The sequence below is a fragment of the bacterium genome (genome assembly GCA_031082185.1).
In the GTDB taxonomy this organism is placed as follows: domain Bacteria; phylum Sysuimicrobiota; class Sysuimicrobiia; order Sysuimicrobiales; family Humicultoraceae; genus VGFA01.
The window spans coordinates 57672-173014 of record JAVHLI010000003.1; the positions used below are offsets into that span (position 1 = coordinate 57672).

103 protein-coding genes and 3 tRNA genes (2 of these 106 cut by a window edge) are annotated in these 115343 nt (G+C 67.1%); 24 read left to right on the forward strand and 82 right to left on the reverse strand.

The genetic code is table 11. From position 1 onward, the window contains the following. The 27 genes from lpxA to lipB form a co-directional block, all read right to left on the reverse strand. A protein-coding gene (lpxA, locus tag RDU83_04135; GenBank protein MDQ7840202.1) for an acyl-ACP--UDP-N-acetylglucosamine O-acyltransferase crosses the window boundary here: on the reverse strand, window positions 1–241 show its start. 587 nt of this gene lie to the left of the window's left edge; only the first 241 of its 828 coding nucleotides appear in the window; it begins with the start codon at window positions 239–241; the stop codon falls past the left edge of the window. Next, a complete protein-coding gene (fabZ, locus tag RDU83_04140) occupies window positions 228–725 on the reverse strand; it encodes a 3-hydroxyacyl-ACP dehydratase FabZ (protein MDQ7840203.1) in 498 nt (165 codons plus the stop codon). The genes lpxA and fabZ overlap by 14 nt, the downstream gene beginning before the upstream one ends. Beyond that, a complete protein-coding gene (gene lpxC, locus RDU83_04145; protein ID MDQ7840204.1) occupies window positions 718–1566 on the reverse strand; it encodes a UDP-3-O-acyl-N-acetylglucosamine deacetylase in 849 nt (282 codons plus the stop codon). The genes fabZ and lpxC overlap by 8 nt, the downstream gene beginning before the upstream one ends. Then, window positions 1563–3089: a hypothetical protein gene (locus RDU83_04150; GenBank protein MDQ7840205.1), complete on the reverse strand. Its 1527-nt coding sequence runs from the start codon at window positions 3087–3089 to the stop codon at window positions 1563–1565. Before RDU83_04150 ends, lpxC begins: the two co-directional genes overlap by 4 nt. Further along, the gene (gene lpxD / locus RDU83_04155) at window positions 3086–4126 is read right to left on the reverse strand and encodes a UDP-3-O-(3-hydroxymyristoyl)glucosamine N-acyltransferase (GenBank protein MDQ7840206.1); all 1041 of its coding nucleotides are present in this window, start codon (window positions 4124–4126) and stop codon (window positions 3086–3088) included. The genes RDU83_04150 and lpxD overlap by 4 nt, the downstream gene beginning before the upstream one ends. Window positions 4127–4154: 28 nt before the next feature. Beyond that, a complete protein-coding gene (locus RDU83_04160) occupies window positions 4155–4580 on the reverse strand; it encodes an OmpH family outer membrane protein (protein MDQ7840207.1) in 426 nt (141 codons plus the stop codon). Between the two features lie 40 nt (window positions 4581–4620). Continuing rightward, window positions 4621–5754, reverse strand: coding sequence for a hypothetical protein (locus RDU83_04165; GenBank protein MDQ7840208.1), 1134 nt, complete (start codon window positions 5752–5754; stop codon window positions 4621–4623). Continuing rightward, on the reverse strand, window positions 5751–6200 hold the full coding sequence (locus tag RDU83_04170; protein MDQ7840209.1) for an OmpH family outer membrane protein: 450 nt from the start codon (window positions 6198–6200) through the stop codon (window positions 5751–5753). Before RDU83_04170 ends, RDU83_04165 begins: the two co-directional genes overlap by 4 nt. A 78-nt stretch (window positions 6201–6278) precedes the next feature. After that, complete coding sequence (locus RDU83_04175) at window positions 6279–7565, reverse strand: hypothetical protein (protein ID MDQ7840210.1); 1287 nt, start codon at window positions 7563–7565, stop codon at window positions 6279–6281. Between the two features lie 20 nt (window positions 7566–7585). Next, a complete protein-coding gene (locus tag RDU83_04180; GenBank protein MDQ7840211.1) occupies window positions 7586–9232 on the reverse strand; it encodes a BamA/TamA family outer membrane protein in 1647 nt (548 codons plus the stop codon). Between the two features lie 351 nt (window positions 9233–9583). Beyond that, window positions 9584–10213 carry a hypothetical protein gene (locus tag RDU83_04185; GenBank protein MDQ7840212.1) on the reverse strand — a complete coding sequence of 210 codons (630 nt, stop codon included), beginning with the start codon at window positions 10211–10213 and terminating at the stop codon, window positions 9584–9586. A gap of 28 nt (window positions 10214–10241) precedes the next feature. Then, entirely contained in the window at window positions 10242–10892 is a 651-nt protein-coding gene (locus RDU83_04190) for a sigma-70 family RNA polymerase sigma factor (protein MDQ7840213.1), read from the reverse strand. A gap of 78 nt (window positions 10893–10970) precedes the next feature. Beyond that, window positions 10971–15314: a translocation/assembly module TamB domain-containing protein gene (locus RDU83_04195; protein MDQ7840214.1), complete on the reverse strand. Its 4344-nt coding sequence runs from the start codon at window positions 15312–15314 to the stop codon at window positions 10971–10973. 52 nt (window positions 15315–15366) lie between these two features. Continuing rightward, window positions 15367–17166 carry a SpoIVB peptidase S55 domain-containing protein gene (locus RDU83_04200; GenBank protein ID MDQ7840215.1) on the reverse strand — a complete coding sequence of 600 codons (1800 nt, stop codon included), beginning with the start codon at window positions 17164–17166 and terminating at the stop codon, window positions 15367–15369. 99 nt (window positions 17167–17265) lie between these two features. Then, complete coding sequence (locus tag RDU83_04205; protein ID MDQ7840216.1) at window positions 17266–17577, reverse strand: biotin attachment protein; 312 nt, start codon at window positions 17575–17577, stop codon at window positions 17266–17268. 41 nt (window positions 17578–17618) lie between these two features. After that, the gene (wecB, locus tag RDU83_04210; protein MDQ7840217.1) at window positions 17619–18770 is read right to left on the reverse strand and encodes a UDP-N-acetylglucosamine 2-epimerase (non-hydrolyzing); all 1152 of its coding nucleotides are present in this window, start codon (window positions 18768–18770) and stop codon (window positions 17619–17621) included. Beyond that, window positions 18767–19867, reverse strand: coding sequence for an MraY family glycosyltransferase (locus RDU83_04215; GenBank protein ID MDQ7840218.1), 1101 nt, complete (start codon window positions 19865–19867; stop codon window positions 18767–18769). The genes wecB and RDU83_04215 overlap by 4 nt, the downstream gene beginning before the upstream one ends. Window positions 19868–19876: 9 nt before the next feature. Further along, window positions 19877–20833 carry a ribose-phosphate pyrophosphokinase gene (locus tag RDU83_04220; GenBank protein ID MDQ7840219.1) on the reverse strand — a complete coding sequence of 319 codons (957 nt, stop codon included), beginning with the start codon at window positions 20831–20833 and terminating at the stop codon, window positions 19877–19879. Continuing rightward, window positions 20817–22229, reverse strand: coding sequence for a bifunctional UDP-N-acetylglucosamine diphosphorylase/glucosamine-1-phosphate N-acetyltransferase GlmU (gene glmU, locus RDU83_04225; protein MDQ7840220.1), 1413 nt, complete (start codon window positions 22227–22229; stop codon window positions 20817–20819). Before glmU ends, RDU83_04220 begins: the two co-directional genes overlap by 17 nt. A 79-nt stretch (window positions 22230–22308) precedes the next feature. After that, a tRNA-Gln gene (locus RDU83_04230) sits at window positions 22309–22382 on the reverse strand. A 50-nt stretch (window positions 22383–22432) separates the two neighbouring features. Next, the gene (locus tag RDU83_04235) at window positions 22433–22813 is read right to left on the reverse strand and encodes a RidA family protein (protein ID MDQ7840221.1); all 381 of its coding nucleotides are present in this window, start codon (window positions 22811–22813) and stop codon (window positions 22433–22435) included. 73 nt (window positions 22814–22886) lie between these two features. Next, window positions 22887–23123 carry a mycothiol system anti-sigma-R factor gene (gene rsrA / locus RDU83_04240; GenBank protein ID MDQ7840222.1) on the reverse strand — a complete coding sequence of 79 codons (237 nt, stop codon included), beginning with the start codon at window positions 23121–23123 and terminating at the stop codon, window positions 22887–22889. Then, window positions 23120–23761: a sigma-70 family RNA polymerase sigma factor gene (locus RDU83_04245; protein ID MDQ7840223.1), complete on the reverse strand. Its 642-nt coding sequence runs from the start codon at window positions 23759–23761 to the stop codon at window positions 23120–23122. Before RDU83_04245 ends, rsrA begins: the two co-directional genes overlap by 4 nt. A 57-nt stretch (window positions 23762–23818) precedes the next feature. Next, a complete protein-coding gene (locus RDU83_04250) occupies window positions 23819–24250 on the reverse strand; it encodes an Rrf2 family transcriptional regulator (GenBank protein MDQ7840224.1) in 432 nt (143 codons plus the stop codon). After that, window positions 24247–24663, reverse strand: coding sequence for a M67 family metallopeptidase (locus RDU83_04255; protein ID MDQ7840225.1), 417 nt, complete (start codon window positions 24661–24663; stop codon window positions 24247–24249). The genes RDU83_04250 and RDU83_04255 overlap by 4 nt, the downstream gene beginning before the upstream one ends. Window positions 24664–24695: 32 nt before the next feature. After that, entirely contained in the window at window positions 24696–25544 is an 849-nt protein-coding gene (locus RDU83_04260; protein ID MDQ7840226.1) for a hypothetical protein, read from the reverse strand. Between the two features lie 9 nt (window positions 25545–25553). Continuing rightward, a complete protein-coding gene (gene lipB / locus RDU83_04265) occupies window positions 25554–26249 on the reverse strand; it encodes a lipoyl(octanoyl) transferase LipB (protein MDQ7840227.1) in 696 nt (231 codons plus the stop codon). A 129-nt stretch (window positions 26250–26378) separates the two neighbouring features. Between lipB and RDU83_04270 the strand changes: the two genes are divergently transcribed. The 8 genes from RDU83_04270 (at window position 26379) to RDU83_04305 (ending at window position 36960) form a co-directional block, all read left to right on the forward strand. After that, window positions 26379–27074: a metal-dependent transcriptional regulator gene (locus RDU83_04270; GenBank protein MDQ7840228.1), complete on the forward strand. Its 696-nt coding sequence runs from the start codon at window positions 26379–26381 to the stop codon at window positions 27072–27074. A gap of 216 nt (window positions 27075–27290) precedes the next feature. Next, window positions 27291–28475, forward strand: coding sequence for an NEW3 domain-containing protein (locus tag RDU83_04275; GenBank protein MDQ7840229.1), 1185 nt, complete (start codon window positions 27291–27293; stop codon window positions 28473–28475). Then, window positions 28472–29407 (forward strand): ABC transporter ATP-binding protein, encoded by a 936-nt coding sequence (locus RDU83_04280; GenBank protein ID MDQ7840230.1) that lies wholly within the window; start codon window positions 28472–28474, stop codon window positions 29405–29407. Before RDU83_04275 ends, RDU83_04280 begins: the two co-directional genes overlap by 4 nt. Then, entirely contained in the window at window positions 29397–30350 is a 954-nt protein-coding gene (locus RDU83_04285; GenBank protein ID MDQ7840231.1) for an ABC transporter permease subunit, read from the forward strand. The genes RDU83_04280 and RDU83_04285 overlap by 11 nt, the downstream gene beginning before the upstream one ends. A 161-nt stretch (window positions 30351–30511) precedes the next feature. Beyond that, entirely contained in the window at window positions 30512–32902 is a 2391-nt protein-coding gene (locus RDU83_04290; protein ID MDQ7840232.1) for a DEAD/DEAH box helicase family protein, read from the forward strand. Continuing rightward, a complete protein-coding gene (locus RDU83_04295) occupies window positions 32899–34167 on the forward strand; it encodes a restriction endonuclease subunit S (GenBank protein MDQ7840233.1) in 1269 nt (422 codons plus the stop codon). The genes RDU83_04290 and RDU83_04295 overlap by 4 nt, the downstream gene beginning before the upstream one ends. Window positions 34168–34261: 94 nt before the next feature. Next, the gene (locus tag RDU83_04300; protein ID MDQ7840234.1) at window positions 34262–35422 is read left to right on the forward strand and encodes a Fic family protein; all 1161 of its coding nucleotides are present in this window, start codon (window positions 34262–34264) and stop codon (window positions 35420–35422) included. Continuing rightward, window positions 35422–36960: an N-6 DNA methylase gene (locus tag RDU83_04305; protein ID MDQ7840235.1), complete on the forward strand. Its 1539-nt coding sequence runs from the start codon at window positions 35422–35424 to the stop codon at window positions 36958–36960. Before RDU83_04300 ends, RDU83_04305 begins: the two co-directional genes overlap by 1 nt. Window positions 36961–36963: 3 nt before the next feature. Here the strand turns inward: RDU83_04305 and RDU83_04310 are convergent, their stop codons facing one another. The 5 genes from RDU83_04310 to RDU83_04330 all read right to left on the reverse strand — a co-directional run bounded on the left by RDU83_04310 (window position 36964) and on the right by RDU83_04330 (window position 43857). Beyond that, the gene (locus RDU83_04310; GenBank protein MDQ7840236.1) at window positions 36964–38322 is read right to left on the reverse strand and encodes a TrpB-like pyridoxal phosphate-dependent enzyme; all 1359 of its coding nucleotides are present in this window, start codon (window positions 38320–38322) and stop codon (window positions 36964–36966) included. Window positions 38323–38641: 319 nt separating this feature from the next. Beyond that, window positions 38642–40462, reverse strand: a complete 1821-nt coding sequence (locus tag RDU83_04315) for an ABC-ATPase domain-containing protein (protein ID MDQ7840237.1) — start codon at window positions 40460–40462, stop codon at window positions 38642–38644. A gap of 11 nt (window positions 40463–40473) precedes the next feature. Next, window positions 40474–41853, reverse strand: coding sequence for a S41 family peptidase (locus tag RDU83_04320; GenBank protein ID MDQ7840238.1), 1380 nt, complete (start codon window positions 41851–41853; stop codon window positions 40474–40476). Window positions 41854–41879: 26 nt separating this feature from the next. After that, on the reverse strand, window positions 41880–42608 hold the full coding sequence (locus RDU83_04325) for a cytochrome c biogenesis protein CcdA (GenBank protein ID MDQ7840239.1): 729 nt from the start codon (window positions 42606–42608) through the stop codon (window positions 41880–41882). A gap of 7 nt (window positions 42609–42615) precedes the next feature. Then, entirely contained in the window at window positions 42616–43857 is a 1242-nt protein-coding gene (locus tag RDU83_04330) for a DHHA1 domain-containing protein (protein ID MDQ7840240.1), read from the reverse strand. Between the two features lie 176 nt (window positions 43858–44033). Here RDU83_04330 and RDU83_04335 point away from each other — a divergent pair, with 176 nt between their 5' ends. Continuing rightward, window positions 44034–44297, forward strand: a complete 264-nt coding sequence (locus RDU83_04335; GenBank protein MDQ7840241.1) for a YggT family protein — start codon at window positions 44034–44036, stop codon at window positions 44295–44297. Window positions 44298–44321: 24 nt separating this feature from the next. Beyond that, window positions 44322–44564 (forward strand): Lrp/AsnC ligand binding domain-containing protein, encoded by a 243-nt coding sequence (locus RDU83_04340; protein MDQ7840242.1) that lies wholly within the window; start codon window positions 44322–44324, stop codon window positions 44562–44564. Between the two features lie 6 nt (window positions 44565–44570). Here the strand turns inward: RDU83_04340 and RDU83_04345 are convergent, their stop codons facing one another. The 10 genes from RDU83_04345 to RDU83_04390 all read right to left on the reverse strand — a co-directional run bounded on the left by RDU83_04345 (window position 44571) and on the right by RDU83_04390 (window position 55074). Next, on the reverse strand, window positions 44571–45752 hold the full coding sequence (locus RDU83_04345; protein ID MDQ7840243.1) for an MFS transporter: 1182 nt from the start codon (window positions 45750–45752) through the stop codon (window positions 44571–44573). Then, a complete protein-coding gene (locus RDU83_04350; GenBank protein ID MDQ7840244.1) occupies window positions 45749–46642 on the reverse strand; it encodes an AEC family transporter in 894 nt (297 codons plus the stop codon). Before RDU83_04350 ends, RDU83_04345 begins: the two co-directional genes overlap by 4 nt. 39 nt (window positions 46643–46681) lie before the next feature. Next, a complete protein-coding gene (gene speD / locus RDU83_04355; protein MDQ7840245.1) occupies window positions 46682–47158 on the reverse strand; it encodes an adenosylmethionine decarboxylase in 477 nt (158 codons plus the stop codon). A 29-nt stretch (window positions 47159–47187) separates the two neighbouring features. Then, window positions 47188–48072, reverse strand: a complete 885-nt coding sequence (locus tag RDU83_04360) for an ABC transporter permease (GenBank protein MDQ7840246.1) — start codon at window positions 48070–48072, stop codon at window positions 47188–47190. Beyond that, a complete protein-coding gene (locus RDU83_04365; GenBank protein ID MDQ7840247.1) occupies window positions 48065–48985 on the reverse strand; it encodes an ABC transporter permease in 921 nt (306 codons plus the stop codon). The genes RDU83_04360 and RDU83_04365 overlap by 8 nt, the downstream gene beginning before the upstream one ends. A gap of 80 nt (window positions 48986–49065) precedes the next feature. Further along, entirely contained in the window at window positions 49066–50625 is a 1560-nt protein-coding gene (locus tag RDU83_04370) for a glutathione ABC transporter substrate-binding protein (protein ID MDQ7840248.1), read from the reverse strand. A gap of 96 nt (window positions 50626–50721) precedes the next feature. Further along, the gene (locus RDU83_04375) at window positions 50722–51207 is read right to left on the reverse strand and encodes a small multi-drug export protein (protein MDQ7840249.1); all 486 of its coding nucleotides are present in this window, start codon (window positions 51205–51207) and stop codon (window positions 50722–50724) included. 23 nt (window positions 51208–51230) lie between these two features. Beyond that, window positions 51231–52451, reverse strand: a complete 1221-nt coding sequence (locus tag RDU83_04380; GenBank protein ID MDQ7840250.1) for a diguanylate cyclase — start codon at window positions 52449–52451, stop codon at window positions 51231–51233. A gap of 25 nt (window positions 52452–52476) precedes the next feature. Beyond that, entirely contained in the window at window positions 52477–53838 is a 1362-nt protein-coding gene (locus tag RDU83_04385) for a dipeptidase (GenBank protein MDQ7840251.1), read from the reverse strand. Between the two features lie 60 nt (window positions 53839–53898). Continuing rightward, window positions 53899–55074, reverse strand: coding sequence for an amidohydrolase (locus RDU83_04390; protein MDQ7840252.1), 1176 nt, complete (start codon window positions 55072–55074; stop codon window positions 53899–53901). A gap of 168 nt (window positions 55075–55242) precedes the next feature. Here RDU83_04390 and RDU83_04395 point away from each other — a divergent pair, with 168 nt between their 5' ends. Together RDU83_04395 and RDU83_04400 are read left to right on the forward strand one after the other, a co-directional pair. Then, window positions 55243–56223, forward strand: coding sequence for an ornithine cyclodeaminase family protein (locus RDU83_04395; protein MDQ7840253.1), 981 nt, complete (start codon window positions 55243–55245; stop codon window positions 56221–56223). Between the two features lie 38 nt (window positions 56224–56261). Further along, window positions 56262–57749 carry a leucyl aminopeptidase gene (locus RDU83_04400; protein ID MDQ7840254.1) on the forward strand — a complete coding sequence of 496 codons (1488 nt, stop codon included), beginning with the start codon at window positions 56262–56264 and terminating at the stop codon, window positions 57747–57749. Window positions 57750–57762: 13 nt separating this feature from the next. Here RDU83_04400 and gltA read toward each other — a convergent pair whose 3' ends face one another. From gltA to RDU83_04415, 3 genes are all read right to left on the reverse strand, one after another. Continuing rightward, a complete protein-coding gene (gene gltA, locus RDU83_04405) occupies window positions 57763–59208 on the reverse strand; it encodes an NADPH-dependent glutamate synthase (protein MDQ7840255.1) in 1446 nt (481 codons plus the stop codon). Further along, the gene (locus RDU83_04410; GenBank protein ID MDQ7840256.1) at window positions 59205–60080 is read right to left on the reverse strand and encodes a sulfide/dihydroorotate dehydrogenase-like FAD/NAD-binding protein; all 876 of its coding nucleotides are present in this window, start codon (window positions 60078–60080) and stop codon (window positions 59205–59207) included. Before RDU83_04410 ends, gltA begins: the two co-directional genes overlap by 4 nt. A 126-nt stretch (window positions 60081–60206) precedes the next feature. Continuing rightward, window positions 60207–60863 carry an MBL fold metallo-hydrolase gene (locus RDU83_04415; GenBank protein ID MDQ7840257.1) on the reverse strand — a complete coding sequence of 219 codons (657 nt, stop codon included), beginning with the start codon at window positions 60861–60863 and terminating at the stop codon, window positions 60207–60209. A 108-nt stretch (window positions 60864–60971) separates the two neighbouring features. On the opposite strand from RDU83_04415, the gene RDU83_04420 reads away from it, so the two are divergent. Further along, complete coding sequence (locus RDU83_04420) at window positions 60972–62705, forward strand: adenine deaminase C-terminal domain-containing protein (GenBank protein ID MDQ7840258.1); 1734 nt, start codon at window positions 60972–60974, stop codon at window positions 62703–62705. A 52-nt stretch (window positions 62706–62757) separates the two neighbouring features. Here RDU83_04420 and RDU83_04425 read toward each other — a convergent pair. Further along, a tRNA-Phe gene (locus RDU83_04425) sits at window positions 62758–62833 on the reverse strand. Window positions 62834–62902: 69 nt separating this feature from the next. Here RDU83_04425 and RDU83_04430 point away from each other — a divergent pair. Genes RDU83_04430 through RDU83_04440 form a run of 3 tightly spaced genes read left to right on the forward strand, consistent with a single transcriptional unit; the run spans window position 62903 to window position 66511 of the window. Next, window positions 62903–63961 (forward strand): 2-dehydropantoate 2-reductase, encoded by a 1059-nt coding sequence (locus RDU83_04430; GenBank protein ID MDQ7840259.1) that lies wholly within the window; start codon window positions 62903–62905, stop codon window positions 63959–63961. Further along, window positions 63954–64748 carry an SDR family NAD(P)-dependent oxidoreductase gene (locus RDU83_04435; protein ID MDQ7840260.1) on the forward strand — a complete coding sequence of 265 codons (795 nt, stop codon included), beginning with the start codon at window positions 63954–63956 and terminating at the stop codon, window positions 64746–64748. The genes RDU83_04430 and RDU83_04435 overlap by 8 nt, the downstream gene beginning before the upstream one ends. Before the next feature lie 11 nt (window positions 64749–64759). Continuing rightward, window positions 64760–66511 (forward strand): M28 family peptidase, encoded by a 1752-nt coding sequence (locus tag RDU83_04440; protein ID MDQ7840261.1) that lies wholly within the window; start codon window positions 64760–64762, stop codon window positions 66509–66511. Window positions 66512–66513: 2 nt separating this feature from the next. Here RDU83_04440 and RDU83_04445 read toward each other — a convergent pair whose 3' ends face one another. From RDU83_04445 to RDU83_04505, 13 genes are all read right to left on the reverse strand, one after another. Then, window positions 66514–67410 carry a TIGR01777 family oxidoreductase gene (locus RDU83_04445; protein MDQ7840262.1) on the reverse strand — a complete coding sequence of 299 codons (897 nt, stop codon included), beginning with the start codon at window positions 67408–67410 and terminating at the stop codon, window positions 66514–66516. A gap of 21 nt (window positions 67411–67431) precedes the next feature. Next, window positions 67432–67510: transfer RNA gene (locus RDU83_04450), tRNA-Asp, on the reverse strand. Window positions 67511–67603: 93 nt separating this feature from the next. After that, window positions 67604–68473: a hypothetical protein gene (locus tag RDU83_04455; protein ID MDQ7840263.1), complete on the reverse strand. Its 870-nt coding sequence runs from the start codon at window positions 68471–68473 to the stop codon at window positions 67604–67606. 84 nt (window positions 68474–68557) lie between these two features. Further along, window positions 68558–69628: a 3-isopropylmalate dehydrogenase gene (leuB, locus tag RDU83_04460; protein MDQ7840264.1), complete on the reverse strand. Its 1071-nt coding sequence runs from the start codon at window positions 69626–69628 to the stop codon at window positions 68558–68560. Between the two features lie 16 nt (window positions 69629–69644). Beyond that, a complete protein-coding gene (gene cimA, locus RDU83_04465) occupies window positions 69645–71222 on the reverse strand; it encodes a citramalate synthase (protein MDQ7840265.1) in 1578 nt (525 codons plus the stop codon). Beyond that, window positions 71219–71728, reverse strand: a complete 510-nt coding sequence (locus RDU83_04470) for a 3-isopropylmalate dehydratase small subunit (GenBank protein MDQ7840266.1) — start codon at window positions 71726–71728, stop codon at window positions 71219–71221. The genes cimA and RDU83_04470 overlap by 4 nt, the downstream gene beginning before the upstream one ends. Beyond that, a complete protein-coding gene (locus tag RDU83_04475) occupies window positions 71725–72990 on the reverse strand; it encodes a 3-isopropylmalate dehydratase large subunit (GenBank protein ID MDQ7840267.1) in 1266 nt (421 codons plus the stop codon). Before RDU83_04475 ends, RDU83_04470 begins: the two co-directional genes overlap by 4 nt. After that, window positions 72981–74522 (reverse strand): 2-isopropylmalate synthase, encoded by a 1542-nt coding sequence (locus RDU83_04480; protein MDQ7840268.1) that lies wholly within the window; start codon window positions 74520–74522, stop codon window positions 72981–72983. The genes RDU83_04475 and RDU83_04480 overlap by 10 nt, the downstream gene beginning before the upstream one ends. Further along, on the reverse strand, window positions 74522–75523 hold the full coding sequence (ilvC, locus tag RDU83_04485; protein MDQ7840269.1) for a ketol-acid reductoisomerase: 1002 nt from the start codon (window positions 75521–75523) through the stop codon (window positions 74522–74524). The genes RDU83_04480 and ilvC overlap by 1 nt, the downstream gene beginning before the upstream one ends. Window positions 75524–75578: 55 nt before the next feature. Then, window positions 75579–76076 (reverse strand): acetolactate synthase small subunit, encoded by a 498-nt coding sequence (ilvN, locus tag RDU83_04490; protein ID MDQ7840270.1) that lies wholly within the window; start codon window positions 76074–76076, stop codon window positions 75579–75581. Beyond that, on the reverse strand, window positions 76069–77814 hold the full coding sequence (ilvB, locus tag RDU83_04495) for a biosynthetic-type acetolactate synthase large subunit (GenBank protein MDQ7840271.1): 1746 nt from the start codon (window positions 77812–77814) through the stop codon (window positions 76069–76071). Before ilvB ends, ilvN begins: the two co-directional genes overlap by 8 nt. A 742-nt stretch (window positions 77815–78556) precedes the next feature. Continuing rightward, window positions 78557–79102 carry a hypothetical protein gene (locus RDU83_04500; GenBank protein MDQ7840272.1) on the reverse strand — a complete coding sequence of 182 codons (546 nt, stop codon included), beginning with the start codon at window positions 79100–79102 and terminating at the stop codon, window positions 78557–78559. 2 nt (window positions 79103–79104) lie between these two features. Further along, window positions 79105–79833 (reverse strand): DUF3800 domain-containing protein, encoded by a 729-nt coding sequence (locus tag RDU83_04505; GenBank protein ID MDQ7840273.1) that lies wholly within the window; start codon window positions 79831–79833, stop codon window positions 79105–79107. A gap of 419 nt (window positions 79834–80252) precedes the next feature. Here RDU83_04505 and RDU83_04510 point away from each other — a divergent pair, with 419 nt between their 5' ends. The 3 genes from RDU83_04510 to RDU83_04520 all read left to right on the forward strand — a co-directional run bounded on the left by RDU83_04510 (window position 80253) and on the right by RDU83_04520 (window position 83969). After that, the gene (locus RDU83_04510) at window positions 80253–80417 is read left to right on the forward strand and encodes a hypothetical protein (GenBank protein MDQ7840274.1); all 165 of its coding nucleotides are present in this window, start codon (window positions 80253–80255) and stop codon (window positions 80415–80417) included. Window positions 80418–80503: 86 nt separating this feature from the next. Further along, on the forward strand, window positions 80504–82813 hold the full coding sequence (locus tag RDU83_04515) for a DEAD/DEAH box helicase (protein MDQ7840275.1): 2310 nt from the start codon (window positions 80504–80506) through the stop codon (window positions 82811–82813). Then, complete coding sequence (locus tag RDU83_04520) at window positions 82782–83969, forward strand: ribonuclease H-like domain-containing protein (protein MDQ7840276.1); 1188 nt, start codon at window positions 82782–82784, stop codon at window positions 83967–83969. Before RDU83_04515 ends, RDU83_04520 begins: the two co-directional genes overlap by 32 nt. On the opposite strand, the gene RDU83_04525 is transcribed toward RDU83_04520, so the two are convergent. Then, window positions 83966–84853, reverse strand: coding sequence for a 2-hydroxy-3-oxopropionate reductase (locus tag RDU83_04525; protein ID MDQ7840277.1), 888 nt, complete (start codon window positions 84851–84853; stop codon window positions 83966–83968). The two genes, RDU83_04520 and RDU83_04525, sit on opposite strands and share 4 nt — an antisense overlap. Before the next feature lie 27 nt (window positions 84854–84880). Continuing rightward, a complete protein-coding gene (locus RDU83_04530; GenBank protein ID MDQ7840278.1) occupies window positions 84881–85669 on the reverse strand; it encodes a hydroxypyruvate isomerase family protein in 789 nt (262 codons plus the stop codon). Window positions 85670–85816: 147 nt separating this feature from the next. On the opposite strand from RDU83_04530, the gene RDU83_04535 reads away from it, so the two are divergent. After that, window positions 85817–86872 carry a hypothetical protein gene (locus RDU83_04535; protein ID MDQ7840279.1) on the forward strand — a complete coding sequence of 352 codons (1056 nt, stop codon included), beginning with the start codon at window positions 85817–85819 and terminating at the stop codon, window positions 86870–86872. Window positions 86873–86877: 5 nt separating this feature from the next. Further along, window positions 86878–88098: a 6-phosphofructokinase gene (locus RDU83_04540; GenBank protein ID MDQ7840280.1), complete on the forward strand. Its 1221-nt coding sequence runs from the start codon at window positions 86878–86880 to the stop codon at window positions 88096–88098. On the opposite strand, the gene RDU83_04545 is transcribed toward RDU83_04540, so the two are convergent. The 14 genes from RDU83_04545 to RDU83_04610 all read right to left on the reverse strand — a co-directional run bounded on the left by RDU83_04545 (window position 88095) and on the right by RDU83_04610 (window position 103810). Next, window positions 88095–89177 (reverse strand): ABC transporter ATP-binding protein, encoded by a 1083-nt coding sequence (locus RDU83_04545; protein MDQ7840281.1) that lies wholly within the window; start codon window positions 89175–89177, stop codon window positions 88095–88097. The genes RDU83_04540 and RDU83_04545 overlap by 4 nt on opposite strands. A 21-nt stretch (window positions 89178–89198) precedes the next feature. After that, window positions 89199–91430 carry an iron ABC transporter permease gene (locus tag RDU83_04550; GenBank protein ID MDQ7840282.1) on the reverse strand — a complete coding sequence of 744 codons (2232 nt, stop codon included), beginning with the start codon at window positions 91428–91430 and terminating at the stop codon, window positions 89199–89201. Between the two features lie 96 nt (window positions 91431–91526). Beyond that, entirely contained in the window at window positions 91527–92549 is a 1023-nt protein-coding gene (locus RDU83_04555) for an ABC transporter substrate-binding protein (protein ID MDQ7840283.1), read from the reverse strand. 87 nt (window positions 92550–92636) lie between these two features. After that, window positions 92637–93533: a 5-keto-L-gluconate epimerase gene (gene iolO, locus RDU83_04560; GenBank protein MDQ7840284.1), complete on the reverse strand. Its 897-nt coding sequence runs from the start codon at window positions 93531–93533 to the stop codon at window positions 92637–92639. Continuing rightward, window positions 93517–94482 carry a 3-dehydro-scyllo-inosose hydrolase gene (iolN, locus tag RDU83_04565; GenBank protein ID MDQ7840285.1) on the reverse strand — a complete coding sequence of 322 codons (966 nt, stop codon included), beginning with the start codon at window positions 94480–94482 and terminating at the stop codon, window positions 93517–93519. The genes iolO and iolN overlap by 17 nt, the downstream gene beginning before the upstream one ends. Beyond that, window positions 94479–95561: an ABC transporter ATP-binding protein gene (locus tag RDU83_04570; protein ID MDQ7840286.1), complete on the reverse strand. Its 1083-nt coding sequence runs from the start codon at window positions 95559–95561 to the stop codon at window positions 94479–94481. Before RDU83_04570 ends, iolN begins: the two co-directional genes overlap by 4 nt. 5 nt (window positions 95562–95566) lie before the next feature. After that, on the reverse strand, window positions 95567–97216 hold the full coding sequence (locus RDU83_04575; GenBank protein MDQ7840287.1) for an iron ABC transporter permease: 1650 nt from the start codon (window positions 97214–97216) through the stop codon (window positions 95567–95569). A 76-nt stretch (window positions 97217–97292) separates the two neighbouring features. Next, on the reverse strand, window positions 97293–98312 hold the full coding sequence (locus tag RDU83_04580; protein ID MDQ7840288.1) for an ABC transporter substrate-binding protein: 1020 nt from the start codon (window positions 98310–98312) through the stop codon (window positions 97293–97295). Window positions 98313–98370: 58 nt separating this feature from the next. Continuing rightward, complete coding sequence (locus RDU83_04585) at window positions 98371–99207, reverse strand: Cof-type HAD-IIB family hydrolase (protein ID MDQ7840289.1); 837 nt, start codon at window positions 99205–99207, stop codon at window positions 98371–98373. Further along, window positions 99200–100186: a Gfo/Idh/MocA family oxidoreductase gene (locus RDU83_04590; protein MDQ7840290.1), complete on the reverse strand. Its 987-nt coding sequence runs from the start codon at window positions 100184–100186 to the stop codon at window positions 99200–99202. Before RDU83_04590 ends, RDU83_04585 begins: the two co-directional genes overlap by 8 nt. A gap of 19 nt (window positions 100187–100205) precedes the next feature. Then, on the reverse strand, window positions 100206–101039 hold the full coding sequence (locus RDU83_04595; GenBank protein ID MDQ7840291.1) for a sugar phosphate isomerase/epimerase: 834 nt from the start codon (window positions 101037–101039) through the stop codon (window positions 100206–100208). Further along, complete coding sequence (gene iolM, locus RDU83_04600) at window positions 101036–102205, reverse strand: scyllo-inosose 3-dehydrogenase (GenBank protein MDQ7840292.1); 1170 nt, start codon at window positions 102203–102205, stop codon at window positions 101036–101038. Before iolM ends, RDU83_04595 begins: the two co-directional genes overlap by 4 nt. A 24-nt stretch (window positions 102206–102229) precedes the next feature. Next, window positions 102230–103255 carry a LacI family DNA-binding transcriptional regulator gene (locus tag RDU83_04605; GenBank protein MDQ7840293.1) on the reverse strand — a complete coding sequence of 342 codons (1026 nt, stop codon included), beginning with the start codon at window positions 103253–103255 and terminating at the stop codon, window positions 102230–102232. Between the two features lie 147 nt (window positions 103256–103402). Beyond that, complete coding sequence (locus RDU83_04610; GenBank protein MDQ7840294.1) at window positions 103403–103810, reverse strand: cyclophilin-like fold protein; 408 nt, start codon at window positions 103808–103810, stop codon at window positions 103403–103405. 130 nt (window positions 103811–103940) lie between these two features. Here RDU83_04610 and RDU83_04615 point away from each other — a divergent pair, with 130 nt between their 5' ends. The 3 genes from RDU83_04615 (at window position 103941) to RDU83_04625 (ending at window position 108934) form a co-directional block, all read left to right on the forward strand. Continuing rightward, entirely contained in the window at window positions 103941–105083 is a 1143-nt protein-coding gene (locus RDU83_04615; protein ID MDQ7840295.1) for an acyl-CoA dehydrogenase family protein, read from the forward strand. A 301-nt stretch (window positions 105084–105384) separates the two neighbouring features. Continuing rightward, window positions 105385–107316 (forward strand): phosphodiester glycosidase family protein, encoded by a 1932-nt coding sequence (locus tag RDU83_04620; protein ID MDQ7840296.1) that lies wholly within the window; start codon window positions 105385–105387, stop codon window positions 107314–107316. 13 nt (window positions 107317–107329) lie between these two features. Continuing rightward, window positions 107330–108934, forward strand: coding sequence for a D-aminoacylase (locus tag RDU83_04625; GenBank protein ID MDQ7840297.1), 1605 nt, complete (start codon window positions 107330–107332; stop codon window positions 108932–108934). A gap of 2 nt (window positions 108935–108936) precedes the next feature. Here the strand turns inward: RDU83_04625 and RDU83_04630 are convergent, their stop codons facing one another. The 7 genes from RDU83_04630 to RDU83_04660 all read right to left on the reverse strand — a co-directional run. Next, complete coding sequence (locus tag RDU83_04630; GenBank protein MDQ7840298.1) at window positions 108937–110640, reverse strand: NTP transferase domain-containing protein; 1704 nt, start codon at window positions 110638–110640, stop codon at window positions 108937–108939. Continuing rightward, on the reverse strand, window positions 110637–111824 hold the full coding sequence (locus RDU83_04635) for a VWA domain-containing protein (protein MDQ7840299.1): 1188 nt from the start codon (window positions 111822–111824) through the stop codon (window positions 110637–110639). The genes RDU83_04630 and RDU83_04635 overlap by 4 nt, the downstream gene beginning before the upstream one ends. Beyond that, a complete protein-coding gene (locus RDU83_04640) occupies window positions 111770–112720 on the reverse strand; it encodes a MoxR family ATPase (protein ID MDQ7840300.1) in 951 nt (316 codons plus the stop codon). Before RDU83_04640 ends, RDU83_04635 begins: the two co-directional genes overlap by 55 nt. A 15-nt stretch (window positions 112721–112735) precedes the next feature. Continuing rightward, entirely contained in the window at window positions 112736–113638 is a 903-nt protein-coding gene (locus tag RDU83_04645; GenBank protein ID MDQ7840301.1) for a xanthine dehydrogenase family protein subunit M, read from the reverse strand. After that, a complete protein-coding gene (locus RDU83_04650) occupies window positions 113635–114096 on the reverse strand; it encodes a carbon monoxide dehydrogenase subunit G (protein ID MDQ7840302.1) in 462 nt (153 codons plus the stop codon). Before RDU83_04650 ends, RDU83_04645 begins: the two co-directional genes overlap by 4 nt. Before the next feature lie 114 nt (window positions 114097–114210). Then, the gene (locus tag RDU83_04655) at window positions 114211–115185 is read right to left on the reverse strand and encodes an asparaginase (protein ID MDQ7840303.1); all 975 of its coding nucleotides are present in this window, start codon (window positions 115183–115185) and stop codon (window positions 114211–114213) included. A gap of 58 nt (window positions 115186–115243) precedes the next feature. Continuing rightward, on the reverse strand, window positions 115244–115343 hold the 3' end of the coding sequence (locus RDU83_04660) for an anion permease (protein ID MDQ7840304.1). The gene runs 836 nt beyond the window's last position; only the last 100 of its 936 coding nucleotides appear in the window; the start codon falls outside the window, past its right edge; its stop codon occupies window positions 115244–115246.

Sequence of the window (115343 nt, forward strand, 5' to 3'; positions counted from 1 at the left end):
CCCGGTCTTGCGGCTGACCGCCGGCCACCACGTGGGCGGCGAGCTGGTTGTCGCGACCCATCTCCACGTTGTCGTGAATCACGGAGTGCGGGCCAATCACGGTCCCGGACCCGACAACGGTGTTTGCTCCAACCACGGCGTAGGCGCCTATCTCAACGCCATCTTCCAGGCGCGCGCTCGCATGCACGATCGCGGTCGGATGCACGACGACACCCACGGAACCGGTGCTAGGATCGCGCATCGTCGTCCACCCGCGGATCCGCCTGCCCCACCGTCTCGGCCTCTACCGAGAAGAAGAACGTCAGCGTCCCTTCGGCAACGAGATTACCGTCCACGCGTGCCTCGGCCTGAACCTTCAGGAACCTGCCCCGGTGCTTGACGAGATCCACGCGGACAACCATCTGGTCGCCGGGCACCACGCGGCGGCGGAACCGAACGCCGTCTATGGCCCCGAAGTAGGCGAGACGTCCGCGCAGTTCGGGGTCGTCCAGCACCAGGCAGGCGGCGACCTGCGCCATCGTCTCGACCACGAGCACGCCCGGCATCACCGGATGGCCGGGAATGTGGCCGACGAAAAACGGCTCGTTGATTGTCACGTTCTTTATCCCGGTGATGCTCCGCCCGGGGTCGAGGGCGATGATACGATCCACCAGCAGGAAGGGATACCGGTGGGGCATCACCTTCTGTATCTTCTCAATGTCCCACATGCCGGCCTCCTTACGCATCACGGCCGCCTCCAAACCGCCGTGCGATCTCCCGGGCTAGGGCCACGTGCAGCCCGTGTCCGGCGCGTACCGCCACGATGTGCGCGCGAACGGGACGGCCGAGCAGCCCCAGATCGCCTATGGCATCGAGGATCTTGTGCCGCGCCATCTCGTTGGGGAACCGTGGCTCGTTGAGGAACCCGTCCGGACCTATGGCCAGGACCGTCTCCAGCGATACCCCGCGTGCCATCCCCTGGGCCCGCAGCGCTTCGATCTCCGCCGCCATGCCCCATGTGCGGGCCGGGGCGATAGAGGCGGCGTAGTCGTCCAGGTCCTCCCGGAACTCGGCCATCTGCGGCGCCATCGAGGCCGCGTTCGCGGTGACCACATAGGTCACCCGGAACCGTTCGCAGGGCATGGCCGCGATCATGCTGCCGCCCTCGCTCACCCAGACCGGCTCGTCCGGCACCATTGGCGCCCTCGGCGCGTCCTGATTCACAGTCCCCGCTGCCTGCAGGGCCTCAACGAAGATCAGCGCGCTGCCGTCTCCGCACGGTAGCTCCTCTCCCTCCACTTCGACCAGCAGGTTATCGATCCCCAACCCGCACGCGGCAGATATGAGGTGCTCCACCGTTGCCACGCGTACGGAGCCGCCGAGCACGATGCTCCGCGCCGTTGCCACTACTTCCTCAAGGCGTGCGGGAATAGGCGTTGCGCCGGCCACATCGGTCCGGAGGAACGCGATGCCAGCACCGGCAGGCGCCGGCAGCAGGCGCGCAACGGCCGGCGCGCCACTATGGAGGCCGGCCCCCCGGATCGTGACCGGACGGGCAATCGTGCGCTGGCAGCCGCCGGTAATCACCGCGGTCTAAGCGCCAGCCGGACCGGATAGAACGACCCCGCGACCGGCATGGTCACCAGCACGATATCCCTGGTACCGCCCGGTGCCACCGTGAACACCGTGACGGCGCGTTGCTCTCCCGCGCGCATCAGGCCGACGTCCGCGGGCGTGCCGTCTATCAGGAACAGGCCGCGGGCCAGGCCGCCGGCTGCGGTGGCGGTCAGCGTCGTGGCCACCTCGCTACCCGTGGGATTGGTCAATCGCAGACGTAGGCGGTAGAGGACGCCGTAGTCGCCCACCAGCGGTTCGCCTGTCCGCACATCCACCAGATTCGACATCACGCCCAGATCGGCGAGGTGCGCGGGTTCGTGGGCCGGTTGCTCCCGAACGATCTCAACCACGGAACCGGGAAAGGTGCCCCGAGGGTGCGGGAACGCCCAGGGCCCGAGATCGGTGGTCACGGTCCGGTCGAGCAGCCAGGGCAACCGGACGTGGACCGTCAGGTCCACCGGACCGCCTTCGGTCACCTGGAACTGCATGATGCCTGACACGAGGGCCATCGGGGCAAGCGTGTACGCGGTAAAAGCCGCCTTTCCCCTCGGGGGCACCTCCACGAAGTAACCCCGGCCTGCAAGCACCGCGCTCAGGAATCGCGCGGTGGAGGCAAACCCGACGTGGATCGGATCGGGCGAGGGTCCGGCAATGCCGCTGAGGTAGTGGACGCGGGCCGCGGCCGCGCCTGGGTTTGTCAGCGTGACCTTGAGAACCCGCACCTGTGACGGCGTGCCGTTCATGTGGTGATAGAGCAGCCGCGCGGGCCTGTCGCGGACCAAGGATTCATGGAAAAGCAGGCCGTTACCGGTGATCACTTCCGGCCGGTTGCTGACCAGCAGCGCCGCTGGGTCCGCCAGCACAAGGGGCTGATTGGTGACCGTCACCGCAACAGTCCCGCGTACGGGTCCCGCGTAGGGACTCCGGATCTCTACCGCCACCTCCGTGGTCGTCGAGGTCTCCGGCGCCAGAGCACCCTCGATCGCGATCGGCCCCAGTTCCATGATTGCCCCGGGTTCACGCCGGACCGTCTCCTCGAGACGGCGCTGGACCGCCTCCCGGATGAGGTCCTGGGGAGCCGGGGCTCCGGTGACGGCCACCTCCACGACACGAGGAATCACGCCGGCAGGCGGGCGTACCGAGATGCCCAACTGGGCGCGGTAGGCTCCCACCCTCAAGGGCACGACCGTACTGCCTGGGAGCCGGGCCGTGACGCGCAGAGTGCCGGACGCCACTACCACGTCTGCGACCCGGCGGTCGAAACTGCCCAATCTGATCTCCCCAGGGACGGCAGCGGAGACCGAAACGATGGCCGTTCCCCCGGGAGAGAGGATCACGATCGGGGGCACGATCGCGATCGCCGGGCGTCCGCGAACCCTCAACTCAGTACCGGCGGGCCGGGGCGTTGCAGGACGGGGCGTTGCGGGCTGGGGAAACCCGAGCAGTAGCAGCCCCATTAGAAGGGCTGCGCAGGCCGGTCGCAGATGCATCATCCCGGGCGCTTGCGGACGCCCTGCCGGCGCGACCGCCCGGCAAGCTGCGCCTCGATGGCGGCGACCCGTTCTGCCAGATCGGGAAGCCGCCGGACCGAGGCCATTGCCCTCATCTCCTCGCGGTGATCGCGCGCGGGAAAGCCGGAGACCGTCGCGCCGTCTGGGACATCCCTGGTAACCGCGGCGCGAGCCAGCACCTGCGCGCCGGCACCTATCCGCCTGTGATCAGCCACGCCTGCCTGGCCTGCCAGGACGACGCCGCTCCCGATGGTCACGCTCCCGGAGATGCCCACCTGAGAGACAACCAGCACTCCCTCGCCTATCAACACGTTGTGGGCCACCTGTACCAGGTTGTCTATCTTAGTTCCCCGACCGATGCGCGTCTCCCCGAGCGTGGCCCGATCCACCGCGGCGTTAGCGCCGATCTCGACATCGTCCTCGATCACCACGCGGCCGAGGTGCGGCACCTTGAGGTGCACTCCCTCTTCCGTGGCATACCCGAACCCATCGCTGCCGATCACCGTGCCGCTGTGGATTGTGACGCGATCACCGAGCACGCAGTCGGCGTAGATCGTCACGTGGGGGTGCAGCAGGCAATCGGCACCGATCCGAACCCGGGAGCCGATGTTGGTGCCCGCATGAACCGTGGTCCGCGGGCCGATCGCGGCCCCGGAGGCCACCACCACGAACGGACCCAGCAGGACGTCCGGACCGATGCCGGCGTCGGGAGCGACAACAGCGGTGGGATGGATCTCCCCCGGTCCCCTCCCCTCCGGCGCGAACGCGGAGAGGACGCGGGCGAATGCCGCGCGCAGGTTGCCTGAGCGCAGGAAAGGCTTGGCAGAGGGGGCCGCGGTGCCCGCCACCAACAGGGCGGCGGCAGGTGAGGCCTCGGCGGCTGCGAGATCCCGCGGATCCGAAACCATCACCAGCGCCCCCGCATGAGCATGCGCCGGGTCGGTGACCGCGCTTATCTCCACCTCACCGGACCCGACCAGCTCTGCCCGCGCTAGATGCGCCAGTTGCGCGAGCTTCATGGAAGACTCCCGGCGTCGCCTGGGGACGCTACTTCAACCTGTCGATCACTTCCTGCGTAATGTCCACCGTGGTCCCGGGCCTGCTGTAGACCACCGGACCCTTGAGAATCACGCCGCGCAACCGCTTCTCCCGAACCACCTGGAGGATGGCCTCGCGGACCTCGCGATTCAGGGAAGCCTCCAGTTCGGCCCGCAACCCTTGGAGCTCACGGAAGTACTGCTGCCTTCGCGCCTCCAGGTCCTCCTTGGGGAGCCGGTTCACGAGCATCTGCAAATCCGAGGTCATGGCGGACTCGCGGTCGTCAATCTCCTTCTGGTAGCGGAGCGCTTTGGCGCTCTCGGCCAGGATCCGCGGGCTGTCCACCAGCCCGATCCTCCCGGCTGTGCATCCCGTCGCGGCCGCCGCAACAACTGCCAGAGCCAGGGCAAGCACCGCCGTACGCCGATACCTCATGCTATCTCTCCACCACGTCATTGCCCGCGTCTCCTCATGGTTAGGGACGCCGGATCCTGGCGATGACCGCCTGCGTCAGGTCCACCGCGGTCGTGCTCGCCAGCACCCGGGTCAACACGGCGTCAATCTTCTGCTCCTGCGCCAGTGCGGCGACCTCGATCTTGATCTCCGCCAGGAGGCTGTCCTCCAGTCTGAAGCGCTGGCCGGCAAGCGTCTCCAGCTCCTGCCTCAGGCGGCCGGCCTGGGCCTCCACCCTGCGCGCGTACGCTTCCTGGGTCACCTTCATCTGCTGACCGGCCGAGCCGACAAGGATCTTTCGACGCTCCTCCATCGCCCGGTTCAGCGACTCTTCTCGAACGCGCATCGCGGCCTGCATCTCGGCGCCTGCCTCCTCCTGTTTCGCCTGGATGCGGGCGTTGGCATCATTCTCCAGTGAGACGATCAGGGCCTTGATCTGGGCCTCGGCCTCGGCGGTCTTGGCCTTCTGAAACTCCTCCAGCGCCTTTTCCAGCGCCTGTGCCCTTGCCCGGACCTTCGCGTCGCGCTCCTGGGTGATTCGCTCGGCCTCCTGGTTCAGGCGGCGGGCCTCTTCTTCGCTGGTCACCCCGACCACGTCGCCCTTCAGACGAAGGTTCAGCAACGGAACCCGATATTCGGCCATCGTCGCCAGTTCGAACCGGTCCAGCTCCCGCTGCATCTCGTCACGCTTCGCCTCGATGACCCGTTGGAGCTCGGCGTTGAGCTGCTTGTGCCGATCGGCCAGCCTGCCTTCCTGCTCGGCCTTGAGATCGGCGGCAAACGCCTCTATTCGCTGTTTGATCTGCCCATCGATCGTGGAAAGTTCCACGCGGTACGCCGCCTGCAACCGCTCCACCTCGGCCTGCAGTTCGGGACCGAGGTCCACAACCGGGCCTTCCGGGGGGGGCGGCGGGTTCGACAGCCGCACCTGGATGGCGTCCATCTGCTTCACCAGCGCCTCCATCTCAGGCCACCGGCGATGGGCCCGTAGGGCTCTTCCCAGATCCACGAACCCAACGCGGTAGATCGCTGGAGTAGCGACCACGGCCGGAGTCGGAGTCGGCGACGGTGCCGCTCCGCTCTGTGGGCGGCATCCCGTCAGGATCAAGACCGCCATCAGGTAGAGAGCGGCGGCCGGGCGCAGGCGCGTGATCACTTGCCCTTTATCACCTTGATGACCGCATCGGTCAGGTCGGTCCCGCCGTAGAGCACAACAGAGCGGTCGAGCACCACGGTCACCCCTGCCTGCTTCGCAACGGTCTCGACGGCGGCGCGCAGCTCTTTGTCCAACCCGCCGAGCAGATCGTTGCGTCTCTCGAGAATCTGCTGCTGGAGCTGGCGGTCGAGCTCCTGGCGCTGGAACGCGGTCATGTTCTTGCTGCGCTCCTGAAACTCGCGCTGCTTGGCCTGGTAGAACTCCTGCAGCGCGCGCTCCGAACTAGCCCTGCGTGGATGGCCGTCGAGAGCCCGCTGCATCTCGACATAGCCTATCGCAAACGACTGCCCGAACGCCGGCACCTGCCGCATAGCCACGGCGGCGCCAACGGCCACCACGACGGCGAGCCCGACGATCACGATGAGCTTACGCGCATCTACCCGCATGTAAGACCTCCTCCAAGTCCTGGCACGTGCTCATTGTACCGTACCGTGTCAACGCGATCGGCACGTGGTACCGCAGTGCTACAGGTTGCTGGCGAGTCGGAGCCAGACCGCACCGCGGGAGGTCGCCACGGCCTCCCACGACAGGAACTCGTTGATCCGGTACGTCAGCGTCATCTCGATCAACTCGGACCGAGGCTTGAAAGCACCGTGGATGTGCATATCGGGGGAAAGCCGGTACTGCACGAACGGCTCCAACCCCTCGGACTCAAACCGCGTCAACACACCCATCGTAAGATCCGTGCCGGTCTGAACCCGCAATCCCGCGGCCCACCTCCAGGCGAAGCTCGACGGAACTAGGGTCATCTCCACAAAGGGCTCTACCGACCCGAACAAACGCCCGAGCTGGACGCGGATGTCAGGCGCCGGCGCATCTGCTCCGAAGTTCAACCGCGCCTCAACGCGGCCTCGGTACAGCGTCGAGTCGGCCAGTACGCTGAGGTAGGTGACCTCGGCAATCCGCAGTGTCGGGCTTGCAACGACACCGTACTGTCGCACAGGAGGGTAGGCGCGGAGCTGCTCGCCGACCAGTGACTCCAGCCGTGCGCGCTGCGCCAGTGCAAACGCCACGGGTAGACCCCTCAACGGCTCTGCCATCGAGGCCACTTGGGGTCCGTGGCCCTCCAACAGCACGAAGGGAATCGACGAGGACCGAAATCGAACGCCTATATCGCGGATGACGCGGGTGTCCCTCGCGGTAACCGACATCGCCACGCGCCAGGGAGGATCACTCTCAATCCGGGCCGTCCCAGTGAACCCAGGGGCGGCTCCCTCAACCAGCTCTGTGATCCTGCGCTCTACGATCGGCGCAGCCCACTCCAGGGCTTCCGCGGGCAACCGGGCAACCAGGCGCCGGAGCTCGAGTACCACCGGCTCCAAGGAGGCGCGCACCAGCGGCTGCGCGTCGGGATGCACACCGGGCATTGAGGTGACGACCGGAACTTCAACCAACATCGGCGGCCGCGGCTGCAGTTGAATGCGCACCACCGTGGTGGCGCCGGTCTGGAATCCCAGCCCTACCGTGCGGTAACCGCGCACCACGCGGTCTATGACTTCCCTAAGCACCCCGGCCAGCGCCGCCTCCTGCCGGGCGACCACCTCGCTGTCCCGCCCCAGGAGCAACCGCTCGCCGGCGGTTGCGATCGCCTCAACGATCCGCCGGGCAACCAGCGGGTGGGGATCCCCTCCCTCAACAACCAGGCCGACCTCTACCCGCTGGATGGGATCGGCGGCGCGCGCAGGCACGGCCGAGGCGGCGAGGATCACCACCAGGGCCAGCGGAAGCCCCAACCGAACGGCGGCGAGCACCCGCCGAACCAGGGAGGAACTCAGAAAGGCTGGCCGATGCTGAGCCAGGTCTGCCGACCCTCCGGTCCGATGGCGTAGTCTATCCGAATCGGGCCAACGGGCGTGTTAATGCTCACGCCGATGCCGTACCCGAAGTGAATACCCGCTGCTATGGGGGCGCCGCCGGCATCCACGAACACGATGCCGGTGAAATCCTTGAGCTGATTGGCAAGGCCGCCTAGGGGCGTTCGGTACTCTAGGTTCAGGAGCGCAACATCGGGCCCCCGGTACCGCGAGATCAGAGCGCCTCTGAAAGTGGACGACCCACCGAGTGTGAACTGCTCCTGGAGCGGGAGGTTGCCGTGGCTTGCGCCCAGCAGCGTACGCCCGACCAGCACGCCTGAGCCGGCCGGGAAGTAGCGAGAGTACTCAAAGGTGTACTTGCCGAACCCGAAGTCGCCTCCCAGCATCTGGAGCCCGAAGTCCATGGCCAGGCTCATCCGGTCGCCCTTCGTGGGGATGCGCATGTGATCGCGGCGGTCGCGGGCGGCCGCGAGCGTGATGGCTACGGTCCTGCCGGGAGTGAAGTGCGACGGCGGCGGCTTGGGGCAGAGCGGATCGTCGGGGTTGGTGTCACAGGGTGGTGTGGTTGGATCCAGGGGCAACGGCGTGATCGCGGTGCGCTCAGAGCGCAGCCGGACGGAAGCGGTGGTGACCGGATCCAGCGGCCGCGCGAACCCGATCACGCTGCCCAGTCGGTTCAGCAGATAACGGGATACGACCGTGCCCCCGGTGTACTCAAAGTCCGCGGTGTTGTTCTCGTAGAGGGAGACGTCGAGCGCGGTCTGCTTTGCGTCGAACCACGGATCCCTATAGCTTATCGAGAAGTTGCTCGCGGCCGGCCCGGTCAGGGTCGGGACGTTCCGGTCCCCGAGCCCGCGCTCGAACCGCACGGCAATAGACTGATTCCTCCCCTTCCAGTTCCGCTCGGAGTACTCGAGCAGCCCCACAATCCCAGTACGGTCGCCGTACCCAAGTCCGAAACGGGCCTGCTGCGTCGGCTGCTCCTTCACCTCGATCTCTACGATGACCGTATCAGGCGTGCTCCCGGGCTGGGGCCGAGCCTGCACGTTCTCGAACAGCTCCAGAGCGAATATCCGCTGGAGGTCCCGGTTCATCTCGTTGATGTTGAAGACCCGATCCTTACGCACGATCGCGCCCCGATCCAACACGTAGCGCTGGGTCTTGACCAGCCCCTTGTAGTTGATGGCCTCGACCCGGCCCTCCGTGATGCGCAAACGAAGCCGGACCTCGCCGTTGGCTGCTATGGATATGTCGGCAACACGGGCCAGGACGAACCCGCGCTCCTCGTAGAGCTTCTCTATCGCCCGCGCGCCGTCCCGAAGGCGGATGACGTTGAGCACCTGACCCAGCGGGAGGTTCAGTGCCCGGACCAGTTCTGGGGTCGGGATCACGGTGTTGCCCTCGACGATGACCTGGGCAATCGCTGGGTTCTCAACCAACAGGAAGGCAACGCGCACGCCATCCCGGAATGACTCGATCCGCACGGTGGCATCGGCAAACCACCCGGTTGCCACAATTGAGGCCACGTCGGCCCGCAGCCGTTCTTCCGAGAGCAGTTCTCCCACGCGCACCCCTATTGAGTCCAGAACAACCGAAGCCGGCACGCGTTCGAGCCCCCGCAACGCCACGTCCGTTATCTTTGGGGGCGGAGGCGGCGTGGGTACGGGCGTCGGCGACGGAACTGGGGCCGGCGCGGGCGAGGGAGCGGGTGAAGGCGCGGGTTGGGGGGCGAGTGAGGGGGCGGGCGAAGGAGCAGGTGCAGGCGCGCCCTCAGCCGCTGGACCGATGACCGGTCCTAGAAAACCCACAACTCCCAAGAGCACCGCTGAGATAGTCAGGATGGTGCGCAGTCGCAACCGCCGGGACAATATACTCCTCCTCTGAGCAGGCGAAACTGCCCGCAGAGTATCATCCGGGTCTACCGGCGCGCAAGTCCGCGGGCGGACGTGTACCGGCTAGTGGCCGCCCGTCCGGCGCAGCGAGCGTTCCGCGGCCAGGACCAACTCGATCACGTCGGCCTCGCTCAACAGCGCGGGCGGCTGGGCCGTTGAACCGGCCGACGCTGCCGTCGCAGGAGGAGGCAGCGGCGGGCCCGCCGGCACGTGCCGGGCGGCAGGCCGACTAGGGGCGGTCGCGGGCGCCGCCTGCCGCGCCACGCCCTCCTTCACCATCACCGGCACGCGGACAAAGATCGTCCTGGTAACCGTCCTTTCTACGGCGGGCGGCGGAGCCGTCACCAGATCCAGCTTGGCGCCCGTGCCCCCCGAAAGCACAACAACCGGCGGCGCCTGGCCGCTGTGCACATCCGTCGGGCCGGCTGCGCGCGGAACGACCAGGAAGATGAGCGTGGCTGCACAGAGCGTGGCCATCCCTGCCGCGATCCAACCCGACAGCGCGCGCCCCTCCGGCTGGGGCCGCACGGTTGGCCCGCCGGCCTCGCGCGCGATCCGGACCTCGGCCGCGGCCAACACAAGGGTGAGCATGCCTCGCTCATGGTGGCCGGCCTCGACCTGCTGCCGCGCCCGCGCCAGCCAGCCCTCCGCAAAGGATATGCGCTCGGTCAGACCCTTGGTATCCTGCTCCATACCTGCTCCCCCCAGCCGCGTGACAATCCTAATATCCCGATGCGCCTTGCGGCCGGTGCATGACCTCCAGCCCCAGCACCGTGCGCAGGTGCTCCAGGGCCTGCTTCTGCAGTCGGTAGAAGTGGGAGAGGCTGATCTGCAGCTCGCGAGCAATGTGCCGCGGCTCCCTGGCGTTCACCACGGCCTCCAGCACCCTGCGCTCCCGCTGCGGGAGCGCTTCGATCGCTGCCAGGATGCGGTCAACCACGGTGCGGTCTTCGACAACGTCCAGCGCCAGGGCGGCGTAGGGATCGGCCAGGCGCGCCAGAGGAGAGGGTTCATCGCCGGCCGCCAGCACCTGGTCCAGGGAAACCTCGACCCTGACACGATCCAGCGCGTTGAGCGCCCGGCCCCTTATGCGGTAGGAGGCGAATGTCGAGAACCGAACCCCACGATCGGGATCGAACCGCTCCACGGCCTCTATCAGCCCTACGGCTCCTTCCTGTATGAGATCCATCAGCAATGGTTCGGGGGGGCGGAGCTGCATGACCACCTTGAAGACCAGGGGCTGATAGGCCTCGATCAGGCGCAGCCGGCTCGCGGAGTTGCTGCGGACCCTGAAGGCCTCCCAGTGGCGGGCCTCCTCGGAGGGAGTCAGCAGCGCAACCTTCTGCAGTTCCCGCAGGTAGTCATGGAACACGGCCGGATTGCCCTCCGCCGAAACTAAGCCCTGGCGATGGGAGCGTTCGACCCTTAGTACCGATCTCCTGTAGAAGGCCTAGAAGCGGGTAGCGTACCAGAAGACCGCGTCCCAATGGCCGGCCGAGTCCGAGCGCAGGGCGAACTGCCAGGCGCGGCTGAATCTGTACTCCAGCGCCCACAGCCACCGCGTGCGCTCGTCAAAGGTAGTCTGTGCGGTGAGGTACAGGTTGGGCAGCAGGCGCTTCCCTGCGCGCAGCGTCAGCGGTCGATCAAAGTCGTACTCGATGACCAGTTCGGTCAGACCGATCGCCCGGCCCAGCGCAAGACTTACCCGTCCAAACAGCAGCCGGCCGATCTCTGCCCGGAGTGCGCCCTCCACGTCTCCCTCAATGAGGCGCGCGAAACCTGCCTGCTGGGCAAGCAGGGCCACGATCTCCCCGCGGGGCCGTTCCGGATCAGAGTGCAGGTCGAGGATCAAGCCGTCCGGCGCGGTTCCGCGAATGCCCAGCGAGATGCGCGTCGCCCCCGCATGCGTCTCCGCGCGGGCGGCGATGACCGGGCGGAGTCCCATGTGCGGCTGAAACGTGGCCGTTCCTTCCCGCAGATCAAACACAGCGCCCAGCGCGGTCACGGTCCCCTCCTGGGCATCAACGGTGCCCTCAAGCATCGGATTGCGCAGCGTCCCGGTGAGCAGCAGCGAGCCCCCGGGTCTGATGTCGAACTTGAGCCCACCGACGTTTACGGCAAGGCCGCGACCGGCGTCGAACTGCAGGCCGCGAAATGCCAGCGACAGGCGTGGGACGGTCGTGGGGCCGGCGGCCGAGGTGATGCTTACCGTTCCTTCTGAGACAGTCAACCGGCCTTCTGCCGTGGGCGGACGGCTCGTATCACCAAGCGTCCCCCACAGGCGCACCGATCCAGACGCGCGGGCGTCCACATAAGGGGGGACCGCGATCCGTGCGCCGGACGCGTGCAGCACCAGCGGCGCGTCCTCGGACACCGCCAGCACCGGCCTGGCGGAGGAAACGCCCAGGATCCGTGCCGCTCCCTCCAGGCGCACGGTGCCGTCGCCGAGGCGGGCCGTTCCCTCGGCCACGCGGACGGTGGTCTCGTCGAATTGCAGCGTAAGGCGCAGCGATTCGACCGGCACCTGCATGCCGCGCAGGCGCAGCCGGCCGTCTTGAACACGCACGCCGCCTGTCAGCCGCGGAGCGCCCACAGTGCCGCCGATACGGATCTCACCCTCAACCGCGCCCGTCCCTTCTTCCACTACATCGGTGGCCAATCGAAGCAGTCCGAGGTTCACGTCGGCCAGTCCCAGGCGGAGATCCACGGGCCTGCGTTCGTCGAAGCGCCCCAGAGCGGGGTTGAATGGTAGGCTGCCTGAAAGCCGCAGCTTGTGCCCGCTCTGGACGAGAAGTGCCTGCTGCACCTGAAGAAGTCCATCGCGGTAGTAGGCGTTCGCCACGAGCGAGTCGAACGTGGCGCCCTCCACGCCGCCGCGGGCGATCTCCAGCGCAAACCCTATCTCGGGCGTGGCCAAGGTGCCACCCAACTGCATCGTGAAGTCGAGACGGCCGGTCATCGGTCTGCGCAGACGCAAGACCGGCCGGAGGAAGTCCAACTCGAGATCGGCACCGCTTACCTCGATTTGGTTCTCGCCGCGCAGGTTCAGCCGCCCGACGGCGGCGATCCTGCCGCGCCCGGGCCGCAACTCGAACTCTCGCACGGTCAGGACACCGTCGCTCAGGACCAGATCAGCGTGCCCGCCCTCGATAGGATGGGGACCGAGCCGGCCGCCTACCATCCGGAGGTCGAGGCGGGCGGCGGGATTCGCCAGCGGGCCGTCCATGTCGGCGGATCCCGAGACGGTACCGTCGAGCGGAAAAGCAAGTCGCACTCCAGTCAGACCCAGCAGCGTTGAGAGCCGGCCGTCGGTCACCGTCGCGGACAGCGTGGCGCCGGGGACCGAACCGAGCCTCATCTCACCCGCGACCTCATACCGTTCGTTCCCGGCGCGCAGAACCAGCGGCTGCAGGCGCAGAGTACCGGCCTCCCACCTCATCTCCCCGGTGGTCTGATCGAATCGAATACCGTTCAGCACAAAATCTGGTGAGGCAAAGGACAGAACCACCGCGGGCGATGCCGGAGGCCCGGTAAGGCGGCCGACGGCATCGAACCGGCCTTCCATCGGCACGGATCCGGAAGCGGGCAGGGTGAGGTCGCCGAGGTCCAGCCGGCGGGCCGCCAGGTCAAACGCCAGCCCGGTGCGGCGGTGGTAGAGGCCCGAGAAGCCGATCTCGGAATCCCGCCGCCGGAGTGATCCGCCGGAGACGACCAGGTGGGTGCCATCCCACTGGAAGGAGGCGGATGCCTGATCCACCGTTTGCCCTGCCACCTCGGCCTCGCGCAGCGCTACCGCGCCCGCGGCAGAGGGCCGCGCCAGGGGGCCCTCGATCCGGGCGCGGCCGTCAACCAGGCCACTGACCGGCAGGGACAGCGCCATCGCCTTGCCCAGTGCGGCCGCCGGTGCCCGTTCCACCTCAACATCTAGAGCCAGAGCCGGGACCGGGCGCCAAGTCAGGGAACCGGCGGCGCGGAAGTGCGCGCGGCCCGAGCGCACGGCCAGACCATCCAGGAGGATACCTCTCCGCCCGAGCGTCACACCTCCCCGGGCGACATCGAAATTCAGCCCCGCGAAGGCGCCCTCTCGCACCAGGACCGTCCCGGCCAGTTTGGGATCCCCGAGCGATCCAAGCACTCCTCCGGTGAAGTCGGCGCGACCGGAAAGGCCGTCGCGGGTGAGCGAGGGCGGTAGTTGAGAGAGCTCGACAGCCCCGGCCCGCGTCTCAAGCGCGATCTCACCCCCAGAACGCAGGTGGCCTCCGGCAATCGCCCATGCCTCTCCGCGGCTGAGGCGCAGTTGCTCCAGCGTGATGCCGCCTGGATCCGAACGGAAGGAGACTTCAAGTGAGTCAAGGGTGATGTCGCCGGCGGCGGCGCCCGTAAGAAAGGCGTGCCCAACGAGCGTGAGGCCCTTGCCCCCACCCAGCGCGGCGACGCTGCCACCGAAGCGCCCGCGAAGCCCGGAAGGAACCGCAGAAACCCAGCGCGGCAAGATCGCCGCGTCCGCCCCAGCCAGGCGCACCGCGAGCGAGTACTCGGGCGTGCCGACCGCCCACCAGGCGCTGCCGTGCGCCGTGCCTCCGGCGAAATCGCCGCGGGCGTTGACAAGACTCAACCACTGATTCTGCAGCGTGAACTCAGTTGAGGCGTTCCGAAGCGAGAGGTCATCGAGCTGCGCCCTTGCCGCTTCGATGCGGCCTTCCGCACGCAGGGAGTGGAACAACCCGCTCACGCGGATCTCGCCGGCGGCGATGCCGGCCAGGCGGTAAGGAGCGCGGGGGTAGAGCAGCCTTCCCAGCGTGGTCAGGTTCGCGCCAGCAGACCGCACGGCCAGATCAAGATACGGCTCTCCGTTGAAGCTGGCCTCGCCACGCACCTCCAGCGGGACCCCGTCAATGGCTCCCCAGAGGAGCGGGCTGCGGATACGCCCGGTGCTCACCTCGATCTCGCCCCGCACGCCGCTGACCACTGCGCGCCGCGATGGCACGGTGGCGCGTCCGTCACGCAGCGCGATGCGGCCGTAGTAATCGGTGAACGATCGGCCGCCCGTCCGCGTCCAAAGCAGGTGCAGCGACCCGTCGAACCGGCCGCCGGTTATGCGGACGCTCCGCCCAGGAATCAGGTAGGGCCCCCAGGCGCCAGCATCCCCTCCTCGGGCTTCCAGATCGAGATCGAGGGTGCGCGAGGAGGTGGTGTAGGTACCCTGCAACCTTCCCGGGGACCGATGGCCTTCTCGCTCTTCCTCGAACGATGCCCGCAGCGCTATGCGGGGCGCCCTGGCGAAATCCGCGGACCCGTTAACGCCAGCTATCCGCGTCTTGAAGATCTGCGGCGACATCCGGCGGCGGTCCACGAACTCCGCCGTCCCATCGCGCACGATGACCCGCCCCACGAACGTGGGGGCGCCGGGCGGGCCGGCTATGCGTCCAAGAGCAGGCGGGATGTTCCAGGCTCCAGAAGCGTCACGCTCAAGAGCCAGGACGGGCTCCTCCAGGATCACCCGCACGATGCTGCGCCCGATCCCGCTCCTACGGGCGAGGGCACGGACCAGGGTCTGCGTGTCGAAGGTAAGCGTCACCCTGCGTGCGGTGAGCAGCGGGCGTCCGGAATCCGCCAACCCGGTCAGGATGACCGCCTCCAGCACCACGCCGCGCCAGGGGTCGCCACGAATGCTGCCGATGGCGATGTCGCTCGCCAGGCCTGCGCCAAGCGCCGCGACCGCCACCTCCCGCGCCCGGTGCCGCAAGGCTTCTAGTGCCCATGCCGCGGCACCGCATGCGACAAGAACCGCCACCAGCGCCGCAAACCAGGAGGCAGAACGGTTCGTGCCCCTGCGGGTCCGCATGTCAGCGGATGAGGATCGGTATCCGCTCGGACCCCTGGATCACCCAGTCGGCCCTGATGAACCTGGCCGCCGGCACGTCGAAACGGGTGAACTCGGCCTGGGTGGCCGGCAGCCCGTACGGCAGCACTCGGACCAGGACGTCGGTGTTTCTCCCGAAGCTCTCGAAGAACCTGAGCGCGTTCTCCAAGGTGTCCACGCCCCAGGGCTCGGGCTCGGCGCCCAGCGCTTGTCCCAACTGAACTTCCACCGGGACCCTCGCGGAATCCATGCCGGCCGACTGCACTACGACCACCGCCGGCCCCCGCGGGAAGTCGCGCGGGATCGGGACCTCAATAAGCCGCGTCACGCGGCTCTCGGCCAGGTAGGGCTGGAGGACCACGCGGACCAGCAGCGTGCCTCCGGGGCTGACCTCACGGGAGGCGGCCTCGGCCTCCACGATCGAGGCGGTCACGCGCCTGCGGGTGAGCGATGTCTCCACGGTGAGATCGTACGGATCCAGCCTGCGCAGATCGTTGTAGAATGCCAGTTCCATCGCGTCCACTATGTCGAGCACCGACGCCACGGCCACGTCGCGGGTACTGTAGAACATGTTCTCCCGAACGATAGCCGCGGGCAGGCCCTTGGCCCGCAGTGTCAGCTTGACGGTCGCGGTTCCTTCCCCGCCGCCCTGGTTCCGCGCCCGCTCGGTGGCGGAGAGCGCCACCAGCGGGGCCAGCAGCCGCGCCATGTCGCGCCGCCGAATCATCTGCGCGCCAAGCTGGACGCGCGAGCCGGTGTCCATGTCCGTCACGATCACGCGCAGGTTGAACAGCCGCGGCAGCGGCCCAAGCGAGCCGGCGATTGCGCCGCCCCGATCCTGGTCGATGAGCCCGATCATCTCGCCCAGGTTTCCGACCTTGAACGGGCGCGGCAGGGCGCGCAGGACCGTCAGGATCTCCGACGCCGTGAGGATGTACTCAACGTCGCCCAGGTTGTCCCAGGGATGGCCGCAGACCAGCACGCGGTTGCCGATGCGCGCGGTAACGGTGCAGATGCCCCCGAAGTCAACGTCCCCGCGGATCTGCTGGATCCCAACGGAGCTGCCCGGCACGATCGGCGCGGCCACAAAATCGCCGCGGCCGCCGTGTCCCTGTAGGATCTCGTGACCCATCGGCTGGATCAGCTCCGCCAGGATGCGGGCGGCCCGCGGGCTCAGCCCCCGCGCGAAGGTGGCCACCGCTGGCACGGCTACCGCGATGCCGGCGCCGCCTGCCGTCTCCAAGCGGCGCGCCAGCGCCGGCGTGGGCGCAACCAGCACGCGGTCCACGGCGCGGCCGCCGATTGTCAGCGTGCGCGAGGTGTGGTAGATGCGTGGCCACTGGCCGCTGGGACGGCGGCGTTCCAGGACCTTGAGCATCTCCTCGATCGGGGTGGCCAGCGCGATGTCCCGCTTGGGCGCCTGCCATGAGAAGGCGGCGCTGAGCGCGCCGATCAACCTGCCGTTGATGTACATCGGGCTGCCGCTCATGCCGGCAGCAGTACCGCCGGACTTCTCAACCAGCGGTCCGTACATACGGAACAGGATCAACTTGTCCGTGCCCACCGGTCCGCCGCCGGACTGCATAATGTCAATGACCTCGAACTGAAACTCCTCAACCCGCTGGCCGTAGATCACCGTCTTGCCGACACCACGCATCCCGGGCCTGATCTCGTTCAGCGGCATGATCGTCGGCGTCTGCGCCGCCACCCCGACAACGGGCAGCGTCAATACGGGCACCGCAAGGGCGAGCATTACGACCAGCGCCTTGAACCGATTCCTCACTGCACACCCCCCATTGCGGGCTCGGCCAAGAACAGAAACGACGGGGCCCTCCCCCCGTCTCCGGCACGCGGTGTTCTCTCTGCGGGCACGACTCCCCGCTTACTTGGGTTCGATGCGGGCAACAACAGTACCGAAATCTCGAATAACCGTGCCTGGCCCGACGAGCATCTCCGCAACGCGGCCGTCCACGGTAGCCCTGGCCGCCACTGCACGACCGGTCTGCGTCCTGACGAGCACAAGAGGGTCGCCCTCGCTGACGTTGTCGCCCACCTTGGCCAGCCCCTCGGCCAGTACTTCGCCCCTCAAGGTAGCCTTGACCTCTACCAACGCCTTGGGGGCCGCGGGAGCCGACATGGGAGCCCACAGCAGCGCGATTCCAACGGCCAGTACGATCGCTGCAAGCGTACGCATCTTGTCCTCATTATAACATACGGACTGCGCGCGCCCCGGGTTCACCCCGCGAACTCCTCCGGCGGCTGCGTGGCCCGACCGAACCAGTACCGCATCGTATCCACGATCCGCGACGCAGCCCGCCCATCCCCGTACGGGTTGCGTGCCTGGGCCATCGCCTCCCGCGCGGATGGGTCGGCCAGCAACCTGCCGGCACGGGACGCTATCCGCTCGCGGGAGGTACCGACCAGCTCCACGGTTCCGGCCTGGACGCCCTCGGGCCGCTCGGTGACCTCGCGCAGCACCAGCACCGGCGTGCCCAGCGAGGGTGCTTCCTCCTGCACGCCGCCCGAATCAGAGAGGATCAGGTAGGCCCGCGCCATCAGCCGAACGAATGGGGCGTAGTCGGGAGGCTCGATCAGGTGCGCCCTCGGGTGCCCGCCCAGAAGCTCCTCGGCTGCGCGGCGCACCGCGGGATTGCGGTGTACGGAGAAGACAACCACGATGTCGGGAAAGCGATCCAGAAGGTCGAGCAACGCCAGGTAGATCTGCCGGAGCGGCTCGCCCCAGTTCTCGCGGCGGTGCGTGGTAACCAGAAGCATGCGCCGGCCATCCAGCAGGGGCAGGCCCGGCGGCAGATCGGTCTCGGGGCGCCGGACAATCTCCGCCAGCGCGTCAATGACCGTGTTGCCGGTGATCCAGACGCGGTCCGCGGGGATCCCTTCCCGCAGTAGGTGGGCCCGGGCCTGGGCGGTGGGCGCGAAGTGCAGGTCGGCTATCACGGATGTCAGGCGGCGGTTCATCTCCTCTGGAAACGGTTGGTACTTGTCCCCGGTGCGCAGGCCGGCCTCAACGTGTCCCACCGGGATGCGATGATAGAACGCAGCCATCGCCCCCAGCATCGTCGAGGAGGCGTCGCCCTGGACGAGCACCATCGCCGGTTGGAACTCACCGAGGACCGGATCAAGCCCTGCCAGCGCCCGGGTGCTGATGTCAAAGAGGGACTGCTCCGGCAGCATGATGTCCAGGTCGCGATCAGGCCTGATATCAAACAGCCGCAGCACCTGGTCGAGCATCTCCCGGTGCTGCGCGGTAACCACCACGATCGGATCGAACTCGTCGCTCTCGCGCAGGCGGGCAACCACGGGTGCCATCTTCACGGCCTCGGGCCGGGTCCCGAAGATCGTCATGACCCGCAGCCGACCGGAACTCATCGGGTCAGCAGGCCCATGCGGCGGGCACCGATCAGCAGGATCACCGCGATGACACCCAGCGTGGCGATCGAGCCGGTTCTGTTCACGCCGGCCAGCGCGAGGGCCCCCAGGCCGAGCAGCGCGCTGATCATGTAGAGCAGGAAGACCGTCTGTCGCTGCGTCAGCCCCCGATCCAGCAGCCGGTGGTGAAGGTGCCCGCGATCGGGAAGGTAGATGGGCCGGCCGGTTCGGAGGCGCCGGAAGATGGCGAAGGCGGTGTCCACGATCGGCACGCCCAGCGCCAGGATCGGCACCACCAGCGAGATCGCGGTGTAGGACTTGTACAGGCCCATCACCGAGAGCCCTCCCAGGACATAGCCGAGGAACATCGAGCCCGAGTCGCCCATGAAGATGCGGGCGGGGTTGAAGTTGTGCCGCAGGAACCCGACCGAGCTCCCCACCAACGCCGCGGCCAGCGAGATCGCCACGACGTCGCGCTTGTGCGCCGCGGTGAGCAGCAGCGTGGTCCCGGCGATCGCCACGATGCCGGCGGCCAAGCCGTCCACGCCGTCTATGAAGTTGATGATGTTAACCACGGCGACTACCCACACCACCGTCAGCACGGCGCCCCACGGGCCCAGCACAACCATCTTGCCGGTAAGCGGGTTCGTCAGGAACTGGGTGGTGAGCCCGAAGGGTATCAGCACCGACGCCGCGGCCAGCATGGCCAGGAACTTCAGCGCGGGGTGCATGCCGCGCAGGTCGTCGTAAACCCCAACGGCCATGAGAAATGTGCCGCCCAACATGATGCCGAGAATCGCGCGGTCCGTGTGCACGGCGATAGGAATGCGGATGAACAGCTCGGCCCCGGTCCCCACGAGTTCGATGGGCCGGGTCACGACCATGGCCACAACAGCTGCGGCGGTGAACCCCAGGAAGATCGCCACGCCGCCCAGCCGCGGGGTCGGCCGGGTGTTGATCCGGCGACCGCCCGGGTAGTCAATGGCGCCGAGGCGTCGCGCCGCCCGGCGCACGACGGGCGCGAGAGCGTTGGTAGCCGCCAGCGCCACCAGCCCAACGGCAAGAAACCCCGGGATGGACCACCCTATCTCCGGCACGCGGTTCTCCTATGGAGCGGCGGGCTCGTCAAAGAGCGTGCTGACCGAACGGTCTTCGTGAATTCGCGTGATCGCCTCGGCGAGCATGGGGGCAATGGACACGATGCGCACCTTGTCTATCCGCTTGGAGACCGAGACCGGCACGGTGTTCGTGACGACCAGCTCCCGGATCGGGCTGGCAGCCAGCCGATCAATGGCCGGACCCGAGAGTATCGCGTGGGAACAACAGGCGTAGACCTCTTCAACCCCGCGGCCGATCAGCGCCGAGGCGGCCGCCACCAGCGTGCCGGCGGTGTCCACGATGTCGTCCACCAGGATCGCGGTACGGCGGTAGACCTTGCCGATGACGTGGGTGATCTCCTTGACCTGGTTGGGCCGATCCCGCCGCTTGTCAATTATCGCGATGGGTACTCCCAGTTCAGCGGCGAACTCGCGGGCGCGGCCGGTGCCTCCGATGTCGGGCGAGACGACGACCACGTTCTTGAGCTTCTTCTCCCTGAAGTAGGCGGCGAGCAGCATCCGGGACGGCAGGTGATCAAGCGGGATGTCGAAGAACCCCCAGACCTGACCTGTGTGGAGGTCCACCGCCAGAATGCGGTCCGCGCCGGATGCGGTCAGCAGGTTGGCGACCAGCTTTGCGGTAATCGGCTCTCGCGGTTTGGTCTTGCGGTCCTGTCGCGCGTAGCCGAGGTAGGGGATGACCGCGGTGACCCTACCGGCCGACGCGCGCCGCAGGGCATCGAGGATCACCAGCAGTTCGATCAGGTGCTCATTGACCGGCGGGCTCATCGGCTGGATCACGAAGACGTCCGCGCCCCGCACGCTCTCGATGATGCGCACGCTGACCTCACCGTCGGCAAATCGGTAGGTCTCCATCTCGCCCAGCGGGATGCCGAGGTGCTCGGAGATCTCCTCGGCAAGCCCTGGGTTGGCGGAACCGGTGAAGACCTTAAGACGCATCATCATTCTGGTTGGGCTGCTCCGGGATCGGCTCGGCGGCAGGCATCTCGGGCAGGGGTCTCCGCCGGACGAGCCGGGCGGGCATCCCTACCGCCACTCCGCCCTGCGGCACCTCGCGCCGGACCACGGAGCCCGCGCCCGTCACCGCGCCGCGCCCCACCCGAACGGGCGCGATCAGCATCGTGTCGCTTCCGATGAACGCGTCGTCCTCTATGACGGTGTGGTGCTTGGCGCGCCCGTCGTAGTTGCACGTCACCGTCCCTGCGCCGATGTTGACCCCTGCGCCGACGCTCGCGTCGCCTATATAGCTCATGTGGTGCACCTTTGTGCGGTCGCCGATCGTGGCGTTCTTGATCTCTGCGAAGTTGCCCACCTCGACGAACCGGCCCAGGCGCGCCCCGGGCCGCAGGTGACTGTAGGGGCCGATGCGGCTGCCCTCGCCGACAACCCCGGCGGTGACGGTGGAGTAGACGATGGTCACGCCGTTACCGACCTCCGCGTCTGTCAGGCGGGCCCCCGGACCGATGGTGCAGGCCTCACCGACTATCGTGCGTCCCTCCAGAACTGTCCCGGGGTGGAGCACGGTGTCGCGACCCACCCGCACTCCGGCGTGCACGTAGGTCGCCTGGGGATCCAGGATCGTCACCCCAGCGGCCATCAGCGCGTCAAGCAGCACCGCGCGCATCGCGGCCTCGGCCCGAGCCAGATCGGCGCGGCTGTTGATCCCGGTGGCCTCCTGGCTGGAGGCCACGACGACCGCGGCGACGGTGTGGCCGCCATCCAACAGAACCGTAATCGCATCGGTAAGATAGTACTCGCCCTGCGCGTTGGCCGGCTGCAGGGCGCGCAGGGAATCCCGCAGGGCGCCGCTCTCGATGGCGTACATCCCGGCGTTGATCTCCCGCACCTCGCGCTCCTGTGGCGAGGCGTCGGTCTCCTCGACGATGCGCCGCACGTTGCCGCTCGCGTCGCGCAGCACCCTGCCGTAGCCGGAGGGATCGTCGCGCAGATCGGTGAGAATCGTCGCGGAGGCGCCCACAGACCGGTGGTGCGCCAGCAGGGTTTCGATCGTCTCGGGACGGAGAAAAGGCACGTCGCCGTAGATGACCAGCACGGTGCCGGCGTACCCCTCCAGGTCGGGCAGCGCCTGCATTACGGCGTGTCCCGTGCCCAGTTGCTCATCCTGCACGGCATAGCGCAGACCATCGCCCATCGCCGCGCGCACCCCTTCCCCCTCGTGCCCGATGACAATGATGGGGGCGGAGACGCCCACGGCGGCCAGGGTGTCCAGCACGTACGCCAGCATTGGCCGTCCACAGATTGGATGAAGCACTTTGGGAAGGGCGGAAACCATCCGCTTGCCCTTCCCTGCGGCCAGCACGACCGCTTCGATCTCACGCATATCGGCACTCCACCGCAGCGGGCTGTCTGCCTGGGGATTCTTGGCCGTGGGGAGGATTCCTCTGCTCTGGGGATGCCTCTGGCTGGGGGGCCAGGAATCGAACCTGAATTTGCGGTTCCAAAGACCGCCGGCTTGCCGTTAGCCGACCCCCCAGCGCGGAAGCCTCACAAGGCAATCTTACCTGAAAACCCTGCCCGCCGCTCCTACGCCAGCGCGATCGCCTCGATCTCCACCAGCGCGTCCCGCGGCAGCTTGGCCACCGCAACGGTCGAGCGGGCCGGAGGCAACTCCCGGAAGAATCCGGCATACTCTTCGTTCATGGGCCCAAAGTCGTTCATGTCCTTGAGAAAGACCGTGGTCTTGACAACGCGGTCGGGTGACGACCCGGCCGCCTCTAGGACCGCCGAGAGGTTCTGGAGCACCCTGCGGGTCTGGGTCTTGATGTCGCCTCCCAGAAACTGCCCGGTTTCGGGGTCGAGCGCGATCTGGCCCGACAGGTAGAGCATTCCTGAAACACGGATGGCCTGTGAGTACGGACCGATGGGCATCGGTGCGCCGTCGCTGCGGATGACTTCCTTGGGCATGGGACCCTCCTGAATGTGGGGATCGTCCGGATGGGTGTTCGAGAAACCTGGGGCGATTCCCTGGCAGGTACGCCTACTGGGAACCGCTCAAGAGACGGTCGAGCGCGGCGCGTAGCGCAGGCGGGGCCTGCTCGCCCTTGCACTTCACCTGAATCACCGCGCGCAGCCGCCGCTCGAAATCGACGTGGTTGCGGCAGTGCAGGCAGGCCTCGATGTGCGCCTCCAGCTCGCGGCACAACGTCTCGTCGGCCTCACCGTCCAGGAAGGCCCAGAGGCGCTTCAAGACCGCGTTGCAGTCCACTTCGCTCATGGCGGTACCTGAGATCGCGAGCCGGTCTCGTCGCGCGCATACCCGGCCCTGCGTGCGTAGTCCCACAGCAACCGCTGCAGGTGCCGGCGTCCCCTGTACAACCGCGACATCACCGTACCTACCGGTATGCCCAGGATCTCCGCGATCTCCTTGTAGGAGAACTCCTCTAGATCGGCCAGGATCACCGCGGCCCGAAACGGCTCGGGAACCTGCTCCAGGGCATCCTTCACGTCGGCGTCCATTACGTGCGAGAGCAGGATCTCCTCGGGATCGCCCGCCTTGCGGTACTCCTCACTCTCCTGTGCCTTAGCGTACAGGTAGAAGTCGCTGATGTCCTCCTGGTCCACCTCCTCGGGGAGGCGCGAGGATCGGCGGTAACCGTCTATGTACGCGTTCATCAGGATCTTGTAGAGCCAGGCGCGGGCGTTGGTGCCGGCCTGGAAAGTGCGGAACGAGCGCCAGGCCTTCAAGAAGGTGTCCTGCACCAGGTCTTCGGCGGCGGTACGGTTGCGCGTCAGCCGCAGCGCGGAACTGTACAGGCCGTCGAGATGCCCGCCCACGAGCGCCTCGAACCGCGCGCGGTCCTCATCCGACACCGTCACATGAGGAGGATCAAGAGTCACAAGTATGGCACCCATCGGCTCCCTCCGGGTAACGGAGGGGCGTTGTCGAACATTCCCTGCCCGATAACCCGGCTACGGCCGCGCCGCCGGCTGGCGCACACCGTCCGCACGCAGATCCGCCAGGCTCAACCGATCCAGCACGCCCTCTGCGGCGCCCCGAACCGCGCGCCAGACAGGCTGCAGGCCGCAATCAGAAGCATACTCGCAATCAGGGGCATCTTCCTCCACGCACCACCACGGTGCCGTGGTTCCCTCCAGAACCGCGAACACCTCCCGCAGCCCGATCTGCTCCGGCGGGCGCGAGAGCGCGTGACCGCCGGAGGGCCCCCGCTTGCTGACAACCAGCCCTGCCGCGCGCAGGGCCGTCATCAGTTGGTGGAGATAGGGCTCCGGCAGTTTCTGCCGCCGGGCGATGTCCTGGCTGTGCACCGGACCCCGGCCGTAGTGGGCGGCCAGCTCGATCAGGGCCCGGATGCCGTACTCAGCCCGCGCGGAAACCCTCACACCGCCACCGCCAGTTCCTCTTCGGTGATGACGCCACCCTGCATCCTGAACGCGCGCACCTCTACTTCGGCCGCCGGCGCGTCCGCTGAGTGGAGCGACACTATGAGATACGCCGCCTCGGGGTAGAATGCCTGCGTAACGTCGGTCTGGGAGGGGTAGGCCGGTGACCGCGGATGCGAATGGTAGATACCGAGCAGTTCCATCCCCAGCGCGTCCATCTCCTTGAAGAACCGGAATTGCTCTTGGGGATCAAAGCGGTAGGTAAACGGACTGCGCTCCACGTTCGTACCCCAAAACACGCGCTCGATGCGGCTGCCCCGGCCTGCGACCAAACCGCAGCACTCGTTTGGGAACTGCTGGCGCGCGTGGTACACGATGGCCACCGCCTGCGCCAAACCGATCTCGAGGGCCATCTTACCGTCCGTGGCCACCCCTGCCGGCGCGGTCACTCGTCGTAGAGGACCGTGGGCTCGGGGTAGTGGCGCACGCGGTGCTCCAGGAACCGGGCGCGAACAAGCGCGTCGAGCAGTGCCTGCTTCTCGGCTGCGGGCTGCTGTGCGCGCAGCAGCGCGAGGTCGAGGTTCACCCGCAGCGCGCGCTGGGGCACCACGTGGCGGGTGATGCCGGTGGGAAGCTTCACCGGTAGGCGGGCGATCGCGCTGATGTCCTGCTTGGTGAAGCGCGGGAAAAGCACCAGCGCCGCCGCCCGGCCGTACTCGCGGGCGAGGTCGCCCAGGTCCGAACCCTGGACGCGGAAGATCGGCACGCGCCCCTTGTAGCGAGCCACCACCTCGCAGAGCGCCCTGATCCGGTCGGCCAACCCTGCGCCCGAGGGAAGACCGAAGGCGCCGTCCGCACCCAGTACGCCGCAGGCCAGCTCTCCGTTCTCGAGCCCGGCGCGCATCGCCTCCTCCGGCATCGGCCGCCATGCAAGGGAGGGCGACCCCTCACCCCTAATCAATACGCCGTCGTCCTGAAGCAGGTGCGCCCAGACCTCGAGCACTACGTTGGGATCGGCGTAGTCCACGACCTGGACGAGCTGGTCGGGGAACTCGGCCTGCTGGAGCGCGGTTACCCGGTTGGCCCCGTCAAGAACGACATACGCCCCCCCGTCCAGTTGCGCAACAACCGGGGGGTTGCGCAGCATGCCATCGGCGATCAGCACGCGCGCCAGCCGCTCCACGCGGCCGGGGTCGCACTCCTCGTGCAGCAGCAGCGACGCCGAGGGAACGATGCGCAGGTCGGGCAATGAGGGACTGTGTGAGGCCGGAGACGGCCGGGAGGCATTTGACATGATACGATCCTACACCAGCGCGTGGGCCTGTTCCAGATCCGCCGCCGTGATCGGGACAAGATCGATGCCGAACGCCCGGCTGAATTGCTCGGGATAGGCCCGGCGCACCTCGGCGATATCCACCGGACGCCCCAGGACGGCGCTCATCGAGGTCACCGGGCGATCCAGCCCGCAGGGGTTGATCAGCGAGAACCCGTCGAGCGCAGTGGTGACGTTGAGGGCGAAGCCGTGCATCGTCACCCGGCGCTGCACGGCTACCCCCAGCGCGCAGATCTTGGCGCCGGCCACCCAAACCCCAGGGAGGCCCGGCTCGCGCCCTGCCGTGATCCCGAAGGCCTGCAGCGTGGCGATGATCGTCGCCTCCAGCGTCCTGACATAGCGCCCGACATCCTCGTTCACCACCCGCAGGTCCACGATAGGGTAGCCGACGAGCTGCCCGGGGCCGTGGTAGGTCGCGCTGCCGCCGCGCTCTACCCTGAACAGCTCGATGCCAACTGACAGCAGCTCCTCGCGCGTCAGGCGGAGATGCTCCGCCCTTCCGCTGCGGCCGACCGTCACCACCGGCGGATGTTCCAGCAGCACCAGCACGTCGGGGATCCCTCCGCGCTGGCGCGCGGCCACCAGGCCCTTCTGCAGCGCCCATGCCTCGGCGAAGGGAACGGGGTCCCCCCCCAGATCCAGCAGCCACCCGCGCGCCGCCTTCATGACACGCGAAGCGTACCAAAGCCGTGGGGGTGCAACAAGGGATGACCCGCAGGGTGTGGACGGCATGCAGGGATTTGGCCGGCCGGACGCGCAACATACCATCCGGGGCCGCAGCAGGGAGCTCTGCCGATGACCGTCCACGACATATCCAAAACCGAACGGACCGAGATGTACCTCAAGGCGGTCTACACCCTGGCGCAGACCGCGCCGCCGGTCACGATCTCGAAGGTGGCCGAGTACATGGCCGTCTCGCCGCCGGCTTCCTACGAGATGTTGAAGCGACTCGAGACCCAGGGTCTCCTGCACTCCGGAACAGGGGAAGGGCACATCCTGACCCCGCAGGGGATGCAGACCGCCACCCGCGTGGTCCGGCGACTGCGCCTTGCCGAGCGGTTGCTCTCGGATATCTTGAAGATAGAGTTGCCCCGGGTCTACGCCGAGGCGTGCAAGCTCGAGCACGTCATCAGCCCCGAGGTCGAAGCGCGCATGGCCACGGTGCTGGGGCATCCGGCGATCTGCCCGCACGGCCTGCCGATCCCGGGCGACAGTGCGCCGCCCGTCCAGTCCCTGGTCACCGTTGCCCAGCTTGAGGTATGGGACCACGCCGTGCTGGTCTGCATCCCGGAAGAGGATGAGCCGTTCGTGACTCACCTGGTGGACATGGGCCTGGTTCCGGGAACCGCCCTTGTGGTCAGGGAGGCGACCGCGCTCGGCGGGCCGATCACCCTGCAGATCGGGCATCAGATCCGGGCCCTGGGATTGGAGATGGCACGGCGGCTCTTCGTCCGCCGGGAGAAGAACGAACCCCAACTGCCGGGGACGTGAGAGAGTCGGGAGAGAACCGCCCGCCACGATAGCCTGGCGGTCCGGGCGGAGGGGACGGCGGGGACGCTGCCGCGGCGTCTGCGAGATGGCCGTCCCCTCGGGGTTTCACAACAGCCCCCCCTTGCATTGGGAGCCGATAAACCGGAGAATACAGAACCGGATACTGCACCAGTGGGCCGCAGGCCCGCAATGTTCGAGATTCTCGGAGGTGTGTAGATGCCGCGCATGTTGACTCTGATTCTGATCGCGGGGCTCGCGCTGTCTCTTGGCGCCCCAGGCGCCGCGGTCGCAGGTCCCAGCCCTGAATCAACCCCTGGATACCGGGGCCTTGGGCTTTCAACGCCCTATCCCAGTCAGACCGTGCGGGCCGGCGAGCCGGTCACGCTGGCGCTGGCCGTCAAGAACTACGGGCTGGCGCCGCAGGTCGTGACGCTGGCGATTGCCAAGAGGGCGCCGGGATGGAAGGTCAGTTTTCTCGGCGCCGGCCGCACCGTGACCGCGGTGGCGGTTGGAACCGATCAGGAAGCACCGCTGAGCGTCCGGCTTGACCCGCCCCCCGGCGCCAGGGCCGGAACGTACCGGTTCGTGCTTACCGCGGCGGGACAGGGCGTCGCGGCGGAGTTGCCGCTGGCGCTCACGCTGGGCCAGGTCCAGCCGGGCCGCCTCGAACTGCAGGCCGAACTTCCGGTGCTCCGGGGTCCGGGGACGTCCAGCTTCCGCTACCGCCTGACGATAAAGAACGAGAGCGAGAAGGACATGCTGGTCAGCCTGGAGGCGCAGATGCCGAAGGGCTTCCAGGTGGCATTCACACCCGCCTTCGCCAGCCAGCAGGTGACGAGCCTGCCGGTGAAGGCCGGAGAGTCGCGCGACCTGGACGCGGAGGTTAGTCTTCCCCAAGATGTATCTGCCGGGACGCACGCGCTGAGCGTCCGGGCCGTCAGCGGCGAGGCCAGGGCCGAGGCCAAGCTCACCATCGAGGTTACCGGCCGCCCCGACCTCTCGATTACTACCCCTGAGGGCAGACTGTCCGGACGGGCATACGCTGGACGGGACACGCCGATCAAGGTGGTCGTCAAGAACCGGGGCAGCGCGCCTGCGCGCGGGGTCGAGGTCTCCTCGTACGAGCCTACCGGGTGGCAGGTGAAGTTCGATCCGTCGCGGATCGAGGAGATCGCGCCCAAGGGCGAGGCGCAGGTGACCGCGACCGTGCGGCCTTCGTCCAAGGCAATCGCGGGCGATTACATGCTGACGCTGCGGGCCACTGCCGGCGACTCCTCCTCGTCGGCCGACTTCCGTGTCACGGTGTTCACCTCCACGCTCTGGGGCATCGTGGGCGTCATCGTCATTGCGATCGCCCTGGGCATCGTCAGTCTGGTGGTTTCGCGCTACGGACGGAGATGAGCACGGTTGTCGAGACGCAGGGACTGACCAAACACTACGGCCCGATCGTGGCCGTCGAGTCGCTGAACCTTTGCCTGCAGGCCGGTGAGGTCTTCGGCCTGCTGGGCCCCAACGGCTCGGGGAAGACAACGACCATCCTGATGCTGCTGGGCCTTACCGAGCCGACCGCCGGGTGGGCCCGCGTGCTGGGAGAGGATCCCCTGCGCAACCCTCTGGAAGTGAAGCGACGGGTGGGCTACATGCCTGACTCGGTCGGGTTCTACGACGAGTTGACCGCGCGCGAGAACCTTAGGTACACCGCACGTCTCAACGGGCTCCCTCGGCCCGAGGCCGAGGCGCGGATTGACGAGGCCCTCGCCGGCGTTGGGCTCTCGGAAGTGGCAGATCGGCCGGTGGCGACATACTCGCGCGGCATGCGCCAGCGGCTGGGGCTGACCGAGGTGCTCCTGAAACGACCTCAGGTGGCGATCCTGGACGAGCCCACGATGGGCCTGGATCCCGAGGCCGCCCAGGAGTTCCTGGTCATGATTCGGGGGCTAAAGGCGCGGGGCATCACGGTACTCTTGTCCTCGCACCTGCTCCAACAGGTACAGGCGGTCTGCGACCGGGTTGGTCTTTTCTACAAGGGACGGCTGGTCCTCGAGGGCAGCGTGGACGCGCTGAGCGAGCAGGTGCTGGGCGGCGCGTACCGCATCGTCGTGGAGGCCACGGGCAACGGCCTGGAGCGGCTGCTGAGTGGGATCCCAGGCGTCGTGCGCGTTGCCCAGGAACGCCCGGGCACCTGCCGTGTGGAAGCCCAACAGGACTGCCGCGCCGAGGTGGCCCGTCGGGTTGTGGCCGGGGGCGGCCAACTCCTCGGGTTGAGCCTGGAACGCGCCACGCTGGACGACGTCTATGCCCGTTACTTCCAGGAGGCCCGCCATGAAGCGTAGAGGCTCCCCCTGGACCGGCCTGGGGGCCATTTTGCTCAAGGAGATGGCCGATCACCTCTCCAGCGTCCGGATGCGGCTGCTGGAAGGCCTGATCCTCCTGACCGCGATCGGCACGGTGTTCGCGGCCACGCAGACCCTGCGGCAGACCATCGGGGAGGACCCCTTCCTTTTCCTGAAGATCCTCACCTCCGCTCAGGATCCCCTGCCCTCGTTCGTGGCGTTCATGGGATTCCTGATCCCTCTCACGGCCATCGCCCTGGCGTTCGACGCCATCAACGGCGAGTACATGCGCCGGACGCTCAGCCGGGTGCTGGCGCAGCCCATCTACCGCGACGCCGTGCTGCTGGGCAAGTTCCTGGCGGGCATCTTCACCCTGGGCATCACCCTGCTCGCGCTGTGGCTGCTGGTGACCGGGTTGGGCATCCTGCGGCTGGGCGTGGTGCCGGAAGGCCGTGAGGTGGCGCGCGGACTCGCGTTCATCCTCGCCACCCTGGCCTACGGCGGAGTGTGGCTGGCGCTGGCGCTGCTGTTCTCCGTGGTGTTTCGCCAGCCGGCTACCTCGGCCATGGCGGCGATCGCGGTCTGGCTGTTCTTCGCGGTGTTCTGGGAGATCCTGGCAGGCCTGTTTTTCAACATCATCAGCGCGACCGCCACGGGCGGACCGGAGACCGAGCTGGCCTTGGCCAACTTCCGCCTGTTCCTGTCGCGGCTCTCGCCCAACACGCTATACTCGGAGACCGTGCTGGCGCTGCTCAACCCCGACGTGCGCGCGCTGGGTCCGGTGCTGATCACGCAGCTCGAAGGCGCGGTGCGGGGAACGCTCCTGCCGCTCTCCCAGAGCCTGCTTCTGGTCTGGCCCCAGTTCACGGGCCTGATCGCCACCGTGATCATGCTGTTCGCGGGCGCCTATGTGGCGTTCCAGCGGCAGGAGGTAAGGGCGTAGGGCAGAGGCGCAAGAGCCGACTCTCAAGCTACGGCATACGCACCGCCCCGGGGTGGCCTGACGGTCGCCCTGGGGCTGCTTTATTTGGGGATGGGCTGGAGCCTACAGGAGGGAGGGCCTGGGTAGGAGAAAGATCGGAGACATGAGAGGTCCAGTGCACCGTGGCACTGAGTGAATCCGACACCCGTGCCAAGCTGATCGACCCTGTCCTGCATGTCCGCGGCTGGACAGAAGACCTCATCCGCCGCGAGGAGACCGCGGGAGCCATCGAGATCGTTGATGGACGGCCGCGCAGGCGAGCCCGGGGCCGCGTAGACTACGTGCTGCGCGTCAGGGTCACTCCTGACACCCAACCGGTGGCGGCTGCGCTCTGCGAAGCCAAAGCCGAACACCTGCCGCCAGCACACGGCCTTGAGCAGGGGAAGGCTTACGCCAACTGCAAACGGCTCAACGTGCCATTTGTCTTCTCGTCGAACGGCCGCCTGTTCGTGGAGTTCGACCGGTTCACCGGCCTGACTGTTGCGCCGCGCCCGATGGCTGAGTTCCCCACCCCTGCCGACCTGCGCGTCCGATACGAGCGCGGCATGGGTTTCACACTGGACTCTCCGGCGGCAAGACCGCTCCTGACTCGCTACACAGGCGGAGAGGCAACGCGCCGCTACTACCAGGACGCCGCCATCCGCGCGGTGCTGGAGAAGCTGGCCCGCAGTGGGAAGCGGGCGCTCCTGTCCCTGGCCACCGGGTCCGGAAAGACGTTCATCGCGGTCCACCTGTTGAAGCGGATTGCCGACGCCGGGTTGCTGCGGAGGGCGCTGTTCGTCTGCGACCGCGACGAGCTCCGCTCCCAGGGGCTTGGGGCCTTTCAGAGTGCATTCGGGGCCGAGGCGGCAGAGGTCTACAAGGAGGCCGACGGGTCGAACCACGCCCGCAACGCCCGCATCCACATCGCCACCTACCAGACGCTCGACGTCGCCACAGACGACGCGGACGCCAACTTCCTGACGACCTACTACCCGGAGAACTACTTCAGCCACATCGTCATAGACGAGTGCCATCGCTCGGCCTGGGGGAAATGGTCGCAGGTGCTCCGCCGCAACCCGGACGCGGTGCAGATCGGCCTGACGGCCACCCCGCGCCAGATCGAGTTCACCGAGAAGAGCAGGGAGGCCGAGGCAGACGCCCAGATTTCTGCCGATAACCTCAGGCACTTCGGTGAGCCGGTCTACGAGTATGACATGAGCCAGGGGATCGAGGACGGCTACCTGGCCGGCTGCGAGATCGTCCGCCGGGACATCTTCCTGGACGACAAGACCCAAAGCGAGCGCGATACCGGGATCGAGCAGCAGGACCTCGAAGGGAAGCGACTGACCGACGCAACCACTGGCCTCCCTCTGGTGCCCCGCGAAGCCCGGGCCCGCTACGACGCACCGAGCTTCGAGGACCTCATATTGCTGCCTGAGCGGGTCGACCGGATGGCCCGGGACCTGTTTAGCCACCTGCTCGCCACCGGAGGACCGGAGCAGAAGGCGATCGTGTTCTGCGCTCGCGACCGCCACGCCGACGATGTCGCCATCGCCCTGAACAACCTCTATGCGGAGTGGTGTGCCCGGAACAGCAGGCCGCGTCTGGAGCCCTATGCCTTCAAGTGCACCGCCAGCGTCGGCGGCAGCCAGCACCTCGCCGATCTGCGTGGAGCTTCGCGGTCTCACTTCATTGCGGCGACCGTCGAGCTTCTGACGACCGGCGTGGACGTGCCCGTCGTGCGCAACATCGTCTTCTTCAAGTATGTCCGGTCGCCCATCGCCTTCTACCAGATGGTCGGCCGCGGCACGCGCCTGCACCCACCGACTGGGAAACTGATGTTCCGTGTCTACGACTATACCGATGCCACCCGGCTCTTTGGCGAGGAGTTCAAGACACGATACACGCCGCCCCGGAGAGAGCGCAGCGCGGAGCCCCCTGAGGGGGGTCATTTGCCGCCGGAGCGCATCATCATGGTCGAGGGGTTCGACATCAGGGTCACCGACGCGGGCCGATACATCCTGACCATGGTGGATGGGAAGGCCCAGCCCGTGACCGTGGAGGAATACAAGGAGCGCCTGGCGGCCCGCCTGGTCGAGGAGGCGCCCACGCTGGACCTCTTCCGCGCCCGGTGGGTGGTGCCGCCCGAACGGCGCGACCTGCTGGCCCGGCTGCCGGACGCCGGCCGGTCGGCGGTGCTGGTGCAGGCGCTAGAAGACATGGCTGACTACGACCTGTACGATGTGCTTGGGGAGCTGGGCTATGGGATAGCGCCCCGCACGCGGGCAGGGCGGGCAGAAGCGTTCGAGTACAAGCACGCGGGATGGCTCGCACGTCTCCCCGCGGAGACCGCGAGAACCCTCAAGGCCCTTGCGGCGCAGTTTGCGCATTCGGGAACGGACGGGCTGGAGAACCCGCAGGTGTTTCAGACACCCGAGGTCGCGAGAGCAGGCGGGCTGCGAGCACTCAAAGCATTGGGCAAGCCCGCTGACGTACTTCAAGAGACCAAGAAGAGGATGTTCGCGGCATGAGTGAGGGTCCAGGGGGCATTCAGCTTCCTAATGGCTGGCGCCGGGTGCGGCTGGGCGAAATATGCGCCCTGAATCCGCGAGCAGCTCCGAGCCTGGCTCGCCCTGACGAAGCCCTGACAGCGTTCGTCCCGATGTCAGCGGTGGACGAGCGGCTTGGTCGGATTACACGCTTCGAGTTGAGGCCATACGCTGAAGTCCGAAAGGGGCACACCTTTTTCGCTGAAGGAGATGTCATGTTCGCGAAGATCACACCGTGCATGCAGAACGGAAAGCACGCGGTCGTGAGGGGACTAACTGATGGCATAGGCTTCGGCTCCACCGAGTTCCACGTCCTCCGCCCGGGACTCGAAGTGACTTCGGAGTGGATTCACCACTTCATGCGTCAACCACACATACTGACTGCTGCGATGGCGCACTTCTATGGAACCGTCGGCCAGCAGCGGGTCCCTGAGGGGTTTCTTGCTTCTCTTGAGATTCCGCTGCCCTCGCTTGCAGAGCAGCGCCGGATCGTCGCGTTGTTGGAGGAATGTATGGCGCAAGTGGAGCGGGCGCGGGCCGCCGCCGAGGATCGGCTGAGAGCACTCGAAGCTCTCCCCGATGCCTGCTTGCGAGGAGTCTTCAACGGTTTCACACCTCTTTCTGTGAGTTCGAATGTCGACGCTACCCCGTTCGGTTGGAGTTGGAGAAGACTGACGGACATCGCGCGCCTGGAGAGCGGGCACACCCCAAGCCGGTACCATCCTGAATGGTGGGGAGGTCCAATCCACTGGATCGCACTCCCCGACATCCGGCAGCTCGATGGCAAGATCGCGTTCGAAACGAGTGAGCACACAAACGAAGCCGGCATTGCGAACTCCTCGGCCAGGGTGCTACCTGCGCGGACCGTTGTCCTCTCACGAACGGCATCAGTTGGATTCGTAACGGTAATGGGCCGAGAAATGGCTACCAGCCAGGATTTCGTCAACTGGGTGTGCGGGCCGGAGATCGATCCGGTTTTCCTGGCCTACCTGCTCCGAGCCTCTCGGGACTACATCCGCTCACTGGCGAGCGGTGCGGTTCACAACACCGTCTATATGCCAACCGTCAAAGCCTTCCATGTATGCATCCCTTCGCTTTCCGCCCAGAAGCAAATCGTGGCGATGCTTGATGATCAAATGGCCTCGATAGAGAAAGCGAGACTTGCCACCGACGCGGAACTCGAGGGGATCACCGTCCTCCCCGCCGCGATTCTCCGCCGGGCCTTCGCCGGGGAACTCCAGCCTTGACTCATACGGCGCGAAGGGCTATTTTCATTACTGAAGCAATTCGAAAATAGACGGTGGGCCACTTTTCGAGGCCGCAAACTGAGGCGGGCGCCGCGTGACATCCCAGCCCAAACCTTCTGGCAAGAAGATCCGGACGCGTGAGGGGTACCATGCCTTCGTCCCGGCCCCCCTGCCCCCCGACCTCATGTGGTCTCCCGGGTTAATCTCTGCCCTCTCTACGGCCGACCGCGCAGTCGGACGGCTCGCGGGCGAGGGCGGCCGCCTCCCTAGTCCTCACCTCCTCATCCGCCCCTTCATCAGGCGCGAAGCTGTCCTCTCCAGCAAGATCGAAGGCACGCAGGCTACCCTGGGAGAGCTGCTGGCGGCGGAGGCCGGCGCGGCCGTCAATCGCAGCCCGGAGGATCTCCGCGAGGTCGGCAACTACGTGGCCGCCCTGGAATACGGCCTGGAGCGCCTCAGAACCCTTCCCCTCTCCCTCCGGCTCGTCCGCGAACTCCATGCGAGGCTGATGGGCGAGACACGCGGAGGCCAGGTGACCCCTGGCGAGTTCCGGCGCACACAGAACTGGATCGGGCCTCCCGGCGCTACGCTGGCCACGGCGACCTACGTGCCGCCGCCTCCGACCGAGATGACCGATTGCCTGAGGGCCTGGGAGCGCTTCCTCCATGACACCGCGCTGCCGCCCCTGGTGCAGATCGCCCTGGCGCACTACCAGTTCGAAGCCATTCACCCGTTCCTCGACGGGAACGGCCGGGTAGGCAGGTTGTTGATCACCCTGTTCCTCGTAGAGCGAGACGTGCTGCCGAAACCGCTCCTCTACCTCAGCGCTTTCTTCGAGGCGACGCGGCGGGAGTACTACGACCGCCTGCTGGGCGTCAGCGAGCGCGGGGAATGGAAGGCCTGGCTCGAATACTTCCTGACAGGCGTGGCCCTGCAGGCCGAGGATGCCACGGGTAGGGCCACCAGGATTAGTGAGATCCTTACGCGGTGGCGCGTCGTCGTGGGACGCTTCCCGTCCAGAACACCATCCGCGGTGATTGATCTGCTGGCCGAAAACCCGTATTGCACGATCCAGCGGGTGGCGAAACGTCTGGACGTGGCCTACACCACGGCGCAGCGGGCCATCGAGCGACTGGAGTCGCTCTCTGTCCTCACCCAGGTGGGGGCGGCGAAGCGCGGTCGGGTATTCTGCGCCAGGGCCCTGCTGAATATACTCGAGGAACCTGCGATGCTGCAGCCCTCTGAGGGACGCTGATGCCACACCGATCGAAACCTAACGGCAACGCCAGACGCCTCAACTCCCAGCAGTCGCTCAACGGCGCGATTAAGTCGATCTGCGACATCATGCGCCGCTCGAACTGTGCTGGGGCGCTGCAGTACGTTCCGGAACTGACCTGGATCCTCTTTCTGCGAATCCTGGACGAGCGGGAGATCCGGGAGGCCGAAGAAGCCGAGGCGGTCGGCGCGGAGTTCACCCCGTCCCTGGAGCCTCCCTACCGCTGGCAGGACTGGGCGGCACCTGATGGACCGAAGCGGCGCGAGATGCAGAACGGGGCGCTGGGTGCGTTCTTCGGCTTTGTTCACACGGAGTTGTTGCCGTACCTCAGGAACCTGAAGGACCGCCCGGGTGCGACGCCGCGCCAGAAGATCATCAGCGAGATCATGGCAGGGGTGGAGCGGACCAGAATCGACACCGAGCGCAACTTCCTCGACGTGCTCGACAAGGTGAACGAGATCAGCGATCAGGTGGTGGACCAGACTCACGTCTTCACCCTCTCGCAGGTCTACGAGGGCCTGCTCCTCAAGATGGGCGAGAAGGGCAACGACGGGGGTCAGTTCTTCACCCCGCGCGAGGTCATCCGCGCCATTGTGAAGGTAATTGATCCGAAGATCGGCGAGACAGTCTACGACCCGGGGTGCGGCACCGGCGGGTTCCTGGCGCAGTCCTACGAGCACATGGCTGGGCCCAACAACGAGAAGATCACCTCGCCGGACCAACTGGAGACCCTCAAGCGGCGGACCTTCTACGGGCGCGAGAAGGACAACGCCATCTATCCCATCGCCCTGGCCAACTTGGTGCTGCACAACATTGACGAGCCGCACGTCTGGCATGGGAACACGCTGACCGGGGCCGAGGCCTACGGAGGCCTGTTCACCGAGGCGCCGGCGCTGCACGACGTAATCTTGATGAATCCGCCGTTCGGCGGCAAGGAGGGCAAGGAGGCGCAGACGCGCTTCGCCTACAAGACCAGCGCCACCCAGGTGCTGTTCCTTCAACATGTGATTGACAGCCTGAAGCCGGGCGGCCGCTGCGGCATCGTGCTAGACGAAGGCGTGCTGTTCAGGACCAACGAGACCGCGTTCGTGCAGACCAAGCGCAAACTACTCGATGACTGCGACCTGTGGTGCATCCTGAGCCTTCCGCCGGGAACGTTTGTGAACGCGGGCGCAGGCGTCAAGGCCAACTTGCTCTTCTTCATAAGGGGCGGTCCGACGGAACGGATTTGGTACTACGATCTCTCGGACATCAAGGTCGGGAAGAAATCTCCGTTGACAGCGGCGCACTTCGAGGAGTTCCTCCGCCTCCTGCCTGAGCGCGCGGACAGTCCCCGGAGCTGGACGGTGCCACGCGATGCAATCGAGGCCCGTAACTACGATCTCAAGGCGGTGAACCCCCACGCCAGGCCGCAGGAAGATACCCTCACCCCGGAGGAGCTGCTGGACCTCATCGAAGCGAAAGGGCGGGAGGTGTCCGAAGCCCTCGCCGCCCTTCGCAAGATAACCCGCGCGTAGCCGCTACGGCTGCAACTGCGCCAGATCCCGCATCGCCGCCTTGATCGCATCCTCCGGGTAGGCGAAGTCCTCCAGCCGGCCTGCCAGGTGGGCCTCGTAGGCCGCCATGTCGAAGTGGCCGTGGCCGGAGAGCCCGAAGAGGATCGTCCGCGGCCGGCCTTCCTTCTTCGCTTCCAACGCCTCGTCAATCGCCTTGCGGACGGCGTGCGCCGCCTCGGGGGCCGGGATTATCCCCTCGGTGCGCGCGAACTGGAGCGCGGCGTCGAAGACCGTCCGCTGCTGGTAGGCCACGGCCTCAATGTACTTGTGGTGGTAGAGCAGGCACAGCAGCGGCGCGTCGCCGTGGTAGCGCAGCCCGCCCGCGTGAATGCCCGGCGGCACGAACGTGTGTCCCAGGGTGTACATCTTCATCAGCGGCGTGGTCGCCGCCGTATCGCCGAAGTCGTAGAGGTAATCGCCACGGGTCAGCGTCGGGCACGCTTGGGGTTCGACCGCGACGAAGCGAGTACCGCCGCCCTTGAACTTCTCGGGCATGAACGGAAACATAAGACCGGAAAAGTTGCTGCCGCCGCCGACGCAGCCGATGACGACGTCGGGAGCGTCGCCGGCCATCTCCATCTGGCGGCGCGCCTCCAACCCGATGACGGTCTGGTGCAGCATCACGTGGTTGAGCACGCTGCCCAGCGAGTACTTGGTGTCGTCGTGGGTCGCGGCGTCCTCTACCGCCTCGCTGATGGCGATGCCCAGGCTGCCGGGTGAATCCGGCGCCTTTTCGAGGATCGCCCTGCCGGCGTGGGTGCGGTCGGTGGGGCTGGAGAGCACGTCCGCGCCCCAGGTCTGCATCATCAGTTTGCGGTAGGGCTTCTGATCGTAGGAGACACGCACCATGTACACCGTGCAGTCGAGCCCGAACAGCCGGCACGCCAGCGCCAGCGCGCTGCCCCACTGGCCGGCACCGGTCTCGGTGGCCAGCCGCCGCACGCCCTCCTGCTTGTTGTAAAAGGCCTGCGCCACCGCGGTGTTGGGCTTGTGGCTGCCGGCCGGGCTGGTGCCCTCGTACTTGTAGTAGATGCGGGCAGGGGTGTCGAGCGCCGCCTCCAGCCGCCGCGCCCGATACATAGGCGTTGGCCGCCACATGCGGTAGACATCGCGCACCGGCTTGGGGATCTCGATCTCCCGCTCGGTGCTAACCTCCTGCATGATGAGCTCCATCGGGAACAGCGGCGCGAGGTCGGCCGGGCCGATGGGCTGCCTGGTCCCCGGGTGGAGCACCGCCGCTGCCGGCACCGGTAGGTCCGCGGCGATGTTGTACCAGGCCTTCGGCACGTCGCCCTCGCCGAGCAGGATCTTGGTGGAATCCATCTCTACACCCCCTCGTTGTTTCCCGTCGCCGGCTCCAGACCCCGACGGGAAGAATAATGCCGGCCTCCGTCGAGGGACGGAGGCCGGCTCCGTGGTGCCACCCATGTTCCGGGGGATCGCTGTACGCGAACCCGCAGCGCTCTGATCCGCTAACGGCGAATCAACCGGTGCGACTACTGGCGCGGTTGCGCTTGCGGCGCCTCCCGCGCGTTCACCGCACACCTCACGGGTCCATTCCGCGCCGCGCGGCGGCTGCCTTCCACCTTAGCAGCTCTCTGCGCGCCCGCCTGGCGCGTACTCGTCCCGGTCATCGGGCTGGTTAAACTGTTTCATTCGCCGGCGGCGGAGGATCTCCTGCCGGCGTCTCAACCTGATCTGCCCCCGAGACTGGGGGGGTTGGGGGATCCGCGGCCGCGGGAGTCGCCCGACGCGTCCGCACCTGCAGGGCCCGCATCCGGTTCAGCACCGCCGCCACCTCGTGCCGCCTGGGCAGCGCGTAGCCACCGGCATGACTCCCTTCGGTTGCCAGCACGCCCAACCCGTGCGCCGCGATGTCCGCGAAGACGCGGTCAAGAATCTCGGCTATAGAGGCGTTCCCGTCCACGTAGCCCTTCGCAAGCGCGTAGAGGATCGCATCTCCGGCCGCACATGCCTGACCCGCGCCCACAAGCTGTCCGAGCGCTGCGGTGCTGATAGTTTCGCGACCGATGCCGATCTCCGCACGGCCTCGCAGCTCGGTTCGGTGGCCGCGCCCCCGCAGCCCGCCAAACCCCCGCGGCAGCGGGCAGCGAGGCATCGGCATGTCAAACTCCCCGCCGGCGCGCGTGCGACGCCCGGTGAATCCCGCGACGATGCCGCGTGCTCGGTCGGTCGCCGCTTGGGGCTGAAACCCTTCCATGACGATTACCGTATCCGCCACTCCGAGGTACTCCCCAAGACTTCCGGTGGCGATCACCGACGAGACGCCGTGGAGTTCCCAAAGCGCCCGGAGGCGGTCCAGTAGCGGGGTCGCGGGGTCGCGCTCCGATGGGACCAGTTGCTGCATCGCCGCATCCCGTACCAGAAACGCAACCGTGCTCTCATCCTCATCGAACAGCAGCAGGCGGGACCCGACCTCGACGGCCTCCGCGACTCCCACGGCCATGGAGACCGTCCCTGTCGCGTGTTCAGACGACAGTGTGGTCGCGTCCGGACGGTGCGGCAGCTCCCGGAGAAAGGCGCTGATGTCCACGCGCTCGACGCGCCGGAGGGGCTCGGTGAGAATCCGCACCGCGTCCGGAGCCGTGGCCACAAGCTCGCGGCCGTCCCCGGGGACGTGGGGATAAACGCCGGCAGAGAGCGCGGCCAGCAGCGTGGACTTGCCACTAAAGGCTCCTCCGGCGATCACCGTGACGCCGCGGCGAATGCCCAGCCCGCGCACCTCACCACGATGCGGCAGGGCGACCATAACGGCCAGTTCGTCCGGAGCGCGCAGGACAACGGCGCGGCCGCCGCGCAGCGGACGTTCGCCCTGCCCATCCTCTCTCGGCAGCACCGAGCCGTCGGCGACAAACGCCGCCAGCCCAAGCTCGTCCAGGGCCTCCCGCAGGGCCAGGTAGTCCTCCAGCGTGTCGCGGTGGCGCCATCCGGCAGCCGCGTCGAGGTTCGCCCAAACCAGACCGGACTGAACCACCGCGGGCAGCTCATCGAAGAGCAGCGTCACTGCCGGCTTGGCCAGCACCTTGCGTCCTTCGGCAGGGAACCCGATCGTCAGGCGGATCTCCACGAACTCCTCGCCGACCGTGCAGCACGAGCGCCGCAGGATCTCCCCCCCGCCTGCATGGATCGCCACAGGCGCGGCCTTCCCCTGCCACCGGGAATGGACATGGCGTCCTATGGCCTCGTGCACCGCGCGCGACAGGAACTCCTCCGCCGCCAACCGACCGGATGGGCTTCCCCACAGCGCCGGCGGGACCTGGGCCTCGGCCTGGTCCACGCGCACGCGGGCCCAAGCGGACGGTGAGGAAGGATCGGGGTGTATTGCATCCAGGTGGAGCTCGAACCGATCGAATCGGTAGGCGCCGGCCAGGGTCCGGTAGACCTGGGTGCCCTTGCCGTTCATCACGATCAGCTTGTCGCGCAGTCGATCGGAAGGCAGCATCTCGAATCCCCCTATCGGCCGGCGGCAGCCGGGGCTGCCTTGCGGGCCAGGCCCAGCCGCTGCCGGGCCACCAGCACCCCACGCTGGAACTGGGTGTCGCGGCCCTGATCCAGGTCGGCAACCGACAGCGCCACCGGGATGTCGGGAGAGACCCCGATCCCTTCCAGGCGCCGCCCCATCCCAGTGGAAAGCCGAAGCACGGTCACGCTGAGCGCCGAGCCGTCCGAGAGGTCGTGAAGCACGCTGGCCTCGACCGCGCCGCTGGTCTTCGCGCCCATCAGCGTCGCGCGACCGTGCTCCTGCAGCGCGGCGGCGAGCAGCTCGGCGGCTGAGGCGCTTCCCTCGTCTACGAGCACGACCACCGGCACGTGCGAGGGCAGGATCGGCGCCGCGGAAGTCCGAACCGTCCGCGTGCGTCCCCCACGTGAGGTCTCCCGGTAGATGGGCTGTCCTGGAAGCAGCATGGCGTTCGCAACCGCGGTCAGCTCGTGCAGGTAGCCGCCGCTGTTGGACCGGAGGTCGAGCACCAGCGCGCGCATCCCGCCGGAGAGCATCCGCTCCAGCGCCTGGCGGAACTCCGCCCCGGTACGGGTGATGAACTGGTAGAGTTGAAGGTAGCCGATTCCGCCCTCGAGGATCCGGGCCTGGAAGATCGCGGGGACCTGAATTGGAGCCCGGGTCACGGTGAGCGCGATCGCATCCGCCCGGCCGGGGCGATCCAGCGTAAGCGTCACCGAGGTGCCTGCCGGGCCGCGAATCGTTCCGGCCACCTGCTCCACCTGGAGCCCGGCGGTGGGGGTCGCGTCAATCCTCACGATGCGGTCCAGCGGTTGCACGCCGGTGGCCTCCGCCGGGCTGCCGGGGATGACGTCGCGCACGTAGAAGCGCCCCTCGCGCGGCATCAGCACCACCCCGATGCCCGAGAACGCTGCCTGCTGACGCTGCCGCGCCTGCCGCTCGCGGTTCTGCTCTGGGGTGAGAAAGCCGGTGTGAGAGTCGCGAAGCAGGGCGGTCATGGCGCGGATCGCGGCATAGGCCAGCGAGGCGCCTGAGACACGGCCGCCGGATGCAGCGACCGCGGCGCCAAACCGGGCGCGGAACGCGGCATCGGCCTGCCCGTTCGGGGTGCCGGGCGGGATGTCGGGGAGATCGGCCTGGATGCCCGATGCCGAAAGCGCCGAGCGCAGCCCCCCGATCGCCCCGTTCAGCAGGACAATGGAGTCCACGGGATCCACGTACCGCTCGCGGAGCAGCCCCAGCGCCTCCAGCGCCAGGCCAGCGTCGGCGGCGTGTACGGGAGGCGCCGCCGCCAGGGGCACCACGACCAGGGACAGAAGCAGGATGGCTACGGGAAGGTGCAGTCGCGCTCCCCGGGTTGCGAATGGCCTCATAGAAAGTTCTCCCAGTCTGCTGGATCTCAGATGACGGGCCGGAACGGCACCAGCCGGATGATCCAGGTATTGAATGCGAACAGCAGGTCGGTCACCATGGCGCCGCCCATCACGACGAGAAAGATCCCGCTGACAGTCGAAACCGAGCGGGCGTGCCGGCGCAGCCATCCCACGGCATCGAACGCGATGGTCATCAGCGCGGCCGCCACGAGAAACGGCAGGCCTAGCCCGAGCGAGTAGGCAAACAGCAGCAGCGCGCCGCTGGATGCCGTCTGCGCCGTTGCTGCCATCGTCAGCACCGCGGTGAGCACAGGACCCACGCATGGTGTCCAGGCGAAGCCGAACGCCATGCCGACGGGAAACGCGCCTATCAGCCCAAGGGGACGGCGTTGCACCTGGAAACGGCGCTCACGCGAGAACCCGGGCACCTTAATTATCCCCAGCACGCCTAGCCCCATGAAGATCACCAAAGCGCCTCCCAGGCGCGTCAGCAGCAGGCGGTTCTCGAGCACCAGGGCCCCCAGAGCTGAGGCCGAGGCACCCATCGCGGTAAAGATCGAGGCGAAACCCAGGACGAACAGGCCTGTGGCCGCCAGTATCCGGCCCAGGTTCCGGCGCCGTTCCTCCACGCTCATCTCGGCCAGGGAGAGCCCGGAGACGAACGAGAGGTAGCCCGGGATCAACGGCACGATGCATGGACTCAGGAAACCCAGCACGCCGGCCGTGAAGGCCAGAATCAGGCCTACCTCGGTCATACGGGTATTATGCCACAGCACCACCTTCGTGTGGGGCCGCGGGCAGGCGCAGCAGTGCCGCCCGCGCGGCGTCCACGAGGGCGGCGGTCGAGGGCGCCTCTGGCGCCGTGCCTTCTGCTGCCTCGGACTTGCCACCGCCCCGGCCCCCGAACGCCGCAACGGTCTCGCGCAGCACCGCGGCCGCATCCACGGCCACCAATGGGCTCCGCGCCACCAGCACGCGGCGCCCCGGATCGGTGGCCAGGATCGCAACGCAGTCCGCCTGCGCCGTGAGGGTGCGGGCCAGCGCGCGCAGGTCCTCGATGGCGCGCCCATCATAGGCCGCGGCGACGACCAGAGGTCCCTGGCCGCCAGCGGGTGCGCCCGCGGAGGTCGCTCGTACAAGGAGCTCCCGGGCCTCGTACCCCAGCAGCTCCAGGCGGGCGGTCTCCAGCTCCCGCTCCATCTCCCGCGCGCGGCTCGAGAGACGCCCGATCGCACCCGCCAGGTCGGGCTCGCCCACGGTGAACTCGCCTGCTAGGGAGGTGATCAACCCCCGCGCCCACCTGTAGTGACGCAGCGCGCGCCACCCGCACTGGAAGCCCACTCGTACGCCGCCCTTGTGCCGCTCGTGGCGCAGTAGAGCGATGGCGCCGACCTCGCCGGTGGCGCGGACGTGCGTGCCGCCGCAGGCAGAGCGGTCGAAACCCGTCACCTCCACCACCCGTATCCGCCCGGCCTGTCTGGGCGGACGGCGCAGCCCCATCGCGACCGCCTCTTCGATCTCAACCTCGCGCGTGGCCACCACCCGGTTCTCGGTGACGATCGTGTTGGCTAGGTCCTCCACGCGGGCACTGGCTTCATCGTCGAGGAGGGGAAGATCCAGGTCCAGCGTGCAGGTGGCACCGATGTGAACGGACAGCGTCTCCGCCCCCAGGGCCTGCAGAAAGGCCGCTGAGAGGATGTGCTGGCCGGTGTGCTGCTGCATGTGGTCGAAGCGCCGTTCCCAGTTGAGAGTTCCGGTAACGGAGAGGCCTTCCCGCAGCGTGGAGCAGGCCCCGACGGCGTGCCAGATCTCGCCGTCCTCTTCCAGTACGTCCGTTACCTCCGTGGCATCGAGGTAACCCTGGTCCGCGGGTTGGCCGCCGGATTCCGGGTAGAACACGGTCTCCGCCAGCGCAACCGCGGTGACCCTGCCTTCGCGATGGCGCACGCCGGTTACCACAGAGGTGAACTCGCGCATGTACGCGTCAAGGTGGAAAAGCTTCACCCGGCCATCTTCGACGGCTGAGTGGACCCTCCCCCCCGTCAGATCGTCCGGGATACCGGGTTCCGCAACCCGCGGTCACCAGGAGTTCGTTGCCTGCCTGGGACCGGCTTGTTACAATTGTGACCGGGCTCCGCGCGCCGAGTGAGGACTGCCGAGGACTGCCATGGGAGAAACGGATGCTGGAGCTGATCTACTTCCTCGACCTAGCCTACAAGATCATTACCACGCTCATCTTCGCACGCGTGGTCCTCTCGTGGTTCCCGGCCCTACGCCATCCCGCGGTCAAGATGGTCCACGATCTCACCTCGCCCATCTTGGATCCGATCCGGAGGGCAATACCGGCAGCCGGAGGCCTCGATCTGTCACCGATTGTCGCCATCCTGTTGCTCTATCTGGCGCGCAACCTGCTCGTGGATTTGTTGGTGACGCTAAGGCCCTGAGAACGAACGGAGGAGGAGGGGGCGATGGTTCAAGCGTACGTGCTTATACGCATCCTGCCCGGCAAGCTTTCTGACGCGCTGGCGCACATCCTGCGGACCCCAGGGGTCAAGATGGCGCACGCCGTCACCGGGCCGACCGACATCATCGCGTTCGTGGAAACCGAGAGCATGGACACGCTGGGCAGGTTGATAGTCTCCCGGTTCCAGGAAACAAGCGGCGTCACGCGGACGACTACCTGCGTGGTCACACCGGTCAGCGAAAGGTGAGAGGGATCAGTCCAGCGTAGCCCTTGCGCGCGGAGGCTGCGCCGGGAGCGCCCAGATTGCCATGAGAGCGATCGGGAAGAGACCGACGCTTGCCGACAGGGTTTGGGCCAGCCCGATCTTGTCCGCAATCGCGCCGATCAGCGTCATGGAAAGACCTGCGGTTCCCCACGCCATCCCGGTTACCAGGCTGCTGGCCAGGCTTGCCCGCGAGGGGAACATCTCCTGCGCCATCACTATGCTGACCGGGGCCGCCAGGAAGAGCGTGAAGCCACCCAGAGCCAGTGGCACCAAGCCCCAGTTACTCTCGATGCTGCCGAAGAGCACGAGCAGGGGTGCGGTTGCAATCAGCGAGATCGCCATCACGGCGCGCCGCCCGATCCGATCGGAGAGCGCCCCGCCGATCAGGCCGCCGATCGAACCGACCCCCCCAAAGAGAAGGACCGCGGTCCCTCCCATCATCAGCGTCTCCCCGCGATCGCGCATCAGGAGCGGGATGAACAAGATGTGCGCCAGCGTGACCACGCTCCTGAGCACTACCACGAGCCAGATCAGTGCCAGGGCTCTCCCGTGCCGCCTAACTTCGGTGCGCAGGCCCACCCGGGTGGGCGTCTCGAGACCAGACCACCAGGAGCCGGCAAACCTCCAGAGCAGCAGGCAGGCCACCACGCCTGGAAGCGCTGCCACCGCGGTTCCGGAGAGCCCGATCGCACCCACGATCGCGGCCACGTAGACCGGGCCCAGCGAGTATCCCAGCTCACCACCCGCAATGAAGAGCGAGAGCCCGGCTCCCCGGCGGTCCCCGCTCACGGCCCCGGCGGCCGCGAACGACTGGGGGTGGAACGCCGCGGTGCCCAGGCCCCCTATGAAGAGCACCGCGAGCATCGCGTGGTATGAGGGCGCGAGCCCGAGCAGCCCCATCATGACAACCGTGACGAGCGCGCCCAGAATGGTGAACACGGGCCGCGGAAAGCGGTCGGCCGCCATCCCGAATAACGGCTGGGAGAACGCGGACGAGAGGTTGAAGGCGCTGCCGAGAAGCCCGGCAAGCGCCAGCGTAAGGCCGAACTTGGCAACCACCAGCGGCAGCAGGGGCGCCAGAAAAGCGGCATAGAGATCGTTGGTGAAGTGGGCAAAGGACAGGGCGCCCAGGCGTGACCACGAGGGTGCACGCGGCCTCCCCGGGTTCACGGAAGCAGCGCCAGGATGATCGGGATCGAAACGAAACTGGCAACCGTGGTCAGGAAGACCGCGCTGGCCACAAAATCGGGGGCAGCGTCAAACTGCGCGGCGATCAGAAACGCGTTGATCGCGGTCGGCATCGCCGTGGACATCACCGCGACGTCGCGGGTCAGTCCGGCGATGCCGAACCAGGGCGCGAGGACGATTGTCAGCAGCGGGGAGAGGACGAGTCGCAGGGCGACCGACACGCCCAAAGGCGCGTTCACAACCGAGGGCCGTGCCTGCGAGAGCTGCACGCCAAGGGTGATGAGCAGCACGGGAATCGCGCCCTGGGCCATGAGCTCAATCGGGCGCCACAGCGCAACCGGCACGACCCACCCCTGGTGCGCAAAAACCACGCCCGCAATCGAGGCGTAGATGAGCGGCAGGCGGAATATGTCGAGAACGGCATGGACGGGCTTGTTCCTACCGGCCGAGGCCAGGAAGACCCCTACGGAGTGCATGAGGACCGCCGAGACCACGAAGATGAGCGTGGCCAGGCGAACTCCTTCCTCGCCGAATGCAAACAGGCTCACAGGAATCCCGTAGTTCCCCGCGTTGTAGAGAACCGTTGCCACCGCCAGCCCGCTGCGCTGGAGCGGTGCCAGTCGCATCAATCGACCGGCAAGCAGCGCGACGACGAGCAACACGGCGAACTGCGCAACGATAAGCCCTACCAGCCTCGCGGCGGCCGCGGCCGACACATCGGTGCGCACGAGCGCGGCGAACACGAGGCTGGGCGTGAGCAGGTACATGGTCACGCGGGAGAGCGACTGGACTTCGATTGGTATGAGGCGGGCGAGCAGGTACCCGGCCGCGATAAGCAACGCTATGGGCAGGATGACCGAAAGCAGTGCCACTGCAGTCCCCCATCGGAGCGCCGCCCCGGGCGCGTCGTATTAGCGGGCTCGGAACGCCGGGCGCGTCGGCCGCTTTGGGCGCTTTGCAACCTTCGACCGTCTCTTGTCGTCCTTTGTGGGTAGCGTCTCCTCCCAGGTGACGATGCTGTGGAAGTACTGGCGGTCGCCCTCCTCCAGCCCCCGGGTTACCTCGGTGATGTGCATCGTCCGTGCCTTGAACTCCTTGAACGCGTGCTCTACGGCTGCCTCGGGCTTCGCGTCGTTGCCGCAGGTGAAGATGTCAAGGGCTACGTATCCGTACTCCGGCCACGTGTGGACGGAGAGGTGTGACTCCGAGATGACGACCACGCCGGAAACGCCGTTGGGGTTGAACCGGTGGAAGGAGATTGACCAGACGGTGACCTTGGCCACCTCGGCGGCACGCACCATAATCTGCTCAACCGTCTCAACCTTGCCGATGATCTCGGGATTGCATCCCGAAGCCTCAACGATGTAGTGGTGCCCGATCGGATCCATCTCCCACCCCCTCCCGCTCAGATCTCAGGCTAGATCCGCATCCGCGGGTCAAGCGCGTCCCGGATGGCATCGCCGAGCAGGTTGAACCCGAGCACGGTCAGCATGATGGCCAACCCGGGAAACATCACGCTGTGCGGCGCCAGGCGGATGTACTGCCGGGAGTTGCTCAGCATCGAGCCCCACTCCGCGGCAGGCGGCTGGGCGCCGAGGCCCAGGAAGCCCAGGGCGGCCGCCGCGAGAATCGCCGTGGCGATCTGCAAGGTGGACTGAACGATGACCACGGCCAGCGTGTTGGGCAGCACGTGGCGCCATATGATCCTCCCGCTGGTAGCCCCCACCGCCCGCGCCGCGTCCACGAACTCTTGCGATCGCAGCGAAAGGACCTGCCCGCGCACCAATCGCGCATAAACAGGGATTGACACGATCCCCACCGCCACCATGACCTGGACGAGTCCCACCCCCAGGATCGCAACGAGCACGATCGCCAGCAGGATGCCCGGAAATGCCATCATGATGTCAATCAGGCGCTGCACCAGAAGATCCGGCAACCCGCCGAAGTAGCCGGAGATGGCGCCGACCGGAACGCCGATCCCCACGCCGATGGTAACGGCGATGACGCCGATCACCAGCGAGAGGCGGGCGCCGTAGATGATGCGGCTGAGCATGTCGCGCCCCAGTTCGTCCTGTCCCAGCAAGTGCCCTGGGCCCGGCCTCTTCAGGCCGGATTCGAGCTCGATCTCGTAAGGGTCGTACGGCGCCAGCACCGGCGCGAAGAGACCCGCGCTCAGGAACACGGACAGGAGCACCAAACCCACCAGGCCGGCCCGGTTGCGACGGAACTGCGTCCACACCATCCGAGCGCGTGACCGCGTTGGCCGCAGGGAGATCCTGGCAGGCGCAATCACATCAGTCATAGTGGATCCGCGGGTCCACGACCGCGTAGAGCACGTCAACCATGAGATTCACCATCACGAACGCCATCGCGACCACCAGCACCGAGGCCTGCACTATGGGATAGTCGCGGGCCAAGATGCCTTCAACCAGCAGCCGGCCGATACCCGGCCACGCGAACACCGTCTCCGTCAGGACTGCCCCGGAGAGCAGCGTGCCCATCTGTAGACCAACCACGGTGATGACCGGGATCAAGGCGTTGCGGAACGCGTGGCGGTTGACGACGGCGGCCTCCGCCAGGCCTTTGGCGCGCGCCGTGCGAATGTAGTCGGACCGCAGCACCTCCAGCATGCTGGAGCGCGACATGCGGGCGATGATGGCGGCGGTTGACATGCCCAGAGTGATCGCCGGCAGCACAAGGTGCGCCATGCCGCCGGTCCCCACGGCGGGTAGCCATCCGAGCCAGACCGCGAAGATCAGGATCAGCATCAGGCCGGACCAGAACACCGGCATCGAGAGCCCGGCCAGCGCCACGAGCATGACCACCGTATCCATCCACGAGTAGGGACGGATGGCCGAGATGATGCCCGCGGAAACCCCAACGACAATCGCTACGCACAGACCGGCCGTTGCCAGTCTGATGGTGTTGGGCAAACGCGCGGCGACCTCACCGGCCACCGGCGCCTTGGACCGCACCGAGCGCCCGAAGTCGCCGCGCAGCACGTTCCCGATGAATGTGGCGAACTGCCTCAGCAGCGGCCGGTCCAGGCCCATGTCCTTGCGGATCCCATCGACGATCTCCTGAGTCGCCGCTTCCCCGGCTATGATCCGCGCGGGATCCCCGGGAACAATCCGCACCATGGCGAACACCATGAACGCCACGCCGAAGATGACGGGAATGGACAGCAGGAGTCGTTTGACGATGTACGCCCACATGTTCAGCAGCCATGAGAAGGGGAGGGCACAAACCTCCCTCCCCCCTCGTCCTTCCTAATTACGCTTGTCGAGTCTCTTCGCTACCGCCGTATCCAGGCCTTGAACAACTCTATGCGCTCCGCGGGATGGACGACCACCCCCTGCGCGACGTGCCGTATGCCGGTCACCTGCGACTCGCTGTGCAGGAAGAGCCAGGGCGCGTCGTCCATGATGACCCGCATCGCCTCGGCGTAGATCTTGTTGCGATCCGCCTGGACGGTCGTCGTCCGGCCCCGATCGAGCAGCGAGTCAACGCGCTCGTTCTTGTAGAAGCTCCGGTTGGAGCCCGTCGGCACCCACTGCGACGAGTGGAACAGGGCATAGAGGCCGTAGTCTGCGTCGCCGGTCACGGTGCCCCACCCGAGCATGTACATCTGGACGTCGTTCTCGGGTTGCGGCCGGTTGGTGAGGGCAAGGTAGGCCCCCCACTCCATTGTCCTAAGCTCGAGTTCGATGCCCGCGCGGCGCACGAGTCCCTGGATGCTGGCGGCTATCTCGGCGTCGCGTATGTACCGCCCGCTTGGGTGGTGGAACACGGCGCGCAGCGGACGGGCCCTGCTGTAGCCGGCCTCACGCAGCAGCGCCTCGGCCCGCTCCAGGTCCCATTCATAGGTCATGATCTTGGAGTAGCCCTCAACGGCCGGGACGATAGGCGCATCGGAAACGCGGGCCGTTCCATACAGGGCACTGTTCACGATCGCCCGCTTGTTCACCGCGTGGTTCAGCGCCCGGCGGAGGCGTCCGTCGTTGAACGGCGGCCGCGTCACGTTGAAGCCTACGTAGATCGTGCGCAGGCTGTCGTCGACCGAGACGGTGAAGTCCCGGGCGCCCTTCAACCGCTCAATCTCGCGCGGAGGTATGCGCACGGCCACGTGAATCGTGCCCGCTTCCAGGGCCGCCACGCGCGCGCCGTCATCGGGGATCACGCGGAACTGCACCTCGTCCAGAAACGCCTTCTCCCCCCAGAAGTCGTCGTTGCGGGTCATCACCACCCGATCGCCGCGCACCCATTCCTTGAACTTGAAGGCGCCGGTTCCCACGGGCTGCCGGGCATAGTCGGCGCCCAGCCGCCGGACGGCGGTCGGGCTCTGCATGCCGACGGAGCTGTGGGTGAAGTGCGCCAGCAGCGGCGCGAACGGGGCATCGGTGACCAGACGGATCGTCGAGGAGTCAACCACTGTGACGCTCGTCACGCGGCTGATCAGAAACCGGAACGGCGCGCGGGTTGCAGGGTCGAGCATGCGATCGAGGTTGAACTTGGCCGCCTCGGCGTCAAACGGGGTCCCGTCGTGGAACCGAACGCCGGTGCGCAGCCGAACCGTCCATGTCCGACCGTCCGGGGATACGGTGTGCCCCAGGGCCAGCATCGGCACGATCTTGCCCTCGGGGGTCAACCTATAAAGGGACTCGACCATGTGCTCCGATACGGTCGCGCTCGGGGAATCGGTAATCATGGGCGCGTCGAGTGTCACCGCGTCCACCCCGGATCCAACGATGAGCGTTCCACCGCGCGTCGGGGTCACCGCCGGCGCCGCGGCCGCGGAGATTACGAGCGCGCCGGCAAGGGCAATGGCAGCTATCAAGGCCAGGACTCTTCGCACGCGATCTGATCCCTCCTTCAATTCGGGAGTATCCTATCTCTTCAGTGTGGAGCAGATGCTTCCTGCGTTGGCTCGTCGGCACCTTGAATTCTTATTCTAAGGCAATCGCCGGATCGCGGCAAGTACTCCGGATGCCGCCAGTGTGACAACCGCCCCGGCCAGCGTCACACCCACCGCGATCGCAACCCACGCGCGGATCCTGTTCACGCCCAGCAGCCATGCCAGCAAAGTGCCTGAATAGGCTCCGGTGCCCGGGAGCGGCACGGCGACAAACAGCGCCAGGCCCAGGAGTTCATACCGCTCGACGAACCCGGCACCCCTTGCCCGCACCCGCACTACCGCCCGTCGAACCGGAGCAAAGCGCGAAAACCATCGGTCATAGAACAACTCGAGCGCGTAGTACCCGGGAACGATGATGGCGCAGTTGGCCGCCACAGCAATCGCCATGACCGCCAGGGGATGCAGTCCCAGCGCGATCCCAAGCGGGATGGACCCACGCAACTCGATCCACGGAACAAACGTGAGGGCCACCACCCCCAACGCCTGCTCAAACGCGCTCAGGCCGTCCAGCCAGTGCCTCACCTGAAAGAGCACGCCAGCGTGATTCACCCGCGCCGGCGCCCGCGGGCGCCGTACATGGCGGTATCCGCGCAGTGGACAAGCGTGTCGGCATCCGTGCCGTCTTCTGGAGCCACGGCAATGCCCGCGTCCAGGTCAACAAACAGGCGCTTGGTTCCAACCAGGAAGGGGGTCTGGGCCATGAGTGTCTCGAGACGAGCCGCGGCGGCCTCGGCACTCGGGCGCGCGGTCCGAGGCATGATGATGGCGAACTCGTCCCCACCGTACCGGAAAACCAGATCGCCGGGGCGCACCGCGCCGTCCAGCAGCCGGGCAAACTGCTGGAGGACCACGTCGCCAGCCAGGTGGCCGTAGGCGTCGTTGATGGCCTTGAACCCGCCCAAGTCGAGCAGCAACAGACTGAATGGCGTGGCATCGCGGGATTCTCGTTTGAACTCTTCTTCCAGGCGAACCCGGAAGTGCCGCCGGTTGTACAGCCCGGTGAGCGGATCGGTAATGGACAGGCGCTCGACGGCCACAAGGGCCTCCTCGAGCCGGCGGTTGGTGTCCACGTGGCGCTCGCCTGCTGCACGGGCTTCATAGTTACCCTTGAGCGCGACGCTCGCCAGCAGCCACGACGCAAATCCCAGCAACGCGCCGGCTTCGCCGAACGAATCGAACAGGAGCACAATGACTATTCCTGCCAGCACCATGCTGGCCGACAGTACCATGATGCGGAGGACGAATCTAGTGGCTATCGGCAGCGCGCCGATGTGTTGCACCACCCGTCCGGATATGACTAACACCGTGTTGCCCAGGACGTATATACCACCGGCGAGTATCAATCTGGCCAACATTCCCGTGGTCAACCCCCCGGCTACCAGCGGGGCAACCGAGGCCGCCAGGAGCAGGCTACAGTCGACGTTCCCCAGATCGTAGGCGGCGCGCCAGACCGGCCGCCCTGCGCGAATCCAGAAGACCAGCAGCCCCAGCAGGCTCATAAACACAGCGGCTTCCCAACCGAACAGGAACAGGGCGGCAAGCGAGATGCCACCCAGCGGGTGATACGTGATGCCCATCGGCAGCGGGAAGACGATCATCCCTGAGAACAGTGCCACGGTGCCGAAGAGCAGCCACACATGCCACGGAAGATCGGGAAGGCGCAGCAGCGCTGCTGCCACGATTGCCAGACCGACAGCTCCGACCACGCCGGACAGCCAGCGGTATCGTAGCGGTAGGCTTTGGGTACTCGCGTTGTTCGCACTCATGGGCTGCTCCATGGACGCTCCTCTGCTACCCTCCGAACTCGTGGAAGAAGCGGATCGTCGTTTCAATTCCCTGCCTGAAGTTAACCAGGGCGAACTTCTCGTTCGGCGCGTGCAGGTTGTCGTCGGGCAGTCCGAAGCCCATCAGGACCGTGGAAACTTTCAGGACCCGGTCGAAGGCGGAAACCACCGGAATGCTGCCCCCGCTCCGCACATAGACCGGGGGCACGCCAAAGACCGCCTCCAGTGATCGTGCCGCCGCACGCACCGGCGGTGCGTCGGGAGACACCACAACGGGCGGCGTCGAGGCGAGATGACGCACTTCCACGCGCACCCCGGGCGGCGCCTGGCGGCGCACGAACCTTTCCAGTTGCTTGAAGATCCGCTCCGGACTCTGGTCCGGCACCAGCCGCATGCTCACCTTGGCCGTCGCACAGGACGGGATCACGGTCTTCATGCCGGCGCCGGTGAACCCGCCGGCGATGCCGTGCACGTCAAGCGTCGGCCGGGCCCACAAGCGCTCCAGAATAGGGTAGCCCTCTTCGCCCGGAGCCACGGCCGTTCCGATCTCGTTGCAGAACGCGGCCTCGTCGAAGTGAAGCCGGGCCCAGGCAGACCGTTCGGCTTCGTCCGGCAGCCGGACCCGTCCATAGTATCCGGGAATCCGCACGCGGCCCCGCCGGTCCTTGAGCGCGGCCAGGATCTGCGTCAGAGCTCCGACGGCGTTGGGCGCCGCGCCGCCGTACTGGCCTGAGTGGAGGTCACAGCGGGCACCGCTGACCTCGATCTCGGTGTAGAGCATTCCGCGCAGCCCGGTGGTAAGCGTGGGCAACCCGGGCGCGAACAGCGTGCCGTCGCTGACCAGGGCGGCGTCGGCGGCCAGGGCTCTACGGTGCCGTGGGACATAGGTGGCCAGGGATGGGCTGCCGATCTCCTCCTCGCCCTCCAGCAAGAACTTCACGTTGACCGGCAGCGAGCCCGCGGTGCGCAGGATCGCCTCCACCGCCTTGACGTGCGTGAACAACTGCCCCTTGTCGTCGGACGCACCGCGCGCGTAGAGCGAACCCTGCTCAACCGTGGGCTCAAACGGCGGGGAGTTCCAGAGGCTCAACGGATCAGGCGGCTGCACGTCGAAGTGGCCGTAGCACAGAACCGTCGGCCGGCCCGGCGCGCCCAGCCAGTCGGCCCGCACGATGGGGTGGCGGTCGGTGGACTCGACCCGGCTGCGAAATCCGAGTCGCTCCAGGTGCCCGGCGATCCATGCTGCGGCGTGGGCGACGTCCGCGCCCCGCTCGGGTGTGGTGCTCACGCTGGGAATCCGGAGGAACTCGATCAGCTCAGAGAGGAACCGACCGTCCTGCTCTCGGGCGTAGGCGACTGCCTGGTCCATGGCCCAACTCCTTCGACGGAGTCCGGCGCGGTCCTCTGGGCGGCGGCCCGGCGGCCCGGCCTACTCGAGCAGCCTTAAAGCCGCTCCACCCAGGACCTTCGCGCCGATGACCAGCGCCTCCTCGTCGAAATCGAACCGGGGATTGTGGTGCGCCGCATCCAGACCGCGATCGCGGTTGTGGGACCCGACCGCGAAATAGCACCCAGGGGCGCGCTGGAGGAAGTAGGCCACGTCGTCGCTGCCGGTCGTAGGTTTCAGGTCCACCACCCGCTCGCCGGCGACGACCGCTACGGCCACGTCCCGCACGACGGCCGTTACCGCCGCGTCGTTGACCACCGGTGGGCACCCGAACCGGTTGGTCACCTTTGCCCCGCAGCGAACCGCCCCTGCCACGCCGACCACGATCTCCTCGACGCGACGCAACGTGCGCTCGCGAATCTCCCCGGTGAACGCCCTGACGGTCCCGCGCATCTCCACGCGATCGGGTATGATGTTGAACGCCGTGCCAGCGTGGACCGTACCGATTGTCACGACGGCCGCATCGAGTGGGGCCGTCTCGCGGCTGACGATGGTCTGGAGGGCGGTGACGACGTGGGCGGCGGCCACGATCGGGTCAACCGCTCGGTGGGGAATGGCGCCGTGCCCGCCCCGCCCCTCGATGGAGATCATGATCTCATCCACCGAGCCGAAGACCGGGCCGGGACTCAATGCCACGGTTCCAACGGGCAGGTCGTTCCATATATGGAGCCCCACGACGGCGTCCACGGGCGGGGCGTCCATCACACCCGCCTCGATCATCGGCAGCGCGCCCGAGGTGATCTCCTCTGCGGGCTGGAAGGCGAAGACCAGTGTGCCTGCCATCTCAGCCCGGCGTTCGGAAAGAAGCTCCGCCAGGACCACCGCGATCGCGGTATGGCCGTCGTGCCCGCAGGCGTGCATGCAGCCCGGGATCTGGCTCCGGTACGGCACCTCGCCCGCCTCCTGAATGGGCAGGGCATCCATGTCCGCGCGAACGAGTACGGTGCGCCCGGGCCTGCCCCCACGCAGGACTCCGACAACGCCGGTTTGGGCCACCCCGGTTCGAACCTCCAGTCCGGCGGCCCGCAGCCGGGCCTCCACGATCCCTGCGGTCCTTTCTTCATGGAAGGCAAGCTCAGGGTGGACGTGCAGGTCGCGCCGTAGTGCAATGAGTCCCTCGCGGCGGGCTTCAATGATATCGAACAGGCGTTCGGTCATGGTATACCTCCTGCGTTCATAGTTCGCCTGGGCTTGAGTAAGCCCTTCGCCACAAACGACGGCCGCGCCGTGGATTGTGCCCGTCCGCTGGAGGAAGGCCCACCAAGACTGGGGAACCTCATTGGAACGACGGTGCTTTCCGGCCGAACCAGGCCGCCGGGAGAGACGATGGCGCTGCTGCTCCGCGAAAGCGATGTGGGCCTGCTTCTCACCATGGACGATGTGATCGCTGCCGTCGAGGGCGGGTTTCGTTTCCTGGGTTCGGGCACGGGCTTCAACCAACCCCGGAGCAGGTCGGTGACGCCGTCAGGCACGCTGCACGTGATGCACGCTTCCGCACCCACTCTCGGCTTCATGGGCATCAAGTCCTACGCCTCCACTCCCCGCGGATCGCGGTTCATCGCGGTGCTCTACAGGTTCGAGGACGGCGCGCCAGTGCTGATCGCTGAGGCCGATCGCCTTGGACAGATGCGGACCGGCGCTGCCAGCGGGGTAGCCACCAAGTATCTGGCGCGTGAGGGCGCGGGCACGCTCGGTATCATCGGCAGCGGGTGGCAGGCCCGTAGCCAGGTGGCGGCCGTGGCGCGCATCCGGCCGGTAGCGCTGGTGAAGGTGTACGGCCGATCGGAAGAGCGGCGGGAGGCATTTGCGGCTGAGATGGCGGCGGAGCTGGGGGCCGAGGTGGTGGCCGTCGCGAGCGCCCAGGAGGCGGTGGAGGGTTCGGAGATCGTTGTCACCGCCACCTCCGCGAAGGAACCGGTGCTCCAGGGGGTTTGGCTGCGGCCCGGCGTGCACGTCAATGCCGTCGGTGCCAACGCGGCGGCGCGGCGGGAACTAGACGCAGAGGCCGTCCGCCGCAGCGACCTGATTGTCGTGGACTCCCTGGAACAGGCGCGCATCGAGTGCGGCGATCTCATCGCCCCTGCTGCGGATGGGGAGGCGGTCTGGGAGCGGGTGACGGAACTGGGAAGCATCGTGACCGGGGCCAGCCCCGGGAGGAGCCGGCCGGAACAGATCACCCTTTTTGAGTCCCAGGGCATTGCCATGGAAGATGTGGTAACGATGGAGCTGCTGTACCGCCGTGCCGCTGAGTCCGGGGTGGGAGAGGAGATACCCCTCTCGGGCCTTCGTGCCAGGCCAGGACGCTAGGTTGGCAGTTGACTGGTAGTTAACAAAGGAGGAGAGCCGTGACCGTCCGTGTGACCGTTGCCGATCCTACCGCACACCGTTGTGATGTGCTCGCCCTGGGGGTATTTGGCGGCCCTGCGCGGCTCGAGGGCATCGCCGCCAAGGTGGACCACGCGCTCGGCGGGCTGCTGGCCCGCGCGCTCCACGAAGAGCAGTTCACCGCCGAGGCGGGCAAGGTGGTGTTTCTCCACACCCACGGCCGCCTGCCGGCCGGGCGCCTGGCAGTGGTAGGGTTGGGTGATCGTGACGCCTTCACCGTGGACCGGCTACGGCTGGCCGCCGCATCGGTGGCACGGGCCGCGGCCGGGCGCCGCCTGACCCGCCTGGCCTTTCCTCCCTTCCAGCACCGGAACTGGGAGCCGGCGGCGATCGCGGCAGCACGGACCGAGGGCGCGCTGCTGGGAACCTATACGTTCACCAAGTACCGCAAGGAAAAGGGCCACACCGTCCACCTGGAGCTACTGGCCGCCAACCGAGCAGAGGCCGCCGCAGTGGAAGCCGGACGCCGCCGCGGGCAGGTGGTGGCCGAAGCCGTCAACTACGCCCGCGACTTGGTCAACGAGCCCGCCAACGTCCTTACCCCGGACGCGCTTGCCGCTGAGGCCCGCCGCGCCGCGAGGGGCACGAAGCTCAAGGTCCAGGTGTGGGGGCCTGTAGATCTCAAGAAGCGGGGAATGGAGTTGATCATGGCGGTGGGCGGGGCCAGCGCGCACACGCCTCGACTGATCCTGCTGGAGTATGCTCCGCCCAAGCCCAAGCGCACGGTGGCTCTGGCCGGCAAGGGCGTCACATTTGACTCCGGCGGCCTCGACCTCAAGCCCGCCGAGGGCATGGCAACGATGAAGGGCGACATGGCCGGCGCCGCGGCCGTACTGGCGACCATGCGGGCGCTACCCCTGCTTGCGCCGCAGGTGCGCGTAACCGCCGCGATCGCCGCCGTGGAGAACGCCGTGGGCAGCCGGGCGATGCGGCCCGGCGACGTCTTCCGGGGGCTCAACGGCACGACCGTCGAGATCACGAACACCGACGCCGAGGGCAGGCTGATCCTGGCCGACGCGGTGGCGCACCTGGCCGCGGGCGCGCCGAGCGAGATCGTTGACTTGGCAACGCTCACCGGCGCGGCCAGCGTTGCGCTGGGCCCGTACGCCGCTGCCTTGATGGGAACGGACCAGGCCCTGGCGGATCGCCTGGTGGCGGCGGCAGGCCGGGCAGGGGAGCGCCTGGTCCCGCTGCCTCTCTACGAGGAATATCGCCAGGCCATGCGCAGCGATGTGGCGGACATCAAGAACTCCGGCACTCGTCCGGGGGGTGCTCAGAAGGGCGCCATCTTCATCCGGGAGTTCGCGGGCGGCATACCTTGGGCCCACATGGACATCGCGCCCGTGGCATACCTGGACAAGGAAGAGGGCACGAACGCCATCCAGCCCAAGGGTGCCTCGGGCTACGGCGTCCGGACGCTGTTGGAGTATCTAACCGCGCGGGACTAATACTATCGCGGGATTAGACTATCTGCGCCGGGGGCTCGGGGGCGGGGCGCAGATAGCGATCTATCGAGGCGGCCGCGATCTTGCCGTCGCGCATGGCCAGGATCACGGTCGCGCCGCCCCGTGCCAGATCGCCTCCCGCAAACACTCCGGGCCGGCTGGTCGCCTGATCCTCTCCGGCGACCACCGTGCCTCGCGAGCTGGTCTTCAATCCGGGCGTCGTGGACTGAATGATCGGATTGGGCATTTGGCCGATCGCCATGACGACCGTCTGCACCGGCACTATGAACTCCGACCCTGGAACGGGAATGGGCCTGCGGCGTCCTGATGCGTCCGGCTCGCCAAGCTCCATCCGCTGGCATTCGATGCCGCACACGCAGTTGTTCGAGTCGGCCAGGATGCGGGTCGGGGTGGTCAGCAGCATGAACTGCACGCCTTCTTCCTCGGCGTGATGGACCTCTTCCACGCGCGCCGGCATCTCATCGCGCGATCGGCGATATATGAGGTAGGCGGATTCGGCGCCCAGCCGGAGGGCGGTCCGCACCGCGTCCATGGCCGTGTTCCCTCCGCCGATCACCGCGGCCTGCCTGCCAACCCTAACCGGCGTATCGTACTCCGGGAAACGGTACGCCTTCATGAGGTTCACGCGGGAGAGGAACTCGTTGGCCGAATAGACGCCCACCAGGCTCTCGCCCGGGATGCCCATGAAGTACGGGGTGCCGGCGCCCGTGGCAAGATAGATGGCCTTGAATTCCCATTCACCCATCAGATCGTCAATCGTGGCCGTCCTGCCGACGATGAAGTTCGTAACGATCTCCACCCCGAGCGATCGCACGCGATTGATCTCGAGATCCAGGATGTCGCGCGGAAGGCGGAACTCGGGAATTCCGTACCTGAGCACTCCGCCCGGCGCGTGCAGCGCCTCGAAGACCGTTACGCGGTAGCCCAGTCGGGCGAGCTCTGCGGCGCAGGTCAGGCCTGACGGACCTGAGCCGACGATCGCAATCTTCTCCTCGCGCGGCTCCGGCATCGGGGGGTCGATGAAGAGGTTGTGCTGGAGCTCGTAGTCGGCGGCGAACCGCTCCAGCTTTCCAATCGCAACCGGCGTGTACTTCTTCCCGAGCACGCAGAGCTGCTCACACTGCGACTCCTGCGGACAGACCCGTCCGCAGATGCCCGGCAGGTAGTTGGCCTCGCGAATCTTGTTGATCGCGCCGGCGTAGTCTCGTCGCAGCAGCAGGTCAACGAATCCCCGTATGTCTATGCTCACCGGGCAACCATTGACGCAAACGGGGTCCTTGCACTCCAGGCACCGCGAGGCCTCGAGGAACGCGGCGGCTTCGTCAATCCCCAAGCATACCTCGCGGAAGTTCCCGCGGCGTTCTTCCGGCGACTGCTCTGCCGGACTCTGGCGCGGGATCTTCAACCGTTCCGCGGGCTTGAGAGGATTGGCGCCCTTCATTGTGCCCCCTCGGCGGACGAGGCGGCAATCCTGCACGAGCACCGTTCGTCGGAAATCCGCTCCATGTCCAGGTAGGACCGGTTTCGTGCGATCAGTTCGTCGAAGTCTACTCCGGCGGCATCGAACTCGGGACCGTCCACGCACGCGAACTTCGTCTTGCCGTCAATCGTCACGCGACAGCCGCCGCACATGCCGGTCCCGTCGATCATGATCGTGTTCAGGCTGACGATGGTCTTGACCCCGCGCTTCGCCGCGAGAACGGCAACGGCCCTCATCATTACCAAGGGACCGATGGCGTAGACGACCGCTATGTTAGGGTGCTCATCCAGGAGGGACGAAAGGGCGTCCGTGACGAGCCCCTTGCGCCCGTGGGAACCGTCGTCCGTGGTGACGGTCAGGGTGGCCGAGCACTCACGCATCTCCTGTTCGAGAACCACCAGCTCCCGCGTCCGCGCGCCGACGATCGTGTGCACGGTGTTGCCCGCGTCGCGCAGGGCACACGCGATTGGGAAGAGCTCAGCGGTGCCCACCCCTCCGCCCACGCAGGCGACCGCGCCGTGGTGTTCGATCGGCGTGGGGTTGCCCAGCGGGCCGACGACGTCACTCAGCGCCTCTCCGACCTGCATGGCGCACAGCGCTTTGGTCGTCTTCCCGACCGCCTGGACGATCAGGGTAATCGTCCCCTCGATGGGGTCGGATTCCACAACCGTAAGGGGAATGCGTTCGCCGGTCTCGTCAATGCGGATGATCACGAAGTTGCCGGCCTTGTGCTTGCGGGCCACAAAAGGCGCCCGGATGCGAAACTTCGCTATCGAGGGGGCCAGCGTCCACTTGCCTAGTATCTGGAAGCGATTTACCTGGGTATCATCCATGCGTCCGTACACCGCTACAAGCATAGAAAAGGACGGAGAGGTGGCGTATCAGGCCGCGACCTGATGTTGGAGTAAGGCATGAGGCGCAGCCTTGCCGTCCGGAGACCCCCAGCCGCAGGGGCAGGGTTATGCGAGTACCCAGACCTCCTGCTCTCTGGGAAACGCTGCGCGCGTGATGGTCACCGTCGCGCCCAAGCGCTTCACATCCACCTTGCCCTGGAGGAAATCATCGAGTCTACGGATAGGCCACGATTCGTTGACCGCGGTTTTGTAGTGCATCGGGATCACCACCCGCGGCTTCAGTTGGGAGATGACCTGGTCGGCCTCGGCAGGACCGATCGTGAAGTGCCCGCCGACCGGGACCATCAGGACGTCCACCGGGCCGATCGCGCTCACCTGCTCGGGTGTCAGCACGTGGCCCAGGTCACCCAAGTGCGCCATGCGCAGACCCTCTACCTCAATGACTGCGACCGCGTTCTTTCCGCGCGCGCGTCCCTGCTCGGTATCGTGGTAGGTGGGCACCCCGGTAATGTGCATCGGCCCGACGCGCGCATCGAGCGCGGCCCAGGTCTTACCCTCATCGGCCAGGCCGCGGAGTACCCTGGGGCGACCCCGGACCTGATCAACGCTGTTGTGGTCGGAGTGCTCGTGACTGGTCACGACGGCGTCGGGCTCCACGTCCGGCCTGGGATAACCGACGTCGTCGTTGAACGGGTCAATGACGATTGTGGTGCCCCCGGCGGTCAGGCCAAACATCGCGTGCCCGTAGTAGCGAATCTCCACGGCCCTTCACCTCCGTTCGCAGTGTCCGCATTCGAGGTGCCCGCGGCGTCCACCGATGCGTTTCAGCCCTGGCGTCCCCATTCCTTCTCTCGTGCTACAATGTGCGCCGTGAGGCGCACCTACCGGACTCTGGACGAAACCCGGGCGCTGATGGCGGTAGCCCGCGGAGAAGCGCCCCCGGACCTTCTCGTTACCGGAGGCCGCGTGCTCAACGTCTACTCGGGTGAAGTCCTGCCGGGCACGGTGGCGGTGGCCGCCGGACGCATCGCCTATGTGGGCGAGCGCCCTGTCGCGGCCGGACCGTCCACGATCGTGATAGAGGCCCACGGCAGGTTGGTTGCGCCGGGGTACATTGACCCGCACGGGCATCCCCAGGCAATGTACACCCCGGATGAACTGGCGCGCGTTGTGCTCCCCCGGGGCACAACGGCCATCGTGGCCGACACCCTGATGCTGCTGAACCTGACCGCGCCGGAGGTGACCCTCTCTGCGCTGGCCGCGCTGGGTGCGCTTCCCCTCCGGTATTTCTGGTTCCTCCGGCTGCACGGCCAGGCGCACAGCCCGCACGACCCCACAACCCTCAGCGAAGAGCGGCTGGAGGCGCTGCTGGCGCTCGATGACGTCCGCACCTTGGGCGAGATCACCCGGTGGACGCAGGTGTACGCGGGTGAGGCAGGGTTGTTGGAGCGGATCGCGCGCGGGGTCGCCGCAGGGCGCCGAGTCGAAGGACATGCGCCGGGCGTCTCTGCCGACCGGATGCAGGTGCTGGTCGCCGCGGGGTTTTCGTCCGACCATGAAGCAATCACCGCCGAGCAGGCCATGGCGCGGCTGCGCGCAGGGCTCTACGTCATGCTGCGCCACGGATCGCTGCGCCCGGACCTGCCGGCGCTGGCGCCGGTGATCACCGGCAGCCGCGCCTTCTCCGGCCGGATCATGCTGACGCCCGATGGCCCCAACGCCGCCTTCGTCCACGGGAAGGGATACATGGACCACCTGCTGGATGTAACCCTGCGCCTTGGCGTAGACCCCGTGGCCGCCTACCAGATGGTAACCATCAACCCTGCGACATACTTCGCCCTGGACGAGGAGATGGGAGGCCTGGCGCCGGGTCGCCGCGCCGACATCGTCGTGCTCGAAGACCTCGACCGCCCCATGCCGCAGTCCGTTGTTGCGGCCGGGAAGCTGGTGGCGCAGGACGGCCGTCTGGTGGCGGATCTCCCGGCGATGCCGTGGGACCGATGGTTGCGGCCGTACACCCCCGGGGATTGGCGGCCCGACGCATCACTCTTCTCCCTGGACGGGCTGCCGTCGCCGGTTCCGGCCATGCACTTTGAGAACACGGTCATCACTCGCCGCCGCGACATCGCGATCGGGAAGGAGCTGCCCGAGGGCGTGCTTCGCATGGTCCTGTTGGATCGCGCAGGACGGTGGCGGTGCCGCGTCCTGCTGTCCGGGTTTGCGGAGAGCATCGGTGGCCTGGCGAGCACCTATACCAGCGGCGCGGGGATGTACGTGCTGGGCCGCGACCCCTCGGACATGGCCGTGGCCGCGTCGCGCGCCCTGGACCTGGGCGGCGGCGTGGTCCTGGCAGAAGGCGGAACCGTGGTCTTCGAGCTGCCGCTCCCGCTGGGAGGGATGATGTCACGGCGCCCCATGGGAGAGGTGGCCGCTGATCTGGATGCGCTCACCGCCCTGCTGCGCGCGCGCGGTTATGCCCACCACGACCTGGCCTACAGTCTGCTGTTCTTCGGGTTTGACTCGCTGCCGTACGTCCGGATGACATACCGCGGCCTGTGGGATGTTGTCGGTGATCGCGTGCTGCTGCCCAGGGAGGACCTCTGATGATCTATGAAGATCAAGGATATTCGGGGACCGGCCGCGGGGTTGTCAGATCTGGTGCCGGGGGACAGAGTTGAACTGCCGACGCGCGGCTCTTCAGGCCGCCGCTCTACCACCTGAGCTACCCCGGCACCCGCGCCTTGTAGTCTAGCAACCGGCCGGAGCCGGGTCAACGCCGATTCTGGAAGGAGGTCGCGGAAATGTCGTCTGATCACATCACCATCGTTGGGGCCGGCGCGATCGGGGGAACGATCGGCGCCTACTTGGTCCGCGCCGGCCACGGGGTCACGTTCGTGGACGCGGTCGAAGAGCACGTGTGCGCGATCAACGAGCGAGGACTGACCATCGAGGGCAGCGGCGAGACGTTCACCGTGCGGGCGCCGGCCCTTACTCCCCAAGAGATCCAAGGCCCGCTGGGAATGGTGTTCCTGGCTGTGAAGACCATGCACACCGACCTGGCCACGGCGCAGCTGGCCCCCCACCTGGCGCCCAACGGTGTGGTCGTCTCGATGCAGAACGGCTTCAACGAGGAACGGATCGCTGCGATCGTCGGGCGCGAAAGGACGATTGGGGCCTTCGTCAACTTCGGCGCCGACTACTTAGAGCCGGGCCGCATCCTCTACGGCGGTTCGGGCGCCCTCTACGTCGGTGAGCTCGACGGCTCCGAGAGCGACCGCCTGGGGCGATTGGTCAAGATCCTGCTTGACTTCATGCCAAACACACAGGCCACAGCCAACATCTGGGGTTATCTGTGGGGCAAGCACGCCTACGCGGCGATGCTGAAGACCACGGCGCTCGTGGACGCGCCGATAGCCGATGTGCTGGCCGATCCCACCGCGCGGCCGGTCCTGGCCAACGTGGCCGCCGAGGTCCTGGCCGTGGCCGCTGCCGAAGGCGTCCGGCCGGAAGGCTTCGACGGATTCGACCCTCCCGCCTTTGTCTTTCCGCCAAGGCGTGATGCCGGCAGGGTGGGGGCCAGCCTCGATGCCCTGGTTGCGTTCAACCGGAAGTCGTTGAAGGCGAAGAGCGGCATCTGGCGCGACCTGGCGGTCCGCAAACGCAAGACCGAGGTGGAATCAATGGTGAGCGAGATGCGCGCCCGCGCGCTCCGGCACGGCCTGCCGATCCCGCTTGTGGAGGCGTTGGGCGGGATGATCCTTGAGATCGAATCCGGCGCGCGCCAGATGTCGTGGGATAACATCGCGGCCCTGGCAGCGGTCAACGCGCGGGCCTACGGATCGGAGGGCGTCCATGCGTAGCGGCGGGCTTGCGGGCAAGGTCGCCGTGGTAAGCGGGGCGGCGCACGGCATAGGCGCGGCGATCGCCGAAGCGCTGGTGCGGGATGGGGCCAAGGTTTGGGTCTGCGACGTCCTGGAGGAGCCGCTCGAGGAAGCCGTGCGCCGGTGTCGCGATGCGGGTGGCGATGCGGGTAGCGTTGCGGGTGGCCGGGTCGTTGATGTCAGCCGGCCGGACGCGGTGAGCGCTCTCGCGGCCGAGATCACCGCGCAAGACGGCGGTACAGACATACTGGTGCACTCCGCCGGAGGCGTGCTCGGGCAGGTGGCGCAACCGGTGGAAGAGGTTTCAGAAGACGACTGGCGCGCGATCGTCGCCGTCAACTTGGAGGCCGCGTTCCTCCTGGTGCGCGAGGTGGTCCCGGGGATGAAGGCGCGGGGATGGGGGCGCATCGTCACCATCTCCTCCGGCGCCGGCCGGAGCTACAGCCAGACCGGAATCCAGGCCTACGCCAGCGCCAAGGCCGGCCTGATCGGATTCACCCGGCAGATCGCCCGCGAGCTGGGACAGTTCGGTATCACCGCAAACTCGGTGGCGCCGGGGTTCGTGCTCTCGAACCCATCCTCCCAGCGCCAGTGGGAGGCGCTGGGCGCAGAAGGGCAGCAGGCGTTCTTCAACGCCCTGGCGATCAAGCGCCTGGGCAGGCCGGAGGAGATCGCGCACGCCGTGCTCTTCTTCGCCTCGGAGGAAGCAGGATACGTGACAGGACAGACGCTGAGCGTGGACGGCGGACGGTGGATGCTGGGTTGAGGAGGCGCGCGATGGCACGCACGGGCAGGGGGACAGCTCCCTACGATCAGGTGAGCGCCAAGAGGTTGATGGCCGATGTCGAGGCCCTGGCCGGATGGGTCCGGCTGTCCGGGACGCCGGAGGAGCTGGAATCCTTCAACTACGTACGGCGTCGGCTACGCGCAGCCGGGTGCTCCACGCGCCTGATCCTGCACGATTCCCTTATCAGCCTGCCTGGTAAGGCCTCGCTCCTGATCATCCCCTCCCGCGGCCCGGGCGCGCCCGTGGCCTGCATCACGCACTCCTTCGCGGCAGGCACAGGGCCTGAGGGCGTCGAGGCCCTGGCGGTGTATGCGGGCAGCGGGCGATCCGCCGAGATGGCCGCGGCCCATCCGGCAGGTAAGATCGCGGTGGTGGACGGGCTGGCCACCCCTGACCGCGTGCACGCCGCGGAGACGGCCGGCGCCGTCGGGCTGATCTTCCTCAACCGCGACCCTCTGGTCCACGAGATGATCGTCTCCCCGGTCTGGGGCAGCCCCACTCCAGAAGGGGTGCGCAAACTGCCTGGCGTGCCGGTGGTCTCGGTGGCACAACCCGAGGGAGATATCCTGCGCAAGGCCGTTGCGGCCGGAGATCTGCGCGCGCACATTACCGCCAAAGTGGACACCTGCTGGCGCAAGATCCCGCTACTGACCGCCGACCTGCCCGGCGAGGTCGAGGATACGTTCGTGCTGCTGGCCGGGCACCTGGATTCCTGGCACCGCGGCGCGATGGACAACGGCACGGCGAATGCCACTATGATCGAGGTCGCCCGGGTGCTGGCAGGCACGCGGCGCTACCGGGGAGTGCGCCTGGCGTTCTGGTCCGGGCACTCGCACGGCCGCTACTCGGGATCCACGTGGTATGCCGACCATCACTGGCAAGAACTGGACGCGCGGTGCGTCGCACACGTCAACGTGGACTCTGTCGGCGGCCGGGGCGCGGTCATCAACCCTCACGCCTACGCGATGCCCGAAACCAGCGGGGTGGCCGACCGTGTCATCGGCGAGGTCACCGGCGGACGGTTCGAAGGAGGCCGCGTCGGCCGTGCCGGGGATCAGTCGTTCCTCGGCGTGGGCATCCCCTCGCTGCTCATGAGCCTGTCCGAACAGCCCGCGGACTCGGCCAATGCCAGCCGAGACTTCAACATCCGCACCGGGGGCGCCACAGGAGGACTGGGCTGGTGGTGGCACACCACCGAGGACCTGCCCGACAAGATCGACCCGGATGCTCTTGAGCGTGACTGCAGGATCTATCTCGGAATCGTCCACGCCTTCTGCACAGAGCCGGTCCTGCCGCTGGACTACCAGGCCACGGCACGCGCCTGGCTGAAGAAGCTGCGGGCCCTCAGGCAAGGTGCAGGCCGGCGGGTGGATCTCCGGCCGGCGATTGCCGAGGCGCAGCACCTAGTAAAGGCCACCGAGGCCCTCGGTCGGCTTGCCCGTGGGCTGCGCGCCACACCACGGAAACCGGCGGTGCGCGCACTGAACAACTGCCTGATGGCGCTAGGGCGCGCGCTGATTCCCGCGGATCACACCCAGAGCGGCCGCTTTGACCACGACGCGGCGCTCGAGCAGCATGACACGCCGCTGCTGAATGCGGTCCGCGCGCTGGCAACGGCCGCGCCCGAAGAGGCCAAGCCGCTGGAGGTACGCGCGGTGCGCGACCTGAACGCCGTTCAGTTCGCGCTGTCCCTGGCCGCGGAGCTGGCCGAGGCGACCGTGCGCGAAGTGCGGGGACGGTGAGATTAGGTAACGAGATCGCGCAGTGCCGGTTCCAGTTCGGGCCACCGGAACTGGAACCCGTGCGCCTGTAGTTTGGCGGGAGTTGCCCTCTGGCTGGCCAGCATCATCTCATCGGCCACCGCGCCACTCACCAAGCGTAGCGCCCACGCCGGCACGCGCATGACTGCCGGGCGCCCCAGCGCGGCCGCCAGCGTACGGGTAAACACCTGATTAGTAACTGGCACGGGTGAGGCGACGTTCACCGGCCCTTCCAGCGCAGTGATCCGTACCGCTGCCAGTAGAGCGGCCGCGACGTCATCCACGTGAATCCAGCTCCACCACTGCCGTCCGCTTCCCAACGGGCCACCGAGCCCCGCACGGAAGAGCGGCAACGTCGTCCGTACCACGCCCCCGTCACGGGCCAGCACGATCCCGAACCGGGTGCTCACAACGCGCGTCCCGGCCGATGAAGCGCGCCGTGCCTCATCCTCCCAGGCCCGAGCGACGTCGGCCAGGAAACCAATGCCGGGTGGGGACGACTCGTCCAGCACCTCATCGCCCCGGTCCCCGTAGTATCCGATCGCAGAGGCCGAGACCAACACAGGGGGAACGGCTGAAGCACTGAGGATAGTGTCTACTATCAAGCGCGTGGATCGGACGCGGCTGCCGAGGATCTCTCTTCGCACCGCCGGGGTCCACCGAAGGGCGGCGATGCTCCGACCGGCAAGGTTCACCACGGCGTCTGCGCCGTCGAAGGCCCGCGGATCCAGCGTGCCGGCATCCGGATCCCAAGTCACCTCGCCGAATCCTGCCTGGGGACGCCGCACGAGCCGGCGGACCTCTGCCCCCTGTTCGCGCAGGGCACGGACCAGCGCCCTGCCGATCGGCCCCGATGCCCCGGCAGTGATTACACGCAGCATCTATCTGAGGGGGAAATGAGGTGGCGGGAGCGACGGGATTTGAACCCGCGGTCTCCTGCGTGACAGGCAGGTGTGTTAAACCAGGCTACACCACGCCCCCGCGAGGGAATTGCACTCCCGCCGAAAACCATTCTATGCTTGCCCCCAGTGTGTGTCAACGCGCCTGACCCGCATACGCCTCCGCGCACGCTGCCTACCGATCAATCCGCAGCAAGAGCGTTAGCGTTCGGCCACTGTAGGCCGGGCCTTCGATGTGGATTTGTATCTGGTCGGCCTGCCGGAGCGCGATCAGTCCGTCCGGCTGTATCGAGGTAGAATCTGCGCCGCCCGAGAACTGGATCCGTGAGGGCTCCCCTCGATCGAGGCGCCTGAGGAAAAGGTGCTGCCCCACGCGGGCCCGGATCGTGCGCGGCCCCTCGGCACGCGGCCCGCGCACGGGATCCACCGTATACGAGATGACCACGGTCCCGGCAGGCATGGGCGGCAGATACTGGCTGCCGAGGTCCTCTGCCTCCCAACCGGCCGCGCCCCACCGGTACAGCCGGTCGGTATCGCCGCGCGACTCCAGCAGCCCTTCGGGCACGAACCTGACCCCACCACCGAACAGACCATCCTGCTCCAGGGTGATGCGCAGTCCTCCTGAACGCTGCTGCACCACTATGTAGTCAAGAAATCCCCCCGAACCCGCCCGAGTGGCAAAGACCGCGGCCAGCGGCGCCTCTTCGGCCGGGCGTCCGATCTGGATGGGCAGCCACCCGCCTCCCATGTTGCGCCGCAGTACCTGCGTGTAGCGCCCGCCCTTGCCCATGGCAGATACTACGGCCACGGCCACGGCCGGTTTATCATCCTGGGCCGGGAAAGTGATGGCGGCGATCATCTCGTCGCGCCCGTCGCCGGTCAGGTCGGCGTGCACGATCTCTTCAGTTCTTGCGCCCTCAGGCAACCGTGCCGCGCTCTGCGTTGCCTGCGGCCGGTCGGTCCCCGAGGGCCGCGGCGCCTGGCAGCCGGCGAGCACGCCGCTGAGGACAAGAAACATGGAAACCATTCCCAGCCGGTTCCGCACGGTAGCCTCCCGGGGTGCCGGATGCCGAACCGTTCGCGAGGGGTGTTCCCGCAACCTGCCGGCGCAAGGCGACGAGGAGCACCCTCAGCTCAGCAGGGCGATCACGCGATCGCCAAAGCCGGCCGTGGAAAGAGCAGGGCCGCCGCCGGCCAAGTCGGCCGTCCTGGCTCCGCTGGCCAGAGCGCGTTCCACGGCCGTCTCGACAAGGGCAGCCTCCTCGGCCAGGCCCAGCGCGTATCGGAGCAGCAGGGCCGCGCTCAGGATGGCGCCGGAGGGGTTGGCAAGCCCGCGCCCTGCGATGTCCGGCGCGGTGCCGTGCACCGGCTCGTAGAGCGATGGTCCTTCAGCGCCCAGGCTGGCCGAGGGCAGGAGGCCGAGCGATCCAACCAACCCCGCACCCAGGTCACTCAGGATGTCACCAAACATGTTCTCCATCACGAGCACGTCGAACGCCGACGGCCTCCGCACCATCTGCATGGCGGCGCTGTCCACAAGCATGTGGTCAAGCGTCACATCAGGGTAGTCCAGGGCAACCTCGTCTACCACCTCGCGCCAGAGCTGTGAGGAGTGCAGCACATTGGCCTTGTCCACCGAGGTGACGCGGCCGCGACGCAACCCGGCGGCCTCGAACGCCACCCGGGCGACGCGGCTAATCTCCTCCTCGGAGTAGATGAGCGTGTCTACCGCTGTCCGTTGTCCGTTCGTGGTAGTCCGGCCGCGGGGCTCGCCGAAGTAGAGCCCGCCGGTCAACTCCCGGACTATAAGGAAGTCGGTTCCCTCCAGCGCCTCGGGCCGGAGCGGCGACGCGGCGGCAACCCCGCCAAATGCGCGCACCGGGCGCAGGTTGGCGTACAGCCGCAGCTCCCGGCGCAGGGCAAGCAACCCTGCTTCAGGCCGCCGGTCGGGCGGCAGACCGTCCCACTCCGGGCCGCCCACCGCGCCCAGCAGGACCGCGTCCGCGCGGCGGCACGCGTCGAGCGTGGCGGCCGGAAGGGGCGGATGACCCCCACTCAGCGCGGCCGCGCCGAAAGGGGCTTCCTCAAAGGAGAGAACATGCCCTCGCGCTGCCGCGACGGCGCGCAGAACCTTCACCGCCTCCGCGGTGACCTCGGGGCCTACCCCGTCACCGGGTAGGACTGCGATGCGCGCCCGCACCTGCTCCCCCATCTCCCTAGATCCCTGCCGGGCGGGGCGAGGCGACCAGCAGCGCGTATTCAAGGCTGCTGGCCAGGGCGATGGCGCTGGCCAGGACAACGTTCTCGGACACGCCCACGGTTCCCCAGTGCCGGTGGCCGTCGGTGGAGGTGATCAGCACGCGCACGCGCGCCGCGGCGGCCGCATCGGCGTCCAGAACCCGAACCTTGTAGTCCACCAGCCGCACGCGCGCAAGCTCCGGGTGGAACCGCTCCAGCGCCACACGGAGCGCACGGTCCAGCGCGTGGACCGGCCCGTTGCCCTCGGCGGAAGAGCCGGCCTCCTGGCCGTGCACCGAGACGCGGACGATTGCCCGCGAAGTGCACTCGGCGGCGGCGTGATCCACCGCGATGTGGAACGCCTTGATCTCGAACCCCGGCTCGTGGCCCATCACCGCGCGGCGTAGCAGCAGTTCGAACGAGGCCTCGGCACCCTCGAACTGGTACCCTTCCTGCTCGAGCCGCTTGAGGTCGTCGAGCGCCGCCTGCACCTCGGGTCGTGACCGGTCGAGGCGAAGACCGATCTCGCCGGCCTTGTGGAGCAGCGTGGCGCGTCCGGAGAGGTCGCTGACCACCACGCGCCGCCCGTTGCCGACCACCTCCGGCGCAACGTGCTCGTACATCACCGGGTCAATCATCACCGCGCTGGCGTGCACGCCGCCCTTGTGCGCAAACGCGTTCGCTCCAACGTAGGGCTGGTAGTCGTTGGGAGCCATGTTCGCCAGTTCGGCGACCAGCCGGCTCGTCTCGGTGAAGCGCGCCAGCGCCTCTGGAGCCAGCGCACGCAGACCCATCTTGAGGCGCAGGCCCGGAACCACGGAACACAGGTTTGCGTTGCCGCTGCGCTCGCCGTAGCCGTTGATCGTGCCCTGCACGTGGACGCATCCGGCCCCCACTGCGGCCAGGGTGTTGGCCACCGCCAGCTCGGCGTCGTTGTGTGCGTGGATGCCGACGGGGCCGCCGATCTCGCGTAGCACCAGCCGTACGCCCTCCTGGATCTCCGCCGGCAGGCTGCCGCCGTTCGTGTCGCAGAGTACCAGGCAGTCGGCGCCGGCCGCCTGCGCCGCCCGGAGCGTGGCCACAGCGTAGTGGCGGTCGGCCTTCAGGCCGTCGAAGAAGTGCTCGGCGTCATAGATCACCTCTCGGCCCGCGGCGCGCAGGTGGGCCACGGACTCGCCGATCATTGCCAGGTTCTCTTCAAGCGATGTGCGCAGCCCGGAACGGACGTGCAGATCCCAGGATTTCCCGAATATGGTCACCGCAGGGGTTCCCGCCTCGATCAGGATCTGGAGGTTGGGGTCGTCCTGCGCGCGCGCAGAGGGGCGGCGCGTGCTGCCGAACGCCGCGATTCTGGCGTGCCGCCACGTCAGCGCGCGGGCCCGCTCGAAGAAGGCCATGTCCTTGGGGTTGCTACCGGGCCAGCCGCCCTCCACATAATCGAACCCGAGGTCGTCCAATCGGCGCGCGATGCGAAGCTTGTCCTCAACCGAAAACGCCACGCCCGCGGCCTGGGCACCGTCGCGCAGCGTGGTATCGTAGACGGTGACGCGGTTCACGTGCCTACCTTTCGGCCCGACACCTGCCGGCGCACGTACTCGATGATGCCGCCCGCGGCGATCAACTGCCGCATGAACTCCGGCAGGGGCGCCGCGGTGTGTGTGGTGCCGCGCGTCTCGTTGACGATCCGCCCGGTCGCGTTATCCACGCTGAGACGGTCCCCGCTCTCGGTCGCGGCGTGCAGGTCCGGGCACTCCAGCAGCGGCAGGCCGATGTTGAAGGCATTGCGGTAGAAGATGCGCGCGTACGACCGGGCAACGACGCAGGCTATCCCTGCCGCCTTGATCGCGATCGGCGCGTGCTCGCGCGAAGAGCCCTGGCCGAAGTTCTCCCCGGCGACCAGGATGTCGCCGGGCCGGATCCTCGCCGCCAGGGTGGGGTCCAGGTCTTCGAAGCAGTACCGGGCCAGCACCTCGGGATCGGTGGTCACAAGATGGCGCGCCGGGATTATTGCGTCGGTGTCCACGTGGTCGCCGACCTTCCATGCCGTGCCGCAAAAGATCATGAGAGCACCTCGTCCGGATGTGCCAACCGGCCCATCACCGCGGTGGCCGCGGCCACCGCCGGGCCCGAGAGATAGACCCTGCTGTCCCGGTGTCCCATGCGGCCGACGAAGTTGCGCGACGAGGTGCTGACGCACACCTCGCCCGAGGCCAACACGCCCATGTGACCGCCGAGGCACGGGCCGCAGGTGGGCGCGCCGACCACCGCGCCGGCGTCCAGAAAGACCCGAATCAGACCCTCCTCCATCGCCTGGCGGTAGATGGCCGGCGTCGCCGGGATTACCAGCAGCCGGGTCCGGGGATGCACTACGCGCCCTGCCAGAATCCGGGCCGCCACGCGCAGATCCTCGATCCGGCCGTTGGTGCAGGTGCCGATGAAGCACTGATCCACCGGCACGCCGGCGGCAAAGCCCACCGGCACCACTATCCCGGGCGACGACGGGACCGCTACCACGGGCTCCATCTGGCTGGTGTCGTACTCGCGCACCGCGGCGTACTCTGCGTCGGAGTCGGCGAAAACGGGCGCAAACGGCCGCCGCGCGCGCGGGGCAACCCAATCGAGGACGGCCGCGTCCGGCTCCATGATACCGTTCTTCGCACCTGCCTCGATGGCCATGTTGGTGATGCTGAACCGCTCGCCCATGGTTAGGTGCCCGAGGGCCTCACCGGCGAACTCCATGGCGCAGTAGCGCGCGCCGTCCACGCCGATGTCGCCGATGACGTGCAGCACCAGGTCCTTGCCGGTTACCCACGGCGCGGGCCGGCCACGGAACACGAACCGCAGTGTCTCCGGCACCCGGAACCAGAGCCGGCCGGTGGCCATGACCGCCGCCAGATCCGACGAACCCACCCCGGTCGAGAAAGCACCTAGCGCGCCGTGCGTGCAAGTGTGCGAGTCGGCTCCGACGAAGACCTCGCCCGGCAGCACTAGCCCCATCTCGGCCAGCATCACGTGTCCGACGCCCGCGCGGCCGACCTCGTAGTAGTGGGCGATGTCGTACTTGTGCGCGAACTCGCGCATGGTCTTGCACTGCTCGGCAGAAGCGATGTCCTTGCTGGGCGCGTAGTGATCGGGGACGAGCGCCACCCGCTCCCTATCGAAGACCGCGGGCAGGCCGATGCGCTCGAACTCGCGGAACGCCAGCGGCCCGGTGATGTCGTTGGCGAAGCAGAAGTCCACGCGGGCATCTATCAGGTCTCCGGGACGGACGCGCTCCACCCCTGCATGGGCTGCCAGGATCTTCTCGGTAAGGGTCATGCCCATGCCGGATCACCTGCACGCGCCGCGTCGCGGGCCGCCAGAAGCCGGTTCACGGCATCCAGGTATGCCCGCACGCTTCCCTCCAGCACGTCGGTGCTGCTTGCCCGGCCCACTACCATAGTCTCGCCTTCCCGAACGCGCGCGGTCACTTCTCCCAGCGCGTCCGTACCCCCGGTCACGGCCCGGATTCCGTAGCCCACAAGCTGCGCCTGCAACCCGGTCATGGCTGCCACCGCGGCGCACAGTGCGTCTACAGGACCATCGCCCGAGGCCGACGCGGTCGTGGAGCCGCCGTCGCTGTTGAGCGTTACCGTGGCGGCCGGCGGCACGCCGGTTCCCGTGATCACGTGAAACGACTGCAGGGTGTAACGAGCCGGCGCGGCGCGGACCTCTTCGTCAACCAGGGCAAGGATGTCCTCGATTGCCACCTGCTTCTTCCTGTCGGCCAGATCCTTGAAGCGCGCGAACGTGCGACCCAGGGTGGGCTCGTCGAGCCGCACCCCCTGATCCTCCAGCGCCTTGCGGAAGGCATGACGGCCCGAGTGCTTGCCCAACACCAACCGGTTCTTCGGCAGCCCGACGTCCTCGGGGCGCATGATCTCGTATGTCGTCCGGTTGACCAGCACGCCGTGCTGGTGGATGCCTGCCTCGTGGGCAAAGGCGTTCTCTCCCACGACGGCCTTGTTGGGTTGCACCGCCACGCCGGTGACGGCGGTCAGCAGGCGGCTCGTGCGGTACAACCGGGTGGTGTCAATGCAGGTGTGGGCGCCGTAGGCGTCGCGCCGGGTGCGCAGCGCCATGACGATCTCCTCCAGGGCGGCGTTGCCCGCGCGCTCGCCGATTCCGTTGATCGTGCACTCGACCTGCCGGGCGCCCGCGGCCACCGCGGCCAGCGAGTTGGCAACCGCCAGACCCAGGTCGTCGTGACAGTGAACACTCCAGGTGACGCGGTCGCTGTTCGCCACCTGCTCCCGCAGCGCCTTGATCAGCGCGGCGTACTCGTGGGGGGTGGTGTACCCGACGGTGTCCGGAACGTTGATCACCGTGGCCCCGGCCCGGATGACCGCGTCGAAGACACGGCACAGAAAATCGACCTCGGAGCGGCTGGCATCCTCGGCCGAAAACTCGACGTCGTCGGTGAAGCGCCGCGCCAGCCGCACCGCACCTGTGGCGGCCTCGACGACCTCGTCGGGCGTCAGCCGCAACTTGTGCGCCATGTGGATGGGCGAGGTGGCGATGAAGACGTGAACCCGCGGCCTGGCCGCCCGGCGCAGCGCCTCAACCGCCGCTTCCACGTCCCGAGGATTGGCGCGGGCCAAAGCGGCGACGGTGCAGCCACGCACCTCCCCGGCCACGGTTCGAACGGCGTCCGAGTCGCCGGGCGACGCCACCGGGAATCCTGCCTCGATGACGTCTACGCGCAGTGCCTCCAACTGCCGGGCCAGCTCCAGCTTCTCGGCCGGCGTCATGGAGAAGCCCGGCGACTGCTCGCCGTCACGCAGCGTGGTGTCGAAGATGCGAACAACGTCGTCCATCAGGAACCTCCCGGCGCGAGCCAGGACATCATCGCCCGCAGCCGTCTCCCCACATCCTCGATCGGGTGCTCCCTCCCCTGACGGGCCAGGGCCGTGAACAGCGGCCTGCCTGCCTGGTTCTCCAAAATCCACTCCCGGGCAAACGCGCCGGATTGAACCTCCGCTAGGATCTTCCGCATCTCGGCGCGCACCGCCTCGGAGATCACACGAGGGCCGCGCGTGTAGTCGCCAAACTCGGCCGTGTTGCTGACCGAGTGGCGCATCCGCCCCATCCCACCCTCGTACATGAGGTCCACTATGAGCTTGAGCTCGTGCAGGCACTCGAAGTAGGCGATCTCGGGCTGGTACCCGGCGTCGACCAGGATCTCGTAGCCGGCCGCGACCAGCGAGGTCACCCCTCCGCAGAGCACGGCCTGCTCGCCGAACAGATCGGTCTCTGTCTCCTCCTTGAAGGTGGTTTCCACCACACCGGCCCGCAGGCTACCGATCCCGGCGGCGTAGGCCAGCGCCAGCGCCTTGGCACCGCCGGTGGCATCCTGGTGGATGGCCAGCAGCGCCGGTACTCCGCGCCCTTCGGTGAAGACGCGCCGCAGCAGGTGCCCCGGGCTCTTGGGAGCGATCATGAAGACATCCACATCGGCCGGCGGAACGATCTGCCCGAAGTGGATGTTGAACCCGTGAGAGAAGGCCAGGGCCTTCCCCGGCCGAAGTGCAGGTGCAATCGCCTCCCGGTAGGCGGCGGACTGCAGTTCATCCGGGATCAACACCTGCACCACGTCGCCCTCCGCTGCCGCCTCGGCGGTGGGCCTCACGGTGAAACCGTCGGAGCTGGCCCCCTCCCACGAGGGGCTTCCCGAACGCAACCCCACGACCACCCCGACCCCGGAGTCGCGCAGGTTCTGGGCCTGCGCGTGGCCCTGGCTGCCGTAACCCAGGACCGCCACCGTCTTGCCCTCAAGCGGCCGGAGGTCGCCGTCGCGTTCGGTGTACACTGTGGCCATCGCTCTTCTCCCTCCCCGGTACCCCGGACCGCGGCTGTCGCGCGGTCCGAATACATCAGGTATTCTGTGGGCCCCTCACGAGCGTAACCTGACCGGTGCGGGCCATCTCACGGATGCCGTGCCTGGTCAGAAGCGTCAGCATCGCATCCACCTTCTCGGTGCGGCCGGTGACCTCAATGGTCATGGTCCGGTCCGTCAGGTCAACGATGTTGGCCCGGAACACGCTGGCGATCTCCATGATCTCCATGCGGGTGCCCGAGGTGACATTGACCTTTATCAACGCCAGCTCCCGGTCCACTGAGGGCGTGCCGTCAATGGCGGTCGCGCGCAGCACCTCGACCAGCTTGCGCAGTTGCTTGGCAAACAACTCCGTGCGTTCGGGAGCCGTGTCAACCACGATCGTCATGCGTGAGGTCGAGGGGTCCTCGGTGGGCCCGACCGACAGGCTGTGGATGTTGATCCCACGCCTCCGGATCAGGCCTGCGACGCGCACCAGCACGCCGGGCGCGTTCCTGACCAGTACGGAGATCGTTGCGGAGTGAGGCTCACTCATCGAGGATCATCTCCGCAACCGACTGCCCGGGAGGTATCATCGGCAGGACGTTCTCGTCCGGGTCGCAGATCACGTCTACCACGCACGGAACGCCCTCGGTCTCGAGGGCAGCGCGTAGGGCTCCCTCAACCTGCTCGGGACGCTCGACCCGAATCCCGCGCGCGCCGAAGGCCTCTGCCACCCGGGCGAAGTCCGGGTTGCGCAGCAGGGAAGACGAGAAGCGCCCCCCGTAGAACATGGACTGCCACTGCCTCACCATTCCCAGCGCCCCGTTGTTGAGCACGATTATCGGCAGGCTCACTCCGTGCTCGACCGCGGTCGCCAAATCCTGCAGGGTCATCTGGAAGCCGCCGTCGCCCACAACGGCCACCACCGTCTCATCGGGGCAGGCAAACTTCGCGCCCATCGCCGCCGGGAAGCCGAAGCCCATCACGCCCAGGCCGCCCGAGGTGATGAAGTGCCTCGGCGCGCGCGGGCGGTACCACTGCGCCATCCACATCTGGTGCTGCCCGACGTCGGTGACCGCAACCGCGCGGCCGCCAGTAACCTTGTTGAGTTGATCGCACACGTACTGGGCGCTGATCCGGTGGTCGTTCTGGTGGTACCGAAACGGGTGGCGCTCGCGCCATTCCGTGATCTGCTTCCACCAGGATTCGATCTTGGGAGCCCGGGCCTGTGCCGCCATCACGGCCAGCACCCGCTTCGCATCGCCCACGATGGGGATGTGAGCCGGCTTGTTCTTGCCGATCTCCGCCGGGTCAACGTCCACATGGATGATCCGCGCGCGGGGCGCGAAGTCCTTGACCCTGCCGGTGACCCGGTCGTCGAACCGGGCGCCCACCACCAGGAGCACGTCCGCGCCGTTGACCGCCCAGTTCGCGTAGGCGCTGCCGTGCATGCCCAGCATCCCCAGGCACCGCGGGTGAAGTTCATCCAGCGCACCCTTGCCCATCAACGTCAGCACCACCGGGATCCCGGTGCCGTCCACCAGCGCCGTCAGTTCAGGGCCTGCGTTGGAACCGATGACCCCGCCTCCGGCGTAGATGACCGGACGCTCGGCCTCTGCCAGCGCCTTCACCGCTGCCGCGATCTGATTAGGAGCGCCGTCCAGGACGGGCCTGTAGCCGGGAATCGTCACCTCGTCGGTGAACTCCGGCACGCACATCTCCTGTGCTACGTCCCGGGGGATGTCCACGAGCACCGGACCCGGCCGCCCGGTCCTCGCCAGGTAGAACGCCTGGTGGACGGCCTGGGGGATCTCGGCGGCGCTCATCACGAGCGAGTTGAACTTGGTGATCGGCATGGTGATGCCGGTTACGTCCGCCTCTTGAAACGCATCATTGCCGATAACCTCTCGGGGAACCTGTCCCGTGATCGCCACGATCGGCACCGAGTCCATGATGGCGTCGGCGATGCCGGTAACCAGGTTCGTGGCTCCGGGTCCCGAGGTCGCGGTGCAGACTCCCACGCGACCCGACGCCCTGGCGTAGCCGACCGCGGCGTGGACGGCTACCTGTTCATGGCGGACCAGGATGTGCCGCAGCGGGCCCGCATCGTAGAGCGCGTCGTAGATCGGAAGCGAGGCGCCGCCCGGTACGCCGAAGATAATCTGTACCCCTTCGCGGCGAAGGGTCTCAACCAGCGCCTGCGCCCCGTTTACCCGTCCGGCACGCGGTGTCGCTCGGGGTTTCAGCGGTACCGCCCGTGGCTTCAATGGAACCGTTGCCTGCCGCGCCATGCCATCCCCTCCCCAGTCCTGCCGATCCGGCGTCCCATCCCTCTCGTCCGGGATGAAAACACAGCGCGGGAGACATCCTAAGGGCGGATGCTCCCGCGGTACCACCTTAGTTCCCCGCCGGCGCATCGCCGGGGGGCCCTCTGTCCCGTATCGTGGGCGGACGGCGGATCCTACTCCATTTCAGATCCGCGGCTCAGGGACGAGATTCGGCGGGTACGAAGACCGGCTCACACCAGGTCCGGCTCGCTCTTCTCCGCGAAACCGCCTACTGCTTCCCCTCATCGCGCGCTACATGGATACAACAAAGCCCAAGCGATAGGTACCGGTGAGGAACCTATCCCTCAGGCTTCTATCCTGAAGGTGTAACGGCGTTTTGCCGTCTGCGCCGCTTGGACCAGACCGGGCCGAGTAGGACCGCGGAACCCTAGGCGCACTCCCTCGCGTGCGGCACGGCGGCCGAGTCCAACACCGTGCCGCAAGACTTAGGAGCCATACTAGACGGGAGGGTTGTTCTTGTCAAGAACTTGTGCGGCTGCGACAGCCTGCAGGGTGCCCTGCTGAACCTGGGTGAGGAGATGCACACGGTGCTGCTCCTTCTGGGTCAAGGTAATCGTCTCCCTAGTCATGCTCCCAGGGTGACAGATTCATTGGCCCGTTGGCGGGTGACAAAATCATTGACCTATTACAAAGTATCAAATGAGGGCTTGACTTTTCGTCCTGTCTGTAGAACTATGGGATTAGCTCATCCACCATGCGTGGAAGGAGTACTAGCGCCGCTGTTTGTTGGCGGCGCTAGCCTCTTTTGGGCATCTTCATACTCCTTCCGGAGTTTGGTCTTCCGGTGTTCTCTTTCGACAGGATAGGCAGTGAGAAGCAGAACATGGCTCCTGCGTGGAATGAGAACGACGACATAGCTGAAATCGCTCAAGGAGATGACAACTCTGACTTGATCACCTCGTCGGCCATGCCATGTCTTTATGCGTGTCAGGTCTGGAAAGACCTCAATGATCGGCCGGGGCCATCGGATTCGTTCACATCGCCGAAGTTCAGGTACTCGTTCCTCTTCAGAAGACCCCTCGCTTATGAGGTGCCAGAAGCAGAACTCCTTGCTGTCAAGCCTTGGATACTCCTTTATGCTCACCTGCTTTCCATCAAAAGCCGGTCGGGAGCGCACGAAATCCGCGCAGAAGTATTCGTAGATTGCCCAGAGGTATCGACTCCAGTCCCCCTCATGTTCCTCTAGTAGGATGAGATCAGGGAGCCATCCAGCGTTGACATCGTCGCTCACGCCTAGTCCCCCCGCGGTTGCCAGAGGAAGATGTTCACTTTCTCCTCCCGCAGCAGCGTCGTTCGGACCAGGCTGTATCTTGACTGGGCACGCATGCTATCCACAAGTGCCACCTTGCCAGGATTGGTGCTTAGACCCCGATTCGCATAGCTGATCACACCAGTAAGCAGATCGGCAAGCTGAAGGTGCTCAACTTCATGTGATCGCACTGTCTGTATTGAAGATATGACCTCTCGACTGAAGTCATACATGTTGTTGCACAGGACCTCGTGGAGCTTTGCGACCTTCGCCGCGCTGCGTGTGTCCTTTGTGTCAAGGAAGATGCGATAGTGGCCCTCTGGACTGAGCAACGCCTTCAGCAATTCGAAGAACATCTTGTAGTACCACGTATCATGGTCCTGACCAAAGTCACTGTGTCGCAGTCTTGACTTGTCCGAAACTACCAGGGCTCGGAAGTGGAGGTCGTCGTCATTGAAGAAGTAGTCAAGAATCTCTAGATAGAAGTTCTGTTTGGCTTTCGAGACCTTCGTCCATTTGATTTCAAACCGCCTATCAAGGCCATGCTTCACCTTAATCTCGCGCAGTCTACCGGCTATCCCCCTAACCTTCAGGAACGGACACCACAGGGCTCCCAAGACCATGATGGGCTGTCCATCATTCTCGAGGTGACAGCTCTCGTCGCAATAGATGTGGATTGTATCTTCAGGCTGTGTCTGGCTTCGCTGCTTCATACCGGGTGAGCTCCTGTGTGTGGGAACCATGAAAACACGGGCCTATTTCAGGTCCAAGTTCGGCGCTCGCCCCCAGCTACATCTTCTCACATGCGTGGCTCCTGTTCGGACCGATCGGAACGTGTCAACACCTCTGAGACAAGTTCCTTTGTGAATTAGGCTCCCCCGGTCGCCTCACCTCCTTCGTGGTCGTTGTGGATCTGCGGTCGGTTGATCCAGGCCGCCGTGGGAAGCGGCCACGGTAGACTGATCGCCATCGTAAGGCTCTCCTTCCTCGCCCTCGTGGGTCAGTAGTTTCGGCGGGGAAGTTGTCTCACCTCATGTTGACACGGAGGGGTTTCGCAGAACCACTGCGGCCGCGACTGAACCCGAAGAACCCTGGGCATAACCCGTGTGACAACGTTGCATCTGGAGACAAGATGACCTCAACCGTCCACGGATTGCTGATAAGCCTTATCGGCCTTGCTATAGGATGGGTCCTGGCTGTGCGGGCCCTCAGCCAGGCAGGACCCTGGGTAGCCCTTACCGCTGTGGCCTTCCTCGCCCTGATAGCCCTGGGTCTCATCCGCGCCGCACGAGTCTAGCCCCGCCCCCGTCCCAAGTGGCCTCCTTGCACAGAAGGAGGCCGGCCTGTCCGCTGTCGAACCTGTGTTCGTACCATGGTGATGGAATGACACTCGAGCAGATCCTGACCGCGCTGCACACCGAGCCTGCGTGGGCCCGGCACATCACCGCCTGGCACCAGGTCCCGGAGCGGCCGGGCCGGTACGAGCCGATCCCTGCCGATGTGGACGGCCGACTGGCTTCGGCGCTTCGGCACGCGGGCATCGAGCGGCTCTACACGCACCAGGCTCAGGCTTTCGAGATCGCCAGGTCGGGCCGGCACCTGGTGGTCGTCACGCCGACCGCGTCGGGCAAGACGCTCTGCTACAACCTGCCGGTCCTCAACACGTTGTTGGCGGCCCCCCAGACCCGTGCGCTCTACCTGTTTCCAACCAAGGCCCTCTCCATGGACCAGGTGGACGAGCTGCAGACGCTGGTCACCGCGCTGGAGGCGGACATCAAGGCCTCCACCTACGATGGTGATACGCCCGGCGCGGCACGGCGGGTAATCAGGACCGCCGGTCACGTTGTGGTCACAAACCCCGACATGCTGCACGCGGCGATCCTGCCGCACCACACGAAGTGGCTGCGGCTGTTCGAGAACCTCCGCTACGTCGTTGTTGACGAGCTGCACACCTACCGCGGGGTGTTCGGCAGCCACGTTGCCAACGTGCTCCGGCGGCTGCGGCGCATCTGCCGCTTCTACGGCAGCACACCCCAGGTGATCTTCACCTCGGCCACGATCGGCAACCCGAAGGAACTTGCCGAACGCCTGCTGGAGGAAGAGGTTACGCTGGTGGACGACAATGGCGCGCCCTCAGGCCCAAAGGTCATCGCGTTCTACAATCCGCCGGTGATCAATCGTGAGTTGGGCATCCGCCGGGACGCGCTCTCCGAGGCCGGCAGGATGGCCGGTGAGTTCATCCGCAACCGGATCCCGCTGATCGCGTTCGCGCGCAGCCGCCGTGCCTGTGAGCTCCTGACCACCCGGTTTCAGGCGGTCGCATCCGGCCATCAGATCCCCCCGGAACGCATCGCCGGCTACCGCGCGGGCTACCTGCCGTCCGAGCGGCGGGCCATCGAGAAGGGGCTCAGGGACGGAAGCGTGCTGGCCGTCGCCGCCACCAATGCGCTGGAGCTCGGTATTGACATCGGCCGTCTGCAGGCGGCGCTGCTGGTCGGGTATCCCGGCACGGTGGCCTCAACCTGGCAGCAGGCGGGACGCGCAGGCCGCACGCAGGACCTGTCCGCGGCGATCCTGATCGCCACCAGCGACCCGCTCGATCAGTACATTGTGCGGCATCCCGAGTACTTCTTCGGGCAGTCGCCGGAGGCCGGACTGGTCAACCCCGACAACCTCTACATCCTGACCAGCCACGTGCGCTGTGCGGCGTTCGAGCTGCCTATCGAGAGCGGCGAGCGGTTCGGACCCAGCACCCTGCCCGAGGTCCTGGACTACCTGCAGTCGCAGCGAATCGTGCACCGGGAAGATGACCGCTGGCACTACGTGGCCGACGCGTATCCGGCCCAAGACGTCTCGCTGCGCAGCGCCTCCACCGAGAACGTGGTGATCATTGACACCACGGATCCCGCGCCCCGGGTCGTGGGCGAGGTGGACCTGGCCAGCGCTCCCGGACTCGTGCACGAGGACGCGATCTACCTGCACCTGGGCCAGCAGTACCACGTGGACCGGCTCGAGTGGGAAGAACGAAAGGCATACGTCCACCGCGTAGACGTGGACTACTACACCACCGCCCAGATCGCGGTTGACATCCGGGTGCTGACGGAGTTCGCCCCGGGCGCGGCTGAGGGGCGCGCGGCGGCTCCAGGCCGCCCCCATACCGGGATGGTCCGCGGCGGACCGGCCCACGGTGAGGTTGTGGTCACCTACCGGCCGACGATCTTCAAGAAGCTGACGCTCGAGGGGCACGAGAACGTGGGCTGGGGCCCGATCCACCTGAGCGAATCCACGCTGCACACCACGGCCTACTGGCTGGCGCTCCCCGAACTACCGGTGCCCCAGCACGAACTGCAGGGGCTGTTGATAGGGCTCTCTCATTCCCTGGCGCACGTCGCCGCGCTGTTTCTGATGTGCGATCCGCGCGACCTCGGTCGCACCTACGAGGTACATTCGCCGCACACCGACCGGCCGACGGTCTTCCTCTATGACGCCTTCCCGGGCGGGGTCGGCTTCGCGGAGCGGCTGTACCGGATGCACCACCAGGTGCTATCTGCCGCCCGCGATCTGATCGCGGCGTGCCCGTGCGACTCCGGCTGCCCATCGTGCGTCGGGCCGGTACTGGAGGTCGGGGGCACCGGCAAGGCCCTCGCGCTGGAGATCCTCGATGCCCGGCTCATCCCAGACGCTCGCCGATAGGCTGGCAATGCTGGGGACCGCCGTCCGAGCGCCCGCGGCGCGGACGGCCGGGTGGGACGGACCGGCCTTCGAGGTACGCCGCAACAGGCGCGACGCCGGCGAGTTCTTCGGCCGGGAGCAGCCGCATCCGGCGGATGCGAGCGCCCTGTTTCTCGACACCGAGACCACGGGCCTTGCGGGTGGTACCGGCACCACGCCGTTTCTGGTGGGCCTGGCCTTCCTTGCGGACGGCGAGGTGGTCACCGAGCAGTATTTCCTGCGCCGCCTCTCCGGCGAGGCTGCCATGCTGGACGCGTTGCGCGAGCGCCTGGTCGCGGTGGAGACGCTCGTTACGTTCAACGGCCGGAGGTTCGACTGGCCGATCCTGGAGGCGCGGGGGATCATCAACCGGACGCCGCTGGAGGCTCCTCCCGAGCACCACGACCTGATCGGCGCGGCGCGGCGGTTGTGGTACAGGCCGCTGGGTACCTACCGGCTCTCGGTGATCGAGCGGCAAGTACTCGGCATTGACCGCACCGATGATGTTGACGCGGCCCAGATCCCAGGTCTCTACCTCGACTACCTGCGCACCGGGGATGCCGCGTCGCTGGAACCGGTCTTCGAGCACAACCGCCACGACGTCCTCAGCCTGCTACACCTGCGCCGGAAGGTGCGCCGGTGGGTAGAGGACGGCGTGGATCCGCCACAACCGGTGGACTGGGAGGGCCTGGGCGTGCTGCGGCTGCGGGCGGCCGCGGCGGCGCTCGACGGCGACACGATCGGCCGCGCCCTGATCGGGAACGCGGAGACCGCGCTGCGCCGGGCGCTGGAGGCCGAGGACGACCCCGCCTCGCGCTGGCGCATCGCCTCGCGGCTGGCCCGGCTGTTGCGCCGCGCAGCACGCTGGGAGGAACTGCTGGCGCTGTGGGAACATGCCGCCGGCGTTCGCGGGTCCTGGCGCGTGCGGACCCTTATCGAGGTCGCTAAGGTGCAGCAGCGGAGGCTGAAGCAACCGGCCCATGCCGCCGCCGCGCTTGAGGAAGCCGCGACCGTGGCCGAATGGCTGGCGGCCACCGGCAACCCGATCGCAACCGCTCTGGAGGACCAGGTGCGGGCGCGTCTGGTGCGACTACAACAGGGAGCGGCCCGCCCGGCCGCCCTGCGCCGGGGCCGTTAGTCCTCCATACCGGCCAGCGCCTCGACGAACCTGGCAATTCCGGAATGATCGAGATCCTGGTGCCCCTGCGCCACGAGCGATCCCAGAACCTCGTGCACCAGAGCGGTCGCGAGAAGGGGCACACCGTAGGCCTTGCCCGAGGCCATCGCGATCCCCAGATCCTTCTGATGGAGTTTGATGCGGAAGCCCGGCGCGAAGTTGCGATCGATGATGCGCTGGCCGTGGAGGTCGAGGATCCGGCTCTGTGCGAATCCTCCCAACAGCGCCTGGCGAACCTTTGCTACGTCCACACCGGCCTTGCGGGCCAGCGTGAGCGCCTCGGCAACCGCCATTATCGTGATGCCGACGACGATCTGGTTGCAGGTCTTGGTGACCTGGCCGGAGCCGGGCTCTTCACCGATGTGCACGATGTTCTTGCCCATGACTTGGAAGACGGGCAGCACCCGCTCGAATGTGGCGCTGGGCCCTCCCACCATGATGGAGAGCGTCGCCTCGACGGCTCCCTTCTGCCCGCCGCTGACCGGCGCGTCGAGCGCGGTCACGCCCTTTGCAGCCAGGGCCTGAGCCACCTCGCGGCTGGCAAGAGGGGAGATGGTGCTCATGTCCACAACGGCCTGGCCCGCGCGCACGCCCTCAATCACCCCGTCAGGCCCGAGGATGACCTGGCGCACCTCCGGGGAGTCGGGCAGCATCGTGATGACTATGTCGCTCTGCTCTGCCACCGCCCGTGATGATCCCCCGTCGGTGGCCCCTGCCGCCACCAGCTCGTCTACCGCCGTGCGCGCGAGGTCGTGGACGACCACGGGATACCCGGCCCCCAGCAGGTGGAGTGACATCGGCTTGCCCATGATCCCCAGCCCAATGAAACCAATCCGGTCTGCCATTGTGTTGCCTCCCTCTTGGATCCCGCTCTAGGAGCGCGTGTAGCCCAGCGCCTCAATCCAGCCGAACGACTCATCGGTGGTGCCGGCCGGGCGGTACTCCAGCCCGACGTCGCCCGCATAGTCGGTGCGGTCGAGGACGCGGAAGAGGTAGCCGAAGTTAATCTCTCCTGTACCTGGCTGGTTGCGGTCAGGGGAATCGGCGACCTGGATGTGGCCGATCCGGCCGATGTTGTTCCGGAGCGTATGGGCCAGGTTGCCCTCCATGCGCTGCACGTGGTAGACATCGAACTGCACCTTGAGGTTGGCGGCGCCGACCGCTTCCTGAAGCTGGAACGCCTCGGAGGTCGTGCGCAGGAAGAACCCGGGGATGTCAAAGGTGTTAACCGGCTCGGCCAGGAGGACCAGCCCTACCTCCTCGAAGGCCGCGGCCGCGCTCTTGAGGTTGTCAACCAGGCACGCCCACTGCTCGGCCAGCGGTACGCTCTCCATCTGCTTCCCTACAAGGCAGTTGACGCGCGGGCAACCCAGGCGGCGGGCGACCTCAACGGCCAGGCGAACGCCTTCCCTAAACTCGCCGCGCCGTCCCGGGTCCACCGCGATGCCGCGCTCGCCGGCGGCCCAGTCCCCGGCAGGAAGGTTGAACAGCGCCTGTCGGAGCTTAAGTCGGCGCAACTCGCCGGCGATGGCATCTATGTCCTCGGCATAGGGGAACATGTACTCGACCGCGCCGAATCCGGCGCGGGCAGCGGAATCGAAGCGGGCAATGAAGGGACGATCTGACCACAGGAACGTGAGGTTTGCGGCAAAACGCGGCATGGCGCCTCCCCGACGGTGGACTGTTACCCCCTCACAGTATACGGCCCTGTTCGCTCCCGGCAACTACATCCGTGACCTCGGCAGGGGAACGCACCCGCGCGCGAGAAGCGCAATGGTAATAGGGTTCACTAAGCAGGAGGGATGGAAATGTCAGCGGCAGTCTACGATATCGGCTCCTACGTCTTTTCGCCAGAGAAGTTCTTCCCCGCGAGCTTGTTCGACCGCATCACGGAGCTGCGGATCACCCGGCCCGGGATTGTGCAGCAGGAGGCCGAACGGCGGCTGAAGCGCGCGCAACTGACCACAGGCGGCCGGCTGGTCATCCTGGCGGCCGACCACCCGGCCCGCAACGTCGCCGGTGTCGGGGATGACCCAATCGCCATGGGCAACCGGTGGGCACTGCTGAGCAGGATCCTTCGGGTCCTGACCGCGCCTGACGCCGACGGCCTGATGGCCACCCCGGACATCATGGAAGAGCTGTTCATCGTCAACCACATGGTCAGGGAGATGGGCGGCCCCTCGTTCCTCGACAACAAAGTGCTGTTGGGCTGCATGAACCGGGGCGGGCTCGCCGGGGCGGCGTTTGAAATGGATGACCGAATGACCGCCTTCACGCCGGAGCGGATCGCGGAGTTGCGCCTCGACGGCGCCAAGCTGATGTTCCGCCTGGAACCCTCAGAGCCGGCCTCTGGATGGACGATTGACTACTGCGTGAAGGCACTCGACCGGCTGTACGACCTGAACATCCCGGCATTCCTGGAGTGCCTGGCCGTGCAGAAGAGCGAGGGCAAGTACAAGATGCTCAAGCTGGCGCCGGAGCTGGTCAAGGTCATAGGCGTCGCCTCGGGGCTGGGGAAGTCGTCGCTGGGAACATGGCTGAAGATCCCCTACTGCGAGCGCTACGAGCTTATCGCTCGGGCAACCACATGTCCCATCCTAATGCTGGGCGGCGAATCCAAGGGCGATCCTACCGGCATCTTCACCGAGTTCGCCTCGGGGATGCGCGCCGGCGCAACGATCCGCGGTGCGCTGGTGGGCCGCAACGTGACCTTCCCTGGATGCGACGATCCCCGGGCCGTGGCGCACGGGGTGGCAGGGATCGTGCACCGCGGATGGGACGCGGCGCAGGCGACCTCCGCCATGCCCGCGGCACGCGATCGCGATGCCGACTTCTTCACGCGGCTGATGGGTCAGGCGAGGTAGCAGCCATGGAACTCCTGCGTGGAAACCTGGTTGTCGGGCAGTCCGGAGGCCCCACCGCGGTCATCAACAGCAGCCTCTCCGGAGTGGTCCTCGAGGCGCTGGAGCACGACGCGATCGAGGAGATCTATGGGATGGTGCACGGCGTCGAGGGGCTCCTGGGGGAGGAGTTGATCGACCTGGGACGCCAGAGCGCCGCCACGATTGCCGGGCTGCGCTCCACCCCCTCGGCGGCGCTGGGATCGTGCCGGCACAAGCTGCGCGACGCCGACTACGAGAAGCTCCTGCGGGTGCTGGAAGCCCACGGGGTTCGTTACTTCGTCTACATCGGCGGCAACGACTCAGCCGATACCGCCTGGCGCCTGGGACGCCTTGCGGCCGACCGGGGGTACGAGCTGCGCGTGATGAGCGTCCCCAAGACGATTGACAACGACCTGGTCGAGACCGACCACTGCCCTGGTTACGGCAGCGTCGCCCGCTGGCTGGCCACAGCCGTCCGCGACGCCGGGCTTGACACCGAGGCGATCGGCGTCGTTGACACAATCAAGGTCGTCGAGACGATGGGCCGCAACACCGGCTGGATCACCGCTGCCACCGCACTGGCGCGTGACCACACCGATGCCGCGCCTCACCTGATCTACCTGCCGGAGCGGCCGTTCGTGCGCGACCGTTTCCTCTCCGACGTGGACCGCGTCTACAAGAAGCTCGGCCACGCGGTCATCACCGTCTGTGAGGGGCTGAAGGACGAGCGGGGCGAGTATCTCTCGGCCAGCGGCAAGACGGTGGACGTGGACCGTTTTGGTCACAAGCAGCTCGGCGGCGCCGCGGCCGTGCTCTGCGACATCGTTGCCGAAGGGCTCGGCATCAAGGCGAGGTGGGACAAACCCGGAACGATCCAGCGGGTGTCAATGCTGGCCGCATCGCCCGTTGATCTCGAGGAAGCGTATCAGGTGGGCCGCGCCGCGGTCCGCCACGCGGTCGAGGGTCAGGATGGCGCGATGGTCACGCTGGTGCGTGAGTCGTCCGAGCCCTACCGGTGGACCACCGGACTGGCGCCGCTCGAGCGCGTCGCCAACGCCGAGAGGAAGGTCCCGGACGAGTTCATAGCGCCGGAGGGCAACGACGTCACCGAAGCGTTCCTGGCTTACGCCAGACCGCTAATCGGTCCTGCGCTGCCGCCGTACGCGCGGCTGGACATGGCGCGCGTGCCCCCGCGCACCGGCGCCTAGGCGCCCGGCGGCAGCAGGTAGAGGGCCGTTGGCGAGAACAGCAGCCTGACTTCCGTTCCCATCCGGTATATCCGGTCCACGCTGCGCGGGTCGGCCACGCTGACTTCCCCGGCCTCGGTTTCGATGAGGTAGTCGGCGTAGGTGCCCATGAAGAACGCGGTCTGCACGCGCCCGGGAAGGCCCTCTCCCCCGACCTCGACCTGAACGGACTCCGGCCGCACCATGAGCGTGGCCGCGCCCGGGGTCATGCCGGGCTGCCGGTAGGAAAACCGGTAGCTGCCCACCCGCACGGTCCCGTCCTCGACAAATGCGGGCAGCAGGTTCGCCTCCCCGATGAAGTCCGCCACAAACCGAGAGGCCGGCCGCCGGTACAGGTCGGTCGGCGTGCCGATCTGCTCGATCCGTCCCTGGTTCATGACCACCACGATGTCGGAGATCGCCAGGGCCTCCGACTGATCGTGCGTAACGTAGATGCTGGTAATCCCGAGGTCTTGCTGCAACATGCGGATGTCGGCGCGGACGCGCTTGCGGAGCTTGGCGTCCAGGTTGGAGAGCGGCTCGTCGAAGAGCAGCACCTTGGGCTGCATCACGAGCGCTCGGGCCAATGCCACACGCTGCTGCTGGCCGCCGGAGAGCTGGGCCGGCGCACGGCGCTCCAGGCCCGGCAGGCCGACCAGACTCATCGCCTCGCCGACGCGGTGGCGGATCTCCTCTTGGGGCCGGCGCATCACCCGAAGGCCGTACGCTATGTTCTCGAAGACAGTGAGGTGAGGGAAGAGGGCGTAGGCCTGAAACACCATCGTCACGCTGCGGTTGGCAGCAGGCAGCGGGGTCACGTCCTCGTTGCCGATGTAGACCCGCCCATCGGTCGGCCACTCCAGACCGGCGATCATACGTAGGGCCGTCGTCTTCCCGCAGCCCGATGGGCCCAGCAGCGTCACCAGATTACCGGCCGGGACTTCCAGCGTCACGTCGTCCACGGCCATGACGGTTCCAAAACGCTTGGTGACGTGGTCGAAACGGACCGGGGAGGCTTCCTGATGCAGAACCTGCTTGAGTTGCGTGGCTGGAACCGCCATCTCCGTCTACACCTCAGCTTCCTAGGGCTTGGCCTGCGCTCCGCGCCCGGCTCGCACGTCCAGTCTGGTCGTCAGCGTGTAGAGCGCCATGATCACAAGAGCCATGAAGATCACCAGGACCGAAGACAGCGCCGCGGCCCTGCCCATGCTGCCGTGCTCAACGTATGACAGGATGAGGGCCGTGCTCAGGTTCACCCTGGGGGTCACCAGGAAGATCACCTGGCTGACGGCCGTCATCGCCCGGACGAACGCGAAGACAAGCCCGGACAGCAGCGCCGCCTGAACTAGCGGGGCGACCACGCGCCGCAGCGTCGTCAGCGAACCGGCCCGCAGCATCGTAGAGCACTCCTCCAGCGAGCGGTCTATCTGGTGGATCGCCGCCACCCCGGAGCGGATCGCCACCGGCATGTTCCGGAAGACGAAGGCCATGATGATGATCAGCTCGGTCCCAGTGAGCAGGAGCGTGCCCTGGTTGAATGCCAGGATGTAGCCGATCCCCATCACGGTGCCGGGCACCGCGAACGAGAGCATCGCGGAAAACTCCAGCGCCTGCCGGCCCGGGAACGAGTAGCGCGTGACCAGGTAGCCGATAAGGAACCCCAGCACGGTGGAAGGCAGCGCGGCGATGAGCGACAGTGAGGCCGTGGTCCGGAAGACGTGCCAGCCCGATGGGGACAACCCCTTCACGTGCGCGAGCGTGAAGGTGTAGTCGAACCCCCAGAGCTTGGTCACGCTGCCGACAAATATCGAGCCGTAGAGCAGCACGATCAGCAGCACCCAGACCAGGAACACGCCGGTGACGGCGTAGTCAAGGGCCGGGGGCAGCTTGCGCGGCGTGGCATGGGTGGGCCGGCCTGTGACCGTCACGTAGAACCGCTCGCCCACCCAGTACCTCTGAACAAGGAAGATCGTCAGCGTCATGCTGAGCAGCACTACCCCGAAAACAGCGGCCTCATTGGGGTTGTAGCGGCCGATGATGGCGTAGAACACCTCTGTCGCCAGATAGGGCTTGCCGCCACCGATCACGACGGGGTTGCCGAAGTCGGCCAGGCTTTCGATCACCGTCAGCAGAAAGGCGTTGGCGATGCCGGGCCGCGCCAGCGGCCAGATGACCGTCCGCAGCGTGTACCAGTTGGAGGCCCCAAGGGTCTCGGAGGCCTCTTCGAGAGCGACGTCCATGGCACGCACAACGCCCTGTAGCAGAAGGAAGGCGATCGGCGTGTATGCCAGGATCTGGGCGATTGACAACCCCAGCAGCCCGGAGAAAACGGTGGTTGACATCCCGAGAACGGAGTGCGTGATGAACCCCTGCCGGCCGAACAGGTAGATCATGGCCAGACCCAGGACGAATGGCGGGGTTATCATCGGCAGGATCGAGATCGGCCCTAGCAGCCGGCGCGTGGGGAGCTGGGACCGCTCGGCCAGCAATGCGAACAGAAACCCCAATCCGGTGGAGGCGATGCCCACGACCAGAGCCAGCAGAACGCTGTTGCGCACCGCCCCGAAACCGAGGTAGAGCGCGCCCATTAGCAGGCCCACAATTCCGCTTCCCGCCGCCCACAGAACCACTGGGCGGAGCTTCCGGACAAGCACCGCAGCGACCAGCCCGGCGACGGCGGCGACAACCGCTCCGAACGTCACGGCTATGCGCATCTCGTCCCGGGGCGTGTACGGGTTGTTGATCATCAGGAAGTTCGGCGATTGGAATACCGTGCCGAACACCTCGAGGGTCAACCGCCCCTTGACGACCACGCTCGCCTGGAGCACCATCCACAGCGGGTACAAGATGAAGAGGACAACGAACACGGCGACCCAGACTATGCTCGCAGCGATGAATGCGTCGGCGCGCAGGTAGCCGCTAAGCGACAGCCCGGTTCCAACCAGCGAGAGAAAGCAGAGGAACATGACCACGGGCGCCGGACCCATCGGTTGGCCGCGACCGCCGAGGGCAAGCACAACTAGAATGGACCCTACCGCAGCTGTGACAAGCGCCAGGTGACCGCGGCGGTACAGCGGCAGCCTCAGCATGCCCAGGACGGCGGAAAGGAGCGCGCAGGCCAGGGCCGCGGCCACGGTCGGCTCGGAGCCGAGCAGCTCGATCCCGGTCGTGCCCGCGACGAAGCTGGCAAGGTCCCGGCCGGTCCTGAACCAGGGGAGCAGCAGCCCGCCGGCTAGTGCCAGCCCGCCCCAGGCCAGAAGCGTCATGCTCGGCGCGTACAAGGGACGGGTGATTGCGACCGTGGAACTGGTCATCAAGCCTCCTCTGTGGAAAAGGCGCGCGGACGCTGCTGTCGGGATGGCAGGTGGGTGGGGGAAGAATCCACCCACCTGCGGGGCACAACCTACGGCCTACTTGGGCAGCGGGAAAACCTCCTTCAGCCAGCGCTCAAGCAGCTTGTCCCGCACGTCGGCCTTGCCGAACCGGACGAAGTCGTACTTGATGACGTTGAAGTCCTGGAAGCGCGGTGAAACCTTGGGTACCGTTGACTTCGCGTTTGACGGGAGCTGGAAGGACTCGCCAAACTCGCTTGCCAGCTTCTGGGCATCGGGTGACAGCGCCCACTCGATGAACGCAATGCCGTTGGCGCGGTTGGGCGCACCCTTTATCAGACTGATCCCACCGATCTCGTAGCCGGTCCCGTCGCGGGCCGACCCGTAGGTGATCGGGAACCCGCGCAGGATCTGCACGACCGAGTCGTGGTTGAACGTAATACCTATCGCCACCTCACCCCGGCCGGTCAGGACCCCGGGCGCCGCCCCTGCCCTTGTGTACTCCGTAACGTTGGGGTGGATCCGCTTCAGCACATCGAACGCCTCGCGCTCACCGTATAGTTGAACCATCGTCGCCACCATGGTGTAGCCCGTGCCCGATGTGGTCGGGTTGGGGTAGGCCACCAGCCCCTTGTAGCGCCGGTCGGCCAGATCCTTCCATGTGCGGGGCTCGGGCAGGTTCTTCTCGCGGAGCAGCTTCGGGTTCAGCGCCCAGCCGAGAACGCCCGCGTACAGGGGGATGTACTTGCCCCCTACCGCGTCGCGCAGCTCGGGCCGCAGGTCGTCCCAGTTGCGCGGCCGGAAGAACTCGGTCAGTCCCTCCTCGTTGGCGACGAAGTGCGGATCGCCGGTGCCCCCGAACCACACGTCGAAACTGGGGTTCGCCTTCTCGGCGCGCAGGCGGGTCAGAGCCTCACCGGAGCTCATCCGCACGAAGTCGAGCGTGATCCCAGTGGCCCGCGGGAACTGGGCCTTGAGGGCGTCGCACCACTCGACGGCCGGGCTGCACAGCACAGTAACCCGACCGGCGGCCGGCCCGGCGTGGGCGATGCCCAGCGTTGCCAGAAGCATAACCATGCCTAGCGTCAGCAAGCGTCTCACCGTACCACCTCCCAACAAGAAGTCATTGCTGGCACTTCCCCTTCTGCAATGCTGACTACCACCAGAGAATACGGCTTTTCCACCTCACTAGTTCTTCGCCTCTTGCGGGGTTTCCCCCCGCCGGACGGACACCAAGGGCCGCAGCGCCCGCACCGTCTGCCGGGCGGCCTCCTCGGGGTCCGGCCTGGGCAGAATCTCCGCCGAGAGGAACCTCGCGTAGCCGCACCGCCCCAGCGTGTCAACGATGGCCGCGAAGTCGAGGTGCCCAAACCCCGGCGCCCAGCGGTTGCTGTCGGCGACGTGCACGTGCCACAGCCGCGCCCCAGCGGCAACCAGGGCGCCCTCGATCGTGACTTCCTCGATGTTCATGTGGAAGGTATCGGCCAGCACCCCCAGGTGTAAGGCGCCGGACGCGCCGATCACCTCAAGGGCTTCCTCCACGGTCACCAGGAAGTCGGTCTCGTAGCGGTTGATCGGCTCAATAACCAGGCGGACGCCGGCGGAGGCCGCCGCATCCAGGACCGGGCCGATACCCTCAAGGAACCGGGCAGTCGTCGCCGCATGCCCACCCTCGGCCCGCCCACGGATGAGCCCGATGATGACCAGGCTATCCAGCCGGGCCGCCAGACGCACGTGTCCCATCAGGCGGGCCGTGGCAGCCCGGCGTACCGCGGCGTCCAGGCTGGACAGACTCAACCCGTCCCGCAGAAACGCCTGACCGGTCCCTATGGCCGGCACCACCAGGTTCGCGTCGCGCACCACGGCCTCAAGTCGCCCCACATCGAGCACCGCGGTATCGCGAATCGCCAGTTCCGCGCCGTCGAATCCAAGGGCGGCCAGGCGGGCCACGCCTGCCTCCCAGCCGCCCCGGATCGCCACGGCGTCGAAAGCGGTCTCCTCGACGGAGATGACGAGACTGAGTTTCACGCGCCCGTGCCCACGGTCGCCGGCATTCGCGTTGCGCTCCTTATGGCGGGTACGCAAGCGAGTAGATGCTCTTGCCGCCCTTGGTCGGGCCCTTGAGCACGGCCTCGATCTCCTCCTTGTCCCGCTCGGTCACGTACTCTACCGGCGGCAGCACTCCGGGCGGGAAGGTCTTCAGGATGTCGGTGACCAGCTTCTCAAGGTAGTCGAGCAGCGCCTCGACGCCAGGCTGGGCCTTTTCCGCGGAGGCCAGAGTAGGCCTGCCGACCACACCCTCGGGGTATGCCTTGACTTCGATCGGGCCCGCGCCTATGTGTCCGTACCAGTTGATCGGGCGCCGCATCAAGTTCCCGGCCTTGTCCACGTGACCCTCCGGCAGGAAACCAAACGGCTTGTTGTCCACCGCCCACTCCTGCTTCATCAGTTCGGGGAACAGCGCCATGCACCACGAGGTCTCGACCTCGTCGGCGTGGATGAACTGGGTCTCGTACGGCCCGCCGTCCGCCTTGGTTTTGAAGTAGTCGGGAACGGCATGATACCAGTTCACGTTGACGATCAGCGCGGGCACGCGGTAGCGCTTGCCGAACTGATGGATGGCAACCGGGATCACAAACTCCTGACCGTGCCCGTTGAGCAGGATCTGCTTGCGGAACCCCATGTTCCAGAAGCCCGCGATCATCGAGCGCACGAAGCTGCAGAAGACGTCCTCTGGGATCACGACCGTCCCCGGCATCCCGAGGTGGTGATAGGGGTGCGATCCAAACCACAGCGGTTGGGAGACCGTGCAGCCGGTGCGCTCCGCTACCGCCTCGGCCATCCTGGCCACCAGGAAGATGTCCTCCCCGATCGGCGCGTTGGGCCCGTGTGCCTCCGTGGCGCCGAGCGGAACGATGAGCACATCGTTCTTCTCCAATCGCTCGTCAATGTCGCGCATCGTCATGTTCTGCACGTAGACGCCCGTGCGCCTATCCATGTGCCCGCCCGGAGGCGGGAGTTGCCACTTGCTCATGCCTGACCCTCCCCATCGTGAGTGACCTCGTGTTCGTAGAGCACGTGCATTCGTTCCGGTGCCAGCGTCAGGTAGACTTCGCCGCTCAGCAATTGCTCGCCGGGCGCGGCGTGGTCCACGATCCACTCCCTGCCAACTGCCTCAACCCAGTACCTCGCTAGCCCGCCCAGGAACGCCACGGTCTTCACCCTCCCTCGGAGGGCCGACAGGCCGGGTGCCGTGGGGAACGAGGCCGCCAACGACACGGTCTCTGGGCGCACGACCAGCAGCGCCGGACCAGGTTTCACGGCACTCTCGACGGGCAGGACGACCTCGTCCAGGCGAACTCGGCCGGGGGCGACCACCTGCACCGGCGCGAAGTTGGCCAGCCCCACGAAATCGGCCACGAACCGGTCGGCAGGCCGGTAGTAGATCTCCTGCGGCGCCCCAACCTGGACAATCCGGCCCTGGTTCATCACGGCGATGCGATCGGAGATGGAAAGGGCTTCCTCTTGGTCGTGGGTCACGTAGATCGTGGTCTTGCCCAGCGTCTGCTGAAGGCTGCGTATCTCAGTCCGCACTCGGACGCGCAGCTTGGCGTCCAGGTTGGAGAGCGGCTCGTCGAGCAGCAGCACCTCCGGCTCGACCACAAGTGCCCGCGCCAGTGCCACGCGCTGCTGCTGGCCTCCGGAGAGCTGGTGAGGGAACTTGGACTCCTGGCCCGCCAGCCCGACCAGGTCCAGCACGCCGCCGATCCGACGCCGGGCCTGGGTGGACTCGACGCGTCGCATGCGCAGGCCGTACCCGACGTTCTCCGCCACGGTCATGTGCGGGAACAGCGCGTACTCCTGAAAGACCATCGCGGTGTTGCGGCGGTGCGCGGGGATGTTGGTGACCGGGACGTCACGCACGTAGATCTCCCCGGCGTCGGGGTGGTAGAACCCGGCCACCATTCGAAGCGTGGTGGTCTTGCCGCAACCTGAGGGCCCCAGCAGCGTGGTGAAGTTCCCCTCGGGCACGTCCAGGGACACGCGGTCCACCGCCAGCGTCGTACCCAGGCGCTTGGTGACATTCACAAACCGTACGTGTGCCTCCGTCATGTCCCTCATCCCATTGGCGTCGAGCGCATCGTCCTGCCCACCACGGCCTGTGCCATGCCTACCGAGGCGAAGGTAATCAGCAGGAGCATGGTGGTCAGGGCCGCGGCGCCGCCCCAGATCCCGTTTCCGATCATGTTCAGAATGGCGAAGGTCGCCACGATGTTGCCCGGCGTGACCAGAAACACAACAATGCTGACGTTGGTCACCGACCGTATGAACGACACGGTGAACGCTCCCAGAAAGGCAGGCCGCAGCAGCGGCACGTAGATGTCCCAGAGGACGCGCATCCCGCTGGCCCCTAGATTCGTCGCCGCTTCCTCAATGGACCGCTCGACCTGCTTGAGCGTTGCCACCGCGGCCTGATATCCCATCGGAAGGTGCCAGAAGGCAAGGGCCAGCGCCAGGATCCAGGGGGTCCCGACCAGTTCGACCGGCGGGCGGTTGAAAGCCAGCACGAAGCCCACACCGATGAACACCCCGGGCAGAGCACCGGGCAGGACGGCCAGAAAGTCCAGCACGTGCCTCAGGGGCAGGCGGCGTGAGGTCAGGAACGCCACCGCGACGCCCACCACACCGGTGATGATGCCGGCCATCGCGCCGATCTTCACGCTCGCCCACAGGGTCGGAATCCGGTCCATCGCCAGGCGCCAGTGCGTCAGGGACAAGGTCCAGTCCCGGCCCCACACCGCGGTCAGCGACCCGGCCACGACCCCAAAGTACACCAACCCGACCATTAGGCTCATCAGGACACAGAACAGGAAGGTGCCCCATTTCAGCACGGGGTGGGTCGGCGGCCGCTCGACCCGAGACCCCCTCCCGGTCACCGTGGTGTAGACCCTGCGGCTCACCCAGTAACGCTCGAGCAGGAACAGGCAGGTCGTGGGGACGATCAACATTGCCACCACGAGCGCCGCGCCCTTCAGGTCTGCCAGCCCCTCCATGCGGAACCACGCCTCGGTGGCCAGCAGCGGGAAGCCGCCCGCAATGACGACCGCGTTGCCGAAATCGGCCAGCACCGAGATGGCGACCACGAGCGCCGCGCCGGCGATCCCGGGCCGGGCAAGGGCAAGCGAGATCGTACGGACTACAGCCCATTCGTCGGCGCCCAGATTCCTGGCGGCATGCTCCATGCTGGGATTGATCCCCTCCAGCACCCCGATGATGATGAGCATCGCCAGGGGAAAGAACGCCACAGTCTGGACGAGCCACAGCCCGTGCCAACCAAAGATGTTGGCGTCGAGCCCCAGAACTGTCTTTGTGATCAGTCCCTGCCGACCAAACATCAGGATGTAGGCAAATGCCACCATGAACGGGGGGGCAAATATGGGCAGCACAGCGATGTTGCGGAAGAAACGCCGTCCGGGCACGTCCGGGCGGGTGACGGCAAAGGCGAAAATCAGTCCTGAGAGCGTCGCCGTCAGGGTGGAGATCACCATCATCACCATGCTGTTGCGGGCCGCCTGCATCCATCGTACGCTCTTGGGAATATCCAGGTAGTCCTGCAGTGCCGGATAGACCAGCACACGAAAGGCCGGATACAGCACGAAGAGCCCAAGCATGAGCGCAGCGCCGATGAAGGCAAGCGCGACACCGGGATCACCGGCCTGACGCCGGACCTCTCCCCAGCGGATCACGGCCACAGACTCTGCCACCATCCCTCAGGGGTGGCCCCGGACACTGAACAAGTGCCGGGGCACACCCCGCAGAGGATTCGGCAACATGCGCGCACTACTAGCGCCCGATCTCCCGCGTCCATCGCTCGCGAACCCGAGTCATGTTCTCGATAGACCAGGCGAGGTCGTACTTGACGAACTTCAAGTCCTCGAACCTAGTTGCCCCCATGGGCACCGGCACGTCGGCCCGCACCGGGTAGCGGTACCCGAACTTGGCGTTGATGTCCTGCGGGGTCCGACTGGCCAGGAAGTCTACGTAGGCCTTGGCTCCCTCTGGGTTCGGACCGCCCTTGATAATGGAAACGGCGCCCACCTCAAACCCGGTATCAGGCGGGACGATGGTCTCCAGCGGTTGCATCCCTGCCAAACGGGCGCCTATACCCTCATGCGCCCACTGCATGCCCACTATGCCCTCGCCGCGGGCCAGCAGGGTGATGGTGCCGGGTGCGGTGGGCGTGAACTGCGAGGCGTTGGCATTCAGGGCGCGCAGGTATGCCCATGCGCGATCCTCGCCCAGACGGAAGATTTGCGCGGCAACGAAGATGTAGCCGCCACCGGTCGTGATCGGGCTCGGCATGATGAAGTGCCCTCTGAACTCCGGCCGGAGGAAATCGTCCCAAGTGGCCGGCTTGGGCACGCGGCGCGGGACCATTTCACGGTCCCACCGGTCGGTGTTGATGATAATCGCCAGGGCTCCAAGATACCAACCGTGCCAGAACCCATTGGGATCGATGTAGACCGGGCTGACCTTGGCCTCGGCAAACGCCGGCGACTTGTAGGCCAGTAGCAGGCCCTCGCGCGCCAGCGGGATGTGGAAGTCCCGGGAGCCGCCCGTGAAGATGTCGGCGCGCGGCTTGTCTTTCTCGGCTCGAATCCGCGCCGCGATCGTACCGGCTGCGGCAACGCTGAGGGCCTCCACCGAGATGCCCGTCCGCCTGGTGAACTCGCGGTTCACCATCGTGGTCTCGAGATCCGGCAGGGCTGAGTAGACGATGATCCTGGTCGGCTGCGCCTGAGTGGTTCCCACGCCGACCAGCACGAGCGCCAGCAGCAATCCCATTGCGATCAATCGCTTCATGCTCTCCCCTCCTCCGATACTGATCTTGTTCAACCGCACGACGTGCCTTCGCCGACCTTCATGCCCTTTCCCCGGGTGCCAGAATGAATCGCTCGATCACCTCCTGGAGACCGTGATCGTTGTTGCTGGGAGCCACGTAGTCCGCACGGGCGCGCAGGGCCTCGGGGGCGTTCGCCATCGCCACCCCCAGCCCGGCGTACTCAATCATCGCAAGGTCGTTCAGGTTGTCGCCGACGGCGATGATCTCTTCTCTGCGCAGTCCCAAACGCGCCGCCGCCGCCTGCAGCGCCGTGCCTTTGTCCACGCCTGGGGGCAGGATCTCCAGGTAGATGGTCTCCGAGAAGACGTGATTCACCGGATAGGGCAACAGATGGATGTCACCTACGACCGCTTCCAGCGCAGGCCGCTCCCCAATGATGAGGATCTTCATCGGGTCCTTCTTCAGCCAGTCGGCCAGGTCGCCCACCGGCTCGGCACGCAGGCCGTCCTTGCCCTGGTAGGTCTCCGTGAGCTCGTTCATCGCCGGGACGTAGACACGATCGTCCGTGTATAGGTGCGGCTGCACGGTGGGGTGCCGACGCAGGATGCGCAGGACGTCCTTCGCCTGATCCAGTGCCAGCGGCCTGTGCAACCAGATCTCATCGTGAGCGAAATCGTAGACCAGGCCGCCGTTGTACAGAATAGCGGGTGAATCGGCGCCCAACCGCTCGACGAACTGCTTCGCCGACGGCCAGATGCGGCCGGTGGCCAGACACACGCGGACGCCGCGCGACTGCGCCGCCGCAACGGCCGCCCGCACCTGAGGCGTTATCTCACGGGCGGCGTTTACCAGCGTCCCGTCTATGTCTACCACCAGGAGCCGGCAGCGCACTCGATCGCCCGCCATCTCACCCATCAAGGGGTAACCGCACCACGCCACCGCCCCGCACCGCGCGGTAGACGGCTTCCACCAGCTCTGTCGCCCGGTAGCCGTCCTCGGCGGTCACCGCCGGGGGCTTTTCGCCGAGGGCGGCATCAATGAACAACCTGTCCTGCTCGATGTAGCCCCACTTCTGATCGAAGGGCATGTGGAAGCAGTCCACGGCCTCAACCTGCTCTCGAACCCCAGGGCTGAACCACGCGCGCTCCAGCTCCTCGGTCACGATCGTCGAGTGGACGCCGTAGATCTCAACCCGTTCGTACGGAAACAGCCAGGACGTGTGCGCCACGCTTGTCACGGACGCCACCAGGCCGCTGTGGAACTTGAAAAGCAAGGTAAACCCGTCGAGTTCCTCGTAGGCGCTCTGGCGGGCGCTGCCGGTGACCTCGGCGACATCGCCGAACAGGAACCGCCCCATGTCAAACAGGTGCACGGGCGTCTCGTACAGGTACCCGCCGGTCACCGACCGGTCGCCCGTCCAGACCGGTTGCTGCAGCTCTCCCCGGTTGTGCTTCATCTGTGCCAGACGGGGCACAACGCGGCCTTCCTCGATACGCTGCTTGGCAAACCGGTATACGTTGGAGAACCGCCGGTTGAACCCGATCTGATAGACGCCCTTCGCCCGCCCGGCCGCGTCCCGGATCGTCCGGGCGCCGTCGAGCGAGGTCGCCATCGGCTTCTCGGAGAAGACGTGCAGCCCCGCGTTCAGCGCGGTGACCACGGGCTCCACATGTTGCACGTTGGGCGTGCAGATGAAGACCGCCTGCGCGCCGGCATCCATCAGGGCAGGCAGCCCATCCGACGGTGTCGTTTCCACCTCAGCCGCCAGACGCGCTGCAGCGGCCGGCGCCACGTCCGCGATCCCAACCAACTCCACGCGCGGATCCCGCTTCAAAATCAGCGCGTGGATCCGGCCGATGAATCCTGCTCCCAGCACACCAACCCTGATGCTCATCTCCTCGCTCCTTTGGCTCTCAGGCAAACAGTCGCACCATGCTGTCGTGCCCGCGCCGCGCGATCTCGGCAGGGGGCCAGGCCCAGTACTCCGGCCGGAACAGCTCGAGGGAGTAGGCGCCGCGATATCCCGCATCCTCCAGCCGCGCGATCATGGGTTTCAGGGGAATGACCCCCTCGCCCGGCAGCAGCCGATGGGAATCACCCAGGCCTGCAGGGTCGCCGGGCTCGGCGTCGTCTAGGTGGACGATGAAGACGCGGGAGCCGTCAAGGCCTTCCAGGTCCTCCAGCCGTGACCCGCCCGCGTAGAAGTGAAACGCGTCAACGACGAGGCCTACGATGGGATCCCCCACCTCGTCGAGGATGCCCCTGGCAGCGCGCAGGGTATTGACCGAGCACGTAGGGAATCCAAGGAACTCAAACCCGACCTTCACCCCAAACGCCCTGGCGACGGCGGCCATGGCGGCCAGCGCCGCGACAGTCTGCGACCGCATCCCTGCGTCCATGGAACCCGCCTCACCCTGGGCCAGGAAGCTGGGCACCGCCACTACATACGGCGCGTCCAGGGCCCGGGCCCACTCACAGAAGACCCGGCAACGCGCCAGGATCTCCTCCAGGCGCGCGCCGGTCCGGAGCGTCGAGTCTTCCAACGCGTTGATGCTGAGCACCTCCACGCCGGCATCGCGGAGCCGGCCGCGCAGGGCGGGAAGCGTGCCGCCCGAACCGAGGTACCGCTCGATCTTCGTGTCCCTCAGCTCAACGGCCTGATACCCGGCCTCTCCAGCCACCCGGATGTCGGTCTCGATGTCAACGTGCTCACCGGTGGTGGCGCCGTTCAGTCCGAATCGCTTCATGGCAGCACGAGGATCTTGCCGCCCTCCCGCTTGGTGGCCGTCTGTATGGCCTCTACCCCGCGATCAAGCGGGAACCGGTTCGTGACAATCTGCGTCATGTCAATCCGGCGCGCCGCCATCAACCGTATCACCGACGGGAAGTTCCCGTATCCCGAGTGGCCCTGCGCGCCGTACAACTGCGCCGCGCGGGTCTGGAAGTTCTCAAGGTACATCGGCACGCGTTCGGAGGCCCGGCCGATGATCACTATCTTGCCGCCCACGGCCATGCTCGCTTCCATCTCGGGGATGGTCAGCGGCGGAGACCCCGCGGCCTCGAAGTGCAGGTCGGCCCCTTCGCCCTTGGTGGCTTCCATGATCACGTCGCGCGGTCTTGTTCCCTGACGCCCGAGATCAACGGGGTCGTAGGCGAAGTCGGCGCCCATCTTCTTGGCCAGCTCCCGTCGCGCCGGGGAAACATCGAACGCGATGACGCGGCCCGCTCCTGCCGCCTTGGCAAGGGCGACCCCGGCCAGCCCGATCGGCCCTGTTCCAAAGACCGTAACGTACCCGCCCGGCTTGAAACCGCCGGCCCTGGAGAACATAGCATTGTAGGACACGCAGGTGGGTTCGCACACCGCGCCGGCCTCGTAGGCGCGATCCATGCTGCCGTAGACCTCGGCCAGTTCGTTAATCTTCCAGCAGTACTTGGCGCCGATTACGATGAACTCGGCCATGGCGCCGTGGATCGTGAAGCCGATCTCCTCGAGCTGCAGGCACTGATTGGGATATCCGTTGCGGCAGGGAACGCACTCGCCGCACCAGATCATCTCCTCTGCGGTAACCATGTCGCCCACGACCAGATCTGTGACCTCGGAGCCAACCTCAGCGACCTCGCCGGAGAACTCGTGGCCGAGGAATGCCGGGAACTTGGTCAGCCCGGGGTAGAGCATGTAGCCGTCCTTGTCGGTCTCGTAGAAGTGCACGTCCGAGCCGCAGATACCGCACGCCCGGACCCGTAGCCTCACGTCCTTCGGGCCGAGCGGAGCGTCAGGCAGGTCTGCTAGGCGCAGCTTGGGACGGTGCCAAACACTACTGCCGGTGACCGCCTTCCCGGTGGTGCGCTCAAACTCGCTCACCTTGTAGCCGTCGCGCGGCTTCCACTCGGCTTCTAGCAACAAGCCCTTCATCTCTCCATCCCCTCCTTAGTTAGGTCACTTGCTCTGGGTGCGCGTAAGATTTGCCCCACATGATTCCCGAACAACGAGTCGCGGTTCCAGCACCAACCGGCGCGGCCGGGATGCCCCGCCGTTGAGCAGTTCCAGCAGCCGCTCCATTGCCAGGCGACCCATCTGGTACTTGGGCTGCGCTACGGTCGTAAGCGGAGGTTCAACGAGCGAGGCGAAGGTGATGTCGTCGAATCCAACCACCGCGACGTCGCCGGGGAGCCGACGCCCACGGCGATGGAGATCCTCCATTGCCCCGATTGCCATCAGGTCGTTGGCGGCTACGATGGCCGTGAACTTCACCCGCTGGCGCACAAGCGCTTCAACCGCCGCGGCGCCGCCTTCGGGACGAAAACCGCCGTCGAAGACCAGAGTGGGGTCGAACCGTACCCCAGAGGCGCCGAGGGCATCCCGATAGCCGGCCAGACGCTCCCTGGCCACCGGCAGGGTCGCCGGCCCTCCGATGAAGGCGATGCGCCGGTGACCGAGACGCAGCAGGTGCTCGACCGCCTCGCGCTCCCCCCGACGGTTGTCCACCAGCACTGCATCCATGTCCACCCCGTCCGGGGCCCGGGCGATCAGCACCGCGTGCATCCGCTGGCGCCGCAGCATCCTCAGGTGCTCGGTGTTGGCGCCCACCGTGGTGAAGATAAAGCCGTCCACCATGCGCTTTCGCAGCAATGCGAGATAACTGCGCTCCTTGGCAAGATCCTCGTAGGTGTTGCACAGCAGGACCGCGAAGCCGGCCTGGTTTGCGACGTCCTCGATTCCACGAACGATCGCCGGAAAGAAAGGGTTGCTGATGTCGGGCACGATCAGGCCGATCGTGCGGGTGACGCGGTTCTTCAGGCCCTGAGCCACAAGGTTGGGTTGATAACGCAGTCGCGCCACGGCGGCCAGCACCCGGCTGCGCGTCGCCGCTGCGACCCGGTGATCGCTCTTGCTCACGACCCGTGAAACAGTGGCGACCGATACTCGAGCTGCCTCAGCCACCTCCCGGATCGTCGCGGTCACCTGCAGGCCTCCGGCGTCAGAATCATCAAAAGCGCGCCACGCTCATGGATAGATGGAAAACGATTGCCATCAAGGGTTGTTCGACATGGCGGAACCGAGTCCTCCTCATATTTGGAACCTGGTGCCGGCTGGCGCCGGAAGGGTGGATCAGCCTTTCGTGGGGGAGATCTCCGGGGCTTCGACCCGATCCAGAGCGACTCGGGCTCCATCGCGCACTTCCCGAAACAGGGTGGCGTCGCCCTCGATGCGCCCGAACACGTTCACCGGGCTCGCCGCGCGGGGCTCGGTCCCCTGGCTGGCCGGGGTGGGGCCGAAGAAGACGCAGAACGCCTGCCCCGGGGGCCAGTACCCGAGATCGCCCACCTCCACGACCTCCCGTGCGTCCTCTTCGGGCAGGCCGAGCCCAATGCGGAAGTAGATCTCGTCTCCCCAGCGGTTCGCGCGGCCCTCGATCGGAAGCGCCTCCCAAATCGCATCGGCGGTGCGCGTGGCTCCGAGCCCGGCGATTGCCTCGACGCCGCCGACACTTATGCGGATGATCCGTGACGCGGACATGATGAAAGGGTTCCGGATCCCGCCGCGGAACCCTTCCCCGGCCACCCTCCATCCCATAGAATCGAGGGGACGCCGTACTACGGGAGGTTGCCGCGTGGAAGAACTCTTGGCACGACCGGCCGACTATTACATGCTGGATGGGTTGCTCTCCGATGACGAGCGCCTGGTGCGCGATACGGTCCGCCGCTTCGTGGACCGCGAAGTCCTACCGCACATCGGAGGCTGGTGGCTGCGGGGCGAGTTCCCCCAACACTTGGTCAAGGAGTTGGGGGACCTGGGAGTGCTGGGTGCCAATCTGCCCAGCGAGTACGGCGCAGCGGGGATAAACAATGTCGCCTACGGACTGATCCTCCAGGAACTGGAGCGGGGCGACTCGGGGCTGCGTTCGTTTGCCTCGGTGCAGGGTTCGCTCGTCATGTATCCTATCTACGCCTACGGCAGCGAGGCACAGCGGCGGCACTGGCTCCCGCGCCTGGCGCACGGAGAGGCCATCGGCTGCTTCGGCCTGACCGAACCGTCGGCGGGCTCCGATCCCGCTGCGATGCAGACCCGCGCCAGGCGCCGCGGGGACGAATGGGAACTGACGGGCTCCAAGATGTGGATCACCAGCGGGTCGCTCGCGGACGTGGCGGTGGTCTGGGCCAAGGACGACGGTGGCGAGATCCTGGGGTTCCTCGTTGAGCGGGGCACGCCCGGCTTCTCGGCGCACGAGTTGAAGACAAAGGCCAGCATGCGCGCGTCCGATACCTCTGAGCTGGTGCTCGACGGCGTGCGCCTGGGCGACGACGCCCGCCTGCCCGATGCAAAGGGCCTGAAGGCGCCGCTCTCCTGCCTGACCCAGGCGCGCTACGGAATCGCGTGGGGCGCCGTGGGAGCGGCCACGGCCTGCTTCGAGGAGGCTCTGGGCTACGCGCGAGATCGCATCGCGTTCGGCCGGCCGATCGCCGCGACGCAGATCATCCAGGCACGGCTGGCGGACATGCTTACCGAGTTAACCAAGGCGCAGCTCCTTGTCTACCGCCTGGGACAGCTCAAGGATCAGGGGCTGATGCGGCACACGCAGGTCTCGCTGGCCAAGCGCAACAACGTCCGCGTGGCGCTTGAGATCGCGCGCGCCGCCCGCTCGATCCTCGGCGCGTACGGCATCACGCTCGAATACCACGCGATGCGCCACTCCGCCAATCTGGAATCCGTGGACACCTACGAGGGCACCTACGACATCCACACGCTCATACTGGGCCGTGATCTTACGGGCTTCAACGCTTTCGGCTAGGAGCGGTCCGGGGTGAGCGCAGGCTGCGATCACAAACAAAGAGACGGCGGTTAGACCCGCCGTCTCTTTGGGGCAAGCGCAGGGCGGCTACTTGCCCTTCTTCTTAGCGGCCTTCTTAGCCTTTTTCGCCACCGTCCTCGCCTCCTTCTCTTGGAAGATGGACGGCACGATCTTGCCGTCGTGTGTGTGTTCGATACCACATATAGATTCTCCTTCTTCTTCGAACACAATTTGTTGATTTTTTGTGGCGGAGACATCCGATGAGCAGGAACGGCGGAGTCCCGCCAGAATCCCCGAGGCAATGTTCCCACCGGACGCACGCCGCAGATTCGTAACCGCGCTCGCCCTCCTGGCCGCGCTGCTGGTTGCCTCAGGAGCCGTTGCCTCCGCCCAATTGCGGCCCGAGGATGCCCGCGGCCACTGGGCAGAGGAGCGCATCGCGAACCTGCTCGCACGCGGTGTCATCGAGATGCCCACCGACCGCCTATTCCGCCCCGATGCGCCAGTCGGCCGCGCACAGTTCGTTGCCTGGCTCGTGGCGGCGCGCGGACTACCGCAGGTGCGGCCCGATCAGCCGTCGTTTGCCGATCTACCCCTCGCGCGCGAACTGGCGCCCGCCGTTGAGTCCGCCGTGGCGTACGGCATGATCCCCGCAGGCGGCCTGTTCCGCCCGAACTCGTCGCTGGTGCGCGGCGATGCCTTCATCTGGCTGGTGCGCGCGCTGGGGCACACGTTCGAATCCGCGTACATGGTCAACGCAACACTACCGTTCGCCGACCTCAACGGCCTGCCGTCAGCCACCCGCGGCGCGATCGCCATCGCCGCGCTGAGCGCGCCGCCCATGCTGCGCGAGCCACCTTCGGAGCGCGTGCGGCCCGGCGATCCGCTCACGCGCGCCGAAGCGGCCAGCCTGGTGTGGGCTTACCTGCAGGGCGTGGAGCAGGGCATGTCGCTGACCTTCTCGGTAGCGCTGGAGTCCGGCGTGACCCTCATCTTGGAGAAGCGGGGCGCGCTGAGGGCGCCGCCGGTCTGGCGGGTGCAGATCGGCGCGTTCCAGGAAGAAGAACGGGCGCGCCGGCTGGCCGATGCGATGCGGGCGCGGGGCTATCCTGCGTTCGTGGACGCGGTGGATGAGTTCTTCAAGGTTCGCGTTGGGAACTACGCCACCCGCGATGAGGCAATCGGCCTGCAACAGCGTCTCGCCGCCGAGGGCCTGCCTACCTGGATCATCCTCACCGTGTCCGACTACGAAGCGCTGGCCGGGCCGTTCTGGAGCGGGGTTGTGCTGGTGGAACCTGCCGGCGGCGCGCGGCTGCGGCCGGCGCTGGCCTCTGGGCCGGTCATAGGCCGCGGTAAGACCAGCGATGCCGCGCGCCGCGCCGGCGCGACCGCCGCGGTCAACGGCGGGTTCTTCACCTCGTCGGGAGATCCCATGGGGTGCCTGGTCATCGAGGGCGAGGTGATCAGCGAGCCGCTGGCGGGCAGAAGCTGCGTTGGAATCACCGACGACGGCCAGTTGCTCTTCGACATGCTCCGGCTCGATGCCGCCGCTTCCACCGAGGCAGGCACGGTCACGATTGACGGCGTCAACCGTGACCGCGGCGCAGGTGAGATCATCCTGTACCGCCCGGCGCACGGCGCCACCACGCGCACCAACGCCGTCGGCGCCGAGGTGGTCGTGGCCGGGGACACGGTGCAGCAGGTGGTGGATGGACGGGGCAACAGCCCGGTTCCACCGGGCGGCTACGTTCTCTCGGGACACACCCGCGGTCGGGCCTCCCTGCTGGCCGCGTTCAAGCAGGGCGATCGGGTCTCGCTCCGCCTGCGCCTGGTACCGGCCTCCGGCGATTCGCGGTGGGAGGGCGTCCGGCATGTGATGGGCGGCGGGCCGCGGCTCCTCTCCGGCGGCCAATTCGTCGGAGGTGAAGGGTTTCGGCCATCGTTTGCCAACCGGCGCCACCCCCGCACCGCCATCGGTCGGTTGGAAGACGGCCGGACCGTCATTGCGGTGATCGGAGGGCGCCAGCCGTATCACAGTCTCGGCATGACCCTGGTCGAGCTGGCGGGGATGCTTCGGAGGCTCGGGGTGACCGACGCCCTGAACCTGGATGGCGGCGGGTCAACGACACTGGTAGTGCGGGGAGTGGTGATCAACCTGCCGTCGGACGAGATCGGGGAGCGCCCGGTCGGCGACGTATTGTTGGTGCTGCCTCCGTCCCAGGCAGGGAAGTAAGGGAGGGAAGTAGATGTACAGCCTGGTCTTCCGCAACGCCCGCATAGTGGACGGTACGGGTAACCCATGGTTCTGGAGCGATGTGGGCGTGGAGGACGGCCGCATCGCGCGGATCGGCGACCTCTCCGGCGCCGCCGCCCGGCGCACCGTTGACGTTGGCGGCGCGGTGCTGGCGCCGGGGTTCATTGACCTGCACACCCACGGCGACTTCACGCTGCCGACCTTCCCTCGCGCCGAGGCGATGGTGCGCCAGGGTGTTACCACGCAGCTCGTCGGCAACTGCGGTTTCTCGCCGTTTCCGGTTTCGAAGGAACGCCTGGACCTGCTGCGTGCCTATGCCGCGTTCGTGGACGCCGGGCTTTCGTGGGAATGGGAAGACGCGGCCGGCTACGCCGCCTGTCTGGAACGCCTTCCGCTGGCCTGCAACGTCGCTCTCCAAGTGGGCCACGGGGCCGTGCGCGTCGCGGTAATGGGTTTTGATGACCGTCCTCCATCGCCGCAGGAACTGGACGCGATGCGGGACCATGTGGCGCGGGCGCTGGAGCAGGGGGCGTTCGGTCTCTCCTCGGGCCTGATCTATGTCCCCGGCAGTTACGCCACGACCGAGGAACTGGTGGCGCTGGCAGAGGTGGCAGGGCGGTACGGAGCGTTCTACTCCTCCCACATCCGAGGTGAGGGCAACTCTCTGCTGGACGCTGTCGGCGAGGCGCTGGCGATCGGACGCAGGGCCGGGGTGCCCGTCCAGCTCAGCCACCACAAGGCAATGGGTCGCCAGAACTGGGGCCGGGTAGGCGCCTCGCTGGAGATGATTGATCGCGCGCGCGCATCGGGTCAGGACGTGCTGGCGGACCAGTACCCGTACACCGCGGGCAGCACCACCCTGGCGGCAATCATGCCTAAGTGGGCGATGCAGGGCGGGGTCGAGGCGATGCTGTCCCGCCTCGCGGATCCCAACCAGCGCGCCCGCATCCGCGCCGAGATCGCGTCTCCCGGACCTGAGGCGCTGTCCTCAGGAACCCGCGAGTTCGACCCTGAGGCGATCATGATAAGCCGCGTTCCCGACGGCCCCGGCAAGGAGTACGAGGGCAGAATGCTTACCGAGATCGCGGCGGAGAGGGGCGAGGACCCGGTAGACGCGGCCCTGCACCTGCTGGAAGGTGGGCGCGGCGGCGTCCAGATGATAATCTTCGCCATGTCCGAGGAGGACGTGAGACGCGTGCTGCGCCACCCCGCGGTGGCCATTGCCAGCGACGGGTGGACACTCTCTCCCTCGGCCGGGGGCAGGCCGCATCCTCGCAGCTACGGCACGTTCGCGCGCGTGCTGGGCAGGTACGTACGTGAGGACGGGGTGCTCGGCCTGGAAGAAGCGGTGCGCAAGATGACCTCACTCCCGTCACAGCGGCTGCGCCGCTATGACATGGGGCTAATCCGGCCGGGCTGCGTCGCCGACCTGGTGGTCTTCGATCCGGAGCGGATCACCGATCTGGCCACGTTCCAGGATCCACACCGTTACTGCGCGGGCGTCTCCCACGTGATCGTCAACGGAGCGATGGTCATCGAGAACGAAGTGGACACCGGCGCCAGGGCCGGGCGGGTCCTGAGGCGCGGGGAACCCTAGGCCTACTCGTCGATGGCAGAGAGATCGGCGCTGGTGTCAACGTCGGCGGCGCAGGACTCGGGGAGGGGCACCAGCACGTATTCCCCTGGATGGGATTGGATCACGCTGCGGGCGCCGCGGTCGCCTTCGAGAGCCAGCAGCTCCGGGAAGAAGGCCCGCGGAAAGAAGACGGGTGGAGTTGCGGCGCCGTGGTGCTCCGACGCGACGATCCGCCGCCCTGCGCCGGCGGCCGATTCGATCAGACGGTCAATCACCTCTGCCGAGACGAACGGCTGGTCCGCCAGCAGGATCACCGCGCCGGAGGCGTCGGGCGAGACCGACTCAATTCCGGCGCGGATCGAAGACGCCATGCCCCTAGTGGGATCCGGGTTCTCCACGATCCGCACCGCCAGGCCGTCGAGCAGCGAACGGTATAGCTCTGCGTGCGTGCCCAGCACCATAATCGTCTCGCCGCAGCGCGAGGCGAGCGCGGCCTCCACCACGCGGCGGATCATCGGCGTTCCCCGCACGGGAATCGCCAGCTTCGGACGGCCCATCCGGGTGCTGGCTCCGGCCGCCAGGATCACGGCAGAAACCAAGGAGCCCGCGTTCTGCGCGGGCAGGTGGATGGGACCGGCGCGGGCGCGCAGGAACCCTCCTGCGCGCCCGCGCGCCACGGCGAGGATCTCGGAGAGGGCCGCCAGCGCGATCTCGTCCGGAGTGTCGCCGCCGATGTCCAGGCCGACCGGGCCGTAGATCTGCGCGCGGCGGTCATCGCCGATCGCCACACCTTCGGCCACAAGCTCCCGCAGGATCTTCTCGGTACGCGCCCTGGGTCCCAGCATCCCCAGATACCGTGCCGGGGTCGGCAGGAACGCCCGCAGCAGGTCGCGGTCGTGGACGTAGTTGTGGGTCATGACCAGCACGAATGAGAGGGAGTCGGTTGGGACCGTCCCTCCGGCCTCGGGGAACTCCGTGCGGAGGAACCCGGTTGCGCCCGGAAACCGCTCGGGCGTCAGGAACGCCTCGCGCCTGTCAACAACCAGCACCCTCCAGCCGAGCTGCGATGCGAGGCGTACCACGGGAATCGCATCGTGTCCTGCCCCGCAGACGATCAGGCGCAGCGGAGGATGCAACGCCTCCACGAACAGCCGTATCTGCGGTCCATCCTCGGCACCCAGGACGTGAATCCGCGAGCGGTGCGCGCCCGAAGCGCTCAGCACGATCCGCGCGGCCGCCTTATCCAGGGCCGCATCGCCCAGGCCGCCCTGGCAGCGGCCGTCGGGCCACACCGCGATGCGCCCTCCCGCGGGGACCGCGGCCCCCCCCTCCACCACGGTAACGAGCCCGAGGGCAGCGCCGTCGAGCACTGCCTCCGCCGCCTGCCACAACAGGTCGTCACCCGTCACCGGCTCGACGAACACCTCGATCGCGCCGTTGCAGCCCAGGCCCAACCCCCACACCGCGTCGTCATCGGCGGTCAGGTCGTAGAGCATTACCCGAGGGAGGCACCGCTCCATCACATCCCCGGCCACAACCGCCACATCCCCCTCGAGACAGCCCCCGCTGATGCTGCCGGTCAGGCGGCCCGAGCGGGTAACGAGCATGCGTGCGCCCTCACGCCGGTAGGTAGAACCCCGGACCCCTATTATGGTGGCTACGGCCATCGGCTCTCCTGCGGCCGAGGCCTCCCGCGCAGAGGAGAGGAGATCGGCGAGTTCCTTCATGGGCGGCGCGCCAGATGGCGTTCGAGCCGGCGCAGGCTGTCCAGGTTGTGCGCAGGGGCGAAAACGTCCACATGAGGCAACGCGACCCGCATCCCCTGGCAGATCGGCTCATACCCCGGGCTCGCCAGCAGCGGGTTCAACCAGATGACGCGCGCGGCGCGCCGGTGCAGCTCGGCCATGGCGGACTCCAGCACGTCCGGCTCGCCGGTATCCCAGCCGTCGCTGATGATTATGACCACCGTCCTGCCATCGAGCGCCCACCCTCCGTAGTCGGCCAGAAACCGGCGCAGGCTGCGACCTATCTTCGTCCCGCCGGACCAGTCGGGCACCTTCCGGGCGATCTCGTCCATGGCGGCACGCAGATCGGCGCGTGCCAGCGACCCCGTGATCCGGCTGAGGCCGGTGCTGAACACAAAGGTCTCGACCCTGGCCACCGCGTGCTGCAGTGCATAGATAAGCTGGATCAGGAACCGGCTGTAGAGGTCCATCGAGCCGCTGACGTCGCACAGCAGCACCACGCGCGTCTTCTGGAGCTTCCGTTCCCTACGGAGGATGTCGAGCATCTCGCCTCCGCGGCGCAGGCTGTGCCGGATCGTCCGCCGCAGGTCCACCAGGTGCCCCTTCCGGGCCTGCCTGGTCCGGCGTGACAGGCGCGTTGCCACCCTCCGGGCGATCGCGTTCACGACCGCGGTGATCTCGTCAAGTTCATCGGCGGAAAGCGCACTGAAGTCCTTGTGGGTGAGTGCCTCAACCGGGCTGTAGGCCGGGACTCGATCGCCGTCGGCGCCGGCGTCACCGTTCTCCTGCCATTCGATCATCACGCGGTCGAGTGCCTGCCGGCCGTCAAGCGTGGGCGCGCGCTGATCTCCGGACGGAGGAGCGCCCACCGCCCGCTGCATCTCGCCCCAGAACTCCCAGAAGGCGGCGTCGAATATGCGCTGCGCCTCCGGCCCGGACGCCAGAACCGCCCGCAGCGCAAGATAGGTCTCAAGGCGATCGGTCAGGTCCACGGCGGAGAGAGCGCGCAACGCGTCGGCGGCCTCGGGCGGCCCAACGATCAACCCGCGCCCTCGCAGCAGGCGGGCGAACGCCACCACGTTGGCCGCGAGGTCACCGTGCCGCGGGCGGTCTACCTGCGGATCGCGAGCCGCTCCGCGGCGCGCACCACGGCTTCCTGGGACCATGGCCTTCCTTCCTGCTCCAGCGCCGCGACACCATCGAGAAGCTGATCCAGCCACTGCGCCCGCACTGCCGCGGCGTCGTCGTGATGCTTGAAGAGCACGCCCAGCGTTTCCTCGACCGCGGCCCGGTCGAGATGGTCCCGGTGGAGGGCCATGAGCGCGGCGCTCCAGTCCAGGGTCTCGGCGACCCCCGGGGCCTTCTCCAGGCGGAGGCGCCGGATCAGTTGCATGAAGGCGCTGATCTGCTCGGCCAGGCGCCCATTGACCGCCGGTACCTTGCGCCTGACGATCTCCAGCTCCTTCTCAAACGTGGGGTAATCAATCCAGAGGTACAGACACCTCCGACGCAGCGCGTCGCCGAGCTCCCGGGTGCGGTTGCTGGTGAGCACCACGTTGGGAATCGCGGTGGCCGCTATCGTGCCGATCTCTGGGATGGAAACCTGGAAGTCGGAGAGGACCTCCAGGAGAAACGCCTCGAACTCCTCGTCGGCCCGGTCTATCTCGTCCACCAGCAGTACAGGCGACTGCGACCTGGTGATGGCGTCCAGCAGCGGCCGCTTGAGGAGAAACCCCTCGCTGAATATCTCGGCCTCGCGCTCGGCGAGCGACCGCTCGCCACCCTCGGAGAGCCGGATGTGGAGGAGCTGCTTCTGGTAGTTCCACTCGTAGAGCGCGGTGGTGGCGTCGAGACCCTCGTAGCACTGCAACCGAATCAGGTCTGCATCGAGGGCTCGGGCCATTACCTTCGCCACCTCGGTCTTCCCCACGCCTGCGGCGCCCTCTATGAGCAGGGGTTTGCGCAGCGTGATGGACAGGTAGACGCTCGTCGCGATCGTGCGGTCGGCGACGTAGCCCTGATTGGCCAGCAGCTCCTGGATGTGGTTGATCTCGGAGTGCATCCCCTGCTCCACCAATCAGGCCCGCGACGCAGCCCGTCCGCGGCGCCGGACCGCCATGGCCCGGTCGCGGGCGAGCGTAAGGGCACGGCGGGTAAGAACGCCGGCCAGATGCATCCGGTACTCGGCGCTGGCGTGGATGTCGGGGTTGGCCTCGACCCCGTCCGCGGCGGATGCGGCGGCAGCTGCCAGCACCTCGTCGGTGGGCTCCGCTCCGGCCAGGGCCGCTTCGACGCCGAACGCCCGATAGGCAGTGGAGGCCACGCCGGTGATGCCCACGCGGACGTGGACGCAATGGCCGGCCGGGTCCAACCCGATCACGGCCGCCACCCCGGCCAGCGCGAAGCCGGAGGCCGGGTTGGGCATCTTCAGGTATGCCGCGCCCAACCTGGGAGGGGCCGCGGGGATGGCGATCTCCGTCAGAAGCTCGTCCGGCCCTGCGGCGGTCGTCATGAGCCCCAGGAAGAACTCCGCGGCCGGGACGGTCCGCACGCCGGATGGGCCCAGCAGCGTGAACTCCGCGTCCAGCGCCAGCACCGTGGCAGGGTAGTCTGCCACGGGATCGGCGTGCACGAGGGTGCCGCCGATCGTCCCTAGGTTGCGCACTTGAAGGTCGCCGATGACCGCCGCGGTTTCTGCGAGGACCGGGGCTGCCCGGCGCACCGTCGGTGAGATCTCAATCTCCCGGTGCGTGGCCATCGCTCCAATTCGCAGCACGCCCCGGCGCAGCCGGATGCCGCGGAGAGACGCCACGCGCCCGATGTCTATCAGGTGGGCCGGCGTTGCGACCCGCAGCTTCATCATGGGAAGCAGGCTCTGCCCGCCGGCCAGGATCTTGGCGTCGTGGCCGTGCGACAGCAGCATCCGCAGGGCGGCCTGCACCGTGCGGGGCCGATGGTAGGCGAACGCGGCCGGAATCACCGGGCCGGCTCCGCGTTCGCGCGCTGTTGCACCTCGCGCTCCAGCGCCTTGAAGAACACGCCTGCCAGCTGCTTCGCCACGCCGCCGAACAAGCGATGGCCGACGCTCATCAGAACCCCGGTCACCTGAACGTCCCCGACGTACCGCACGAGCGTCGAGGCGTCCCGGCCCTCCAGGGTCAGGGCGCCCGCGGCCCTGATCGTTCCGGGCCGCCCGCCTCCCTCCACGGTCAGGGTCATTCTCTCCGGGGGGGTTCTTTCCGTGATACGCGCCTTTCCCTGGTAGGCTCCGCGCACCGGTCCGACTGCCAGCTCGATCGTGGCGTCGTAGGCGTCATCACCGGTCGGGACGAGTTGCTTGAGACCCGGGATCGTCTTCACCAACACGTCGGGGTCGTTGAGCGCGGCCCACACCTGATCGCGCGTCGCCGGAAGGAGATGCTCGCCTTCTATCTTCATGCCGGACCTCCTGGAAGCGAAGCCGGCGGAAGCTGGAAGCCGTATGGCCTGCAGCACCCGCCGTGCCATCTTTCATTATAAGAAGTCTGGATTTTGCGTGTCAATTTCGAGCCTTCACGCCTCTGCCGCCAGGTAGTCGCGCAGCGCCTCGCCGCGCAGCCCGTTGCCCAGACCCACCGCCAGCTTCAACCTGGCTTTGTGGCCCGGCAGATCGTGCACGAAGAAAACCCCACGCGTCAGCAGATCGCGATATGCGCCCTGGTAACCGTAGCCGTCCCACATCTCGCCGGTGAGACACCGCGTGGTGACGACCACCGGGACCCCCGCGCCCAGCGCGTCACCGATGGCAGGCAGCAGCGGCGGCGGCACCCGGCCTCCGCCGAAAGCTTCTATCACGATCCCTCGGGAGCCGCTCTCCAAGCTGCAGCGGAGGAACCGATCGTCCGCGTCCACGACCAATCGGATAAGGTCCACCTTGGGCTCCATGGCGTTGAGCAGCACGCGCCGCGGGTACGGCGCTGCTACAAACGCGATCCGGTCCCCGTACGCAAGACCCGCCGGGCCGGTCACCGGCGACTTGTAGGTGTCCTCCTTCTGCCCGCTGGTCTTGGTCACCCACCGCGCGGAGTGGACCTCCTCGTTCAGAACCACCAACACTCCGCGCCCCCGCGCCTCGGGCGAAGCCGAGGTGCGGATCGCGTCGTAGAGGTTGCGATAGCCGTCGAACCCGATCTGCGAGGCGTTGCGCATTGCCCCGGTGAAGACGACCGGGGTCTGGCCGCCCACCGTCAGGTGCAGGTAGTAGGCAGACTCCTCGAGCGTGTCGGTCCCGTGGGTGATGACCAGAGCCGCCACCTCCGGCCGCGCGATGATCTCCGAGGCGCGGCGGCTCAACTCGAAAATCCGCTCGAGCGTCATGAAGGCGCCCGGGATGAAGTCGAACTCTTCTACGGTTAGCGAGGCGATTGCGTCGAGCCCCGGGATCTCGCGCAGCAGGTCAGCGCCGCGTAGGACAGGCGTGGCCCCGCGGCCGTCCGCATCGCGGGTCGAGATCGTGCCGCCTGTTGTCAGTACCACGACGTTGGGCATAGATGCCTCCATCGGGCGGCCCGGCCGTCGGGCTCCTGCGCGCCCCGAGACAGGGTTCTCATCGTATCAGGCGGTAGACCACCAGCAACAGCCAGGCCGCGGCGCCCGAGCCCGCGACGCTGATTACCCATCCGGCCGGGATCACCATCAGGGTTCGG

What these genes read in the sequence shown, in the direction of transcription:
- fabZ (MDQ7840203.1), bottom strand. Translation starts at nt 725, where the DNA reads ATGCGTAAGGAGGCCGGCATGTGGGACATTGAGAAGATACAGAAGGTG.
- RDU83_04150 (MDQ7840205.1), bottom strand. Translation starts at nt 3,089, where the DNA reads ATGATGCATCTGCGACCGGCCTGCGCAGCCCTTCTAATGGGGCTGCTA.
- lpxD (MDQ7840206.1), bottom strand. Translation starts at nt 4,126, where the DNA reads ATGAAGCTCGCGCAACTGGCGCATCTAGCGCGGGCAGAGCTGGTCGGG.
- RDU83_04160 (MDQ7840207.1), bottom strand. Translation starts at nt 4,580, where the DNA reads ATGAGGTATCGGCGTACGGCGGTGCTTGCCCTGGCTCTGGCAGTTGTT.
- RDU83_04170 (MDQ7840209.1), bottom strand. Translation starts at nt 6,200, where the DNA reads ATGCGGGTAGATGCGCGTAAGCTCATCGTGATCGTCGGGCTCGCCGTC.
- RDU83_04185 (MDQ7840212.1), bottom strand. Translation starts at nt 10,213, where the DNA reads ATGGAGCAGGATACCAAGGGTCTGACCGAGCGCATATCCTTTGCGGAG.
- RDU83_04205 (MDQ7840216.1), bottom strand. Translation starts at nt 17,577, where the DNA reads ATGCGTACGCTTGCAGCGATCGTACTGGCCGTTGGAATCGCGCTGCTG.
- wecB (MDQ7840217.1), bottom strand. Translation starts at nt 18,770, where the DNA reads ATGAGTTCCGGTCGGCTGCGGGTCATGACGATCTTCGGGACCCGGCCC.
- RDU83_04220 (MDQ7840219.1), bottom strand. Translation starts at nt 20,833, where the DNA reads ATGATGATGCGTCTTAAGGTCTTCACCGGTTCCGCCAACCCAGGGCTT.
- glmU (MDQ7840220.1), bottom strand. Translation starts at nt 22,229, where the DNA reads ATGCGTGAGATCGAAGCGGTCGTGCTGGCCGCAGGGAAGGGCAAGCGG.
- RDU83_04235 (MDQ7840221.1), bottom strand. Translation starts at nt 22,813, where the DNA reads ATGCCCAAGGAAGTCATCCGCAGCGACGGCGCACCGATGCCCATCGGT.
- rsrA (MDQ7840222.1), bottom strand. Translation starts at nt 23,123, where the DNA reads ATGAGCGAAGTGGACTGCAACGCGGTCTTGAAGCGCCTCTGGGCCTTC.
- RDU83_04245 (MDQ7840223.1), bottom strand. Translation starts at nt 23,761, where the DNA reads ATGGGTGCCATACTTGTGACTCTTGATCCTCCTCATGTGACGGTGTCG.
- RDU83_04255 (MDQ7840225.1), bottom strand. Translation starts at nt 24,663, where the DNA reads ATGGCCCTCGAGATCGGTTTGGCGCAGGCGGTGGCCATCGTGTACCAC.
- RDU83_04260 (MDQ7840226.1), bottom strand. Translation starts at nt 25,544, where the DNA reads ATGTCAAATGCCTCCCGGCCGTCTCCGGCCTCACACAGTCCCTCATTG.
- lipB (MDQ7840227.1), bottom strand. Translation starts at nt 26,249, where the DNA reads ATGAAGGCGGCGCGCGGGTGGCTGCTGGATCTGGGGGGGGACCCCGTT.
- RDU83_04270 (MDQ7840228.1), top strand. Translation starts at nt 26,379, where the DNA reads ATGACCGTCCACGACATATCCAAAACCGAACGGACCGAGATGTACCTC.
- RDU83_04275 (MDQ7840229.1), top strand. Translation starts at nt 27,291, where the DNA reads ATGCCGCGCATGTTGACTCTGATTCTGATCGCGGGGCTCGCGCTGTCT.
- RDU83_04280 (MDQ7840230.1), top strand. Translation starts at nt 28,472, where the DNA reads ATGAGCACGGTTGTCGAGACGCAGGGACTGACCAAACACTACGGCCCG.
- RDU83_04285 (MDQ7840231.1), top strand. Translation starts at nt 29,397, where the DNA reads ATGAAGCGTAGAGGCTCCCCCTGGACCGGCCTGGGGGCCATTTTGCTC.
- RDU83_04295 (MDQ7840233.1), top strand. Translation starts at nt 32,899, where the DNA reads ATGAGTGAGGGTCCAGGGGGCATTCAGCTTCCTAATGGCTGGCGCCGG.
- RDU83_04305 (MDQ7840235.1), top strand. Translation starts at nt 35,422, where the DNA reads ATGCCACACCGATCGAAACCTAACGGCAACGCCAGACGCCTCAACTCC.
- RDU83_04310 (MDQ7840236.1), bottom strand. Translation starts at nt 38,322, where the DNA reads ATGGATTCCACCAAGATCCTGCTCGGCGAGGGCGACGTGCCGAAGGCC.
- RDU83_04315 (MDQ7840237.1), bottom strand. Translation starts at nt 40,462, where the DNA reads ATGCTGCCTTCCGATCGACTGCGCGACAAGCTGATCGTGATGAACGGC.
- RDU83_04320 (MDQ7840238.1), bottom strand. Translation starts at nt 41,853, where the DNA reads ATGAGGCCATTCGCAACCCGGGGAGCGCGACTGCACCTTCCCGTAGCC.
- RDU83_04325 (MDQ7840239.1), bottom strand. Translation starts at nt 42,608, where the DNA reads ATGACCGAGGTAGGCCTGATTCTGGCCTTCACGGCCGGCGTGCTGGGT.
- RDU83_04335 (MDQ7840241.1), top strand. Translation starts at nt 44,034, where the DNA reads ATGCTGGAGCTGATCTACTTCCTCGACCTAGCCTACAAGATCATTACC.
- RDU83_04340 (MDQ7840242.1), top strand. Translation starts at nt 44,322, where the DNA reads ATGGTTCAAGCGTACGTGCTTATACGCATCCTGCCCGGCAAGCTTTCT.
- speD (MDQ7840245.1), bottom strand. Translation starts at nt 47,158, where the DNA reads ATGGATCCGATCGGGCACCACTACATCGTTGAGGCTTCGGGATGCAAT.
- RDU83_04360 (MDQ7840246.1), bottom strand. Translation starts at nt 48,072, where the DNA reads ATGACTGATGTGATTGCGCCTGCCAGGATCTCCCTGCGGCCAACGCGG.
- RDU83_04365 (MDQ7840247.1), bottom strand. Translation starts at nt 48,985, where the DNA reads ATGTGGGCGTACATCGTCAAACGACTCCTGCTGTCCATTCCCGTCATC.
- RDU83_04380 (MDQ7840250.1), bottom strand. Translation starts at nt 52,451, where the DNA reads ATGAGTGCGAACAACGCGAGTACCCAAAGCCTACCGCTACGATACCGC.
- RDU83_04385 (MDQ7840251.1), bottom strand. Translation starts at nt 53,838, where the DNA reads ATGGACCAGGCAGTCGCCTACGCCCGAGAGCAGGACGGTCGGTTCCTC.
- RDU83_04390 (MDQ7840252.1), bottom strand. Translation starts at nt 55,074, where the DNA reads ATGACCGAACGCCTGTTCGATATCATTGAAGCCCGCCGCGAGGGACTC.
- RDU83_04395 (MDQ7840253.1), top strand. Translation starts at nt 55,243, where the DNA reads ATGGCGCTGCTGCTCCGCGAAAGCGATGTGGGCCTGCTTCTCACCATG.
- gltA (MDQ7840255.1), bottom strand. Translation starts at nt 59,208, where the DNA reads ATGAAGGGCGCCAATCCTCTCAAGCCCGCGGAACGGTTGAAGATCCCG.
- RDU83_04410 (MDQ7840256.1), bottom strand. Translation starts at nt 60,080, where the DNA reads ATGGATGATACCCAGGTAAATCGCTTCCAGATACTAGGCAAGTGGACG.
- RDU83_04430 (MDQ7840259.1), top strand. Translation starts at nt 62,903, where the DNA reads ATGTCGTCTGATCACATCACCATCGTTGGGGCCGGCGCGATCGGGGGA.
- RDU83_04435 (MDQ7840260.1), top strand. Translation starts at nt 63,954, where the DNA reads ATGCGTAGCGGCGGGCTTGCGGGCAAGGTCGCCGTGGTAAGCGGGGCG.
- RDU83_04440 (MDQ7840261.1), top strand. Translation starts at nt 64,760, where the DNA reads ATGGCACGCACGGGCAGGGGGACAGCTCCCTACGATCAGGTGAGCGCC.
- RDU83_04445 (MDQ7840262.1), bottom strand. Translation starts at nt 67,410, where the DNA reads ATGCTGCGTGTAATCACTGCCGGGGCATCGGGGCCGATCGGCAGGGCG.
- RDU83_04470 (MDQ7840266.1), bottom strand. Translation starts at nt 71,728, where the DNA reads ATGATCTTTTGCGGCACGGCATGGAAGGTCGGCGACCACGTGGACACC.
- RDU83_04475 (MDQ7840267.1), bottom strand. Translation starts at nt 72,990, where the DNA reads ATGGGCATGACCCTTACCGAGAAGATCCTGGCAGCCCATGCAGGGGTG.
- RDU83_04480 (MDQ7840268.1), bottom strand. Translation starts at nt 74,522, where the DNA reads ATGGACGACGTTGTTCGCATCTTCGACACCACGCTGCGTGACGGCGAG.
- ilvC (MDQ7840269.1), bottom strand. Translation starts at nt 75,523, where the DNA reads ATGGCCACAGTGTACACCGAACGCGACGGCGACCTCCGGCCGCTTGAG.
- ilvN (MDQ7840270.1), bottom strand. Translation starts at nt 76,076, where the DNA reads ATGAGTGAGCCTCACTCCGCAACGATCTCCGTACTGGTCAGGAACGCG.
- ilvB (MDQ7840271.1), bottom strand. Translation starts at nt 77,814, where the DNA reads ATGGCGCGGCAGGCAACGGTTCCATTGAAGCCACGGGCGGTACCGCTG.
- RDU83_04505 (MDQ7840273.1), bottom strand. Translation starts at nt 79,833, where the DNA reads ATGAAGCAGCGAAGCCAGACACAGCCTGAAGATACAATCCACATCTAT.
- RDU83_04510 (MDQ7840274.1), top strand. Translation starts at nt 80,253, where the DNA reads ATGACCTCAACCGTCCACGGATTGCTGATAAGCCTTATCGGCCTTGCT.
- RDU83_04515 (MDQ7840275.1), top strand. Translation starts at nt 80,504, where the DNA reads ATGACACTCGAGCAGATCCTGACCGCGCTGCACACCGAGCCTGCGTGG.
- RDU83_04520 (MDQ7840276.1), top strand. Translation starts at nt 82,782, where the DNA reads ATGCCCGGCTCATCCCAGACGCTCGCCGATAGGCTGGCAATGCTGGGG.
- RDU83_04525 (MDQ7840277.1), bottom strand. Translation starts at nt 84,853, where the DNA reads ATGGCAGACCGGATTGGTTTCATTGGGCTGGGGATCATGGGCAAGCCG.
- RDU83_04530 (MDQ7840278.1), bottom strand. Translation starts at nt 85,669, where the DNA reads ATGCCGCGTTTTGCCGCAAACCTCACGTTCCTGTGGTCAGATCGTCCC.
- RDU83_04535 (MDQ7840279.1), top strand. Translation starts at nt 85,817, where the DNA reads ATGTCAGCGGCAGTCTACGATATCGGCTCCTACGTCTTTTCGCCAGAG.
- RDU83_04540 (MDQ7840280.1), top strand. Translation starts at nt 86,878, where the DNA reads ATGGAACTCCTGCGTGGAAACCTGGTTGTCGGGCAGTCCGGAGGCCCC.
- RDU83_04545 (MDQ7840281.1), bottom strand. Translation starts at nt 89,177, where the DNA reads ATGGCGGTTCCAGCCACGCAACTCAAGCAGGTTCTGCATCAGGAAGCC.
- RDU83_04550 (MDQ7840282.1), bottom strand. Translation starts at nt 91,430, where the DNA reads ATGACCAGTTCCACGGTCGCAATCACCCGTCCCTTGTACGCGCCGAGC.
- iolN (MDQ7840285.1), bottom strand. Translation starts at nt 94,482, where the DNA reads ATGAGCAAGTGGCAACTCCCGCCTCCGGGCGGGCACATGGATAGGCGC.
- RDU83_04570 (MDQ7840286.1), bottom strand. Translation starts at nt 95,561, where the DNA reads ATGACGGAGGCACACGTACGGTTTGTGAATGTCACCAAGCGCCTGGGT.
- RDU83_04575 (MDQ7840287.1), bottom strand. Translation starts at nt 97,216, where the DNA reads ATGGTGGCAGAGTCTGTGGCCGTGATCCGCTGGGGAGAGGTCCGGCGT.
- RDU83_04580 (MDQ7840288.1), bottom strand. Translation starts at nt 98,312, where the DNA reads ATGAAGCGATTGATCGCAATGGGATTGCTGCTGGCGCTCGTGCTGGTC.
- RDU83_04585 (MDQ7840289.1), bottom strand. Translation starts at nt 99,207, where the DNA reads ATGGGTGAGATGGCGGGCGATCGAGTGCGCTGCCGGCTCCTGGTGGTA.
- RDU83_04590 (MDQ7840290.1), bottom strand. Translation starts at nt 100,186, where the DNA reads ATGAGCATCAGGGTTGGTGTGCTGGGAGCAGGATTCATCGGCCGGATC.
- RDU83_04595 (MDQ7840291.1), bottom strand. Translation starts at nt 101,039, where the DNA reads ATGAAGCGATTCGGACTGAACGGCGCCACCACCGGTGAGCACGTTGAC.
- iolM (MDQ7840292.1), bottom strand. Translation starts at nt 102,205, where the DNA reads ATGAAGGGCTTGTTGCTAGAAGCCGAGTGGAAGCCGCGCGACGGCTAC.
- RDU83_04610 (MDQ7840294.1), bottom strand. Translation starts at nt 103,810, where the DNA reads ATGTCCGCGTCACGGATCATCCGCATAAGTGTCGGCGGCGTCGAGGCA.
- RDU83_04615 (MDQ7840295.1), top strand. Translation starts at nt 103,941, where the DNA reads ATGCTGGATGGGTTGCTCTCCGATGACGAGCGCCTGGTGCGCGATACG.
- RDU83_04620 (MDQ7840296.1), top strand. Translation starts at nt 105,385, where the DNA reads ATGTTCCCACCGGACGCACGCCGCAGATTCGTAACCGCGCTCGCCCTC.
- RDU83_04625 (MDQ7840297.1), top strand. Translation starts at nt 107,330, where the DNA reads ATGTACAGCCTGGTCTTCCGCAACGCCCGCATAGTGGACGGTACGGGT.
- RDU83_04630 (MDQ7840298.1), bottom strand. Translation starts at nt 110,640, where the DNA reads ATGAAGGAACTCGCCGATCTCCTCTCCTCTGCGCGGGAGGCCTCGGCC.
- RDU83_04635 (MDQ7840299.1), bottom strand. Translation starts at nt 111,824, where the DNA reads ATGGTCCCAGGAAGCCGTGGTGCGCGCCGCGGAGCGGCTCGCGATCCG.
- RDU83_04640 (MDQ7840300.1), bottom strand. Translation starts at nt 112,720, where the DNA reads ATGCACTCCGAGATCAACCACATCCAGGAGCTGCTGGCCAATCAGGGC.
- RDU83_04650 (MDQ7840302.1), bottom strand. Translation starts at nt 114,096, where the DNA reads ATGAAGATAGAAGGCGAGCATCTCCTTCCGGCGACGCGCGATCAGGTG.
- RDU83_04655 (MDQ7840303.1), bottom strand. Translation starts at nt 115,185, where the DNA reads ATGCCCAACGTCGTGGTACTGACAACAGGCGGCACGATCTCGACCCGC.